The organism is Streptomyces sp. NPDC020681 (assembly GCF_044334895.1).
Classification (GTDB): Bacteria; Actinomycetota; Actinomycetes; order Streptomycetales; family Streptomycetaceae; genus Streptomyces.
This window is the reverse complement of record NZ_JBIRTX010000007.1, coordinates 1-113,687: the sequence shown is the minus strand read 5'-3', so window position 1 is coordinate 113,687 and position 113,687 is coordinate 1. Positions and strand designations below refer to the sequence as shown.

The following is a 113,687-nucleotide window of genomic DNA, read 5'->3' as shown; positions in this document are numbered from 1 at the left end:
GTTCTGCCGCCTGCTGCCGACGGGGGCCCTCGGCGTGTGCGGCCGGCGTGCAGGTGTCGTCGCGCTCGCCGGGCGGTGCGTCGCCCAGCTGTCGCTGCGCGAGCGGGCACTCGCGTCGTTCCTCGCCAATGTCCTCGACCATCCCGACCAGCTCGCGGCCCTTCGCGCCTGCCCCGGGCTCATCGGCCGCGCCTGGGCCGAGTCGCTGCGCCGCGATCCGCCTGTGCTGGTCGCGCTGCGCCGGACCGCCATAGAAGTCCGGGTGAGCGGCGGAACGATACCCGCGGGCGCGGCCGTCGCCTGTCTGATCGGAGCGGCCGGGCGGGATCCCGAGCGGTTCCGGGAACCCGACCGGTTCGATCCGATGCGCGACGATCCCGGTCAGCTCACCTTCGGGCCGCGTGAATGCCCCGCCGTACGGCTCGCCGCCCTGGAGGCGGAGTACGGGCTGCGCGCGCTGTTCGACGCGATGCCGCGGCTGCGCTGGGCGGACGGCTTCCGGCCCGTCGCGGCCGGTCTCGTCACCCGCGCCCCGCGGAGTCTTCTCGTCCGGCCGGGCGGCTGAGCAGCGCCACCGGACACTCGGCGAACAGCTCGGCCAGTGCCACGGTCTCACTGAACTCCCGTTCCGGGGCGAGCACATCGGCCCACCGGCCCACGGGCAGCACCAGCTCCGTGTCCGCCCAGCCGCCCGCCTCATCGAGCCGCAGCGAGAGCCGGGTGACGGCGGTGACCACCTCGCCCGTACGGCAGAAGGCGACGCAGTGCTCCTCCGCGGGCCCGATCGCGGCCAGCGGCACATACGTCCCCGCGTCGCCGAAGACCTCCGGCCGCTCCCGGCGCAGTCGCAGCGCCGCCTTGGTCAGCGCCGTCTTCTCATCGACCGGGCCCTGGTGGAACGGCCGGCGGTTGTCCGGATCGACCAGTGCCAGGAATTCACGCTCCGTGCCCTGGTAGAGGTCCGGCACGCCCGGCATCGTGAGCTGAAGCAGTGCCGCGCCGAGCACATTGGCCCGCGTGTACGGATCCAGCTCGCGTGCGAACAGCGCGACCGAGTACAGCGGCGGCCCGGCGGGGCCCGCGCTCACAAAGGCGGCGACGGCCCGTTCGTACGCCTCGTCCGGCTCGGTCCAGCTGGTGTGCAGCGCCGCCTCCCGCACGCTCTTCAGCAGCGCGGTCCGCAGTCTCTCGTCGTACGGGAATCCGAAGCCGACCGCGGTCTGCCACGCCACCCACGCCAGATGCGGATCCGGCGCATGCCCGCCCTCCAGCCGGCCCGCCTCCTCGGTGATCCGCGCGAGGAACTCCGCCCATCTGTCGGGGCATTCGGACAGCACGGCGATCCTGGCCCGGACGTCCGCGCTGCGTTTGGTGTCGTGCGTGGTCAGCACGGTGCCGGTGGCCGGCCAGTCGCGCGCGAGCCGTTCGCAGTACGCGTGGAATTTCCCGGGGCTCACCGCCGGACTGCCCGGGTCGCCGCCCACCTCGTTCGCCGAGATCAGCGGCGCGTAGCGGTAGAAGGCCGTGTCCTCCACGGACTTGGCGCGCAGCGCCGACGACGTCTGCGCGAAACGGGTGCGGAACGCGGCATGGTCCGGACCGTCGCCCAGCCGCCCGAGCGCCAGCGCGCGCACCACGTCGACCGCCTCGCCCTCCTCGGCGACCGTGAACGCCGCCTTCGCGCCCGCCGCCGCCTCCGCGGTGAGCACCTCCTCGCCGCCGATGCGGTACGGCCGGTAGACGGGCACCCGCACCAGCAGCTCGCGCACCGCCGCACGCAGCGCCCACGGCGCATGGTCGCGCAGCGCCGGATCGGCCCGGCAGACCCGCTCCGCCAGCCCGGTCAGCGCGGCGGTCTCGGCCGCCAGCTCATGCGTGACCACGCGGTACGCGGCGCGGCGCACCGTCGCCTCCCAGTAGCCGCCGCGGTCTCCGGCGGGCCCGGCGAACTCCCGGTAGTGGCCCACGAGTTCAGCGACGCCGCCCGGGTCGGTGAACAGGCCGTCGATCTGCCGCAGCGCGTCGTATCCGGTCGTGCCCGCCACGGGCCAGCCGGCCGGCAGCCGCTCGTCCCCGGTGAGGATCTTCTCGACGACCGTCCAGCACGCGCCGCCGGTCGCCGCGTCGAGCCGGACCAGATACGCCTCCGGGTCGGCGAGCCCGTCCGGATGGTCGATCCGCAGACCGTCCACCACTCCGTCCCGCACCAGCTCAAGGATCTTGGTGTGCGTGGCGTCGAAGACCTCGGGGTCTTCGACGCGTACACCGATCAGCTCCGAAATGGTGAAGAACCGCCGGTAGTTGAGCTCGGTGCGGGCGAGCCGCCACCAGCCGAGCCGGTACCACTGCGCCTCCAGCAGCTCCGGCAGCGGCAGCTTCGCCGTCGACTCGCGCAGCGGGAAGCGCTGCTCGCCGTAGTGCAGCACGTCGTCCTCGACCCGCATCGACGCCAGTTCGTCGCCGACCCGCCCGGCGAGCACCGGCAGCAGGACCTTGCCGCCACCCGCCTCCCAGTCGATGTCGAACCACCGGGCGTAGGGCGACAGCGGCCCCTCGCGCAGCACCTCCCACAGCGCACGGTTGTGCCGCGGCACGGCGGCCATATGGTTCGGCACGATGTCCACGACGAGCCCGAGGCCGTGCTCGCGCGCCGTACGGGCCAGGGCGCGCAGGCCCTCCTCGCCGCCCAGCTCCTCCCGTACGCGGGCCGGGTCGACCACGTCATAGCCGTGCGCCGACCCCGGCACCGCCTCCAGCACCGGCGACAGATGCAGATGCGAGACGCCGAGCCCGGCGAGATACGGCACCGCCGCGGCGGCGGCGGAGAACGGAAAATCCGGCTGGAGCTGCAGCCGGTAGGTCGCGGTGGGCCTCATGCGAACGTACGTACCCACCTTGAGGGCATCTGTGTCATCGGCCCCGGCTCCGGTACCGGCCGATCGGGTGACGCGCCCTACGCCGGTCGGCGCAGCACCGTCAGGCTCCGGCCCACCAGCGGGACCCGTTCGCCCGCCGCCACCTTGGGGCCGTGGCCCGGCGGGACGCCCTCCTTGCGGCCGGTGTCCACCACCACCTGCCACTGGCGGCCGTGGTTCACCGGAACCGCGAAGTCCAGCTCCTCCGCGCTCGCATTGAACATCAGCAGGAACGAGTCGTCCGAGATCCGCTCTCCCCGCGGGCCCGGTTCCGAGATCGCATGGCCGTTCAGGAACACCGACAGGGCCTTCGCGTGCGTCGCCTGCCAGTCCCGCTGGGTCATCTCCTCGCCCTCCGGGGTGAACCAGGCGATGTCGGAAAGCTCGTCGTGCGTGCCTTCCACCGGGCGACCGTGGAAGAAGCGCCGTCGCCGGAAGACCGGGTGGTCGCGCCGCAGCCACACCATCGCCCGGGTGAAGGACAGCAGCGTGCCGTCCGCGGCCGGGTCCGTGCCCGGCTCGGGCCAGCGCACCCAGGCGACCGCGTTGTCCTGGCAGTACGCGTTGTTGTTGCCGCCCTGCGTACGCGCGAACTCGTCGCCGTGGCTGAGCATCGGCACGCCCTGCGAGAGCATCAGCGTCGCGATGAAGTTCCGCATCTGGCGGTCGCGCAGCTCCTGCACCTCGGGGTCGTCCGTGTCGCCCTCGACGCCGCAGTTCCAGGACCGGTTGTGGCTCTCGCCGTCGCGATTGCCCTCGCCGTTGGCCTCGTTGTGCTTCTCGTTGTACGAGACCAGATCGTGCAGGGTGAAGCCGTCGTGGCAGGTGGTGAAGTTGATGGAGGCGAGCGGCCGCCGACCGTCGTCCTGGTAGAGGTCGGACGAGCCGGTCAGCCGGGAGGCGAACTCCGCGAGCGTGCGCGGCTCGCCGCGCCACAGGTCCCGGACCGTGTCGCGGTACTTGCCGTTCCACTCGGTCCACAGCGGCGGAAAGTTCCCCACCTGATAGCCGCCCTCGCCGACGTCCCACGGCTCGGCGATCAGCTTCACCTGGCTGACCACCGGGTCCTGCTGCACCAGGTCGAAGAACGACGACAGCCGGTCCACCTCGTGGAACTGCCGGGCGAGCGTGGCCGCGAGGTCGAAGCGGAAGCCGTCGACATGCATCTCGGTCACCCAGTACCGCAGCGAGTCCATGATCAGCTGAAGCACATGGGGGCTGCGCATCAGCAGTGAGTTCCCGGTGCCCGTGGTGTCCGTGTAGTAGCGCGGATCGTCGGACAGCCGGTAGTACGAGGCGTTGTCCAGGCCGCGGAAGGAGAGCGTCGGGCCCAGATGGTTGCCTTCGGCCGTGTGGTTGTAGACGACGTCGAGAATGACCTCGATGCCGGCCTGGTGCAGCGCCTTCACCGCCTGCTTGAACTCCAGCACCTGCTCGCCGCGGTCGCCCCAGGACGCGTACGCGTTGTGGGGGGCGAAGAAGCCGATCGTGTTGTAGCCCCAGTAGTTGTTCAGCTTGGCGTCCACCAGCCGGTGGTCGTTGACGAACTGGTGCACCGGCATCAATTCGAGCGTTGTGACGCCCAGTTCGGTCAGATGCGAGATCACCGCGGGATGCGCGAGCCCCGCGTACGTACCGCGCAGCTCCTGAGGCAGCTCCGGATGCAGCATCGTCAGGCCCTTCACATGGGCCTCGTAGATCACCGTCCGGTGGTAGTCGGTCCGCGGCGGCCGGTCGTCGCCCCAGTCGAAGTACGGATTGACCACCACCGACGTCATGGTGTGGGGCGCGGAGTCCATGTCATTGCGGGAGTCCGGCTTGCCGAAGTGGTAGCCGTACACCGACTCGCCCCAGTCGACGGTGCCGCTTATCGCACGGGCGTACGGGTCGAGCAGCAGCTTCGCCGAGTTGCACCGCTGGCCGCGCTCCGGCTCGTACGGACCGTGGACCCGGAATCCGTACCGCTGGCCCGGCATCACGCCCGGCAGGTACGCATGCCGCACAAAGGCGTCGGTCTCACGCAGCTCGACGGCCGTCTCCGATCCGTCGTCGTGCAGGAGGCACAACTCGATGCGCCGCGCGGCTTCGGAGTACACCGCGAAGTTGGTGCCGGCGCCGTCGTACGTGGCACCGAGGGGATACGCCTGTCCCGGCCAGACCTGCATAGATATGACTCTTCCACTTCTGATCCGGGTGCTGGGGGGCACTTGGCCCAGATCCTCCCCGAAAGTATGCGGTGAGATGCGCCGATGGCAGGTGGACGACGCGGTCAACATCGGGTTCCGTACGTCGCCCGAAGTCGCAACCACTATGAATCGGCTCACTCCGGCAGATCTCGCCAGCGGGAACATCCTGATCACGCACGGGAGTTGGGAAAAGTGCACTGCCCATCCGGCTGCACCTGGTCCCGCATGCGGAGTAGTCTCCGTTGATCATTGGGTGGGGGAAGGGAAGGCGGTGCGCGGGTGAGCTCGGGAGGGATGGAGCTACCCCCCGGTGACGCAGGTCACGAGGGGGACTCCGCCGAGATCCCGCCTGGCGCGGTCTCTCTCGCCAGACCGATGGAGATCGGGGCGGAACTGGACTGGGGCGCGGACGCCTGGAGCGAGGTGCGCACGCGCGCGCAGCGGGCCGGACGGGCCTATATCTGGCTGAACCTGGTGGAGCAGCGGCTGCGAGCCGTGGTCGCCGCAGTGCTGCGCCCGATCTACGAACCCGTGCACGGCGACGACTGGGTGGTGGCCGCGGCCGGGCCGGCCGGCCAGGAATGGGTGCAGCGGGCGGTCGCGGTGCGCGAGGTCTCCCGCCGCAAGGGATATCTGCTCGACCCCGCCGACGACAACGTTCTGTCCTTTCTCACGCTGCCGCAACTGCGCGAGCTGATGGTCCAGCACTGGCCGTGCTTCGAGCCGTACTTCGACGACCGGCGCGATGTCGAGTTGGCGCTGGACGAGCTGGAAGTCGCCCGCAATGTCGTCTCCCGCAACCGCGCGCTGAACGAGGCGGTGCTCGCGCAGGCGGAACGCGCATCCGCTCGGCTGCTCGAAATACTCGGCAGCGGCGCAGGCGTCCCGTCCGCCGACCGGCTGAAGGTCGACGCGGTCGAGGAGCTCGTCGGCGACCGCTACGCGGACGTCGTCTCCGTCCACCCGGACCGGGTGCGGCTGCAGCGCCAGCTCCCGGCCGAAGACCTCTTCGGCGGCGCGCGCCGCCTCGACGCCATCGGCATAGGCCTGAATCTGCTCGTCCAGAACTTCTCCGGCCGGCGGCTGGTCAGGCTCGCCGAATCCGGCTGCCGGATCCGGCTGCTCTTCCTCAACCCGGCGAGCAGCTCGGTCAAGCGCCGTGAGCGCGAACTGGGCATCAAAAAAGGGGAGTTGAGCCGGACGGTGGAGATGAACATTCTCCATATGCGCCGGGTCCGCTCCCGGCTGCGCGACCCCGGGGCCTTCGAGATCCATGTCTTCGACGAGACGCCCCGCTTCACCGCCTATCTCGTGGACGGCGACGGGCCGGACGGCCTCGCGGTCGTCCAGTCGTATCTCCGCCGGGCCCGCGGCATGGAGGCTCCGGTGCTGGTCCTGCGGGGCGGGACCAGGGCGGTCGTCCGTGCCGGACACGACAGCGAGAACGGTCTTTTCCAGACATACCGCGAGGAGTTCGAGTCCGTCTGGGCGGACTCGCGGCCCGTCTCCTGAGTTGTCAGTGCCGCGTGCGAGGGTGAATACCCACTGGGAGGAGGGCCTTGATGGCTTGGTACGGGGAACCGCTGGTCGGCTTCGATCTGGAGACGACGGGCACGGAGCCGCTGGAGGCGCGGATCGTGACGGCCGCGGTGGTGGAGGAGCGGGTGGGGGAGCCCGTCTCGCCGCAGCGCTGGCTCGCGAACCCCGGGATTCTCATCCCGGAACAGGCATCGGCGATCCACGGCATCAGCAGCGAACGGGCGACGGCGGAGGGCCGCCCGGCCCGGGAGGTCGCGGACGAGATCGCGTCGACGCTGAGCGGCTACTGGGAGCGCGGCGTGCCGGTCGTCGCGTACAACGCGGCATTCGATCTGACGCTGCTCACGGCCGAGTTGCGGCGCCATGGACTGCCGTCGCTGAGCGACCGGCTGGGCGGCGGGGAGATCGGCCCGGTGATCGACCCGTACACCATCGATCGCGCGGCGGACCGCTACCGCAAGGGCAAGCGCACGCTGGAGGCGGTCTGCCAGGAGTACGGCGTCGAGCTGACGTCGGCGCACGACGCCGCGTCGGACGCCCTGGCGGCGGTCCGGGTCGCCCGCGCCGTGGCGAAGCGGCACGCAGAGGTGGCCGGGCTGCCCGCAGCCGAGCTGCATGAGCGTCAGATCGTCTGGTACGCGGAGCGGGCGGCGGACTTCGAGCGCTTCCTCCGCGACAGGGGCGAGGCGGACGCCACGGTCGACACGGCCTGGCCGCTCAGGGACCTGGCCCCGACGCCGAACTGACCGAGTCGGCGCCAGGCTCGTCGGCGCGGGGACCCGTGCTCAGAACGGGTACCAGCGGACGTCCGGGATGTCGTCCCGGAGTGACCTCACGCGGCGGACGAACTCCTCACGAGCCTTCGGGTTCGTGGGTGCGTGCTGGGCCACCCATGCGCAGCTCGCCGTCTCCCGCGCACCCCGCAGCACCTCGCACCCCTCCCAGTCCCGCACATCCCAGCCGTACGCCGCGATGAAGGGCTGGTATCCCTCCCAGCCCAGCCCGTACCGGTCCCGCGACAACGCCATCACCACCAGGTCGTGTTCGCGGAGGTCGGAGGAGAAGGTCTCCAGGTCCATCAGGACCGGGCCTTCCGGCCCCACTTGGACGTTCCGCGGCAGCGCGTCACCGTGGATCGGCCCCGGCGGCAGATGCGGCACCAGCTCCGCCGACGCCTCGGCGAATCCGTCGCGGCGCGCCCGCAGAAAGGCCGCGTCGGCCGGATCGATCGCATCGCCCGCGAGCCGCAGCCACCGCTCCACACCGCCGAGCAGCTCGCGCCGCGGCAGCGCGAAGTCCGGTTCCGGCAGGGCGTGCACCAGACGCAGCAGATCCGCCAGATCCTCGGGCTCGGCAGGACGCACCGCATCCGGCAGCCGCTGCCAGAGCGTCACCGGATGACATTCCACCAGGCGCGCCTCGGGGGCGGCCGGCCGCACCGCCGGAACGCCCGCCTCCGCCAGCCAGGCCCCGATGGCCAGTTCGCGTTCGGCGCGTGCCAGCAGCTCTTTGTCCCTGCCCACCTTGACGACAGCGTCGCCTGCCGCGAGGACCGCGTTCTCGCCGAGTGCCAGCAGCTCCCCGTCCGCGGGAAGCCCCGCCGCCGTCAGCACCTCGCGCGCCCGTGTCTCGTCCATCGGCACCTTTCCGCCAATTCCGGAGCTCGTACGAATCCGGCAAAGTCTCGCATCCGTGCAGGTTGGCTTGACGAACCGACGGGCCGTCAGCACGATGACGGGGGCCGCCAGGGCGGCCATAAGTCGACAAGCCGCCCGAAGGAGTTGAATCCGTGACATTGGCGACCGCGGAGCCGCACTCCGGAAAGAAGCCCGGACGGAAGCGGCAGCCCCGACAGCAGCAGCGCACCGGGCGGCCCACGGATCACGGCGCCTGGTTTCTCGTACTCCCCGCACTCATCCCCATCCTGGTGCTCAGCGTCGGCCCGCTGCTCTACGGAATATCCCTGGCCTTCACCGACTCCCAGGCCGGCCGCACCGAGCCCACCGAGTGGATCGGCACGCTCAACTTCCAGGACCTGGCCCACGACACGCTGTTCTGGGACTCGTTCCGGATCGGCCTGCTCTGGGCCGTCGGCGTGACCGTGCCGCAGTTCCTGCTCGCCCTCGGCCTCGCACTGCTGCTCAACCAGAACCTGCGGCTGCGCTGGCTGGCCCGCGCCCTCGCGATCATCCCGTGGGCCATGCCCGAGGTGGTCGTCGGCATCATGTGGCGGCTGGTCTACAACCCCGACGCGGGCATCCTCAACGAGACCATCCGCGACCTCGGCCTCGGCGACGGACGCGACTGGCTGACCGGACTAGCCACCGCACTGCCGGCCGTGATCGTCGTCGGCATCTGGGCGGGCATGCCGCAGACCACGGTCGCGCTGCTGGCCGGACTGCAGAACACGCCCCACGAACTCCACGAGGCCGCCGCGCTCGACGGCGCGGGCGCCTGGCGCCGGTTCCGTACGGTCACCTGGCCGGCCCTCAAACCCGTCGCCCTCGCGATCACCGCGCTCAACTTCATCTGGAACTTCAACGCCTTCGCGCTGGTGTATGTGCTGACCAGCGGCGGGCCGGGCGGACGGACCCGGCTGCCGATGCTCTTCGCGTACGAAGAGGCCTTCCGCTACGGCCAGTTCGGCTACGCCGCCGCGATGGGCTGCGTCATGGTCGCGGTGATCTCGGTGATGCTCGCCCTCTATCTCGTGGGACGGCTCAAGGGAGGCGACGAACAGTGACCGCGCTCCGCACCAGCAGGACCGGCCGCGCCGGCCAGTACCTTGCGCTCCTCGCCTATCTCGTCTTTCTCGCCTTTCCCTTCCTCTGGCTGATCTCCACCGCCTTCAAGCCGCCGCGCGAACTCGGCTCGCTGCATCCGACCTGGATACCGAAGGACCCGACCTTCGCCAACTTCCGTCAGGCCTTCGACGAACAGCCGCTGCTCCAGGCCGCCGGCAACAGCCTGATCGCGGCCCTGTCCGCCGCCCTGATCGCCGTGGTGATCGCGACACCGATGGCGTATGTGATGGCCCGCAACCGCAGCAGGCTCTCCACCGCGGCCACCGGCTGGGTCGTCGTCAGCCAGGCGTTCCCGTTCGTGCTGGTGATCATTCCGCTGTTTCTGGTGCTGAAGAACCTGCATCTGATCAACACCCTGTTCGGACTGATCATGGTGTACGTCGTCTGGGCGCTGCCGTTCGCGCTGTGGATGCTGGTCGGCTACGTACGGGCCGTGCCGCCCGAACTGGAGGAGGCCGCGGCCGTCGACGGCGCCGGCCGGCTCCGCACGCTGGTCTCCGTCACCGCGCCGCTGCTCGCGCCCGGGATCGTCGCCACCGCGCTGTTCGCCTTCATCACCGCATGGAACGAGTTCTTCTTCGCGCTCGTCCTGCTCAAGACCCCGGAGAAGCAGACCTTGCCGGTCGTCCTGACGCACTTCCTGGGCGCGGAAGGCGTCGCCGACCTCGGGCCGCTCGCGGCGGCCGCGTTCCTGGCGACGATTCCCTCACTCGTCATCTTCGCCGTCATCCAGAAGCGGATCACTGGCGGGATGCTGGCCGGGGCGGTGAAGTCCTGATGCGTGTACGGATGCTGGCCGCGGCCGCCACTGTTCTTGCCGTCCTGCTGACCGGCTGTTCGGACGGCGACGACGGTGGTCCGGACGGCAGGATCAAGCTCCGCTTCCAGTCGCTTGCCTGGCAGCAGGAGTCCGTCGACGCCAACAAGGAACTCGTACGGGAGTGGAACGCGACCCATCCCGACATCCAGGTCCAGTACGTCCAGGGCAGTTGGGACAGCGTCCACGACCAGTTGCTGACCTCGTTCGAGGGCGGCGAGGCGCCGGACGTCATCCATGACGCCTCCGACGACCTCGCCGACTTCGCGTACGGCGGCTATCTCGCCGATCTGAGCGAGCTGCTGCCGGAGCGGCTGAAGTCGGACATCCCGCGGGCGAGCTGGCAGACGACCACCTTCGGCGACGGGATCTACGGCGTCCCCTTCCTCCAGGAGCCGCGGGTCCTGATCGCCAACAGGAAGATTCTCGACGCCTCCGGCGTCCGGGTCCCGACGGCGGAAAAGCCATGGAGCTGGGCGGAGTTCCGCGAGGTCACCAAGGCGCTGACGGCGAAGCTGGGCAAGGGGAAGTACGGCGTCGCCTGGCCGCTCAAGGAGCCGGTCTCCGTCACGCTCAACCTCGGCCTGTCGGCCGGCGGTCAGCTCTTCCACCGGGGCGAGGACGGGAAGGTCACCATCCGGTTCACCGACGGCGACGCGGTGCTGCCGGACACCGTCCACGACCAGGTCAACACCGACCGGAGCGCATCGCGCAGCACGCTCGGCATGGGCGGCTCCGACACGCTGCCGGGCTTCTTCGGTGGCAAGTACGCGATGGTCCCGCTGGGTTTCTCGTACCGGCAGCAGATCGTGCAGCAGGCGCCGAAGGGCTTCGAGTGGACGGTGCTGCCCGCTCCGGCCGGCGCGCAGGGCCCGGCCCAGGGCGTGAGCCCGCAGACGCTGTCGGTCGCCGAGGACAGCCCGTACAAGAAGGAGGCGGCGCAGTTCATCGACTTCATGCTGCAGCCGCGGAACATGGTGCGGCTGGCGAAGGGCGACTGGATGCTGCCGACCGGCACGGCCGCGCTGGCGGATCCGTCGCTGCACACGGCGAAGGACGGCTGGGCGACGGGCGCGGCACTTGCCAAGGACTTGCGGTCGGCGCCCGCGCAGTCGGTACGCGGCTATCCGGAGTGGAAGGACAAGGTCGCGACGCCGGCGCTGCAGGAGTACTACAGCGGTGCGATCGACGCGGCCGAGCTGGAGAAACGCCTGGTGAAGGACGGGAACCTGGTGCTGGCGCGGTACCAGCGCTGAGCGTGCGGGTGTTGTCGCTCAGCAGAAAGACGCGGCGATCTCAACGCGGTGGCTGTCGTTGTCGGAGAGGAACGATGCCAGCGCCCGCCCCTGGTCGGCGACGGTGGTGCGGTCGGTTCGGGAGAAGCGGCGCAGCGGGGTGACGATCACGGTCCCTGCCTCCACGTTCCAGGTTGCGGCCACCCGGCCGTCGACCAGGACAACGCGAGCGCCGGCGACCGACAGGCCGCGGTGGGCGTCGTCGATGATCCGGCCGCGGTCGTGGAAGCCGAGGATCGCGTTGTCGAACGCGGGCAGGAACCGTACCGGGGCGGGTGTGTCGGGGTCGGGGCGTGGTGCGTCGGGAAGATCCAGCAGTTCCCGGCCCCGCTCGTCGCGGAAGGCGACCAGCTCCTCGCGTATCGCGGCGACCGCGGCCGGCAGCCCGGCGAGGCCGCACCAGGCGCGCAGGTCGGCCGAGGCGGCGGGGCCGAACGCGGCCAGATAGCGCCGTACCAGCGCCTGGCCCACAGGATCGGAACCTTCCGGAGAGGGAGGATCGATCTCGCGCCCCAGCCACGAGGAGAGCAGCACGTTGCGCACTCCCGCCTTCGTGCGCCACAGCCCGCGCGGCGGCAGCTGGGCCACCGGGACGAGGGCGGCGATGAGCATCTCACCCAGTGCCCGTGGCGCCGGCGCCGGCCAGCGCTCGGCGAGCGCCCGCGCGAGCTCGGTCATCGAGCGGGGCTCGCCGTCGGCCATGACCGCCCGGCCCGCCGCCGCGAGCTCGTCGAGGTTCACCCCGTCGAGCTCGCGGCGGTAGACCCCGAGTACCCGTTGGCGCAGCATGGTGGTGTGGCGGGCGCGCCAGGCCAGGGCGTCGTCGGCGGTGACGAGGTGGACGGTGCGGCGCATGAGATGGGTCCGCACCACACGCCGCCCGGTCAGCAGGTCCGAGAGCGCCGCCGGGTCGAACGCGCGCACCCGCGACCAGAGTCCGACGAACGGCTCCTGCGGTTCCTGCGCCTGCAGTCCGCCGAGGTGCGCGACGGCGTCGAGGACCGGCAGTTCGGCGCGATCGAGCAGCAACTGCCGGGCGAGCGTCGCGCGGCCCAGCGCCCGGGTGTCGAGAACGGTCATCCTGGGCGGTCAGGAGGCGTTGTATTCGCTGACGACGTCCACGACCCAGGTGACGCCGAACCGGTCCTTCAGCATTCCGTAGAGGGGTGCCCACTGCGCGGGTCCCAGCGGCTGGAGGACCGTCGCGCCGTCGGAAAGCTTGTCCCAGTACGCGGTGACCTCCTCGGTCACTTCGCCTCGGAGCGAAACGAAGAACGCGTTCTCGCCCTGGTTCCACGGCAGGTGCGACGGTACGTCGTAAGCCATCACGCAAAGACCGCTGCCGGCGGCCACCTGGCCCCACATCACCTGGTCCGCCGCGGACGGGTCCTGGACGTTTCCGGCGTCCTTGTACGTGACCATGACCACGTCCCCGCCGAACACGGCCTGGTAGAACGTGAGTGCCGCGCGGGCGTCACCTCGGAAGTTCAGGTGGGTCACAGCGTTGACGGACATGATCGGCTCCCTGTTTCGATTCATCCGGTCCGGGCGACCCGCTTGTTCGGCCCGCCCGGTGACTACAGTCGTCGGGGAAGCGGTCAGGATGTGTCCGCTTCTCAGGGCAACATGGGAGTCATGCCGAAGACATCAGCGCGACTGCTGTCACTGCTCTCGCTGCTCCAGGCACGCCGGGACTGGCCGGGGGCGCTGCTGGCCGAGCGGCTCGGCATCAGCCAGCGCACCGTGCGCCGCGATGTCGACCGCCTGCGCGAACTCGGCTATCCCATCGTGGCCTTCAAGGGGCCGGACGGTGGGTACCGACTCGAAGCCGGCTCGGAACTGCCTCCGCTGCTGTTCGACGACGAGCAGGCCGTCGCCCTCGCCGTCGCACTCCAGATCGCCACCACCACCGGTGCCGGCATCGAGGAGGCCGCGGCGCGCGCGCTGACCACCGTCCGGCAGGTCATGCCCGCACGGCTGCGCCGCCGGATCGACACCCTCCAGGTCACCGCCGTCGAGCGGCCCGCGAGCCGACCTGATCCACAGGTCGACAGCAGCGTGCTCATGACGCTCAGCGCCGTCGTCCACGCCCGCGAAGTGCTGCGCTTCGACTACGCCCCCGCATCCCCGCCGGGAATCGGCGACGACGACCCCGCCGCAACTCCACCGCGCCGTGTGCAGCCCCACCGCCTCGTCACCTGGGGCGGGCGCTGGTACCTCGTCGCCTGGGACCTCGACCGCGAGGCCTGGCGCACCTTCCGTGCCGATCGAATCACCCCGCGCACACCGACAGGGCCCCGCTTCACCCCGCGCGAACTGCCCGGTGGTGACGTGGCCGCCTTCGTGGCCGGCAGGTTCCGGGGCTCCGACGGCTCCGGCGACTGGCCCTGCCGCGGCGAGGTGATCCTCGGCCTGCCCGCCGCCGCCGTGTCCCGCTACACCCGCGACGGAGCCGTCGAGGAACTCGGCCCGAACCGCTGCCGGCTTGTCCTGGGCTCGTGGTCATGGCCCGGACTGGCCGCCGCCATCGGCGGGTTCGACGCCGACATCGAGGTCGTCGGCCCGGCCGAGCTCAAGGACGCCTTCGCGCTTCTGGCCCGCCGCTACGCCAACGCGGCAACCGGCGCGGTGCCGCCCGCGTGAAACCGGTCTGCCGCAGGAACGCCGGACGGGCGCGGGACCGACAAGGGCCCGCGCCCGTCCGCGTACCGCTCAGCCTCAGACCCGTACCGGCGTCCCGCGGTCGTCGTCGTGTCCCCTGACCGGAGCCGGAGCCACCGGCTCGTCGTGCGTCAGGTCGGGCAGCCAGCGGAGCCACTTCGGGAAGTACCAGTTGCGGTCCCCGAGCAGTGCCATGACCGCCGGCAGCAGCACGCCGCGGATGATCGTCGCGTCGATCAGCACCGCCGCCGCGAGGCCGACGCCCATCTGCTTCATCGACTGCATCGACAGCGTGCCGAAGATGGCGAACACCGCCACCATGATGACCGCCGCGCTCGTCACCACGCCCGCCGTCGTGACCACGCCGTGCGTGATCGCCTCCCGCGTTCCGCGGCCCTGCATCTTCGCCTCCCGGATCCGCGACACCACGAACACGTGGTAGTCCATCGAGAGACCGAACAGGATCACGAACAGGAACAGCGGCAGCCAGGCGATGATCGCGCCGACGCCTTCCGCGCCCACCAGCGAAGCGCCCCAGCCGTACTGGAAGACCGCCGTCAGGATTCCGTACGCCGCCCCGACCGACAGCAGGTTGAGCACGATCGAGGTGATCGCGATCGTCAGCGACCTGAACGACAGCAGCATCAGGACGAAGGCGAACACCACCACGAAGGCGAAGACCGGCGCGACCGACTTGGTGAGCTGGTCGTTGAAGTCCTTCGAACCCGCGACCTGCCCGCTGATCGGCGCCTCGACGCCGTCGACCGTGCCGAGCGTGGCCGGCCTGACCTCCGTACGGAGAATGTCCAGGCTCTTCTCCGCCTTGTCCTGGTCGGAGCCGCCGACCAGCGGGACGTACACGAAGGCGAGATTCTCCGCGTCGTGCGTCACGACCTCGACCGGTCCCTTGGACGCGCCCGAACTCACCGCCTGCTGACGGAAGTCCGCGATGGCCTGCTTCACGGCGGCGGAGTTGATGTCGTCCGCCTTGACGACGACCTCCGCCGGGTCGGCACCGCCCGGGAACGCCTCGTTGACGCGTTCGTATGTCGCCACGATCGGCACCGAGTCGCCGAACTCCTGGTCCAGCGTGAGCTGCTGTGTCTTCATCCCGATCGCGGGCAGCGCGACGGCCACCAGCGCACCGGCCGCCACCAGCAGCGACACCAGCGGGCGCTTCAGCACACTGCCGAGCACCTTGTTCCAGATCCGGCTCTCGCCGTTCGTGCCGCGCTTGGCGCGGTTGAGGAAGGGGATGCGGCCCTTCTCCACCCGTTCGCCGAGCAGCGAAAGCAGCGCCGGGAGCACCGTCACGGAGCCGACCATCGCCACGGCCACCACGATGAGTGAGGCCAGGCCCATCGACTTGAACTCGCCGATGCCGGTGAAGAGCATGCCCGCCATCGCGACGCACACCGTCACACCGGAGACGATCACGGCCCGGCCGCTCGTCGCCGCGGCGATCTGCATGGCCGTGGCCGCGTCCCGGCCCGCCTGCCGCTCCTCGCGCTCGCGCCGCAGATAGAAGAGGCAGTAGTCGACGCCGACCGCCAGACCCACCAGCAGCATCACCGAGTTCGCCGTCTCGCTCATCGGCATCACATGGCTGACGACGCCCATCAGACCCATCGTCGCCATGATCGCGGTGAGGGCCAGCGCCACCGGCAGCAGCGCCGCCACCAGCGCGCCGAAGGCGATCAGCAGAATGCCGAGCGCGACCGGCACCGCAGAGAGCTCGGCCTGCTTGAAGTCGTCACCGAAGGCGTCGTCGAAGGTCTTGTTCATGCTGGCGCCGCCGATCTCCTCGATCCGCAGCTCCTGGTGCGCGTCCTGGACCTTGGCGACGGCGTTCAGCACCGGTTCGATCCGGTCGCCCGCGGTCTCGGGGTCGCCGCGCACGTCGAACTGGACGAGTGCGCTGCGCCCGTCCTTCGAAATGCTGTCGGGGTACGGAGAGGTCACCTCGGCCACCTGGCCGGTGGCGCCGACCGCCTTGATCACGGCGTCCACGGCCGACCGGAACTCCGGGTCCGTCGCCTTGACCGAGCCGTCCTTCGCCTGGACCAGCACCATCTCGCTGGCCGGCTCCTCGATGCCGGCGTCCTCCGTGATCCGCGAGGCCTGCGTGGTCTCGCCCTTCAGCTGATCGCTGTCCTTGAGCTCCACCTGGCCCGCGGCGGATCCGGCCACCATGGCGAGCAGGACGAACAACACCCAGATCCCGACTGCCGCCCAGCGGTGCCGGGCGCTCCAGCCGCCGGCCCGCGCGGCGATTCCGCGCGGTCGTATTCCTGCATTCCCCATGACAGCTCTGCCCCCTTGACCATGACGCCGGCGCGGCGCCGTCGTCCTGCTCTGACGCTAGGGGCACATTCAGGCCGTCTCCTCCTGCTCGGCGGTGACGCCGGGCACGGGTGATCTCCTCCCTACGGACCCCTCGCATCCCCGACAAGAAGGATGGAAGCCCCTTACACGTAAGGAAAATTGGGGCCGAAGTCCGACTTGGGAGACCCTGGCCGATTTCTTATTACAGAACCTTGTTGAGTGAGTCACAGGTGTATGAAGGTCTTGATCTGAGCCCGTCAATCGGTCAGGGTTTCGAGCCAGCCCACGGAGATTTTCCGTCCGTTGGCCATTCCCCCCACAAATGATGACGAGGAGCTCCCTCTTCATGGCAAATCACAAGCGCGCGAGCAAGATCAAGCTCACCGCGGCGATAGCCGCTGTCGCGGCCGCGGCCGGAGTGACCGTACTCGGCACTTCCTTCGCCGGTGCCGCCACGCCGCCCGCCCAGGGCACCATCTACGGCGCGAACGCCGAAGGCGCCGTCGCCGGCAGCTACATCGTGATGCTGGATCAGAAGGCCGACAAGCAGGACCTGGCGAAGGAGTACGGCGGCAAGCTGCAGCGCAACTACAGCTCCGCCATCAACGGCTTCTCCGCCAACGGCCTTACGGAGACCGAGGCCAAGCGCCTCGCCGCCGACCCGGCCGTCGCCAAGGTCGTCCAGAACAAGAAGTTCACCGCCAACGCGACCCAGGACAACCCGCCGTCATGGGGCCTGGACCGCATCGACCAGGCCGACACCGCCGGAGACAGCAAGTACACCTACCCGGACAGCGCGGGCGAGGGTGTCACCGCGTATGTCATCGACACCGGAGTCCGCATCTCCCACAAGGACTTCGAGGGCCGCGCCACGCACGGCTTCGACGCGGTCGACAACGACGACTCCGCCGACGACGGCAACGGCCACGGCACACACGTGGCGGGCACCATCGCCGGCGCCGCGCACGGTGTCGCCAAGAAGGCGAAGATCGTCGCCGTCCGGGTGCTCGACGACAACGGCTCCGGCACCACCGAGCAGGTCGTCGCCGGCATCGACTGGGTCACCAAGAACCACCAGGGCCCGTCCGTCGCCAACATGAGCCTCGGCGGCGGCGCCGACGAGGCGCTCGACGAGGCCGTCCGCAAGGCGATCGCCTCCGGCGTCACCTTCGGTGTGGCGGCCGGCAACGAGTCCTCCGACGCCAGTCAGGGCTCCCCGTCGCGCGTCAAGGAAGCCATCACCGTGGCCTCCTCGACCAAGGAGGACGAGCAGTCCTCGTTCTCCAACTTCGGCGAGATCGTGGACATCTACGCGCCGGGCTCCGACATCACGTCGGCCTGGAACGACAGCGACGAGGGCACGAAGACCATCTCCGGCACCTCCATGGCGACGCCGCATGTCGTCGGTGCCGCGGCGATCTACCTCGGCGCCCACCAGGACGCCACGCCGGAGCAGGTGGCCACGGCCCTGACCGAGGGCGCTACGCCCGACAAGATCAGCAACCCCAGCGAGGGCACGCCCAACAAGCTGCTGAAGGTCGTCGAGTGACGGTCTGAACATCGCTGAGCCGGCGGTCGCCGCGCCCTCCCCCACGGGGCGCGGCGGCCGCCTTGTCGCGCGATGCCGTCATATGCCAGGGCGCCGCTCTATGGTGTGGCGATGACCACGAGGTATGCGGCCCTTCTGCGCGGGATCAACGTGGGCGGGCACAAAAAGGTCCCGATGGCCCAACTCCGCGAAGTGCTGGGGGAATTGGGCCACGGCGACATCGCCACGTATCTGCAGAGCGGCAACGCCGTCTTCAGCAGCGACTCCGACGACGAGCAGGCGCTCGCCACCGCCCTGGAGCGGGCCATCGAGCGGCGCTTCGGCTTCGGCGTCGACTGTCTGGTGCGCGGTGGCCCGTATCTGAAGGCGGTTGCCGACGCGTGCCCCTTCCCGGCAGCGTCGCTGGAGGCCAAGCAGCTGCATGTCACCTATTTCTCGGAGCCGGTCGCGCCCGAACGGCTAGCGCCGATCGACGCGGCGGCCTTCCTGCCGGAGGAGTTCCGGCTGGGCGACCGGGCGTTGTATCTGTACGCACCGGACGGCCTCGGCCGCTCCAAACTCGCCGAGGCACTCGCGAAGCCGCGCCTGTTCAAGGGCATCACCGCCACCACGCGCAACTGGAACACGGTCGTCAAACTCGTGGAGCTGACCCGTGACTGACGCCAGGGACGCGGTCCAGGCGGCCATCGAGGCGGAGCTGCGCCTCCTCGACCCGGCCGTACGCACGTCGCCGGAGCGGCTGGCCGAGCTGTTCCATCCGGACTACCGGGAATTCGGCACCTCGGGCCGGCTCTGGGACCGGGACTCGATCATCGCCGCGCTCACGGCACGGGACGCGCCCGCACCGCGGCCGATCACCGCCTCGCGGATACGGGGCGTACAGCTCGCGCGCGACGTGGTGCATCTGACCTTCGACACCGACACGGGCGCGCACCGGGCCCACCGCAGCTCACTGTGGCGGCTGACCGCCGGCGGCTGGCTGCTCTACTTCCACCAGGGCACGCGGTTCAGTGACGCCGGGAGTGCCGGCTCCAGCTGAATCCGCCGGGCAGCCGCACCGAGGCGCTGCGCTGCCCGCCGCTGCCGCGGGTGACATGTGCGCGGCGCGAGCCGAACGTCCAGGACCAGCCGTGCGAGCTGACGTTGAGGTGGAGCACCTTGGGGATGATGGTGATCCGCTTGTGGTAATAGATCGACATGTCGGCCTCCTTCCCTCGATGGTGAGGGCACTGCGCCCCATGGCCGTCACCGCCGCGCCACGGTTGTGTCACCGCGACCCGCCGGCCGGGTGCCGGACTGTGCGAGGCTCGTACGTATGCGCTACATCATCATCGGGGCAGGAGCGGTCGGCGGCACCGTCGGCGGGCGGCTCGCGGAGGCGGGACACGACGTGGTGCTCGTGGCGCGCGGCGCGCACTACGAGGCCCTCCGCGACGGCGGTCTCCGCCTCAGCACGCCCGACGGCAGGCACACGCACCGGCTGCCCGTCGTCCAAGACCCGCAGGAACTGGGCGAGTTGCGCGAGGACGACGTCCTGCTGCTCGCCGTGAAGACCCAGGACAGCACGGCCGCGCTCGACGCCTGGGGTCATCTGCCCGTGGCGGGCGGCGGCACCGCGGCCGAGCGGCTGCCGCTGGTCTGCGCCCAGAACGGCGTGGCGAGCGAACGCATCGCGCTGCGCCGCTTCCGCCATGTGTACGGCATGTGCGTCTGGCTGCCCGCCACCCATGTCCAGCCGGGCTCGGTCTCCGCCGCGGGCGCCCCGCTCACCGGCATCCTGCACATCGGCCGCTATCCGGCAGGCACCGACCAGACGGCCCGCAGCATCGCCGGCGACCTGGAGAAGTCGCGCTTCGAGGCACCGGTCGTCGCGGATGTGATGCGCTGGAAGTACGCCAAGCTGCTGGGCAATCTCGCCAACTCCATCGAGGCAGTCACCGGCCTGCTCGCCGGCGAGGACGGACTCGCGCTCTACCGGCGGACGCGCGCCGAGGGCGAGGCGGTGCTGGCGGCGGCGGGCATCGAGGCGACGGGCGAGGAGGAGCAGAAGCGGTTCCGCGCGGAGAAGATCCGGTTCGAGCCGTTCGACGGTTCGGAACGCGGCGGGGGCTCGTCCTGGCAGTCGCTCAACCGCGGCACGGGCACGATCGAGGCCGACTATCTCAACGGCGAGATCGCGTTGCTCGGCCGCCTGCACGGCGTCCCGACACCGGTCAACGACACGCTGCAGCGCGTCGCGAACACATTCGCGCGGGAGCGCAGAGCGGCCGGATCGATGTCGGTGGCCGAGCTGACGGCGCTGGTCGACGCGGAGGAAATGGCCCACTGAATGACTGCGTGAGTGGCCCGTGATCTCGGGCCACTCACGCCTTAGATTCGATCCATGACCACCAAGGACGGCACGACCAGCACGGCCGGCAAGGCCAGCACGACCACGGTCGACTTTTACTTCGACCCCGCCTGCCCCTTCGCCTGGATCACCTCCCGCTGGATGCTCGAGGTCGAGCGGCAGCGCGACATCGAGCTGAGTTTCCGGCCGATGAGCCTGTATCTGCACAACGCCGGCAATGAACTGCCGGACTGGTACCGGGAATTGGTCGACAAGTCGATAGGTCCGGTACGGGTGGCGGTCGCCGCGGCCGAACAGCACGGCGACGCGATCCTGCGCGACCTCTACACCGCCTTCGGCACCCGTATCCACGAGCGCAGGATCGAGGACTTCGACGAGGTCATCGTCCAGTCGCTGGCCGAGCTGGGCCTCCCGGCGGACCTGGCGAAGGCCGCACACGACCCGGCGTACGACGAAGCCGTACGCCGCAGCCATGACGCGGGCAAGGACCCGGCGGCCGACGCGTATGTCGGCACACCCACGATCCACGTCGACGGCACCGTCTGGTTCGGCCCGGTGCTCAACTCGATCCCGCGCGGCGAGGAGGCGGCCCGGCTCTTCGACAGCTTCCGCGTGATCGCCGGCTACCCCGACTTCTTCGAACTCAAGCGAACCCGCACGGGCAGCCTGGACTTCGCCTGACGGCGGTGTCGCATTCCTTCAAGACCGGTCGAAGCGCCCGGACCTAGCGTCGGCGGCATGAACCTCATCCACGCGCACCTCAGGGTCTGCGCCGCCGAAGCCGCCCGCGTCGCCCGCGGCGTGCGGGCCGACCAGCTGACCCAGCAGTCCGTCTGCGACCAGTGGACGGTACGCGACCTGGTCAACCACCTCGTCCTGTACTCGGCCCACGGCCTGGAACACCGCGCCCTGCGCAAACAGCTCCCGGAGGAACTGACCAAACGCGACTTCACGGCAGACCCCGACTGGGCGGAGCGGTACGCGACTCAACTGGACCGCGCGCTGGCCGCCTGGTCCGCCCCATCGGCCTGGCAGGGCGAAGTGGACCTGGGCTTCACGACCATGCCCGCCACTGAGATCGCTTCCCTCATCGTGAAGGAACTCGCCCTCCACGGCTGGGACCTGGCGCGCTCCACCGGCCAGCAGGTCCAAGTCCCGGACAACACGGGCGAGTTCCTCCTCGCGGTCGTCGAGGAGCACGCCGAGGTATTCCGCCAGTACGAGGGCTTCGCCGACCCGGTCGGGTCGCCGCCGGACGCGACGGCCTTCGAACGCGCCCTGGCGACGAGCGGCCGCGCGCCACGGTGAAGCCGGAGGCCCTGGGCCCGTCGCTCAGCCCGCGAGAGCGATGCGGTGTTCCACCCGTGCCCCGTCGTACCGCTCGAGCAGCAGTCTGGCCAGCTCCTGCGACGGGCCCAGGACATCGGCCAGCACATCCGCGTCCGAGGACCCCGCCGCGATGCGGTCCGGAAGGCGGCCCGGTGCGATGACGTACGGGGCGACCGCGACTCGGTCGAAGCCTTCGGACCGGAGCGCACGGACCGCGTCCCCCGTACGAGGCAGAGATGCGGAGGCGAACGCAGCTCGCACGGCGCACCAACCGGTGTGCCGCAGCTCCCGCGCCAGTTCTGCGATCACTGCGATCGCCTCCGGGTCTGTGGAGCCCGCCGAGGCCAGGACCAGGCCCGTCGAGCGTCGGTCGGCGGGCGCGAGGCCCGCCTCGTACAGGCGGTTGTTGAGGGCCTCGACGAGCAGCGGGGACGGGCCCAGCACGTCCGCCTGGCGGATCCGGAGCGCCGGCGGCGCCGACCGGAGCACCGCCGGGATGTCGGACTTGGCGTGGAAGGCGCGGGTCAGCAGCAGCGGCAGCGCCACCACGTCCCGTACTCCCTCCCGTCGCCCGCCACCACCCCTCCAACGAGGCGCTTCGCGCCGCACCTCCTCTGCCAGCGCCTCCAGCATCCTCGGCACCGACGGCGCGTTGAAGTCCAGGAAGCCCGTCTCGACGCGCAGGCCCGGCCGCTGGGACCGGACCCGCCGCACCAGGGCGTGGACCGTCGCGGCGTGCCGCGGGTCGCGGCTGCCGTGGGCGATGACGAGAAGGACCGGGCTGCGCATCGTGAGGCTCAGTTCTTGACGAGGAGTCCGCGGCCACGCAGTACCGCACGCTCCAGTGGGCTGAAGATCAGCAGATCGATGGCGATGCCGACGATCAGGATCAGGATGATGGCGAGGAAGACTCCGGGCATGTCGGCGTTGTTGCGGCCGTTCTCCAGCAACTGGCCGAGACCGAGGCCGAGATCGGGCGAGGACGCGATGATCTCCGCGGCCATCAGCGAACGCCAGGAGAACGCCCAGCCCTGCTTCAGACCCGCGAGATAACCGGGCAGCGCGGCGGGCATGACGATGTGCCAGGTGCCGCGCAGTCCCGTCGCGCCAAGAGTGCGCCCGGCCCGCAAAAACAGTGGCGGCACCTGGTCGACGCCGGAGACCAGGCCGTTCGCGATCGAGGGGACCGCGCCCAGCAGGATCACCGCGTACATCATCGAGTCGTTGAGGCCGAGCCAGATCACCGCGGGCGGCACCCAGGCGACGGACGGCAGCGACTGGAGGCCGGAGAGGATCGGGCCGATCGCCGCGCGGACGAACTTCACCCGGGCGACCAGCAGGCCCAGCGGCGTGCCGATGGCGAGCGCCAGCAGGAAGCCCAGCAGTCCGCGGGACACGCTCGTCCACACGACCTCGAGCAGTGTGCCCTGCAGCCACAGGTCGGACACGCTGTCCCACACCGCGGACGGCGCGGGCAGCTTGTAGTCCTCGGTGACCTTCGCCCAGACCAGCACCTGCCAGACGACGAGCACCAGGGCCACGGCGGTCAGCGGCGGCAGCACCTTCTTCAGCAGCACCTCGCTCACCGGAGTGCGGCTGACCTGCACCGCGTCGAGTGCGTCGAGGCCCGCCTCAAGGCCCGCGAGATCGTCGGCCTTCGTGACCGGCTTCGCGTCGGCCTTCGTTTCAGTGCTGGCCATGACGGCGGATCTCCCCACGCAGTTCTTCGGTGATCTCGACGGACAGTTCAGCGACCGCGGCGTCCTCGATACGGCGCGGCTGCGGAATCCCGACCGTCCACTCGCGGGCGATACGGCCCGGCCGGGACGACAGCAGCACCACACGCTCGGCAAGCCGCACAGCCTCGCGGACGTTGTGCGTGACGAACAGGACCGACAGGTTCGTCTCGCGCCAGATCCGGGTCAGCTCGTCGTGCAGTACGTCCCGGGTGATCGCGTCCAGCGCCGCGAACGGCTCGTCCATCAGCAGCAGCCGGCTGTCCTGCGCCAGCGCCCGCGCCAGCGCGACGCGCTGCCGCATACCGCCGGACAGCTCGTGCACCCGCTTGCCGTACGAGCCTTGCAGCCGTACGAGCTCAAGGAGACGTTCGGCCTCCTCACGACGCCCGGACTTCGGCACGCCTCGCAGCCGCAGCGCCAGTTCGATGTTCTTGCCCGCGGTCAGCCACGGGAACAGCGCATGCTCCTGGAACATCAGGGCGGGCCGCCCGCCGGGGGTCTCGATGGATCCCGCGGTCGGACGGTCGAGCCCCGCCACCAGATTGAGCAGCGTCGACTTTCCGCACCCGGAGGCTCCCAGGAGGGTGACGAACTCGCCCGGAGCGACATCGAGGGTGATGTCGTCCAGGACGAGCTGCTGTCCGGAAGGCCCGGCGAAGGACTTCGAGACATGCGCGAGACGGGCGGCGTGCTCGACCGCCACCTGGTCATCGGCCTTGGCGAGTGCTGTGGCCATGGTCGTCACCTCCTGAGAGCGCGTACGGGCGGTTACTTGACGCCGAGAGAGGCGTCGGCGACTTCGGGCTTGCCCTGGGCCTTGAGGACCTTGTTCAGCGGCTTCAGGTCGTAAATGCCGGCCAGGTCGGGCTTGTCCAGCAGACCGGCCTTCACCGCGTGGTCGGCCTGCGCCTGCAGCGTCGTGGCCAGCGGGTCGTCGGTGAACTGGATCGACGGCCACGCCGGGTCGATCACCTCGGGCGGCAGTGCCTTGCCGGTGAGCTCCTTGAGCTTGGCGTTCGCGGACGCCTTCGCCTTGTCCGGGTTGGCGTTGATCCACGCGTTGGTCTTCACCGAACCGCGCAGCACCGCCTCGACGACGTCCGGGTGCTCGGTGAGGAACTTCTGCGACACGATGATGTTCGTGATCACGAACTTCTTCTCGGGCCACAGCGTCGACTCGTCGAGCAGCACCTTCGCACCTTCGCTGACCAGCTTGGACGCGGTCGGCTCCGGCACCCAGGCGCCGTCGATGGAACCGGACTTGTAGGCGTCGGGAGCGACCTTGTTCTCCGTGCGGACCACGGAGACGTCGCCCTTGCCGCTCTCGGCGTCGACCTTCCAGCCCTTCTCCGAGATCCAGTTGAGGAAGGCGACGTCCTGCGTGTTGCCGAGCTGCGGCGTGGCGATCTTCTTGCCCTTGAGGTCGTCCAGGGTCTTGATCTTCGCCGGGTTGACGACCAGCTTCACGCCGCCGGACGCGGAGCCGGAGATGATCCGCAGGCTCTGGCCCTTGGACTTGGCGTAGCCGTTGATGGCGGGGGAGGGGCCGATGAAGCCGATGTCGATGGAGCCCGCGTTCAGCGCCTCGATCTCGGAGGGACCGGCGTTGAAGGTCGCGGCCGACAGCTTGGTGCCGCCCAGCTCCTTCTGGATGATGCCCTCTTGGTGACCGACCAGCGCGGTGGCGTGGGTGAGGTTCGGGAAGTATCCGACCTTCACGGTGTCGAGACCGTCGATCTTCTCGCCCTTGGCGGCGGGAGCGACGTTGTCGCCCTTCTCCGCCTCGGAGCCGTAGCCGCAGGCGGTGAGCGCCAGTGCGAGCAGCGGAAGGACTGCGGCAGCGGCGATGCTGCGCCGCGGGGTGATACGAGTGGCAGGCACGGGAGGTGGTCCTCTCGGAGGCCCGGTTCTTACGTCACTTCGGACGCGGCCGGGAAGTCGGCAGGTCTTCGTCGGTGCAGGGTGCGGGGGGTGCGGGCGCGCAGGCAGTGCGCGTACGTCAGCACGCACATCGCGCCACCCCGCCCGTGCCCGCGCCGAGGGCGCCGCTGCCGACGCGGCCGCCCTCCTTCGCGAACGTGGCGTAGAAGTCGGTGGGGGTCATGATCAGAAGTCCCATCCGTCGTCGTCCGCCTCGGTCTTGACCGGCTCCGGCGAGGCGAAGGACTCGCCGACCATGCCCGCGGTGAGCGTGGTGCCGTCGGCGGGGTCGATCAGGATGAACGAGCCGGTGCGCCGGGAGTCGGCGTACGAGTCGACCGGCAGCGGCTCGGCGGTACGGATCTTGACGCGGCCGATGTCGTTGGCGACCAGCTGCCCGGGGTGCGGGTGCAGGGACAGGTCGTCCAGGGTCAGCCGGGACGGAATGTCCTTGACGATCGCCTTGACCGTGCGGGTGCCGTGCTTGAGCAGCACCCGGTGGCCGACGGTCAGCGGCGCGTCGGCGACGTGGCAGACGGTCGCCTCGATGTCCTGCGTCGTCGCGGGCGCGTCCTTGGTCGGCACGATCAGGTCACCGCGCGAGATGTCGATGTCGTCCTCCAGCAGGACGGTCACCGACTGCGTCGTCCAGGCCACATCCACCGCCTCGCCGAGCAGGTCGATCGCGGAGATCCTCGACGTACGGCCTGAGGGCAGCACCGTGACCGCCTCGCCGACGCGGAAGGCGCCGGCCGCGATCTGGCCCGCGTACCCGCGGTAGTCGGGGTGCTCGGCCGTCTGCGGACGGATCACGAACTGCACGGGCAGACGCGCGTGGCAGGTCGTGAGGTCGTGGCTGACCGGGACCGTCTCGAGGTGCTCCAGGAAGGTCGGCCCGCCGTACCAGTCCATGTTCGCGGATGCGTCCACGACGTTGTCCCCGGCGAGCGCCGAGATCGGGATCGCGGTGATCTCGGGGACGCCGAGCTCGGATGCGTACGCCGTGAACTCCTTGGCGATCGCGGCGAAGACGGACTCCTCGTACGCGACGAGGTCCATCTTGTTGACGGCCAGCACGACATGCGGGACGCGCAGCAGCGCGGCGATCGCGGCGTGCCGGCGGGTCTGCTCGACGACGCCGTTGCGCGCGTCGACGAGGACGACCGCGAGCTCGGCCGTGGACGCGCCGGTGACCATGTTGCGGGTGTACTGCACATGGCCCGGCGTGTCCGCGAGGATGAACCGCCTGCGCGCGGTCGCGAAGTAGCGGTACGCCACGTCGATGGTGATGCCCTGCTCCCGCTCGGCCCGCAGGCCGTCGGTGAGCAGCGCCAGGTCGGGCGTCTCCTGGCCGCGGCTCAGGGACGCGGCCTCGACGGCCTCCAGCTGGTCGGTCAGCACCGACTTGGAGTCGTGCAGCAGCCGTCCCACCAGCGTGGACTTGCCGTCGTCGACGGAGCCGGCGGTGGCGAAGCGCAGCAGGGTGGTGGCCGAGAGCTGCTGGGTCGTGGTCGTCATGGTTAGAAGTACCCCTCGCGCTTGCGGTCTTCCATCGCGGCCTCGGACATCTTGTCGTCGGCGCGGGTCGCGCCCCGCTCGGTGAGCCGGGACGCGGCGATCTCGGCGATCACCGCGTCGAGCGTGGTGGCGTCCGAGTCGACGGCTCCGGTGCAGGACATGTCGCCGACGGTGCGGTAGCGGATCAGCCGCGTCTCGACCGTCTCGGACGCCTTCGGGCCGCCCCACTCGCCCGCGGTCAGCCACATGCCGGAGCGCTGGAAGACCTCGCGCTCGTGGGCGAAGTAGATCTCGGGGAGCTCGATCTTCTCGCGCTCGATGTACTGCCAGACGTCCAGCTCGGTCCAGTTGGACAACGGGAAGACGCGGACATGCTCGCCGGGCGCGTGGCGGCCGTTGTAGAGCTGCCACAGCTCGGGCCGCTGCCGGCGCGGGTCCCACTGCGAGAACTCGTCCCGCAGCGAGAACACCCGCTCCTTGGCGCGTGCCTTTTCCTCGTCCCGGCGGCCGCCGCCGAACACCGCGTCGAAGCGCTCGGACTGGATCTTCTCGGTGAGCGGAACGGTCTGCAGGGGATTGCGGGTCCCGTCGGGCCGCTCGCGCAGCTTTCCGGCGTCGATGTAGTCCTGTACGGAGGCCACATGGAGCCGCAGCCCATGTGCGGCCACCACGCGGTCGCGGTACTCCAGGACCTCGGGGAAGTTGTGCCCGGTGTCCACATGCAGCAGCGAGAACGGGACCGCGGCCGGCGCGAACGCCTTCAGCGCCAGATGCAGCATGACGATCGAGTCCTTGCCGCCGGAGAACAGAATCACCGGCCGCTCGAACTCGCCCGCCACCTCGCGGAAGATGTGCACCGCCTCGGACTCCAGCGCGTCCAGATGCGACAGCGCGTACGGGCTGTCGCCCCCGGAATTGTCTGCAGCCTCGTGCACGGTCACTGCGGTCGTCATGCGAGACCCCTCTCGGTGAGCAGCGCATGCAGCGCGGCGGCTGACTCCTGCACGGTCTGGGTGTGCGACTCGATCCGCAGGTCCGGGGAGTGCGGCTCCTCGTACGGGTCGTCGACGCCGGTGAGACCGCTGATCTCGCCCGCCGCCTGCTTCGCGTACAGCCCCTTCACATCGCGTACGGAGCAGACCTCCACCGGAGTGGCGACATGCACCTCGATGTACGGCGTGCTCTCGGAGGCATGGCGCTTGCGCACGGCCTCGCGGCTGTCCGCGTACGGCGCGATCACCGGCACCAGCGCCTTGATGCCGTTGGACGCCAGCAGTTCGGCGACGAAACCGATCCGCTGCACGTTCGTGTGCCGGTCCTCGCGGCTGAAGCCGAGGCCCGCCGAGAGGAACTCGCGGATCTCGTCGCCGTCGAGCACCTCGGTCCGGTGGCCGTCGGCGCGCAGCCGCTCCGCCAGCTCGTGGGCGATCGTGGTCTTGCCCGCGCTCGGCAGACCGGTCAGCCAGATGGTGGCCCCAGTCACGTGCTTGTCTCCCAGATCCTCGGTCGTCATCCGTGCAGCCCGCATTCGGTCTTGCCCCGGCCGGCCCAGCGGCCGGCGCGCGCGTCCTCGCCCTCCAGCACCCGGCGGGTGCAGGGCGCGCAGCCCACGGAGGCGTAACCGTCCATCAGCAGCGGGTTGGTGAGCACGCCGTGCTCGGCGACGTACGCGTCCACGTCGTCCTGCGTCCAGCGGGCGATCGGCGAGACCTTGACCTTCTGCCGCTTCTCGTCCCAGCCGACGACCGGCGTGTTGGCGCGGGTCGGCGACTCGTCGCGGCGCAGGCCCGTGGCCCACGCGTCGTACGAAGTCAGACCCTCTTCAAGGGGCTTGACCTTGCGCAGCGCGCAGCACAGGTCGGGGTCGCGGTCGTGCAGCTTCGGGCCGTACTCGGCGTCCTGCTCGGCCACGGTCTGGCGCGGCGTGAGCGTGATGACGTTGACGTCCATCACGGCCTCGACCGCGTCCCGGGTCCCGATGGTCTCCGGGAAGTGGTAGCCGGTGTCGAGGAAGACGACGTCGACGCCGGGGAAGGCGCGAGAGGCGAGATGGGCGACGACCGCGTCCTCCATGGAGGAGGTGACGCAGAAGCGCGGCCCGAAGGTCTCGGCCGCCCACGTGAGGATGTCCAGGGCGGAGGCCTCTTCGAGGTCCCGCCCGGCCTGCTCGGCAAGCGACTTGAGATCGTCCTTGGTCTGAACCGCCGTCATATCCCGTTCCCTCCACCGTCGTTGCGCTGAAGTCCACGGGTCAGCAGCCCGAGGAACTTCAACTGGAAGGCTCGATTGCATGCCGCGCATTCCCATGCGCCGTGGCCCTGCTCGTTCGGACGCAGGTCCTCGTCGCCGCAGTACGGGCAGTAGAAGGGGGCGGCCCTCTCACTCATGACAGGGCCTCCTCGGACGCACGCGCCGCCCAGGTCGCGAACCGCTCGCCGTCCTCGCGCTCCGCCTGGAAGCGCTTGAGGACCCGCTCGACATAGTCGGGCAGCTCGGCGGAGGTGACCTTCAGGCCGCGGACCTTGCGGCCGAAGCCGGCCTCCAGGCCGAGCGCGCCGCCGAGGTGCACCTGGAAGCCCTCGACCTGGTTTCCCTGGTCGTCCAGGACCAGCTGGCCCTTGAGACCGATGTCCGCGACCTGGATACGGGCGCAGGCGTTCGGGCAGCCGTTGAGGTTGATCGTGATCGGCTGGTCGAACTCGGGGATGCGGCGCTCGAGTTCGTCGATCAGCGAGGCGCCACGGGCCTTGGTCTCGACAATGGCCAGCTTGCAGAACTCGATGCCGGTGCAGGCCATCGTGCCGCGCCGGAAGGGCGACGGGCTGACCCGCAGATCCAGCGACTCGAGAGCGGCCACCAGCGACTCGACCTGCGCCTCGTCGATGTCGAGGACGATCATCTTCTGCTCGACCGTGGTCCGCAGGCGGCCGGAGCCGTGCGCCTCCGCCACCTCGGCGATCTTGGTGAGCGTGGCGCCGTCGACCCGTCCGACGCGCGGCGCGAACCCGACGTAGAACCGGCCGTCCTGCTGCCGGTGCACGCCGACGTGGTCACGCCACTCCTGTACGGGCTGCTCGGGCGCGGGCCCGTCGACGAGCTTCCGCTGCAGGTACTCGTCCTCCAGCACCTGGCGGAACTTCTCCGCGCCCCAGTCCGCGACCAGGAACTTCAGCCGGGCGCGGGTGCGCAGCCGCCGGTAGCCGTAGTCGCGGAAGATCGAGATGACGCCCTCGTACACGTCCGGGACCTCGTCCAGCGGCACCCAGGCGCCGAGCCGCACGCCGATCTTCGGGTTGGTGGAGAGACCGCCGCCGACCCACAGGTCGAAGCCGGGACCGTGGTCGGGGTGGTTCACACCGACGAACGCGATGTCGTTGATCTCGTGCGCGACATCGAGCAGCGGCGATCCCGAGATCGCCGACTTGAACTTGCGCGGCAGGTTGGAGAAGTCCTTGTTGCCCACGATCCGGCGGTAGATCTCGTCGACGGCGGGCGTGCCGTCGATGATCTCGTCCTCGGCGATCCCGGCGACGGGCGAGCCGAGGACAACACGCGGGGTGTCGCCGCAGGCCTCGGTCGTCGACAGTCCGACGCCTTCGAGCCGCCGCCAGATCTCCGGCATGTCCTCGATCCGGATCCAGTGGTACTGGATGTTCTGCCGGTCGGTGATGTCGGCGGTGCCGCGCGCGAACTCCTGCGAGATCTCGCCGACGACCCGCAACTGCTCGGTGGTCAGCCGTCCGCCGTCGATGCGGACGCGCAGCATGAAGTACTTGTCGTCCAGCTCCTCCGGCTCGAGGATCGCGGTCTTGCCGCCGTCGATGCCGGGCTTGCGCTGGGTGTAGAGACCCCACCAGCGCATCCGTCCGCGCAGGTCGGCGCCGTCGATCGAGTCGAAGCCGCGGTGGGCGTAGATCGTCTCAATGCGTGTCCGCACATTGAGACCGTCGTCGTCCTTCTTGGTCTGCTCGTTAGCATTCAGCGGCGTCATGTGGCCAACGGCCCACTGCCCCTCGCCGCGGTGGCGTCCGGCCTTGCGGCGGGGCGTGGCGGAGGCGGGCTTTTCGGGGATGGCGGCCATGGCGGAAATCCTTCGAGACTGCAGGAGGGCGGCTCTGAGCTGCACACTCGCGCTGAGGCGCGACGGTGCGCAGGGCGGTGAAGAGAATGGGAAAGCTCGGCTGTGCTGGTCTTTCAGCAGACCGGACAGATGGCGCTGGACATGCGGCCGAGGTCGACGTGCCGCCGACTCACCAAGGCAATTCCAGCTCGAGACATGACGGAAGCGTGTCACGGGACTTTGGACTCGGTCCAGCGCTGTCCGTATGGCGGACAAGAGTGTCCCGTATCGTGGGACGGTGCGATGTGGGTCACACACCGCGCGATACGCGCCGCGGACGGGTCAGGTGTGGGCGCCCGGCCAGGGTCCCGGGGCCGCCGGCTCCGGTTCCTGTTCCACCTTGGTGTCGAAGAGCGTGAAGCCGCGACGCAGATAGTTGTCCATGGCGTGCGGGCCGTCCTTGGAGCAGGTGTGCAGCCAGACCCGCTTCGTCGGCGTCAGACCCGGCCAGCGCTCCGCCAGGTCCCAGGCCCTGGACACCGCGTACGAGAGCAGATGACCGCCGATCCGCCGCCCGCGGAACGCCGGGACAAGACCGAAGTACACGATCTCGACCGAGCCCTCGTCCTGCGCCTGAAGCTCCGCATAGCCGGCCGGCGTGCCCTTCTCGTACGCCACCCAGGTCTCGGTCCCGGGCCTGCCGAGCAGTTCCTCCCACTGCGCGTACGACATCGTGAGCCGGTCGTTCCAGTGGATGTCACCGCCGACGGCCGTATACAGAAAGCGGCTGAACTCGGGCGAGTGCACCTCGGCGCGCACGATCTTCACGTCGTCCGAGGGCGCGGCGGCGGGGCGCTGATCGGCCGGCGAGGTCTGCTCCAGGGACCAGGTGGTGACGGTGATGCTCATGTCGGCCAGAAAACCATGCCGTCGCGATCCGGCCAAAGCGGGGTCCCGGTCGGACCGGTCCACGTCCCGGTCAGGCGGGCCGGATCACCTCGACCTCGACCTCCTCGGCGAAGCGGTACGGACGGCTCGCCAGCACCTGCGCCAGATGCCGCCGCAGCCGCGACATCTCCGCCCGCACCGTCACCGTCCGCGTCGGATCCGCGAAGAGTGCCGCCGCCAGCTCCGCCGCACTGCGCCCGTCGCGGTACAGCGCCAGTACATACAGCAGCTCGGCATGGCGCGGGCTGAGCTCCTGCACCCAGCTGCCCGCCTCGCCCGAGACCGTCACCGACGGACGGCGCGGCCTGCTCAGATCCAGCACCACACGGGACGGCGGCCGGGCCCGGCCGCTCCCGCCGCCCTGGTCGTCCACCCGCACCAGCCAGCCGCCGGGCAGCGGTTCGATCGTGCACATGCCGAGCGAGCCCAGCCAGAGCCGGCCCGCGCCGAGCGACTTCGGCAGTTGCAGCCGGCCCGTGGGCGCCATGCCGGTGACCGCGGCGGGCCAGCCGTTGGCGTCCACGGCCAGCGCCCGGCCGGTCAGCCGGCCCACCAGCGGGGCCGCCACGCTGCGCAGCCGGTCCAGCTCCTCGAAGTGCCGGTTGCGCAGCTCCGCCTCGGCGAGCCGGGTCACCGACGTGACCAGCGAGAGCGTCGCCGGATGCATGGTCGACAGCGGTCCGCTGATGTCGACGACGCCGATCAGCCTGCCGTCGCGCGGATCGGTGACCGGGGCGCCCGCGCAGGTCCAGGTGTCGTAACTGGACATGAAGTGCTCGGCGGCATGCACCTGGAGCGGCCGTCCGGAGACCAGGGGAGTGCCGATGCCGTTCGTGCCGACGAGCCGCTCGCTCCAGTCGGCGCCGAGCACGAAGCCGTTCGCGTCGCCCTTGCGCAGCACGGTGGCCTTGCCCTCGCGCCACAGCACCCGGCCGTCGGTGTCCGCGACGACCATGATGTGCTGCGCCGCTTCCGCGATCGACACCAGACCGTCCCGGAGCACGGGCAGGACCTCGCGTAACGGCGTGCTGAGCCTGCGGCGTTCGATCTCCTCCAGGGGCAGCAGACCGGCCCTGCGGTCCCGGTCGGGATCCACACCGCCGCTCAGCATCCGCTGCCACGACTCGTTGATGTCCGCTCTCGGGGCGATCCGTGACCGGCGGCCGTTGAGCGCGGCGTCCCGCACTCCTTTCAGCAGCCGAGTGGCCTCCGCGGTGTCCATGGCGGCGAGCTTGGCCATGTCGAGGGGTGTGCTCTGCACTGGGGGCCTCCTGGGGCGACGCCAGCGTCCTATTGCGGGGGGCTGTTTCAATCGTGCCCCGCGCCTGTCGGCGCGCGTGGCGATACGGCGCACAAGGCTGCAACCTCTTGCAACCCTCGCGAACGGGCGTGCGCGTGTACGAAGGTGACGGCGCGGGGTGGTGCCGTGTCGGCGCAGCACCACCCCCACAACCACGCGGTCGTCAGGGGCGTGGGCCGTCAGACGACGGCCCGCGCTCTTTCGACGATCGCCGCCAGACCCAGCGTGTGCGGCAGCGTGCCGAAGGCCGTGCCCCAGTCACCGCCGAGCCGCGAGGCGCAGAACGCGTCCGCCACCTCCGGCGGAGCCGAACGCACCAGCAACGACCCCTGAAGCACCAGTGCCATCCGCTCCACCAGCCGGCGCGCACGGGCCTCGATGCCGTTCAGGTCGGCCAGTTCGGTCAGCAGATCCTTGATCGCCGCGTCCAGCCGGTGATCCGCGCCGCGTGCCGCGCCGACCTCCTGCAGGAAGGCGTTCAGCGCCTCCGGCTCACTCCCCCTACGCCCTGCGGCGTGGGGGGACCCCCAGAGCGCCCGCAGCACATCCAGCGCCTGTACGTTGCCCGAGCCCTCCCAGATCGAGTTGAGCGGCGACTCGCGCAGCAGCCGCGGCAGCCCCGACTCCTCGACATAGCCGTTGCCGCCGAGGCACTCCAGGGACTCGGCCACCGTCGGCGTACACCGCTTGGTCACCCAGTACTTGGCCGCGGGCACCGCGAGCCGCAGAAACGCGCGCTCGTTGTCCGTGCCGGAGTCGTACGCGGCGGCGAGCCGCATCGCCAGCGTCGTCGCCGCCTCCGACTCCAGCGCCAGATCGGCCAGTACGTTGCGCATCAGCGGCTTGTCGATCAGCAGCCCGCCGAACGCGCTGCGATGGGCGCTGTGGTGGATCGCCTGCGCCACGGACTGCCGCATCAGCGCGGCCGATCCGAGCGCACAGTCCAGCCGGGTCGCCGCAACCATCTCGATGATGGTGCGCACGCCGCGGCCCTCGTCACCGACCCGGCGCGCCCACGTCCCGTCGAACTCGACCTCGCTCGACGCGTTCGAGCGGTTGCCCAGCTTGTCCTTCAGCCGCTGGATCCGGAACACGTTCCGGGTCCCGTCGTCCAGCACCCGAGGCACCAGGAAGCAGGTCAAGCCGCCCGGGGCCTGGGCGAGTACCAGGAAACCGTCACACATCGGAGCCGAACAGAACCACTTGTGACCGGTGAGCAGATACTCGCCGTCGGCGGCCAGCGGCTCGGCCCGCGTCGTGTTGGCCCGGACGTCGCTGCCGCCCTGCTTCTCCGTCATGCCCATCCCGAACAGGACACCGGGCTTCTCCCGGGCCGGCCGCAGCCCCTGCTCGTACACCATCGAGGTCAGCCGTGGCTCCCACTCGGCCGCGAGGGCCGGATCGGTGCGCAGCGCGGGCACCGAGGCATGCGTCATGGACAGCGGACAGCCGTTGCCGGCCTCGGCCTGCGTCCAGACCATGAACCCGGCCGCACGCCGCACATGCCCGGCCGGCCGGCCCCAGGCGCTGGTCAGCCCGGCGGAGACGCCCTTCCCCAGCAGCCGGTGCCAGGCCGGATGGAAGTCGACCTCGTCAATCCGGTTGCCGTACCGGTCATGCGTACGCAGTTTCGGAGGGTTCTCATTGGCCTGTACCCCCCACTCCTGGACCTGGGCCGAGCCGGCCGTCCGGCCCAGGTCCGAGAGCTCCTGCTGCGCCGCGTCGAGCAGTTCGGGTGCGACATGCCGTTCCACGGCCTCGGTCAGGACCTGGTCGGAGCCGTAGACGTCGTACCCCACCAGGGGCGGAGCCTGGTTGGTCACTGTGTGGGTGGTAGCTGCCATGCCGATACGGTAAGGAGGTGCAGGCAGCAAATGAAACACCCGAGCGGCCGCGGGGCCGACTCCACCGGGCCCGAGTCCTCTACCGCAACGTCTCCAAGCGGAAGATGGCATGGCTGCTGCTGAAAGACACGGTCAACTCGTGCATCGAGTACCGCATCCTGGGCCTCGCGGCCGAGGCGGCGTTCTTCACGCTGCTGTCGCTGCCGCCGCTGATGATGGGCATGATCGGCCTGCTCGGCTACATCGACAACTGGACGAACACCACCACGGTCGCCTCGATCGAGGAGAACATCCTCAGCGCGGTCGGCACCGTGCTGTCCGACCGGGGCGTCAACGAGATCGCCAAGCCGCTGCTGGAGGACGTCACCCACGGTGGCCGGCCGGACATCATCTCCATCGGCTTCGCCATCGCGCTCTGGTCGGGATCGCGGGCGGTCAACGTCTTCATCGACACGATCACGGTGATGTACGGCCTCGACGGCCAGCGCGGCATCGTCGCCACCCGCCTGCTCGCGTTCCTGCTCTACCTCGTGGCCCTGCTGATCGGCGCGGTGGTCCTCCCGCTGGCAGTGGTCGGCCCCGACCGGGTGGTGGAGCTGATCCCGTGGGGCACGGAAGTGGTCAGCGTTCTGTACTGGCCGGTGGTCAGCCTGCTCTCCATCGCCTTCCTGACCACGCTCTACCACGTGTCCGTGCCCGTACGCTCCCCGTGGATCGAGGATGTCCCCGGGGCGCTGGTGGCGCTCGGAATGGGGGTCTTCGGCAGCTTCCTGCTGCGCATCTACCTCACGAGCACGGTCGAGGGCCCGACGATCTACGGCTCACTCGCCGCGCCCATCGCCGTCCTGCTGTGGATCGGCCTGACGGCCTTCGCGGTCCTCGTGGGCGCGGCGGTCAATGCGGCGATCGACCGCGTCTGGCCGGCGGCGGCGACGGCGGCGGCCCGTGCGGCCAACGAAAGGCTGCGGGCGGCGCAGGCGGCGGAGGTCCTCGCGCGGGCGAAGGCGGCGCATGTCTTCGACGACGAGGACGACGACTCGGACCCGGAGGAAGGCGGCGGGGACATGCCGTCGGAGTTCCCGGAACGCTGGTCGCGCTTCCTGCCGCCGGACGATGTGAAGTCCCGGCTGCACACGGGGCGGGACAGCCACAAGTCGCCTCCGCCGAACAACCACTCGAGCCCGACCGGCGACTGAGGCTGGGGTCGCGCCACACCGGCGGCTAGCCTCGGGAGCGTGTACGAGGAACGGCCGTCGCGGCTCGACGGCGCCGTCGTCTGGACGCGGACCATGGACCCCCGCGGCGGTCCCGTCCATCCCGTGCTGCCCGACGGCTGCATGGACCTCCTCTGGGCCGACGGCCGCCTCCTTGTGGCCGGCCCGGACACGCACGCCTACAGCCCCACGGGCTCGCCCGTGACGCGGTACGCGGGGATCCGGTTCGCGCCCGGTGCCGCGCCCGGGATGCTCGGAGTGCCCGCTCACGAGCTGCGGGACCGGCGGGTCGACCTTGCCGATCTGTGGGGCGGGGCCGAGACGCGGCGGATCGCGGAGCGGATCGCGGAGGCCGCCGATCCGGTGACCGGTCTTGAGGCAGTGGCGCTGCGGCGGGCGGCGGACGCCGGGGCGCCAGATCCGCTGATGGGCGAGGTCGTACGCCGTCTGGAGGCGGGCGGCACCGTCGCCGGGGCGGCGGACGCGGTCGGCCTCGGCGCCCGGCAGTTGCACCGCCGGTCGCTGGACGCCTTCGGGTACGGGCCCAAGACATTGGCCCGGGTGCTGCGGCTGCAGCGGGCGCTGGCGTTGGTGCTGGCCGGAGTGCCGTACGCGGAGGCCGCGCTCGCCGCGGGCTGTGCCGATCAGGCGCATCTCGCCCGGGAGATGCGCGACCTGGGCGGGATCACGCTGAGCGCCTACGAGGCGTCGGCGAACAACGAGACCCCGCAGCCGTCCGGGTCCAGGACGACCGCGTAGCGCTGGCCCCACACCGCGTCCCAGGGCTTGAGGTGGCCCTGATACCCGGCCGCCGTCAGCTCGGCGTACACCGAGTCCACCTCGGCCGGGCTGTCGCACAGGAACGCGAGGCCGAGGCGTTCGCCGCCCGTCGGTGGGGTCCAGGACGGGTCGAAGGAGCGGATGGTCTCCTCGGTGTCCCAGAGCACGCGCAGACCGCTGGGAAGCGTTGCCTCCGCGTGCGGGGCGGTGTCGGCCTCGGCGGGGATGTCCAGGCCGAGCCGGCGGTAGAAGGCGAGAGAGGCGGCCATGTCGGCGGCGACGAGGCCGATTGCGTCGAGTCGTGGAGTCATGTCGCCAACGTAGGCCGCTGTCCGGCCGGTGGTCTTGAAGGAATCGGACCTGCGCGGCCGGGTTCTCGTTCGCCGTACGGGTGATGCCACGGCCAGCCAGGTGTGGTTGTACGACTCCCGGGCCGCAAGATCACTGAGTGAGACGGGGGAACCCAGCGGAAGGACTCCACCGATGACCACACTTCCCACGACCGTACGTCGCAGACGTCCGATGCGTACCGCGGCCGCTGTGTGCGCGCTGGCCGTGCTCCCGGCGACGGCAGCCCTCGGCACCTCGAACGCCTCGGCCGCCGCGCCCAAGCCCGACGCCGTGGTGACCATGGGCGACAGCTTCATCTCCGGCGAGGGCGCACGGTGGCTGGGGAATGCGGAAGGGCTCAAGAACTTCGGCGGCATCCCGCAGGCCCTGCGCGACACGACGGACCGGGTGAAGACCGACGGCATCGCGCTGGACAAGATCTACGACGCCGACTGCCGCCGCTCCGACGTCGCCGCGATCGGCGGCGGCGCCAAGAAGTACAACATCGCCTGTTCCGGCGCGGCCACCGCGCAGCTGTCGCGTGCCACCAAGGGCCGTGTGTCACAGCTCCAGCAGCTCAGGACGCTGGCCAAGGAGAACAACATCAAGGCCGTCGTCCTGTCCGTCGGCGGCAGCGATCTGAAGCTGACGGACACGATGAAGGCGTGCGCCGAGGCATGGAAGAACAACCGGTACTGCTCCACGGACGTGGCCTTCACCAGCCCGGTGACCAAGCGGATGCGGACGGTGAGCGCCAAGGTTGAGCGGGCCGTCAACGAGATCACGGAGGTCTTCAGGGCCGCGGGCTCGACCCCGCGCGTCATCGTGCAGTCCTACCCCATGCCGCTCGCCTCGGGAGCCGCGGCCACCACCGCGGCGCACGACGAGAACGGCTGGGACCGCTGGAGCGCGTACGGCTGCCCCTTCTACAACCGGGACCTGAGCTGGATCGACAGGACCCTGGGCACGGGACTCAACACCGAGCTCAAGAAGGCCGCGGACAAGACCGGCGCCGACTTCGTGGACCTCAGCCGGCTGCTCGAAGGGCACCAGGTCTGCGGCAAGGCGCGCCAGACCGGTTTCGCCTCCGACGGCAGGAGCATCTACGGACCGTCCGCCGCGAAGGCCGAGTGGGCGCGCTACCTGCCGCGCACCAAGGCCGCGCTGCCCGCCGCCGAGGCACAAGAGCTGCTGCACCCCAACTACTACGGTCAGCAGGCCCTGGGCCGCTGTCTGACTCTCGTCATGAGCAAGCTGGCCATGACCGCGGCGGGCTCGGACGCGCAGTGCCGCGCCACGGCGGGACGGTCACCGAGGGCGGTCACCGTCTCGTACACGTCCTGACGCGGGACCACCGTTGGGCGCCCGGGTCCCTGCCAGGACCCGGGCGTCACCGTTTCGTAAGACCTGCCCGGCACCCGGCCCCTGCCAGGTCAGTGGAGACTGGCGGTATGCACAGCATTCTCGTCGTCGACGACGATCCGACTGTCGCCGAAGTCGTCACCGGCTACCTGGAACGCGCGGGCTTCAGCGTTGACCGCGCCGCCGACGGGCCGCAGGCTCTCAGGCTCGCCGCCGGCCGCCGGCCCGACCTGGTCGTCCTCGATCTGATGCTGCCCGGCATGGACGGCCTCGAGGTGTGCCGCAGGCTCCGGGCCGGCGTGGCCGATTCCGTACCGGTGATCATGCTGACCGCGCGCGGCGACGAGGACGACCGGATCCTGGGTCTCGAGGTGGGCGCGGACGACTATGTCACCAAGCCGTTCAGCCCGCGCGAGCTGGTGCTGCGGGTGGAGTCCGTGCTGCGCAGGGGCGGGACGGGGGAGCGCAGAACGGGTCCCGAGCTGACGGCCGGCGGGATCGTACTGGACCCGGCAGCGCGGCGGGCCGCCAAGGACGGCCGTGAACTGAACCTGACGCTGCGGGAGTTCGACCTCCTCGCGCATCTGATGCGGCACCCGGGCGAGGCGATCGGCCGGGAGCGGCTGATGCAGGACGTGTGGGGGTGGGAGTTCGGCGACTTGTCCACCGTCACGGTCCATGTGCGCAGGCTGCGCGGCAAGATCGAGGACGATCCGGCCGCGCCGCGGCTGATCCAGACGGTGTGGGGGGTGGGCTACCGCTTCGACGCGGCGGTGCCGACCCATGACTCCCCGCCGCGAGAAGAGGTCTGATCACCGTGCGGGACATGCTCCTCATCGCGCTCTTCGCCTTCCTCGGCGCCGCCGCGGTCGGCCTGGTCGGCGCACTTGTGCTGCGTTTCCTGCGGCACAGGTCCGTCGCCGTCTCCCTCACCGTCGTCGCCGCGGTCGCCGTGACCGCCATGCTCGCCGGGACGCTCGCCGTCGCCCAGGCGATGTTCCTGAACTCGCACGACCTCCAGGTGGTCACGCTCGTCATCGCGATGGCGGCGGTCGTCTCGCTGGCCACCGCGCTGCTGCTGGGCCGCTGGGTCGTGGCGCGCAGCCGCGAACTCGCCCAGGCGGCACGCTCGTTCGGCGACGGCGGCGCGTTCGCCGCGCCCGATCGCGAGCCGACCGCCGAACTTGCCGCGCTCAGCCGCGAACTCGCCGCCACCAGTGACCGCCTCGCCGCCTCCCGCGAGCGCGAACGCGCCCTGGAGACCTCCCGGCGCGAACTCGTCGCCTGGATCTCGCACGATCTGCGCACGCCGCTCGCCGGACTGCGCGCCATGTCCGAGGCGCTGGAGGACGGCGTCGTCCAGGACCCGGAGCGTTACTTCAGACAGATCCGCACCGAGGTCGACCGGCTCAACTCCATGGTCGGCGACCTCTTCGAGCTCTCCCGCATCCACGCGGGCACCCTGGCGCTCACACCGACCCGGATGTCCGTGTACGACCTGGTCGGCGAGGCGCTCGCCGGTGCGGACCCGCTCGCCCGTGAGCACGGCGTACGACTCGTCGGCGACCGCGTGGAGGCCCTCCCGGTCGAGGTCGACGGCAAGGAGATGACCCGCGTCCTGGCGAACCTCCTCGTGAACGCGATCCGCCGGACGCCGGAGGACGGCACGGTCGCCGTCGCCGCCGAACAGCGCGACGAGTGGGTGGTCCTGTCCGTCACCGACGGCTGCGGCGGCATTCCGGAGGACGACCTGCCACGCGTCTTCGACACCGGCTGGCGCGGCACCCAGGCCCGTACGCCACCGGCGGGCGCGGGTCTCGGCCTCGCGATCGTCCGCGGCATCGTGGAGGCGCACGCGGGCCGGGCGGATGTGCGCAATGTGACGGGCGGCTGCCGGTTCGAGGTCTCGTTGCCGGCGGCGGCGGTCCCCGGCGCCTGAGTACACGTCGCATCCGCCTTGAAAACCTGGGCAGTTGGCGCGCGTGGCCGTCCCGCCCCGCGGGCAGGCACAGGTCGACGTGTACCGGCGAGACGCAGGGGGTGCGGCGGCATGGCGCGGCAGACGGAGTGGGAATTCCTCGACGACCGCGGTCGGCGGGCCAGGGCGGACCACACACCGACGAGGCTGGTCGCCTACATACAGGCGGGGGCGACGCTCTTCGATCACGGCATACGGCCGGCGGGCCTGTTCGGGTCCAACCACGACGGCGACACCGCCGATCCGGCCAAGGCCGGCGCGCTGCCGCTCGCGGACATCGCCTACCTCGGATCGGGCGCGGCCCTCGACGCGGACACGCTGCTGCGGTCGGGCCCGGACCTCGTCGTGGCCGTCGCGTACGGCACCGATCAGGTCTACGGCCTCGATCCGGAGGCTGTGAAGTACGTGGAGGAACGGGTGCCGGTGGTCGTGCTCGACGTGGGGCAGGGCCGTTCGCTCGGCGACGTACGGGACAGATTCACGGCCCTCGCCAAGTCGCTCGGCGCGGCGGCGGGATCGGGTACGGCGGAGTACGAGCGTGCCGAGCGCCGGCTGCGCTCGGTGGCCGCGTCCGCGTCCGCGGCCGGTTTACGCGTGCTCGCGATGTCGCCCGCCGCGCCGGACAGCGTCCACCTCGCCAGGCCGCACGCCTGGCCGGACCTCAGAGCGCTGACCGAACACGGCATCAGCCTCGTGGAACCGGCTCCCGGCCCCGGCCTCAACTGGTCCACGGTCGACTGGACCGCGGCGACATCACTGCGGCCGGACATCGTGCTGACGGACGTACGGGTCAACGCCCTGCCGCCCGACGGGCTCGGCGGAATCGACGCGCGTGTGGTGCCGTGGAACCCGGAGATCGCGTGCAGCCACGCCGCTCATGCGCGCTTCTTCGAAGCGGTCGCGGACGCGGTGGAGGCGGGCAAAGCGGGCTGAAACCTGAGGGCTGCGCCGTGACGCGGCGCAGCCCTGGGTTCTCAGTTCACGGCTGCCGCCGCGCGGGACGGCGTCCGCACCGTGTCCGGCGCCAGCAGCCGCTCCGCCAGGTGACCGAAGGCCAGCCCGAAGACCGTCCACAGCGTCACCTGGATCGCGAGCGTCGCCAGCCTGAACTCCCACACCACCGTGGCCGGGAAGCCCTTCGGCACCTCGTTGAACGACGGCAGGAAGGCAAACGCCAGCCCCGCCGCCACCACAAAGGCGGCGCCCGCGGCGACCGTCGCGTTCCAGTTGCCGAGCCGCGGAGCGAGCCGCTTCCCGAGGATCACCGCGGCCACCGCCAGCAGCACGCTGAGCAGGACCATCAGGAAGTACAGCGCGGTTCGTTGGCCGATCGTGTCGGGGTCGCCGACGGCCGGCGGGTTCGGCGGGTACTTGAGGTACGGCACGACGTACACGACCAGCAGCGCGCCGAGTGCGACCAGCGCCGCCGTGGCGCGCGGGCCGAACCGGCCGATGCGGCCGAGTGCGACACAGAACGCGAGTGCCGCGATGCCGCCGATCGCGACGCCGAAGACCAGCACCCCGGTGGCGAGACCGCCCGTGGACTGCATGGTGCGGCTGACGAGTTCCTCGCCGCCGTGTTCATGCGCGTGGCTCTCCTCGAAGGCGATCGCGGCGTCCACCGGCGACTCGCCGATGAAGTACGCGACGGCCATTGCGAAGACGCCCGCGATCAGGCCCGCGAGCATGCCGCGGACGAGCAGGGCTCTGACGGATATGGAGTTCACCGATACGGAGTTCATGAGCGTTCGTTCCCCCAGGGAATCTCAGTGGCAGGGGAAGCCGAGCAGATGACGTCCGTCGTGGACCCACTCGTGCACGGTCTCACCGGAGATGAGCGAGGTGGCACCCTGCTCGGCGCCGACGAAGTAGAGCAGGACGAGCATCAGGATGCCGAAGAAGACCGCCCACGGGGCGATGGCCTTCAGCGAGATGGGGGTGATGGCCGGTGCGGCGGTGGCGGGCGCAGCAATCTGTGCCATGGCAGAACCTCCTGGGGGAACACGCGTCCCGATCGTGGTGCCTGAGACGAAGGTGCTGGGTCTGACTTCCCGCAGAGGTACGGGTTCACAGTGGCGCGACCGTGCCGGATTCTCACCGGACTTCCGTCACACCGTCGTCATGTCGACGCGACCGTACCGCGTGTCGGCGTGCACCGCTACGGCGCACGGGGGCATGACCAGGTGTCTGAACACCCGTGATGTGCTTGCTCCGTAGGGTCGGGAACGGTCAGGCACGGTCGGAAAAAGGGAGAGGGACGTACACGATGACGGTACGGGTGATGTTGATCTCACCTGCGACGACGGCCGCGCTGCGGGAGGCGCGCTTCGAGGGTGACGTACCGCTCGACGCGGCGGGGCTGCGGCGGGCCGGGGCGGCCGCGAGCGCCGTACCGCGGGCCGACACGGTGCTGAGCGGTCCGTCCGCGCGCTGCCGCGAGACGGCACAGGCGCTCGGCCTGCGGGCCGAACCCGCCGAGTCCGCGGACGCGCTCGGCGACTGGGACCTGGGCCGCTGGCGCGGCAGAACTCTGGACGAGGTCAGTGCGAGTGAGCCGGAGTCGGTGGCGGCCTGGCTCTCCGACCCTTCGGCGGCCCCGCACGGCGGGGAGTCCCTGCTGGCGCTCTGCGCGCGGGTCGGGGCATGGCTGGAGTCCTTGCCGGAGACCGCCGGCCGGGTGCTCGCGGTGGTGGAGCCCGCGGTGTGCCGGGCGGCGACGGTGCGGGCGCTGGGTCTGCCGCCGGAGACGTTCTGGCGGCTGGATGTGGCTCCGCTGACGATGACGGAGCTGACCGGCCGGTTGGGGCGGTGGAATCTGCGCTGCGGGCGGGAGCTGACCGGGGACCCGGCCTGACGTGCTCCGCGGGGAGACTTGCGCCACAGGCCGTACCCGTACCGCCGACGTCGTGAATGATGTCCCCGGCATGACACGGGCTCGATTTCACTCCGACCACGGCGCGCCGCGGGCTCCGGGGAGCGTGCGGGGGGCTCGGGCCGGTGTGTTCGCCGTGGCGAGCGCGGTACTCGCCGGACTCGGCCACCATCTCGCCTCGGGCGAGCCGGTCGCCTGGCGGCTGTTGCTGATTGCGGCGGGTGTTGCCTTCCTCGGCGTGCTGCCGTGGACGTCGCGGCCGCGTTCGCTCGCCGTCGTCGTGGCCGGGACGTGTGCGGCGCAGCTCGTTCTGCACGAAGTGCTGGCGCAGGCCGGTCCTGATCTGCACGCGACGCACGCGGGCGAGCACCAAGTGCCCGTGAGCTCCACCGTGATGCTCGGCGCGCACGCGCTCGCCGCACTGGCCGTGGCGGTGCTGCTGCACCAGGCGGACGATCAACTCGCTGTGCTCCCAGAGGTGTTGAGCTGTCTGCTGGTGCGCTGGCTCGGGCCTTGGCGGACGGACTCGCGGCAACGTCCCGCGCTCACCCGCGTCGCTGCCGGGGCTCGGCCGCGCGCGGAGGTGGCACCGTACGCCGTCCTCGCGCATGTCGTGGTACGCCGCGGGCCTCCTGTTCATGGGCTGTCGCCGTCCCGCCCATGACAGATCGCCCAGAGGAGCTGACCCACCATCATGAGAAGACTTTCCGCGCTCGCCGTGGCCACCGCCGCGCTGGCCACGGTGCTCGCCGTCGCCGGACCCGCCGCCGCCCACGCCCATGTCACCGCGTCCGACGCGCGGGCCCTGGCCAAGAACGTCACGCTGACGTTCTCCTCCGAGGCCGAGTCGGAGACCGCGGGCATCGCCAAGCTCCAGGTCGTCCTGCCCGAAGGCATCGCACCGGACGCGGTGAGCCTGAAGGAGGCCCCGGCGGGCTGGAAGTTCACCCCGACCCAGGACGGCTACACCGTCGCCGGCAAGGCGCTCGCAACCGGTAAGGACGTTGAGTACAGCGTCACGGTGAAGCAGCTGCCGGACGCCAAATCGCTGGTCTTCAAGACCATCGACACATACGGCGACGGCAAGGTCTCCCGCTGGATCGAGGTCCCCGACGGCGGCACGGAACCGGAGAACCCGGCACCGGTGCTCGCCCTGAAGCCCGCGGCCCCCGGGGCGACGCTCGAACCGACCGCGTCGCCCACGCCGACCCCGACTCCCACTCCTGCGACGCCGACCCCCGCACCGTCCCAGTCCTCGACGCCCCCGCAGGCCGCCGAGAAGGACGACGACGGCGGCAACGGCGCGCTGATCGGCATCATCGCCGCGGTGGTGGTGGTGGCCGCGGCGGCCGCAGGCGTGTTCTGGTTCAAGCGCCGCCAGGGCCCCACCGCCTCCTGACCCCGGGCCGGTGCGCGCCCCCGGGCCGCACCGGCCGCCTCACCCGTGGCCGGTTGCCAGCACGGGCTCGGCGCGCGGAAAGTCCGCGACGGCCATCACCACATCCACTTCGCAGCCGTCCCGACCGCACTCGCAGGCGAACGCGAGCACGGTCGTACGGGCGTCGCCGGGTGCCCACGGCCGGGCGGCGAAGGCCGCGTACTGCGAGACGACGGCCTGGTTGGCGTATCTCAGCAGCCGGCTCCGCCCGGCCGCGGCGGTGGCTTTCGGGCCCGCCTCCAGCACGGCCGCGAAATGCTTCTCGACCTCCGCGACGGTGTCCGCCACGCTCCGGCTGCCGTCCACGTCCAGCCGAGTCCCGCCGTACGCCTGGACCTGCGCCTCGATCTCCCGCACCAGATACCGGTAGAGCTCCAACGGCCCTTGCGCCAGCCCTCGTTCGGCAAGTCTGGCCTTCTGCACTTCGTGCGTCGGCATCAGCCACACCGCGTGCGCCCCGGCTCCGGTGACCTCCGGCGTGACCGGTGTGCCCTCGGCGATCGTCAGCGGCACCGGCGGAAGCGCTCGTAGATCGTCGGCGATCATGGGACCGCGCTCGCGGTGCAGGGACATCGCGAACATCTCCGCCGCCGGTCGCGACCAGCGCTCCGCCAGGTCCATCGCCTCCCAGCGCAGCGCCGCCGGATGGCCCGCGGCGATGGCCCGGTCGCGATGCGTCCAGGTGTGCGCGTCCGCGTTGTACCAGCGCAGACCGTGCCGACGGGCGAGCAGCCGTGCGACGGTCGTCTTGCCTGCTCCCGGTGGCCCGCCGACCCACAGCACCCCGGGCAGCGGGGCACGGCTCACAACTCGTCCGCCGTCAGCGGCTGTTCCGCCCAGATGACCTTGCCGTCCGGGGTGTACCGCGTGCCCCAGCGGTCCGCGAACTGCGCCACCAGGAACAGGCCCCGGCCGCCCTCGTCCAGGGTGGCCGCCTGGCGCAGGTGGGGTGAGGTGCTGCTGTGGTCCGAGACCTCGCAGATCAGGCTGCGGTCGAGGATCAGGCGGACCCGGATCCTGCCGGTGCCGTACCGGATCGCGTTCGTGACCAGTTCGCTGAGGATCAGCTCCGTCGTGAAGGCCTCCTCCGTCAGGCCCCACTCCGCCAGCTTGCCGGTCGCCGCCGCCCGGATTTCGCCGACCGCCGACGGGTCTGGCGGCACCTCCCAGTTGGCCACCTTCGTGGCGTCGAGGGTGCGTGTACGGCCGACCAGCAGCGCGATGTCGTCGCGCGGGTTCTCCGGAAGCAGGGCCCGCAGGACCGCCTCGCAGGTCTCCTCCGGCGGACGGTCGGTGTGGTTGGACAGCGTGCGGCGAAGCAGCGCGAGGCCCTCGTCTATGTCGCGGTCCCGGTCCTCGACGAGGCCGTCCGTGTACAGCACCAGGCCGCTGTTCTCCGGCAGTTGGAGTTCGAGCGTCTCGAACGGCAGGCCGCCGAGGCCCAGCGGCGGTCCGCCCGGCACGTCCGCGAAGTCCGCCGTGCCGTCCGGGTGGAGGACCACCGGCTGGAGGTGGCCGGCGCGGGCGATCGCGCAGTGGCCCGTCGACGGGTCGTAGATCGCGTAGAGGCAGGTCGCCCCGGTGACGCCGGCCTCCGAGCCCTCGCCGCCCGAGGTCTCGTCCTGGTCGATGCGGGCGACCAACTCGTCCAGATGCCACAGCAGTTCGTCCGGCGGCAGGTCGAGCGTCGAGAAATTGTGGACCGCGGTGCGCAGCCTGCCCATGGTCGCGGCGGCGTGCAGTCCGTGGCCGACCACGTCGCCGACCACGAGCGCCACCCGCGCGCCCGGCAGCGGAATGATGTCGAACCAGTCGCCGCCGACCCCGCCGAGACCGCCGAGGCCCGCCTGGGCCGGGCGGTAGCGGTAGGCGACGTCGAGCGCGTTCTGCTCCGGCAGTACGCGCGGCAGCAGACTGCGCTGCAGGGTCACCGCCATGGTGTGCTCGCGGGTGAACCGGCGTGCGTTGTCCACGCTGACCGCCGCCCGTGCGACCAGTTCCTCGGCGAGGGAACGGTCCTCCTCCTCGAACGGCTCCGGCTGCTCGGAGCGCCAGAACATCGCCACGCCCAAAATCGCCCCGCGCGCCTTCAGCGGCACCGCGATCATCGAATGAAAGCCGGTTTCCACCAGCTTCTTGGCCCGCTCCGGCGACTGCGCCTGCCATCCCTCGAACCGGGCGAGATGCGGCTCCAGGATCGCATCGCCCCGCGCGATGCCGCCGCCGACCGGGGTGTGCGACACAAACCGGATCAAGCTGCCCAGCGGATAGAGCGCTGTGTCGTCCCGCCGTCCGCTGAAGGCCATCCGCCGCATCTCCGCGCCCGCGCCCGTCGACGTCGGCTCCTCGCCGCGCAGCACCGCCTCCACCAGGTCCACGGTGGCGTAGTCCGCGAACCGGCCCGCCCCGAACTCCGCCAGCTCCTCGCAGGTGCGCACCACGTCCAGCGTCGTGCCGATCTCCGTGCCCGCGTCGTAGAGCAGCTTCAGCCGCCCCTGCGCCACATCGGCCCGGCCGGTGAGCGCCTGCAGCTCGGTGGTGTCGCGGATGGTCGCCACGCTGCCCGGCGGCCCGCCGTCCTTGTCCGTCGACCGCTGGTTCACCGCGAGCAGCCGGTCGCCGACCAGATACACCTCGTCGCTGGCGATCCGGCCGGAGGTCAGCAGCCGGGCCGTGAGCGGGTCGAGCCCGAGGTCGGTGACCGGACGGCCCTCCACCTCCGCCGGCAGATCGAGCAGCCGCCGCGCCTCGTCGTTGGCGAGCAGCAGCCGCCCGTCGCCGCCGACGATCAGCACGCCTTCCCGCACGGCGTGCAGGACCGCGTCGTGATGCTCGTACATCCGCGTCATCTCGGTCGGCCCGAGGCCGTGGGTCTGCCGTCGCAGCCGTCTGCTGACCAGTGCCGTGCCGCCGGTGGTGAGCAGCAGCACCACCGCGCCCGCACCGAGCAGCAGCGGAAACTGGTCCTCGACATAGCCGCTTACGTGCTCGATGGTGATCCCGGCGGACACGATCCCGATCACCGTTGTGCCGTCCGTGGCGAAGACCGGTACTTGCGCCTGGACCAGCGGCCCGATGGTGCCGGTGATCTTCTCGGTGACGACCTCGCCGTTCAGCGAGGGCTCCAGGTCGCCGACGAAGTGCTTGCCGATCCGGTCGGGGAGCGGGTGTGTGTAGCGGATGCCGTCGGTGTTCAGTACGACGATGAAGTCGACCCCGGAGCGCTTGCGGGCCTCCTCGGCGTGCGGCTGGAGCACGGCGGTGGGATCGGGGCTTTTCAGCGCCTCCTCGATGCCGGGCGAATTGGCGAAGGTCTCGGCGACGGCGACCGAACGGTTGCGGGCCTCGCGCTCACTGTCCGCACGGGACTGCAGGACGAGCGCGCCCATGCCGGCGGCGACGAGCAGCACAACAATCGCCACCTGCAGGAGAAAGACCTGACCAGCGACAGTTCGCATTCTCAGAACCGAGCGCGGGCCGCCGTAGCGTCCGGCCATGTCCTATTTCTACACCTCCCGCATACGGTGGGCTATCCGCGCACCGTAGAGCGCAGAAGGCGCACGCGCGACGCATTCGGAAGAATTTTCGTCGCGTGTGCGCCTTCTGCGGCGGCCCGGGCAGGGCCTCGGAACCCGGCTAAGGCCCAGGGCCCGTCGTCCGGCTCAGGCCCGGATCAGGCCCGGCTCAGCAGCTGTCCCAGTACCTCGCTCAGCGTGGTCTCCGGATCCGGCACCGCCTCCGCCGAGCGCCAGGCGACAAAGCCGTCGGGCCGCACGAGAACCGCGCCCGCAGGTGTCGTCCCGTGCGCCTCGGCCCAGTCGGCCCCCTCGGCGGGCGCCAGATCCGCGTCCGGCCCCGTGCCGATCGCGTACGCCTCCAGCGGTACGGACATCCGCGCCGCGACCGTCCTGGCCGCCGCCGGCCACGGTGTGCCGTCTCCGCTGAGCAGGACGAAGGACCGCTCGTACAGGTCCAGCGTGGACATCCGCCCGCCGGACCCGGTCACCCACAGGTGTGGTGACCGGGTGCCCGGGTCGCCCGCGAGCCGCATGCGCTCCGGTACGACGGGGCGCTCCGGATCGACGCCGAGGACCGCGCCCCGGAGGTAGCCGTAACCCATCGCCACCGACAGGACCCCGCCCTGGCGCGGTCCGCCGCCCTGTGTCGGTGCGGGTGCGTAGCCGGGGTGGCTGTGCTCCGCCGAGCGGGCCGACGCGCGTTCGCTGGTCGCCCGCGCGACGGGCAGCCGCTCCGGGCCGTATGTGTCGAGGAGTCCCGGGCCCGCCCAGCCGTTCAGCACCGCAGCCAGCTTCCAGGCGAGGTTGTGCGCGTCCTGGATGCCGGTGTTGGAGCCGAACGCGCCGGTGGGCGACATCTCGTGCGCCGAGTCGCCGGCCAGGAAGACCCGGCCCGACGAGTACCGCTCGGCGACCCGTTCCGCGGCGTGCCACGGCGCCTTGCCGGTGACCTCCACGTCCAGGTCAGGCGCTCCGACGGCCCGGCGGATGTGTTCGCTGCAGCGGTCGTCCGTGAAGTCCTCGAGAGTCTCACCGCGGTCGGGGTGCCAGGGCGCGTGGAAGACCCAGTGGTCCCCGTTGTCGACCGGCAGCAGCGCTCCGTCCCCGTCGGGGTCGGTGAGGTAGCAGACGATGAACCGGCGGTCCCCGACGATGTCGATGAGGCCCTTGGAGCGGAACGTGATGCTCACATTGTGGAACAGCTCGCCGTTGCCGGTCTGGCCGATGCCGAGCTGTTCCCTGACCGGGCTGCGCGGCCCGTCTGCGGCGACGAGATAGTCCGCGCGCACCGTGCTGTGCTCACCGGTCGTCCGGTCCTTGACGACCGCGCTGACTCCGGTGGCGTCCTGGTCGAAGCTGAGCAGTTCGGTGGAGAACCGCAGATCGCCGCAGCTCGCGCCGGACCGCGCGGCGAGCACCGGCTCGATGTCGTTCTGGCTGCACAGGCACCAGGCCGACGGGCTGATACGGGCGAGCCCGCCGCCCGGGTCGATCTCCTTGAACAGCCACTCCTGGTCGTCGCCGGTCAGGGAGCCGGCTTGCAGGATGCCGTGGTTGTCCTTGAGGACCGCTGCGGCCTCCCGGATGTCCGGCTCCACGCCGGCGACTCGGAAGACCTCCATCGAGCGCACATTGATGCCACGTCCGCGCGGATGCGTGGACGTGCCCGAATGCTTCTCGACGAGCAGGTGCCTGATGCCGTGTCGGCTCAGGAACATTGAAGTGGACAGGCCCACCAGGGACCCGCCGACGATGAGTACCGGGACGCGGTGGTCTGCGTTCTCTTCCATGGGTTCTGCATGCCCGGCCCGGCGGCTGTTCGCTCGCCCATTCACCCGCATGGTGCTCATCTCTCGCGCCACCCGTGGTACCGGCCCACGATCGAATCCGTGAGCGCCCCCCGGGATTCGGGAGGCGATCGTGTGCGCATCCGCAGGGCGGTCGACCCGGGCGGATTCACCGACCACTGACGACGGGCCACGTCATACGGCGGCGGTCGCGAAGGAGTGTGAACAGGTATGACAACTGTGTCGGAACGGATATCGCAGTCCGCCTTCGACGGCTCAAGGCTTCGGGTCGTACTGCTGCTGGATCTTCACGACGGAGCCCAGAAGCAGTTCCTCGAGGCTTATGAGCACATGCGCAATCAGGTCGCTTCGGTACCGGGCCACATCAGCGACCAGCTGTGCCAGTCGATCGAGAACCCCTCCCAGTGGCTGATCACCAGCGAATGGGACAGCGCACCGCCGTTCCTCGCCTGGGTGAACAGCGAGGAGCACGTCGAGACGGTCCAGCCGCTGCACAGCTGCGTACGCGACACACGTTCGCTGCGGTTCAGTGTCCTGCGGGAGACCGGACAGACCATGGGCCTCGCGCCCGAGCCGCTCAGGAGCCGGCTGCAGGCCGCGCCCCGGGTCGGCGACGGAGTGGTGCGCCACGCGCTCACCTTCACCGTCAAGCCCGGCAGCGAGAGGGACGTCGCGAAGATCCTCTCCGGATACACCTCGCCGGCCGCGCGGGTCGACGACGGCACCCGGCTGCGGCGCACCTCGCTCTTCATGCACGGCAACCGTGTCGTGCGGGCCATCGAAGTGCAGGGCGACCTGCTGGCGGCGCTGCGCCATGTGGCGCGGCAGCCCGAGGTCAGGGCCGTCGAAGAGGCCATCAACCCGTACCTGGAGCAGGACCGGGACCTCAACGACCCCAATTCCGCACGGCTGTTCTTCACCCGGGCCGCGCTGCCCGCCGTGCATCACGTGGCGGCCGACGGTCCCGCCCCCACCGACGTGAAACGCCACGCGCTCTTCTACCAGGCCAAGGACGGCTGCGGGATGGCGCTGGCGAAGCTGCTCGCCAAGCAGGACGAGGCGGCCGCCGACAGCTCCGAAAACCCGATCGCGAGCAGCACGGTCTTCCAGCGCGACGACATCGTTGTCCGACTGGTGGACGTCAGTGGGCCGCTCGACGCGCACCCCGCGCTCGCGCTCGGCATTCAGGGCGCGCGCAAGTCCGCGATGCTCGCCCGGCTGCTCGCCGACGGCGACGACCGCGGTCCGGGCAACGACAAGGAAATCAAGCGCCTCCTCGCGCGCTCCGACATGCAGCTCATCACCGACCGGTCCGCGCCGCCCGAGTCGTGACCCGTACGCCCGCGCGCCGGGCGCAGCGCGGCGACGCAGCCGGCCCGTGAGACAGCGGCGGCCCAGCAACTGGAGGAAGCAGCAATGACCACGCACAGCCCACGCATCGTGGACCTCAGCGAGACCCAGCCCAACACCAGGCGCGGAGGCGATCTGCGCGCCATGCTCACGCCGACCGCGGTGGGTGCCACCAGCGGCTTCATGGGGCTGGCCATCGTCAAGCCCGGTGAGCGCATCGGCGAGCACTACCACCCGTACTCAGAGGAGTTCGTGTACGTGGTGAGCGGGCTCCTGGAGGTGGACCTGGACGGCGTGACGCACTCGATGCGTCCCGACCAGGGCCTGATGATCCCGCTGAATGTGCGCCACCGGTTCCGCAATGTCGGCGATGTGGAGGCCCGTATGGTCTTCCATCTCGGTCCGCTCGCGCCACGCCCGGAACTCGGGCATGTCGACACCGAGCACACCGAGACCGCCGAGCAGGGCCGGCCGCCGGAACGGACTGGGGCCGTTTCGTGAACCGGCGGGTGGCGGTCACCGGGGTCGGCATCGTCGCCCCCGGTGGCGTCGGCGCCCCGGCGTTCTGGGACCTGCTCGCGAACGGCCGGACGGCGACGCGCGGGATCACTCTGTTCAACCCGGAGGGCTTCCGCTCACGCATAGCCGCCGAGGTCGACTTCGACCCCGCGGCCCACGGTCTCGACCCGGACCTGGTGGCCCGCTCGGACCGGTACATCCAGTTCGCGCTGGTGGCCGCGCGGGAAGCGGTACGGGACTCCGGCCTCGACCCCGAGAAGGAAGACCCCTGGCGCATCGGAGTGTCCCTGGGCACCGCGGTCGGCGGCACCACACGCCTGGAGCACGACTACGTCGCGGTCAGCAGCCACGGCAAACGGTGGGACGTGGATCACCGCCCGGCGGGCGAACACCTCCACCGCGCGTTCTCGCCGTCCACCCTCGCATCCGCGGTCGCCGAGGAGTTCGGCGCCCACGGACCGGTGCAGACCGTCTCGACGGGCTGCACCTCGGGGCTCGACGCGGTCGGATACGCCTTCCACTCCATCGAGGAGGGCCGGGTCGACGTGTGCATCGCCGGCGCGTCGGACTCGCCCATCTCCCCGATCACGGTGGCCTGTTTCGACGCGATCAAGGCGACATCGGCGAACAACGACGACCCGGCGCACGCGTCGCGGCCGTTCGACGCCAACCGCGACGGGTTCGTGATGGGCGAGGGCGGAGCCGTACTCGTCCTCGAAGAGCTGGAGCACGCACGGGCCCGCGGAGCCACCGTCTACTGCGAGATAGGCGGCTACTCCACCTTCGGCAACGCGTACCACATGACCGGTCTGACCCCCGAGGGTCTGGAGATGGCCAGGGCGATCGACACCGCCCTCGACCACGCCCGGATCGACAGCTCGGAGATCGACTACGTCAACGCGCACGGCTCCGGCACCAAACAGAACGACCGGCACGAGACGGCCGCGGTCAAGCGCTCACTGGGCGACCACGCCTACAAGACGCCCATGAGCTCCATCAAATCCATGGTGGGCCACTCGCTGGGCGCGATCGGCGCGATCGAACTCGTCGCCTGCGTACTGGCCATGGACCGTCAGGTGGTGCCACCGACGGCGAACTACGAGACCCCCGACCCCGAATGCGACCTGGACTACGTGCCGCGCACCGCCCGCCCCCGGAAGCTGCGCAATGTGCTCTCGGTCGGCAGCGGGTTCGGCGGATTCCAGTCGGCGGTCGTCATGACCTCACCCAGTGGGAGGGCGCGATGAGCTCTTCAGCCCGGCGCACGGTTGTCACAGGCATCGGCGTCGTCGCCCCCAACGGGGTCGGCGCCGACGTTTTCTGGAAGGCGACGCAGGAAGGCATCAGCGTCCTCGACCGGGTCACCCGCGAGGGGTGCGAGCAGTTGCCGCTCCGCGTCGCGGGCGAGGTGCGCGACCTCGACCCGGGCACGCTGGTCGAGGAGCGCTACCTCGTCCAGACCGACCGGTTCACGCACTTCGCGATGGCCGCGGCGGATCTCGCGCTCGCCGACGCCCGGCTCGGCCGCGCCGACTACGAAGGCACGCCCTTCTCGGTCGGCGTGGTCACCGCCGCGGGCTCCGGCGGCGGCGAGTTCGGCCAGCGCGAACTGCAACGGCTGTGGGGACAGGGCTCCCGCTATGTCGGCCCGTACCAGTCCATCGCCTGGTTCTATGCCGCGAGCACCGGCCAGATCTCCATCCGCGGCGGCTTCAAGGGGCCCTGCGGCGTGGTGTGCAGCGACGAGGCCGGCGGCCTCGACGCCTTCGCGCACGCCGGCCGGGTCATCGCCCGCGGGGCCGACGCCGTCGTCGTCGGCTCCGCCGAAGCGCCGCTCGCGCCCTACTCGGTCGTCTGCCAGCTGGGCTACGAGGACCTGAGCAGTTGCGACGACCCGGCCCGGGCGTACCGGCCCTTCACCTCCGAGGCCTGTGGCTTCGTGCCCGCCGAAGGCGGCGCGATGCTCGTGGTCGAGGACGAGAAGGCGGCTCTCGCCCGCGGTGCCAAGGCCCGGGCCTTCATCGCCGGGCATGCCGCCACCTTCACCGGTCCTTCCCGGTGGGAGGAGTCCCGGGAAGGACTGGCCAGATCGATCCGGGGCGCGCTGCGCGAGGCGGACTGCGCGCCGGAGGAGATCGATGTGGTCTTCGCCGACGCGCTCGGCGTGCCGGCGGCCGACCGTGCCGAGGCGCTGGCGATCGCCGACGCGCTCGGCGCACACGGCCGGAAGGTGCCGGTCACGGCCCCCAAGACCGGTGTCGGACGGGCGTACTGCGGAGGACCGGTGCTCGATGTGGCCGCCGCTGTCATGGCCATGGAGCACGGCCTCGTACCGCCCACGCCGAACGTGTTCGACGTCTGCCACGACCTCAATGTCGTGACCGGCCGGGCCCAGCGCACACCACTGGGCACGGCGCTCGTGCTGAGCCGCGGGCTGATGGGCTCGAACGCGGCTCTGGTGCTGCGCAACGCCGCCGAAACCACCTCGTGAGAAGGAGAAGTCCCCCCATGTCAGAGACACCCCTGACCGACCGACTGACCATCGAAGAACTTGCCGCCCTGATGAAGAAGGGCGCCGGCCTCACCGTCGACCCCGCCGACCTGGCGGGCCGCAGCGACGCCCGCTTCGACGAGTTCGGCCTCGACTCGCTCGGCCTGCTCGGCATAGTCGGCGAGCTGGAGAACCGGCACGGCCGACCACTCCCGCCCGACGCGGACCGCTGCAAGACCCCGCGCGAGTTCCTCGACCTCGTGAACAACACCCTGATGAGCGGAGCCTGAAGTGCCCGGACACACCGAGAACGAGATCACCGTCAACGCACCCCTGGACCTCGTCTGGGACATGACCAACGACCTGGAGAACTGGCCGCAGTTGTTCTCCGAGTACGCCTCGGTCGACGTCCTGGAGCGGCAGGGCGACACCACGACCTTCCGGCTGACCATGCATCCGGACGAGAACGGCAAGGTCTGGAGCTGGGTCTCGGAGCGCACGCCGGACCGCAACAGCCGCACCGTACGGGCCCGCCGCGTCGAGACCGGCCCCTTCCAGCACATGGACATCCACTGGGAGTACTCCGAAGTACCCGGCGGCACCCGGATGCGCTGGCGGCAGGACTTCGCGATGAAGCCGGACGCCCCGGTCGACGACGACTGGATGACCGACAACATCAACCGCAACTCCAAGATCCAGCTGGCGCTCATCCGGGACAAGATCGAGCAGCGCGACCGGCAGAGCCGCGGCGTCGCAGCCCGCGCCAACTGAGCCGGGAAGAAAGGGACTCCCGATGAACTCCCCGACCAAGTCCACGGCCCACTCCCCGCACCAGGCGCTGATCGTCGCCCGGATGGCGCCGGAATCGGCCGCCGACATCGCCGAGCTGTTCGCTGCATCGGACCGCGGCGAACTGCCACATCTCGTCGGTGTCAGGCGGCGCAGCCTCTTCCAGTTCGGCGACGTCTATCTGCATCTGATCGAGTCGGACCAGCCCTCGGGACCGGCGATCGCCAAGGTGACGGAGCACCCGGCGTTCAAGGACATCAGCGACCGGCTGACCGCCTTCGTCTCGCCGTACGACCCGGAGACCTGGCGCAGCCCGAAGGACGCGATGGCCCGTCAGTTCTACCGGTGGGAGCGCGACAGCACCGCGTGAGACGCACAAGCCGGACGCCCCGGGCCCGTTCTCAGAACGGGCCCGGGGCGTCTCTTGTTGTCGTGTCAGGCAGGTACGACGGACTCGAACGCGTGGAGGTACGCGTTCACCGGACGGATCTCGCCGACCTTCAGCCCCGCCTCGGTCATCCGCTGCACCAGACTCGACTGGGTGTGCTTCGCGCCGCCGACATTGAGCAGCAGCAGCAGATCCATGGCCGTGGTGAACTTCATCGACGGGGTGTCGTCGACCAGGTTCTCGATCACCACCACCCGGGTGCCAGGCCGGGCCGACTCGACGATGTTCCGCAGCGTGCTGCGGGTCGACGCGTCGTCCCACTCCAGGATGTTCTTCACGATGAAGAGATCGGCGTCGACCGGGACGGCCCGGCGGCAGTCGCCGGGAACGACCGTGACCCGGTCGGCCAGTGAGCCCCCGTCACGCAGCCGCGGGTCCGCCTTCGCCACCACATCGGGCAGGTCGAGCAGCGTGCCCCGGACCTTCGGGTGCTTCTCCAGCAGACTGGCCAGCACATGCCCCTGGCCGCCGCCGATGTCCGCGACCGAGGAGACCCCGGTCAGGTCGAGCAGTTCGGCGACCTCCATCGCCGACTGCTTGCTGGAGGTGGTCATGGCCCGGTTGAACACCTGGGCCGACTCCTGCGCGTCCTGGTGCAGATAGTCGAAGAAGCCCTTGCCGTACAGCTCCTGGAAGACGCTTCCGCCGGACTGCACAGCCTTGTCGAGCAGCGGCCAGGCGTCCCAGGTCCACGGTTCCGTGCACCACAGGGTGATGTAGCGGAGGCTTTGCGGATCTTCCTCGCGCAGCATCCGGGACATCTCGGTGTGGGCGAACTTGCCGTCCTCGTTCTCCACGAAGACGCCGTAGCAGGACAGCGCCCGCAACAGCCGGCGCAGCGGCTGCGCCTCGGTGTTCACCGCGGCCGCAAGGTCCTCCGCGGTGGCGGGCTTGTCGCCGAGCGCGTCGGCGACGCCGAGCCGGGCGGCCGCCCGGACCGACGCGGCGACGGCCGCGCCGAAGACGAGCTCACGCAGGCGCATGGCCGGCGGGGCCGCGTCCATGGTCTCGGCCCCCGCCCTGCCCGGGCCAGGGGATGTGGGTCTGGTGCTCAGGGTGGTCATTCGGCCTCGAATCTCCTGGTGCCTGTGCCGGCCACGGTCAGCACATCCCCGCGGGCTCGGAGGACGTGCACACATTGCCGATGAACTGGTTGCCCGTTCCGGTGCCACGGTTGGCGAGGTCCGCCGTCGAGTTGCCCCGCACGTCGTTGTCCCTGATGACGTTGTTGGTGTTGACGGCGCCCACGAAGCTCTGGAACAGCACGATGCCGCCGGAGAGCACGGAGGTGCCCACGTTGTCGCGGACGCGGTTGCCGCGGACGACGGTCGCCTCGGAGCCGGTGAGGATGATGCCGGAGCCCTGGATGACGGGCAGCCGGGTGTTGCCGGGACAGAACTTGTTGTTCTTGTAGATCCTGTTGCCGCGGATGGTCATCGCGCCGGCGGCCGGCTTCGACTCGTCGCCGACGACGAACACTCCGCCGCAGTTCGCGGTCATGGAGTTGCCGCGCACCATCAGGTTTCTGACCCGCCGCAGCGTGACGCCGATGCGGTTCTCCGACATCCGGTTGTTCACGACCTGCGCGCCCAGGGTGTCGACGGCGCCGCCTTCCCGGTCGACGGTGTTGGCGATGAAGATGCCGGCGTCGCCGTTGGCCCTGGCGGTGTTGTTGCGGAAGATCCCGCGGGTGGACCGCTCCTGCGCGAGGCCCCAGGTGCCGTTCTTCTCGGCGGTCACCCGGTTGACGCTGAGCCGGTCGGTCCAGGTGGCCCACAGGCCGTTCTTCTTGAAACCCGTCAGCTTCAGCGAGCGGATGCTGATTCGGTCGATGGTGTTGGTCGCTGTGCCCGTCACACAGATGCCGTTGCCTGCCGTCGCGCAGGCGTTCGCCGCCCGGGCCGCGGCAGGCGCGGGCATGAGCACGGTCCGCGCGCCGAACCCGCGCAGGGTCAGCCGGTCCTTGGTGACAAGGACGCTCTCACGGTAGGTGCCGGGGTAGATGACAATGCTGTCTCCCGGCTTTGCGGCGTCAACCGCTTTCTGGATCGATTCGCCCGGATGCACCGCGTGCCTGGTCGCGCCGGCGGACGGGGCGGCTGCGCCCAGTCCCGAGACCATGACGACTGCGATGCATGCGAGGCATGTGATCTGTCGTTTCGTCATGGAGCCGAAGCTATGGGCGATCTAGCGCGCTCGCCACACGGGGTGAGCGGATGGATACAACCCGTGCCCGACTGGCCGACAGAGGCTGGGCCGGACGGGTCGGGTGAACCGTTTGGCCAACGGCCGCGCCGGGCCCCGATGCAGCGGCATGAAGTGAGCCGTCGTCACGGACTGTCTGCGCGGCGGAAAAACGCTTGGCGCGGGCGGGGGCGGCCCGGCTAGGGTGTGGCCGTTCGCTGCGGTGGCCGGTGGCTGCCGCGTTCGGCCGAGCATGACCGGGAGGTGTGACCGATGGCTGTCATCTCGATGGGCGCTGCCCTCATCCAGAAGTCCATCCATGCCACTCCCGTGGTCTCCGGCTGACCTCTCCCTTTTTCCGCGCCCGTGTGCGCGTGCCGGGGCCACCCGCTGTGAAGGGTCCCCCCTTGTCTTCTCGTTCTTCTTCATCTTCTTCTCTTCAGGCTGCGTCTTCGTCGCACCCGCTCGACCCGTACGGCTGGGACGAGGACTGGGCGGCTCAATTCGCTCCGTACGCGCAGCAGGGCCTGCTGCCCGGCCGGGTCGTACGGGTCGACCGCGGCCAGTGCGATGTCGTCACGGCCGACGGGCTGATGCGCGCCGACACCGCGTTCGTCACGCCGCACGATCCGCTGCGGGTCGTCTGCACCGGTGACTGGGTGGCCGTCGACCGGGACGGCGTTCCGCGTTACGCACGGACGTATCTGCCGCGCCGTACCGCGTTCGTGCGCTCCACCTCGTCGAACCGGTCCGAGGGCCAGATCCTCGCCGCGAACGTCGATCACGCCATCATCGCGGTCTCGCTCGCGCTCGAGCTGGACCTCGGGCGGATCGAGCGCTTCCTGGCGCTGGCGTGGGAGAGCGGTGCCCAGCCGCTCGTCGTGCTCACCAAGGCGGATCTCGTGCCGGACGAGACCGGGCTGTCGTATCTCGTCCAGGACGTGGAGACGACGGCGCCCGGAGTGCAGGTGCTGCCGGTCAGCTCGCTCACCGGCGACGGTACGGATGTGCTCGCCGCGGTCGTCTCCGGCGGTACGAGCGTGCTGCTCGGCACGTCCGGCGCGGGCAAGTCGACGCTCGCGAACGCGCTGCTCGGCGAGGACGTGATGGAGGTCCGGGCCACCCGCGACATCGACGGCAAGGGCCGGCACACCACCACGACCCGCAACCTCCTCGTCATGCCCGGCGGAGGTGTGCTGATCGACACGCCGGGTCTGCGCGGAGTCGGTCTCTGGGACGCGGAGACCGGCGTGGGCCAGGTCTTCGCGGAGATCGAGGAACTCGGCGAACAGTGCCGGTTCCACGACTGCGCGCACGAGGTGGAGCCGGGCTGCGCGGTGCTCGCGGCGATCGAGGACGGCTCGCTTCAGGTGCGCCGGCTGGAGAGCTACCGCAAACTGCTGCGGGAGAACCGTCGCATCGTCGCCAAGACGGACGCGAGGCTGCGTTCGGAAATCCTCAAGGACTGGAAGCGCAAGGGCGCGGAGGGCCGGGCATCCATGCAGGCCAAACGCGGCCACGTGCGCTGACGGTGAGCCTGCGCCCCGCCGTCGCGGGGCGCAGGCGACGCCGCTACTCCAGGCCCCAGCTGTGGATCTTCCGCGGGTGGATCCTGATCAGCTCCTCGCTGAAGTGCGGGCCCAGGTCGTGAGGGCCGGTCAACAGTTCCGCCTCGCCGCGGATGTCGACGCCGCGGACCCGCCACGGCTTGAGGCTCACGATGTCGTCGACGACCAGCGCCACCTTCGGGTTCGCCTGGAGGTTGCGCCACTTCTTGGTCGTCGCCAGGGCGTACCCGCCGATCAGGATCGTCCCGTCGGCCTGCGGGAAGAAGCCGACCGGGTTCGCCTGCGGCTGGCCCTTCGGGTCGACGGTCGCCAGCCGTCCCAGGCGCTGGGTGGAGAGGTACGCCCGCTCGGCCTCGCTGAATTCGGTCATGAACGAAGCCTCACACGCGTACCTCTTCTCCCGCATCGGGTCGAGGACTGAGCCAGGACCTAGGACTTCAGGCGGGCATGCCCCATGCCGGAGCCTGCGCGCTGGGACGGACCGGGCGGATCCGCAGGTCGGGGCGGTCGCCTCGCGCGGTGATCAGTGCGGACTCGCCCTTCTTCAGCTTGATGCGGATCGTGCCGTCGCCCGCCGGATCCCACGACAGCCGTCGGCCCCGGGCGTCCCGGACCTCGATCGCGCCCTCGATCCCGTGCCGTACGACGCACGGCGCGCCCGCCTCGCTGGTCAGCCGGACCCAGCGGGTCTTCCCGGCCTCCCGCACCGCGCTCAGCAAGAACGCGCCCTGCGTACGGAAGTCGTGGACGACCAGTTCACCCCATGCCGCGGGCAGCGCGGGAAAGACCCGGATCACGCCGCCCCACGACTGGCAGACCATGTCGTGCAGCGACTGCGCCGCCGACAGCGGGGTCTCGATGACCGGGCCCGACTCCTTGTACATGGTGTTGGCCTGGATGAAGCGGGTCATCAGCTCGCCCAGGTACTTCAGCGCGTCCTCGCCCTTGCCCAGCAGTGCGGACATCGACGCCGCGCCCGTGAAGGTATAGCCCTGCAGCGCTCCTTCGAAGCTCACCCAGTGGCTCAGCGACTTCTCGATCAGGGCCCGCTCGTCCGCGGTCCGGCCGGTGATCTCGTACAGCGGGTAGACCGCGAGCAGATGCGAGTAGTGCCGGTGCGACTTCGCGAACGGGACGCCGGCGCCGATCATGTAGCCGTTGGCGTCCACCGGATACGCCACCAGCTTGGCGAGCACCTCCTGCCAGCGCGTCGTCAGGGGGTCGGAGATCCCCAGCTCTTCCGCGGAGTCGAGGAGCGTACGGCAGCCCCATCGCAGCAGCATCAGGTCGTAGTTGCAGTCCGGTGCGTCGACGCCGTACTCGGGCGAGAAGGTCGCGGGCAGGTGCAGTTTGCCGTCCGGGCCGGGCGTCAGGAAGTGCAGGTAGTAGTTGACGGCCTTGCGCAGCAACGGGAAGACGACGTCCCGCAGCAGCGACTTGTCCATCGTGTGGCGGTAGGACAGCCAGACGTTGTGCAGCGCCCAGGTCAGATTGCCGACCTCGGGGGTCGGCGGGTTCTGGCCGGGGATGCCGACGCCGTAGCCGTTGCTGGTGGGTGTGGCCACGCCGTTGCGCAGCCGCATGTCGGTGGTGCGCGGCACTCCTGCCGAGTCACCGCGGTACGCGGGCGCGACCTCGGCGGTCAGCTGTTCCCGGAACTCGCCCAACGCCCGTGTCACGGCGTCGAGTTCGAGGTGGTTGGAGCCGTGGATCAGCCAGTACTCCAGCTGGACGTTGAGATTCCACCAGGTGGCGGGCCACGGCGTGGACTCCAGCCAGGGTCCGCAGGTCGCCATGACGGGCGCGTCGCGCCGGGCCGCCGCGGCGGTCTTGTACAGCTGGATCCAGTAGAAGCGCTGCAGCCGAGCGTCGGGCAGCGACAGGAAGCTCTTCCGGTAGAAGCGGTCCCACCAGCGGCGGTGGGGGAGTGCGAGCGCGTCGTACGGGACCGAGGACGCGCTCCGTACCGTGCTCAGCGCACGGTCGCGGGCCGTTGTCTTCGGGAACGAGTGCGCCACGGAGACATACAGCGTGCGCCGCCCGGCCCGGGTGCTCTCGCGCCAGGCCGTGACATGCTGCCCGCCCGCGAGCAGCGGCTGCACGGCCGCGGTCGCATCGCCGTGCTGCTCGACGACGGCCGGCGGATTGCCCTGGTAGCCGTCGGGCAGCGGGCGGAACGCGGCGCGCGGACTGATCGCGTCGGCCGGGTGGAAGACCCAGCCGAAGTCCCGTTCGCCCTCGCTCGGAGTGATCTCGACGGCGAGTACGGACGTCGTGGTGTGCACAAAGGCGCGCAGGCGCAGGGTGCCCGCGGTGGTGGTCAGGGTCCCGGTGAGTTCGGCGTCGCGCAGCCGCAGCCGCCAGTCGAGACCGGTGATGGTGCCGACGGGCTCCAGCGTGAAGTGGCCGATCGGCAGCCGGGCGAGACCGAACAGCGAGCCGAACTCGGGGCGCTGGTCCTGCACTTCGGAGTGCTGGACGTTGAAACGGACCGCGTTCTTGCCGGGCTCGGCGTAGATCCCGGAGCCCAGATAGCCATTGCCGAGGTAGGGGCCCTCGTACCAGGTCGTCGGCATCTTCTGCCAGACGAGGTCGGCGTCGTCGAGGACGGTGCGCCAGCTGTCGGCGGGGGCGGTCGGCGCGGCCGGCACGGCGGTTTCGGCGGTGGCGGTGGCGGCCTGGGCCGGCACGGCGGCGGCGCCGCCCACCACCAGCGCACCGCCGATCGCCGTGCCGGTGGCCAGGACGGTTCTCCTGGAAGGGTCTGGTGCGGTGGCCATGTCGCCTCCTGGCGGCTCGTGAGCAGACATGTCAATTCATCCGAGCTATCCCACCGTGGAAGGTAGGAGAGGGGTGAGTGGCAGTCAATACGCCGGGAGAGATCCGATGTGTTTCCGTGGATCTGAATGCGGTTCAGTAACCAGGTCTGCGTCTTGGGCGGGGGCTCAGCCCCAGATCACCGCGCCCACCCACGCCCCCACCACCAGCAGGCAGGCGAACAGCTCCACCAGCACACTCGTCCCGATCGCCCGCATCACCGCGCGCGTCGACGCCATCGCCGGGCCGTGCCCGCCCAGACGCACGCGTTCCGTGCCGTAGATCCCGCCGATGAATCCGGGGATCGCGCCCACCACCGGCAGCAGGAAGAAGCCGATCAGTGCCCCGACCCCCGCCCACGCGGCCATCCGCCGCGTGACCCCCACGCCCCGCATCCGGCGCGGCGGCAGCTGCCACACCGCGACCTGGTCGATCAGCAGCACGGCCGTCGAGCCGACGAGCAGGAACCAGGCCAGTCCGGACTTGTCCTGCATCGACCACCACAGGACTCCGGCCCAGACCAGCCACCTGCCCGGCACGCCGGGCAGGAACACTCCGAGGAGGCCCAGCAGCATCACCAGGCCGGCCAACAGGAGCTGCCATGCGCCCATCTGTCAAGGGTGCGGGATCCTGATCATTCCCGCAGGTCGATCCTGATCATCACCGCAGGTCGCGAGCCACCCAGCCCCTCGCGTACGCATGCCACCCGAGCTGCAGCCGGGTGCTGACCCCGGTCATTTCCATCAGGCCCTTCACCCGGCGCTGCACCGTCCGCAGTCCCAGGTCCAGCTGCTTGGCCACGCTCGCGTCCGTCATCCCGGCGAGCAGCAGCGAGAGGATCTCCAGGTCCGTCGCGTCGGGACCCGTCGCGTCCTCGAAGACCTCGCCGCCCCGCCCGCCGAGCCGCAGCGGCAGCGCCTCCCGCCACACCGACTCGAACAGTCCCATCAGCGAATCCAGCAGCCCGCTGCCATGGACCACAAGCGCGGCGGGGTCTGCCCCGCGGCTCGTCAGCGGGACCATGGCCAGCGTGCGGTCGGCGACGACGAGCTTCGTCGGCACCTGGTCCACCACCCGTACCTGCTCGTCCCGGCCGAGGGCCGCGGTCAGCTCGGTGATCCCGGCGGGCGCGGAGAGCACCGAGCGCTCGATCACCACGCGGTACGACACTCCGCGCTGCGACGCCTTCTCCTCGGCCTCGTTGTCGCTGCCGGTCATGGCGATCGGATTGCCGGTGACCAGTGCGCAGACCTCCTCGACCGCGCCGAGCTGGAGCTGTACGAAGCGGTGCGTGACGGCCCGCGCTCCGGTCACCACCTCGACGAGATCGTGCACGGCCGGCTCGGCCGCCTCGGCGCGGTACTCCTCCGCGAGCAGCGCGGCCGCCAGCTCCGCCTGTTCCAGCTCGTGCCGTTGCTGGGTGAGCAGCGCGCCGAGCGCGACACCGGGCGGCGCGGCCACCCAGCGTCCGGTGCGGGCGGACGACTGGGCGGCGAGCCCCTGTTGCTCGAGCCGCTTCAGCGCCCGTTCGGTGTCCGGCTCGGGCAGCGCGAGCCGATGGGCGAGATCGGTCACCTCCGCGGCCCCGTACGCGACCAGCGCGCGGTAGGCCGACTCCTGTCTCTCGTCGAGACCAATCGCTCCCAGCACCAGAACCCTCCCCGGACGTGCACTTCTTCGGCCGTACTTCAGCCGCGGTGGCGGAAACAGGCCACGGCGTATTTCCGCCGCGCACATCATCCCTGTACCGCCCGTCCCTCTGCCAATGTGGCGCCACCGCAGCACCAACTGCCGATGACATCGGCCTTTTTGTGCATTTCGCCGGAATTTGATGGGAGAGCGATGCGCCCGATTACGCGTACGGCCCTGGGAGCGGCGACCGCCGCCGTCCTGGCCGTCACGGCGGTCGCGCCGTCCTCGGCCACCGGGCCGAAAGACGCCGCAGCAGGCAAGAGACCGCTCGTCGGCAGCACCGGCGCCGCGCAACAGGGGGAGCGGCCGGCCACGGTCACCCTTGTCACCGGTGACAGAGTGCTGGTGAGCCGCGACCGGTCCGGCGCACCCTCCGCCACCGTGCTGCCCGGCGCCGACGGTTCGACGCCACTCGTGCAGACCCGCCGCTCGGGACAGGACCTGTACGTGTATCCGGCGGGCGCCGCGGCCGCGCTCGCCTCGGGCAAGGTTGACGAGGAACTCTTCAATGTCACCGGCCTGGTCCGTCAGGGCTACGACGACGCACAGTCCGGCTCGCTGCCGCTGATCGCCGTCTACGGCAACGATGTCAGCCGCTCGCTGCCCGTCACCCCGCGCGGCGCTTCGCGCGGCCTCGTCCTCGAATCCGTCGACGGAGTCGCCCTCAAGGCCAACAAGAAGGAAGCCGCCGACTTCTGGGCCGATGTCACCGGATCGCGCTCGCGCTCCGCGTCCGGCCTCAAGAAGCTCTGGCTCGACCGCAAGGTGCAGGCCACCCTCGACCGCTCCACCGCTCAGGTGCACGCGCCCGAAGCCTGGGCCGCCGGCTACGACGGCAAGGGCACCAAGGTCGCCGTGCTCGACACCGGCGCGGACGCCGAACACCCCGACCTCAAGGGCCGGATCACCGCGTCCCAGAACTTCACCGACTCCGACACCGCCGGCGACTTCAACGGTCACGGCACCCACACCAGCTCCACCGTGGGAGGTTCCGGCGCGGCGAGCGGCGGCAAGAAGAAGGGCGTCGCACCCGGCGCCGAGCTCCTCAACGGCAAGGTCCTCAACGACGGTGGCTCCGGCGCCACTTCGTGGATCATCGCCGGCATGCAGTGGGCCGTCGACAACAAGGCCGATGTCGTCTCCATGAGCCTCGGCAGCAGCGAGCCGACCGACTGCACCGACCCGATGAGCGTCGCGGCCGCGGAACTCGCCCAGAACCAGGGCACGTTGTTCGTGGTCGCCGCCGGCAACTCCGGCCCGTCCCTCAACACCGTCTCCTCACCGGCCTGCGTCCCGAGCGTGCTCACCGTCGGCGCCGTCGACCGCGACGACTCCACCGCGCAGTTCTCCAGCCGCGGACCCACGCCCTTCACGCACACGCTCAAGCCGGAGATCGCGGCGCCCGGCGTCGCCATCTCCGCGGCAGCGGCGGGCGGTCGCGGACCGTACGCGTACCGGTCCATGTCCGGTACGTCGATGGCCACTCCGCACGTCGCGGGTGCCGCCGCCATCATCAAGCAGCGCCACCCGGACTGGACGGCCCAGCAGATCAAGGCCGCGCTCGTCTCCTCCGCGGCGCAGACCGCCGGTGACGTACGGGAGACCGGTGCAGGCCGCCTGGACGTCAAGGCCGCCCTCGCCGCCACGGTGACCGGCGCGCCCGCCGTCCAGGGCGGCACGTTCAACTGGCCGCAGGACAGCAGTGACCGGACCACCGTCCAGGTCCCGTACACCAACGCCGGCGACCAGCCCGTCCGGCTTTACCTCGCCGTCAAGTCCGTCACCGGCAACGACGGCTCCCGCATCCGCTCCACCGTCGCCCGCCTCGGCGAGCGCTCGGTCACCGTGCCCGCCGGAGCGACCGTCAAGGTGCCGCTGACGCTCGACCCCACCGCGCGGATCGAGCGCAGCCAGTACGGCGACATCACCGGCCGGGTCATCGCGACCGCGTCCGGAGTCACCGTCTCCACCCCGTTCTCGCTGTATGTCGAGCCCGAGACCGTCACCCTGCGGGTCAAGCTCGTCGACCGCGCCGGCCGGCCGGCCGCCGGAGCCTCCTCGCTCGACCTCATCGGCACCGACACGGCGAGCGGCGAACGCCGCTTCAACGACGGAGCCGCCGACCAGGTCTACCGGCTGCGCCCCGGCTCGTACTTCCTCTCCTCCTTCGTGCAGTCGCCCGACTTCACGGTCAGCTATCTCGGCCGCCCGCAGGTGGAGTTGAAGAAGGACACCACGCTCGTACTCGACGCCCGCGAGGCGCACCGGCTGAGTGTGAAGACGGACCGCACCAGCGAGACCCGCGCCGGCACGCTCGGCTTCGCGCGCAGCTGGGACGACACCTGGCTGCACTCCGGCTCCATCTCCGGCAACCGCCTGGTCTCCGGCTACTACGCCGACGTCCAGGGCGGCGCCGACGACGGCGAGTTCGAGTTCACCAGCTACTGGCGCGCCTACGCGCCGCTCATCGAGAAGCTCTCCGTGGTCGGCGGCGGCGAACTCCACCCGATCACCGCGAGCGTCGGCTCGGTCAACCTCGACGGCAGCGGCGAGGCCGAGGTCGTCGACGCGGGCAAGGGCACGCCGGAGGAGCTCAAGGCCGCCGGTGTCAGCGGGAAGTTCGCGCTGGTCGAGGTCCCGGACGACGAACCCTTCGTCATTGACCTGGCCCGTGACGCCAAGGCCGCGGGAGCCAAGGCCCTGATCGTGCACCACGCGGCCCCCGGCCGTTGGCTGCCGTCGGTCGGCTTCGGCGCCGCGCCGCACCCGGCGTTCTCCATCGAGGCCGCCGAGGCGAAGGCCCTGCTGGAGCGGCTCGCCGACGGTCCGGTCACGCTGCGCTGGAAGGCGACGGCGAAGAGCCCGTACGTCTACAACCTGGCCTTCCCGGAGGACGGTTCGGTCACCTCCGACCGCACCTACCGCGTACGGGACAGCAAACTCGGCCGCAACGAGTCCACGTATCACGCGATGGGCCTCGAGGCCGACTACATCGACAGCGTCGTCGCCTACACGACCAGCGGCGCCAGCGCCCTGATCTCGGGCTTCGACCGGGTCGGCGTCCCCGGCACCCGCACCGAGTACTACACCGCGGGCGACATCGGCTGGGACCACTATCTGTCCTCCAGCTTCCCGTGGGGCGAGTTCCTGATCGACCAGCCGCGTACCTACCAGGCGGGCAAGCAGCGCAAGGAGAGCTGGTACGGCGGAGTGCTCGCACCGGCCGCCCCGCGCGACGAGACCACCGGCGAGCTCGCGCTTGCAGCGGAACGGCAGGCCAACCTGATCGGTGTCGCGCCGGCGTTCTGGAGCGACAGCCAACACGCCGGAATCGCGGGCTCGTTCGGCGACATCGGCAGCATGCGGCTGAGCCGCGACGGCGAGCAGATCGGCGACAGTCCCTATCCGTTCGGGGTCTTCGAGGTCCCCGCGGACGAGGCGACCTACGAACTCTCCCTGTCGACGACGAAGGTCGGGCAGCCGGCGGCGGTGTGGAAGCGGTCGACGGAGACCATGACCACCTGGAAGTTCCGCTCCAAGCTGGATGAGAACGCCTACTCCCAGGGCATCCCGCTGCTCTTCCCGGGCTACGGCCTCCCGGAGGACGGGCTCAAGACCCTGCCGGCGGCGAACGGGCAGAGGATCGCCCTCGGCGCGACCGGGCACGCGGGCTACACGCCCGGCGCACTGACCGCCGCGAAGCTGTCGTACTCGTACGACGGCGGCGAGACGTGGACCGGGGCGACCATGTCGCAGCAGGGCGGCGCCTGGACCGCGACCGTCAACCACGCGGACGCGGCGGGCCTTCCGGTCACCCTGAAGGCCGAACTGACGGACGCCAACGGCAACTCCGTCACCCAGCTCGTGGCCAACGCATACGCCGTGCGCTGACCACGAAACGGTCCGCCGGGCGTTCTTCCCGTGGGGGGTTGAGGCGTCCGGCGGACCACCTGTTGTTTGGTTCTTTTTTCGGGATGCCCCGTTTTCGGGCACCCGGTGCGGTGGACAATAAGGGCATGAGTCAGCAGGGGGAGAGGCCCGCCACCGAGGACGAATGGTGGAACCGGTTGTACGACGATTCCGCCCCGGACGCGGGCCCGGCGGTGGCACCGGACACGCTCGACGACCGCTTCGACTCGGCGTCCGACACGGTCTCGACGGACCCGCCCCCACGGAGGGCCTGGTGGGAGACGGACCCCGCGGACACGCTGGACGACATCCCGCCCGGGGCCGAATTCGCCTCGCCGGCCGGGTCGGTCTCGCCGGACTGGCCCTTCGAGCCGGAGCGCCCGTCCGCGCCGCCGCCGACGCCGAACCGGTCCGGTGCGGACCTGCCTTCGGCACCGGAACCGTGGCTCGGGCCGGACTCGCCTTCCGCTCCGGACCGTTCCCGGCTCCCCGCGCCGCCGCGGCAGCGGGCGCCGTGGGAGCCGCCCGCGCCCGAGCAGGCGCCCGCGGTGCCGCCGCCTCCGGTGGAGCCCCCTGCCGCGGACCTGCCGCCCCGGCCGCAGGTCGGACACGTCGGCGGCGGGCCGCCCACCTATGACGCCGAGCCGACCGCTCTGCCGCCCGCCCAGCCGCAGGAGCTCGAGCAACTCGTCGCCGACACCGTGCTCGACGGGGCCCAGTACGGCACGTACACCCTGCGTGCCGCATCCATGCGCGGGGACTCCGCCCGATACCGCGGGGAGCCGAGGCGGGACGCGTTGCTCACCGCGCGCTTCGGGAGCGGGGACGCCGCGCTCGTCCTGGTCGCCGTCGCCAGTGGGGCGCGGGCCGCGGAAGGCGCGCATCTCGCCGCCGCCGACGCGTGCCGATGGATCGGCGGGGCCGTCGGCCGCAGTCACGCCCGGCTGTCCGAGGACATAAGGGCCGGCCGCCGCGGCGACCTGAAGTCCGGGCTGCACCGGCTCACCGACCGCAGCTTCGGCAAGCTGCGCGCGGGCGCCGCCGAACTCGGCGTGGAGCCCGAGGAGTACACCGCGGGGCTGCGCTGCCTGCTGCTGTCCGCCGACCCCGAGTGCCGTACCCGCGTCTTCTTCGGCGTCGGAGGCGGCGGTCTCTTCCGCCTCCGCGACGGCGCCTGGCAGGACATAGAGCCCGTCATCCCCGAGCCCGCGGCCGTCACCGGCGCGCCGGTCGTCGGGTTCGGCTCACCGCCCGCCGGACCCCTCTCCGAGACGCCCGAGGGTGACCGTCTCACCATGGACCTCGGCATCCCCACACCTCCGTCCCCGTACGTCGAGGCGCCGCCGCCCCCGCCCGCCGAACCGTTCCGTTTCCGCGCCTCCGTCGCCCGCCCCGGCGACACGCTGCTCCTGTGCAGCCCGGGCCTCGCGGAGCCGCTCCGCGGCGAGCCCGCGTTCGCCGACGAGCTGGCCGGACGCTGGGCCGCCGCCGAGCCGCCGGGACTCGCCGCGTTCCTCGCCGACACCCAGCTGAGGGTGAAGGGGTACGCCGATGACCGTACGGCGGTGGCCATCTGGGAGGCGTAACCGTGCCCGCCGTGGCTTGATGGCCCCATGGCCAAACCGAACGTGGCAGAACAATTTGTCGACATTCTTGTACGCGCCGGAGTCCAGCGTCTGTACGGAGTCGTCGGCGACAGCCTCAACCCCGTCGTCGACGCCATCCGCCGCAACGCCGCCATCGACTGGATCCAGGTCAGACACGAGGAGACCGCCGCCTTCGCGGCCGGCGCCGAGGCCCAGATCACCGGCCGCCTCGCGGCCTGTGCCGGCTCCTGCGGCCCCGGCAACCTCCATCTCATCAACGGCCTCTACGACGCCCACCGCTCCATGGCTCCCGTCCTCGCGCTCGCCTCGCACATCCCCTCCAGCGAGATCGGCCTCGGCTACTTCCAGGAGACCCATCCCGACCAGCTGTTCCGCGAGTGCAGCCACTACAGCGAGCTGATCTCCAACCCACAGCAGATGCCGCGGCTCGTGCAGACCGCGATCCAGCACGCCGTCGGCCGCAGCGGCGTCAGCGTGGTCTCGCTCCCCGGCGACATCGCCTCCCAGCCCGCCCCCGAGAAGTCGATCGAGCACGCCCTGGTCACCTCCCGACCCTCCGTGCGGCCCGGCGACGCGGAGATCGACAAGCTGGTGCGGATGATCGACGAGGCGGACCGGATCACCCTGTTCTGCGGCAGCGGCACGGCGGGCGCGCACGCCGACGTGATGCAGTTCGCCGAGCGCGTCAAGTCGCCGGTCGGGCATGCGCTGCGCGGCAAGGAGTGGATCCAGTACGAGAACCCGTACGACGTCGGGATGAGCGGGCTGCTCGGTTACGGCGCGGCGTACGAGGCCACCCACGAGTGCGATCTGCTGATCCTGCTCGGTACCGACTTCCCGTACAACGCCTTCCTGCCCGACGATGTCAAGATCGCCCAGGTCGATGTGCGGCCCGAACACCTCGGCCGCCGCTCCAAGCTGGACCTCGCCGTGTGGGGCGACGTACGCGAGACGCTGCGCTGTCTGACGCCGCGCGTGCGGGCCAAGACGGACCGCCGGTTCCTCGACAAGATGCTGAAGAAGCACGCCGACGCGCTGGAGGGCGTGATCAAGGCGTACACCCGCAAGGTGGACAAGCACGTTCCGATCCACCCCGAGTACGTCGGCTCCGTGCTCGACGAACTCGCCGACGAGGACGCCGTGTTCACCGTCGACACCGGCATGTGCAATGTGTGGGCGGCCCGCTATCTCTCGCCCAACGGCCGCCGCCGGATCATCGGCTCCTTCAGCCATGGCTCGATGGCCAACGCGTTGCCGCAGGCGATCGGCGGGCAGTTCGTGGACCGCGGGCGGCAGGTCGTCTCGATGTCCGGCGACGGCGGATTTTCCATGCTGATGGGCGACTTCCTCACGCTCGTCCAGTACGACCTGCCGGTGAAGGTCGTCCTGTTCAACAACTCATCGCTCGGCATGGTCGAGTTGGAGATGTTGGTGGCGGGGCTACCTTCGTACGGCACGACCAACCACAACCCCGACTTCGCCGCCGTCGCGCGCGCCTGCGGGGCGTACGGCGTGCGGGTGGAGAAGCCCAAGCAGCTCGCGGGTGCGCTCAAGGACGCCTTCCGTCACAAGGGTCCCGCGCTCGTGGACATCGTCACCGACCCGAACGCGCTCTCCATCCCGCCGAAGATCAGCGCCGAGATGGTGACCGGATTCGCCCTGTCCGCGAGCAAGATCGTGCTGGACGGCGGCGTGGGCCGGATGGTGCAGCTGGCCCGCTCCAATCTGCGCAATGTGCCCAGGCCGTGAATTGCCAGCACTTTGTTGACTATTCGACATGAGTGGTGCTCTCCGGGGCGGGCATGCATGTCCGTGAGCGTGTTCGACACCAGGGGTCGTCGTACCGGAGAAGGGGCTGTGCCGACGTGCGGGTGGGGAAGATGAGTGGGCGTCAAGGAGAAGCCGGAGCGGAAGGGGAGCAGGAGGGCCGGCTGCGCCGGCGGCTGGGCTGCGCCGATCTCACCGCGGTTCCCGAAGTGCGTCGCGTGCTGCGTGAGTTGCTGCACCAGTGCGGCAAACCGGAGTCGGATGTCGCGGAGTTACTGGCCAGCGAGCTGGTGACCAATGCGCTGATACACACCGACCACGGCGCGGTGGTCACGGCCACCGTCGCCCCGTCCACCGTCCGGGTGGAGGTGCGGGACTTCATGGCCGGCCTGCCGGAGGCGGCCGAGCCGTCGGGGCCGAGCGTTCCCGACGTGCTCGACACGCACGGCCGGGGCCTGGTGCTCGTCCAGAGCCTCGCCGACGCCTGGGGCGTACGGACGCAGGGCATCGGCAAGGTGGTCTGGTTCGAACTGCACGAGCCGGAGCTGCGCGAGCAGGTGTGAACCGGGCGGCGGGGCACCGGCTCAGCCGAACTGCTGCTCCAGGTCCCTGAGTTTGCGCTCCAGCGAGTCGAGACGCGGCAGCGCCTGCGTGTCGTCCTCGGCGGTGAGGTCGACCATCCGCGGCTCACTGCCCTGGGCGGGGGTGACGGCCTGGAGGGAGGGCGCCTGGCGGGAGGGCAAGGATCGCAGAGGCAGCTGTCCCTGCTCCGCTATGGCAGGCTCCACGACCGACCCGACGCCGCCGGTTCCGGCTCCGGAATCGAGCGCGGGCACCTGCCTGGCCCGTTCGGCGTGGCCGCGCCACCCGACCCGGTGCTGCCGGTTGAGCGCCCTGATCTGCGCGCGCTCCAGCTTCTCCCGGTCCCGCCTGCGCAGACGGTTCTGCTCCTTCTCCCGCCGGTCCTCGCGGACCTCGTCGACGGCCTCGTCCAGGGTCCGTACGCCTTCGAGGAGCATCAGCGACCAGGCACCGAACGTCTCCCGGGGCGCCCTCAGCCACCGTACGATCCGGATCTGCGGCAACGGACGCGGCACCAGGCCCTGCTCGCGCAGTGCGGCCTTGCGGGTCTGCTTCAGCGCCCGGTCGAAGAGCACGGCGGCGGACAGCGACATCCCGGCGAAGAAGTGCGGTGCGCCGTCGTGGCCAAGGCCCCGTGGCGCGTGCACCCAGTTGAACCAGGCCGCCGCGCCCGCGAACGTCCACACCAGCAGCCGCGAGCCGAGGGCCGCGTCACCGTGGCTGGCCTCGCGCACCGCGAGCACCGAGCAGAACATGGCCGCGCCGTCGAGGCCGAAGGGGACGAGATACTCCCAGCCCCCGGAGAGATTGAGATTCTGCTGGCCGAAGCCGACGAGTCCGTGGAAGGAGAGCGCGGCGGCCACGGCCGCGCAGCAGAACAGGAGTACGTAGGAGGCCGTTCCGTAGACCGCCTCCTTGCGCCTGCGGCGCTCCTCGCTGCGTTCCCAGGAGTCGTCGGACGCATCGGTGGCGCCGGGGCGCTTGCCGCGCGTGAGCACCGCCACCGCGACCAGGACTCCCACGAGCATCACGCCGCCGGGAAGCAGCCAGTTCAGCGATATGTCGGTCAGTCTCATGTGCGGTGTCCCTTGCATCTGCATCGCGGTAGGGCGTTTCGGCCGCCATAGTGGCCGAAGTCCCGGCGGTGACAGACCGTTTCGTGGCAAGAGAACGCCAACGGGCCGACATGGCATACGGATAGGTGCGATCTGGTCGAACCACCGTATGAACAAAGGGAGTTGCGTTCGATTTACACCACCCGCACGGGTGGCGTGAGATCAGGCTCCGGGCAGCAGTCTGGCCACGCGGTCGGCGTCGCAGGTGCGAGGACAGGTGACGCAGGTGTCCTCGGGGCGCAGTGTGTAGAACAGGCAGCAGCTCGCCCGGTCACGGGTCGGCAGTTGCTCGCCGTCAGGTCCGGTCAGCACGCGGAAGCCCGCGGTGCCGACGTACGGCTTGGTCGTGCCCGGAAACAGCTGCTCCAGCTCCGCCATGGCCCGCTGCTCCTCGCCGAGGAGATGTGCGATGTACCACAGTCCCTCGACGACCTCGTCGGTCGCCATGCCCCACAGCGCGCGCTTTCCGCGCCGCATCCGCGGGGCGAAGCCGTCCAGAACGGGCCCGAGGTGCTCGGCGACCGCGGCACGCACCTCCTCGCGCAGCGCCTCCTCGTCCGGTACGACACGGGCGCCGGGAAGCTGCGCCGCGGGATCGCCGGGCAGGCAGGCGAACTCCTTCACGCGCACCGTCATCCGCCCGAGCGCCCGCTGGAAGGCGGTGTCGTCGACCGGGACCCGCGGGACGCGGCGGTGCAGAAACCAGGGGACCGTGATCAGCAGGCAGGCGGGCCAGGCGTACCGGTGCAGGCCGAAGCTGGCGACCACGTCGGGGCGTGCCTGCTGGCCGTAGTCCTTGAGCACCTGTGCGTTGTCCCAGCCGAGGAAGGCGTCGAGGGCGGGACCGCCTTCCGCGAGCTCGCGGACGCCGACCCAGCCGCCGCCGGCCGGGATCTGCTCGCCGTCCGACAGCTCACGCACCCGCAGCCCGGGAAAGGCCTCGGCGAGGCGCGCGTACGCGTCTTCGACGGCCGAGGCCGGGGCGGAGAGCAGGGCGGGTACGGTCATGCCGGGGACCACCGAATCGCGATCGTTAGCAGGTTAGCCTTACCTTACCCGATGCGATCGATGTTTATCGTGCAGTCTGGGGGGACATCCTCCAGACCCTCCGAAACCGGTTCCGTCGCTTATGGTGCACGGGGGCCAGGGCATGCCAGCCGGGCCCGGGAGCCGGCCGGAGGAGGACCCGAGTGGAGCAGGCCCGAGCGCGCGACGCCGGGACGCCGCGCCCGCACGCGTCCACGCACATCCCCGGACAGTCGGCGCAGTCCGCTCAGTCCGCGCGCATCCCAGGACAAGCGGGTCCGGTCGACGTTCCGGCCGCCGAGTCCGCCCGCCCGCGCGTCCCGGAGCAGGCCCGCGGTGAACACACCCACAGCGAGCCGCTCGCACCGGGCGCCGCCTCCCGCTCCGTCCAGCGCCACTCCGTCCGCGGCCAGATCCTCGAAGCCCTGCGCAGCGCGCTCGTCGACGGCGAACTGCTCCCCGGCGAGGTCTACTCCGCGCCCGTGCTCGGCGACCGTTTCGGCGTGTCGGCGACTCCCGTGCGCGAGGCGATGCAGCAGCTGGCGACCGAGGGCGCGGTCGAGGTCGTGCCCAACCGCGGCTTCCGCGTCACGGTCCGCACCGCACGCGAACTCGCCGAACTGGCCGAGGTCCGCGCCCTGATCGAGGTCCCGGTCATGCTCCGGCTGGCCCGCACGGTGCCCGCGGCGCGCTGGGCCGAACTGCACCCGCTGGCCGAGGCGACGGCGAAGGCCGCCGCCACCGGCGACCGCGCCGAGTACGCGGAGACCGACCGTGCCTTCCACCGCGCGATGCTCTCCCTCGGAGGCAACGACCAGCTGGTGATGGTCGCGGACGACCTCCACCGCCGCTCCCAGTGGCCGCTGACGACCGCTCCGGTGTTCCGCCGCGCGGACCTGGTGGCGGACGCGGCGGAACACACGGCCCTGCTGGAGGCGCTGATCGCGCAGGATCTGCCGGTCGTGCAGTCGCTGGTGCGGGAGCACTTCACCGGCTCGGACAGCTGACACCGAGAGCTGACCTTTGGCCTGGGCTCCACTAATCTGTGGGGTCGGGCGGTCTCGCGCCGTGCCCAAGTCCGTACGCACGGGGGGTCATTGATGTCAGCCGAGCACTCCGAGTCGCCCATACCCGACGAGGCGTGGGAGAAGTTCCAGCTCGAGAGCGAGGGGCCCGCGCGGCTCTCCGCGCCGAAGGAGCCCTCCGCACGGGCGCGGATGGTGACCGAGCGGCTGCGGCAGGCGGACGAACAGGCCGCGCGGCGCGGCGGCCGGGTCGGACGCCGGTGGCGCAGGGAGCCCGTACGGGCCGAGCCCGAGGCCTGGCGGAGCTGGTCCGGTCAGCAGCGGGCGGGGAAACGGCGGAGCCGGATCCGGGGCCTTGTCTGGGTCGTCCTGGCGGTCGCGGTCGTGCTGGTCGTGCTGAACCCGGACCGCGCGCTGTCCTGGCTCTCCTGACCGACGGTCGGTTTTCTCACGCGCTGTCCCGCGCGCACGCGTCGGTCGCGCGGCAGGCTCCGGCTGCGCCGAGGGCCCGCCGCGTCCGGCGGGTCAAGGTCCGGGTTGTCCCTGACGCAACGTCAAGCCCTGGCAGCCGCGCTCGACGGGTCCTGGCGCGGCTCGGTCAGCGCCTGCGCGTCCGGTCGGCGCCCGACCGGATGTGGCAGCCCATCCACAGCCTGTCGTGATCCCGTCCTCGCGCGACCGCGGCCTACGCGGCAGGCTTCGGCTGCGCCGAGGGCCCCGTCCGCGACGAGGCCTGTCCCGGGACCGTCGTGGCCAGTTGGCCCGCCAGCCACACCGGTACGCCGCCCAGCAGCCGGAACAGCCGGCCGGCCTCCGCGCGCAGCCGCCCCGCCTCCGGCTCCGGCTCGCAGTCGGCGAGCGCGGCCAGCGCGGGCGCCGTACCGATCAGATAACCGAGCTCCTCGCGGATCCGCAGCGACTCGGAGAAGCCGTGCCGCGCCTCCGCCAACTCGCCGTCGCGCAGGGCGAGTCCGGCCTGGTGGAGCCAGGTGAAGGAGAGCAGCAGCGTGTCGCCCTGCGCCGCCGCGCCCTCGTGTGCGCGGCGGTACGCGGCAAGTGCTGCCTGGGGCGAGTCGGCGATGTGCTCGGCGACCAGGCCGCGCCGGAAGTCGAGCAACGGCCGTCCCGGAGAGGCCGGAGCGAGCAGCGCGGCCGCCCGGCCGAGCGCCGAGCGGGCCTCGTCCGCCCGGTCGCGTACGCCGAGTCGGGTCGCGGCATACGCCAGCCTGCCGCGTTCGCAGGCCGCTCCGCCGCGCTCCTCGTCGTTCCGGGCCACGGCCTCCGCCGTACGCAGCGCGTCCTCGGCGTCCGCCCAGCCCTCGGCGGTGAACAGGCAGCGCTCGACGAGGAGTCCGGCCCGCTCCAGCGCCGCGGCGGGATCGGCCGCGTGGGGTGCGATCAGGGCTGCCGCGTCGGTCCAACAGCCGCGTGACCGCAGCCGCCATACCGCGGTCTGGAGGGGATCGTCACCTGCAGTGGTTCCGGAACCAGACATGGCGGTATGCGCCACATTGCCCTCCCCGAGCACGCCATTGAGCTGTTGAGAGATCGAGCTGCTGATGGGTCGCATCTCAGCATGGATAGGCATGCCTGGCCAAGGGGTCAGGTGAATGAATTCACAATCCCTCGGCCCTGATCCGTATCCGGGTCGTCCTCCGGGTCGTCCCGCGGCTTGTCGATCAGCTCATCCGGAGCGCCAGGAAGAAGTCCAGCTTGTCCTCCAGGCGCGACAGGTCACGGCTCGTCAACTGCTCGATCCGGCCGACCCGGTAGCGCAGCGTGTTGACATGCAGATGCAGCCGCGCCGCGCATCGCGTCCAGGAGCCGTCGCAGTCCAGGAACGCTTCCAGCGTCGGGATCAGCTCCGCGCGGTGCCTGCGGTCGTAGTCCCGCAGCGGGTCGAGCAGCCGGGCGGTGAACGCCCTGCGGACGTCGTCCGGCACGAACGGCAGCAGCAGCACGTGCGACGCCAGCTCGTGGTGGCCCGCCGCGCACACGCGGCCGGGCCGGGCGGCCGCCACCCGGCGGGCGTGCCTGGCCTCCTCCAGCGCGCCACGCAGCCCCTCGGCGGAGCTCACGGCCGCGCTGACGCCCAGCGTGAGGCGTCCGTCGTCCGCCAGACCGGCCGACAGCGGGTCGCGTACGGTCTTCAGCAGCTCGTCCGCGTGCAGCCCCTCCTCCGTGGACTGCGCCTCGGGCGCGTCAGGGTCAGGCAGTGCGGGCAGCGGCATCAGCGCGATCGCCTCGTCACCCGTATGGGCCACGGCGATCCGGTCGGCGGACTCCGCACCGGCCGCCGCCGGGTCGACCAGGATCTCCTCGAGCAGCGCCTGAGCGACCGGTCCGGCCTCGATGTCGGTCCCGCCCTCCTGGCTCCAGTCCACGCGCGCCACCACGACCTGCCAGTGCGGCGCGGTCCCGAGCCCCGGCAGCAGCACCGGGGCGGCGACCCGCAGCCGCGCCGCGATCTCGGCGGGCGCGGCACCCGCCTGGACGAGCTCCAGGACCTCCTGGGCGAGCCGTCTGCGGACCGTACGGGCCGCCTCCCGCCGGTCCCGTTCGACGGCGATCAGCTGGGTCACGCCTTGCAGCAGGTCGAGCCGGGCGGCGGGCCAGTCGCCCGCGTCGGCCTCGACCGCGAGCAGCCAGTCCGACAGGACCGTCTCGCGCACATCGCGGGACGCGGGGGCGGCTCCACGGCCGGTGTTACGGATAGGGAAGAGTGAGTACGTCGCTCCGCCGGCCGTCGCGCGGTGCGGGCCGCGCCGTCCGGTGCGCGTGGCGGCCAGATGCTCGCCCGCCAGCGCGGCGCCCACCGCGGCGGTCAGGGGTTCGCCGGCGCCCGCGATCTGCCGCCCGGTCGGAGAGAGCACCCAGGCGCGAAGGTCCAGGTCGGAGCCGAGCAGATCGAGCACGACCTCCGGTCCGCCGCCCGCCGGGCCCGATGTCATCAGCCGTCTGTGTCTGTCGACGACTGCGGCAAGATCACCGGCTCGCTCACCGGAGACCTGGCGTACGACGTATTCTGTGATCGTCGCAAACGCAACGGACTCATTGACTGCAAACAACGGCAGTCGGTGGCGTGAACACGCCTCGACCAGATCGTCGGGGACATCACCGAGCTCGGCCTCGCCGGCCGCCAGACCGGCCACCCCGGCACCCGCCAGGATCCGGACGAACGGCTCGGAGTCCTCGGCCGTGTGCCGCCAGGCGAGACCGGTCAGCACCAGCTCGCCGCCGGACAGATAGCGGCTGGGGTCCCGCAGGTCGGTCGTCATCACGCCACGTACGCCGCGCTCCAGCTCGTCCTCGCCGCCGAGCAGGCGCAGCCCCAGCGCATCGGTCTCCAGAAGTCCGCGCAGCCGCATCTCGTCGCCGCCGATCTGTCTCGTTGTTGCCGGTGGCCTCTGGCCACGGTTTCCAGGGGAAAACGGTGAGGTTACCGAGCCTCGCCTTTCGTTCGAATCTACAAGACGAGACAGGCGACCAGCCAACTCCTTCATGGTTTCGGTGACTGCACCCCATGGAGTAAGCCCCGGTGTACTGATGCCATACCGCGTTAACAGCACATGAATAAGCAGTCGAGGGCCGACCGTCCGGGCCCGCTTGCGACGAACGACCCCGATGAAGAAGAAGAGAGCCACTCATGGACTTCCTTCGCCCCGCCAGCTGGGAGGAGGCGCTCGCCGCCAAGGCCGAGCACCCCACCGCTGTACCCATTGCGGGTGGCACCGATGTGATGGTCGAGATCAACTTCGACCACCGCCGGCCCGAGTATCTCCTGGACCTGAACCGCATCGGTGAGCTGAGCGAGTGGGAGGTCGGCCAGGACACCGTCCAACTGGGCGCCTCCGTTCCGTACAGCCAGATCATGGAGCACCTGCGGGCCGAGCTGCCGGGCCTGGCGCTCGCCTCGCACACCGTGGCCTCACCGCAGATCCGCAACCGTGGCGGCGTCGGCGGCAACCTCGGCACCGCGTCCCCGGCCGGCGACGCCCACCCGGCGCTGCTCGCCGCGGGCGCCGAGGTCGAGGTCGAGTCGGTACGCGGCAGCCGCCTCATCCCGATCGACGAGTTCTTCACCGGCGTGAAGCGCAACGCGCTCGCCGCCGACGAGCTCATCCGGGCCGTGCACATCGACAAGGCCGACGGGCCGCAGCAGTACTCGAAGGTCGGCACCCGCAACGCGATGGTGATCGCGGTCTGCGCCTTCGGCCTGGCCCTGCACCCCGAGACCCGCACGGTGCGCACCGGCATCGGCTCCGCCGCCCCGACCCCGGTCCGGGCGAAGGCCGCCGAGGAGTTCCTGAACGCCGCGCTCGAAGAGGGCGGATTCTGGGACAGCAAGAAGATCATCACCCCGTCGATCGCCAAGCAGTTCGCGGAGCTCGCATCCGGCGGCTGCAACCCGATCGACGACGTGCGCGGCACCGCGAGCTACCGCCGCCACGCGGTCGGCATCATGGCCCGCCGGACTCTCGGCTGGACCTGGGAAGCCTTCCGCGGCAATGAGAGGAGCGCACAGTGCGCGTGAACTTCACGGTCAACGGTCGTCCGCAGGAAGCCGACGACGTGTGGGAGGGCGAGAGCCTTCTCTACGTGCTGCGCGAGCGCATGGGCCTCCCGGGCTCCAAGAACGCGTGCGAGCAGGGCGAGTGCGGTTCCTGCACGGTCCGCCTCGACGGCGTGCCGGTCTGCTCCTGTCTCGTCGCCGCCGGCCAGGTCGAGGGCCGCGAGGTCGTGACGGTCGAGGGCCTCGCCGACTTCGCCAAGCAGCGCTCCGAGCACGGCAGTTGCGCCACGGGCGCCTGCGGCACCACTCTCCAGGACGCCCAGCAGTGGTCAGCCAAGGGGAGCGACTCGCATACCGGCGAGGGCGGCGAACTCGCCCCCATCCAGCAGGCGTTCATCGACGCCGGCGCGGTCCAGTGCGGCTTCTGCACCCCGGGCCTGCTCGTCGCCGCCGACGAACTGCTCGAGCGCAACTCCGAGCCGTCCGACGCGGACATCCGCGAGGCGCTCTCCGGCAACCTCTGCCGCTGCACCGGCTACGAGAAGATCCTCGACGCGGTCCGCCTTGCGGCCGCCCGTCAGGAAGAGGCGGTCTGACAGCCATGGCCACCACAGGAACCCCCACGAACCTCACCCAGGGTTCACAGACCAAGGGCGGCATCGGCGAGTCCACGCTGCGTCCCGACGGCACGCTCAAGGTCACCGGAGAGTTCGCGTACTCCTCCGACATGTGGCACGAGGACATGCTCTGGGGCCACACGCTGCGCTCCACCGTCGCGCATGCCGAGATCCGGTCGATCGACGTCTCCGAGGCGCTCGCGATGTCCGGCGTCTACGCGGTGATGACCTACGACGACCTGCCCACCGACGTGAAGAACTACGGCCTGGAGATCCAGGACACACCGGTTCTCGCCCACGGCAAGGTCCGCCACCACGGCGAGCCGGTGGCCATCGTCGCCGCCGACCACCCGGAGACCGCGCGCCGCGCCGCCGCAAAGATCAAGATCGACTACGCCGAGCTGCCGCTGATCACCGACGAGGCATCGGCGACAGCACCGGACGCGATCCTGGTCCACGAGGGCCGCGACGACCACCACATCGGCCATGTCCCGCACCCGAACATCGTGCACCGCCAGCCCATCGTCCGCGGCAACGCCGACGAGGCCGCCAAGCGCGCCGATGTCATCGTCAAGGGCGAGTACACCTTCGGCATGCAGGACCAGGCCTTCCTCGGCCCGGAGTCCGGCCTCGCGGTCCCGTCCGAGGACGGCGGCGTCGAGCTGTACGTCGCCACCCAGTGGCTGCACTCCGACCTCCGCCAGATCGCCCCGGTCCTCGGCCTGCCCGAGGAGAAGGTGCGGATGACGCTCTCCGGCGTCGGCGGCGCGTTCGGCGGCCGCGAGGACCTGTCGATGCAGATCCACGCCTGCCTGCTGGCCCTGCGCACCGGCAAGCCGGTCAAGATCGTCTACAACCGCTTCGAGTCCTTCTTCGGACACGTCCACCGGCACCCGGCGAAGCTCTACTACGAGCACGGCGCCACCAAGGACGGCAAGCTCACGCACATGAAGTGCAAGATCGTCCTGGACGGCGGCGCGTACGCCTCCGCGTCCCCGGCGGTCGTCGGCAACGCCGCTTCGCTGAGCGTCGGCCCGTACGTCGTCGACGACGTCGACATCGAAGCGCTCGCGCTCTACTCCAACAACCCGCCCTGCGGCGCGATGCGCGGCTTCGGCGCGGTCCAGGCATGCTTCGCGTACGAGGCGCAGATGGACAAGCTCGCGGCCAAACTGGGCCTGGACCCGGTGGAGTTCCGCCGGCTCAACGCCATGGAACAGGGCACGCTCCTGCCGACCGGACAGCCGGTCGACTCGCCCGCCCCGGTCGCCGAGCTGCTGCGCCGCGTCAAGGCCAGGCCGCTTCCGCCGGAGCGCCAGTGGGAGATCGCCGCCGGCGCCGCGGACGTCCGCGAACTGCCCGGCGGACTCTCCAACACCACACACGGCGAAGGCGTCGTACGCGGTGTGGGCTACGCGGTCGGCATCAAGAACGTCGGCTTCTCCGAGGGCTTCGACGACTACTCCACCGCCCGCGTGCGGATGGAGGTCGTGGGCGGTGAGCCGGTCGCGACCGTACACACCGCGATGGCCGAGGTCGGCCAGGGTGGCGTCACCGTCCACGCCCAGATCGCCCGTACGGAGCTCGGTGTCACGCAGGTGACCATCCACCCGGCCGACACCCAGGTCGGCTCCGCCGGCTCCACCTCCGCATCCCGCCAGACATACGTCACCGGCGGCGCGGTCAAGAACTCCTGCGAGGCCGTCCGCGAGAAGGTCCTGGAGATCGGCCGCCGCAAGTTCGGCTCATACCACCCCGCATGGGCCACCGCGGAGCTGCTGCTCGAAGGCGGAAAGGTCGTCACGGACGGGGGCGAGGTCCTTGCCGACCTGGTCGACGTCCTGGAGGACGAGGCGATCGACGTCGAGCTCGAGTGGCGGCACCGTCCGACCGAGGCGTTCGACCTGCGTACGGGTCAGGGCAACGGTCACGTCCAGTACTCGTTCGCCGCACACCGCGCGGTCGTCGAGGTGGACACCGAGCTCGGCCTGGTCAAGGTGATCGAGCTGGCCTGCGCGCAGGACGTCGGCAAGGCGCTCAACCCGCTCTCCGTCGTCGGCCAGATCCAGGGTGGCACCACCCAGGGCCTGGGCGTGGCGGTCATGGAGGAGATCATCGTCGACCCCAAGACCGCGAAGGTGCGCAACCCCTCCTTCACGGACTACCTGATCCCCACCATCCTCGACACGCCGACCATCCCCGTCGACGTGCTCGAACTGGCCGACGACCACGCCCCGTACGGGCTCCGTGGCGTAGGCGAGGCCCCGACCCTGTCGTCGACCCCGGCCGTCCTCGCGGCGATCCGGAACGCGACCGGGCTGGAGCTCAACAGGACGCCGGTACGCCCCGAGCACATCACCGGCACCTGACCCCATGAACCCTCCGGGCGGTACGGCGCAGGGAACGTCACACTTCCACGGCGTACCGCCCGGAGCACGGAGCACCGCACCGCTCGCGGCGCTCCAGCTCAACTGATTTGCCCCGATTGTTAGTTCGTCTCGGGCCGTCCCCCGGGTCGTGCAGCCAACGCAGTCATCCCAAATCCCGCAGCTTCAGTCTCCAAGCGGGTGCCCCTGTGAACCTTGGGAGTAGGCACCATGACCCAGCAGTCCCTGGAGCCAAAGACCACGGCGGAGGACGCCGGCGCGGGAACGCGCCAGCCCGCCGGAAGGTCCTGGCTCGACCGGTATTTCCACATAACCCAGCGAGGGTCGACCATCGGCCGGGAAGTCCGTGGCGGCATCACCACCTTCATGGCGATGGCGTACATCATCCTTCTCAACCCGGTGATCCTGTCGGTGCCTGATGCGACAGGCCACAAGCTCGACGGTGATCAGCTGACCACCGCGACGGTCTTCGCCGCGGCAGCCACCACCATCGTGATGGGCTTCATCGGCAATGTGCCGCTCGCCCTCGCGGCGGGACTCAGCGTCTCCGCCGTTATGGCATTCCAGGTCGCGCCCGAGATGACCTGGGAAAACGCGATGGGCATGTGCGTCATCTACGGTCTGGTGATCGTGCTGCTCGTCGTCACCGGTCTACGCGAACTGATCATGAACGCGATCCCACTGGCGCTCAAGCACGCCATCACCATGGGAATCGGCCTGTTCGTCTGCCTCATCGGCCTCGTCCAGGCGGGCTTCGTCACCTCGATGCCCGGCCCCGGCGGGCTCGCCGGAGCCAAGCCGATCCAGCTCGGCACGAGCGACATGCTCACCGGCTGGCCGGTCCTCTGCTTCGCCTTCACCGTCGTGCTGATCTTCCTGCTCCAGGTCCGCAAGGTCCCCGGCGCGATCCTCATCGGCATCGTCGGCGGCACGGTCTTCGCGGCGCTGGTCCACCAGTTCGCCGGGCTCGACAAGAAGGCCTGGGGCGGGCTGAACGCGCCCGAGATCACCGGCTCCATCGTGAGCACACCGGACTTCGGCCTCTTCGGCAGCGTGTCCTTCAACGGCATCGGCAGCGTCGGTGGCATCACCGTCGGCGTCATCGTCTTCACTCTGGTGCTGGCCGGCTTCTTCGACGCCATGGGCACCATCATCGGCATCGGCCAACAGGCCAACCTCGCCGACGACAAGGGCCGGATGCCGGGCCTCAACAAGGCACTGGCGATCGACGGCGCGGGCGGCGCGATGGGCGGCCTCGCCGGCGCGTCCGGCCAGACCGTGTTCGTCGAGTCCACGGCGGGCGTCGGCGACGGCGCGCGCACCGGTTTCGCGAGCGTGATCACGGGTCTTGCCTTCACGCTGTGCCTGTTCTTCACGCCGCTCGCCCAGATCATTCCCACTCAGGTGGCCGCGGCGGCGCTGGTCGTCATCGGCTCGATGATGCTGTCGAACGCCAAGCACATCGACTGGAACGACCAGGCGACCGCGATCCCGGTCTTCCTGACCACCGTGCTGATGCCGTTCACGTACTCGATCACCGCGGGCATCGCGGCGGGCGTCATCGCCCACGTCCTGATCAAGGCCGTGCAGGGCAGGGTGCGTGAGATCGGGTGGCTGATGTGGGTTCTGTCCGTGGTCTTCCTGGCCTACTTCGCGCTGCATCCGATCGAGGGCTGGCTGGGCGTCAACTAGCCCCTCCCTTACACACTCTTGAGGAGACCGACATGCTGGACATCGCCGATGAGCTGAACCGGTGGGTCGAGCAGGGCCGTGAGTTCGCCGTCGCCACCGTGGTGGCGGTCGGCGGCAGCGCGCCCCGGCAGCCGGGCGCGGCACTCGCCGTGGACAGCGAGGGCACGGCGATCGGGTCGGTCTCCGGAGGGTGTGTGGAAGGCGCGGTGTACGAGCTGTGCCGACAAGCGCTCGAGGACGGGACCACCGTCCTCGAGCGGTTCGGCTACAGCGACGAAGACGCGTTCGCGGTGGGCCTGACCTGCGGCGGAATCATCGACATCCTGGTGACGCCGGTACGGCCGGTACGTGGCGGCGTCCTCCCCGCGGCGCTCTCGGCCGCGGCGGCCGGGGAGTCGGCGGCACTCGCCCGTGTCGTGGACGGCCCTTCGGCGCTCATGGGCCGCGCTCTGCTGGTCCGGCCCGACAGCTCGTACGAGGGCTCGCTCGGCGGCCATCCCGAACTTGACCGCACGGCGGCGGCCGAGGCCTTTGCCCTGCTGGAGGCGGGCCGCACGGCCACAGTCCTGATCGGCGAGGACGGCTCGCGCTGCGGGCAGCCGCTGACCTTGCTGGTCGAATCGTCCGTCCCCGCCCCGCGGATGATCGTCTTCGGCGCGATCGACTTCGCCTCGGCGCTGGTCCGGGTGGGCAAGTTCCTCGGCCACCATGTGACCGTGTGCGACGCGCGCCCCGTCTTCGCGACGGCGGCCCGCTTTCCAGACGCGGACGAGATCGTCGTCGACTGGCCGCACCGCTATCTGGAGTCGACGGCCGCGGAGCTGGACGGTCGCACGGTCCTGTGCGTCCTCACCCACGACGCCAAGTTCGACGTCCCGTTGCTGGAACTGGCACTCAAACTCCCCGTCGCATACGTGGGCGCGATGGGCTCCCGCCGCACGCACGAAGACCGCAACCGGCGCCTGCGGGATGTGGGCGTGACGGAGCTGGAGCTCGCGCGGCTTCGCTCCCCGATCGGCCTGGACCTCGGCGCGCGTACGCCGGAGGAGACGGCGCTGTCGATCGCGGCGGAGATCGTCGCGAACCGCCGCGGCGGCAGCGGGGTCTCCCTGACGGGAGCGCACACCCCGATCCACCACGACGGCCTCCGGCGCACGGCGGGCACGATCGGCGAGGTCGCATAGCCCGGCACGAAAACCGGAACTCGTGGTGTCGTAGGGGCTGACTACTGGTCGTGTACTCGGGGCCGCTGGGGGATCGCCGTTGGCCTGGAGCTGGCCCGCCGGCTCATGTGCGAGCCGAACCTGGAGCCTGGCCGGTGGGCATGAGTGCGGGCTGGGAAGCCGAACAGACCATCAACAAAGCGGTTCAACCGTCTGGTGGACCTGCGGCGGGCGCGTTCCTCCTCAATCCGTGCCGTGCTGGGCGTCAAGAGCATGTGGGATGTCGGCCCGTCCGCAGCCTGGCCGTTGACGGTGGTCATCATCGACGAGGTCCACACCTACTTTGCCTGGTCGGTCGGTCCTTCGCGCAGAAGACCGCTGAAGCTGCGGTGGCTGCGCTGGGGGAGGACATCCGCAACTGGGACGACGCCAACCCGATCAACCTCCGGAGCCCGGACTATGTCGGCGACCCTGCCGAGGACGCGACTACCAGCGCGGGCCGGGCAACTTCCACGACCCGAGCAAGTTGTAGCGCCGCCGGGGTGAACCTTTGTCAGGGCCCAGTCGTAGTGCCGGACGGGCGAGCCCGCCCTGTCTTGCACCGAGAGAGGCGTCCGATGGCCGAGGCAGCCGCAGCAGTTCTGTCCCGCTTCAGCGAACAGGTGCTGGGTGTCCCCCTGCCCGTGGGGATCCGGCTCTGGGACGGCAGCACGGCCGGCCCGGAGGACGGGCCGACCTTCGTCCTGCGTGACCGCGACGCCTTGCGGCGACTTCTGTGGCGGCCTGGAGAGCTGGGGCTCGCCCGCGCCTGGGTGGCCGGAGACCTCGAAGTCGACGGTGACCTGTACGAGTTGCTGGCGCGGATCTCGACGCTGCTGTGGGAACGGGACGGGCCCGGCACCCGCACGGCGGCGCTCGGCAGAGCGCTGAGCGTGCTGACCACGTCCGACAGCGTACGTACGGTGAGCCGGACGCTCGCCCTCGCGGGGAGCGGGCTCCCGCCCGCACCACCCGCCGAAGAGGTGGTGCGCCGCCGCGGTCCTGCACACAGCCTGCGCCGTGACAAGGCGGCCATCAGTCACCACTACGACGTCGGCAACGACTTCTACCGCCTGGTGCTGGGCCCCTCCCTCGTCTACTCCTGTGCCTACTGGGAGGGAGAACCGTCCTTCGGCGACTCTGGCGGCACTCTGGAGCAGGCCCAGGAGGCCAAACTGGACCTGGTCTGCCGCAAGCTCGCCCTGCGCGAGGGGCAGCGGCTGCTGGATGTGGGCTGCGGGTGGGGATCGCTGGCCATGTACGCGGCCGAGCACTACGGCGTGCGGGTTGTAGGGGTCACCATCTCCGACGAGCAGGCGGCATTGGCTCGCGAGCGGGTCGCCGCGGCGGGACTTGAGCACCTGGTGGAGATCAGGGTGCAGGACTACCGGCAGATCGACGACTCCCCCTTCGACGCGATCTCCTCGATCGGTATGGCCGAGCATGTGGGCAGGAAGCGGTACCGCGCGTACGCGGACGTCCTGCACCAACTGCTCAAGCCCGGCGGGCGCTTGCTCAACCACCAGATAGCGCGGCGCCCTGTGCAGGACGAGAAGGAATACCGCATGGACCCCTTCATCGACCGGTATGTCTTCCCCGACGGGGAGCTGGCTCCTGTCGGCTCCACCGTGTCGCTGCTGGAGGAAGCGGGCTTCGAGGTACGCGACGTCGAGTCCCTGCGAGAGCACTATGCCCTCACGCTACGTGCGTGGGTGACCAATCTCGAAGCACGCTGGGACGAGGCGGTCAAGCTGACCTCGCCCGGGCGAGCGCGGGTGTGGCGCCTGTATATGGCGGCCTCCGCGGTCGGGTTCGAGAACAACACGATGGGCGTCAACCAGGTGCTGGCGGTCAGGACCGGCGGTGACGGCCGGTCCGGCATGCCGTTGCGCAGAGATTTCCTGGCGACCTCGGCCTCGCTGCTCGCCTGACGCGGTGTCGGCTCGGTGTGCGACTCGGGTGCGCCGGGTGTGCCTCAGCTCGCGTCGTACGGGTGGGCGTGTATTTCACGCATTCGGTAACGAGGCTGAGGCATTGAGGCTGAGGCTTCGCGTTGGTTTCATTCCGCCTACCTCATCGGGTAGTTGATCCGCGGACTCCAGTTCACGCAAGATAGGGCGGGTAGCAGTGAAAAACATGGGCGAGCTGAAACTCATCCGACCACGTTCCGAGCCGACCATCTCTCAGGCCATTGAGCAGGTGGCGCTCCACCACGGCAACCGCGTCGCCGTCGCCGCCGAGGCGACCGAAGTGACGTACTCCGAACTGATTCGCCTGTCCACCGCGTTCGCGAGCGGGCTGGTACGGGCGGGGCTGCGCGCCGGCGACCGAGTCGTCCTGCAGTTGCCAAACCGGTGGGAGTTCGTCCCGGTTCTGTTGGGCTGTATGAAGGCCGGCGTCGTCCCGGCTCTGGTGCTGCCGACGCATCGCCGACACGAGTTGACCCGGATCAGCGGGCACATAGGTGCCGGCGCGCTGATCGTCGACGGCGAAGCCACCGGGTTCGACCACGTGGAACTTGCCCACCAGGTCCAGCACGAGGCCCCGACGATCCAGCACGTCTTCGTCGTCGGCGGTGACGCGGACGACGACCACGACGTCCACACCCTTTTGGCCGGTGACCTCACGGACCTGCCCGAGGCAGCGGACCCGGGGCAGACGGCGATGTTCCTGATGTCCAGTGGCACCACGGGCAGCCCGAAGGTCGTCCCTCGTACGCATCGGGACTACCTCTACGACGTGCGGCACAGCGCCGAGCTTGCCGGTCTCGACTCGGACGCGGCCTACCTCGCAGCACTTCCGTTGGCGCACACCTTCCCCCTCGGCTGCCCGGGCCTGTTGGGTGCCCTGATCACGGGAGGCCGATGCGTGGTGGTTCCCTCGCCCCGGCCCGATCTGGTCTTCGAGGCGGTGCGGCGGCACCGCGTTACCGTGACCGCCGCCGTGCCGACAGTGGTCCGCCGCTGGCTGCAGGAGTACAACCCGGAGCAGTGGGACCTCTCCAGCCTGCGGGTGCTCCAGGTGGGCGGCGCGCGCCTCTCGGCGGCGCTGGCGGCGCTGGTCGGCCCTGTCTTCGGCTGCGAGGTTCAGCAGGTCTACGGAATGTCCGAGGGCATGCTGAACTTCACCCGGCTCGCGGACGATCCGGAGATCGTCCAGGCAACCCAGGGCCGGCCATTCACCCCGCGCGACCAAATCCGCATAGTCGACGGGAACGGCCAGGATGTGCCGACGGGTGAAACAGGCGAGCTCCTGGTCCGCGGCCCGGGAATCTTCGGCGGCTACTACCGTGCCCCCGCGGACAACGCGGCGGCGTTCTTGGACGGCTGGTTCCGCACGGGCGACCTCGTACGGCTTCATCCGAGCGGGAACCTGGTGGTCGAGGGGCGGATCAAGGACGTGATCAACCGAGGCGGCGAGAAGATCTCCGCCCTGGAGATCGAGGACCTCCTGCACGAGCTCCCGGAGGTCGACAAGGTCGCCGTCGTCGCCGTGGCTGACACCGAGATGGGTGAACGGGTGTGTGCCTGTGTGGTGCCGATCGTCGGGGCCGTCGTGACGGTGGAGGGGCTCAGCGCGGCACTGACCAGGCTCGGGGTCGCACGCTACAAGCACCCGGAAGTCCTCCGTCTGATCAGCGAAATTCCGCTCACCGGCACCGGAAAGATCGACAAGGTGGCGTTGCGGAACACCGCCGACAGAGACGCCGGCCCTCACCAGATCAGGCCGTCGACCGGTCTGGTAGAGCGGTGATGAATTATCTCGAACGCGAGCTCTGGCTAACCCCGCTGCTCGGCCCCATGCCGGCGGCGATGCGGCTGGTCCGGCACGCGGGTTTCGCGGACTACATGCTGTACGAGCGCGACGACCGCTGGACCTACGCGGGCGGTTCTGTGCTGATGATCGCCGTGGACCATCGAGGTCTCCACGCCCGGGGCATCGGCATGGACGCGCATGCCCCGGGCGACTCCGTGGCATCGTCGGGCGGGCCAGCCGACGTGGTCGCGGCCGCAAGGCTTCTGGAGGAAAGCTCAGTCCCGGACTGGCGGGCCTACGGTTGGCTCGCGTTCGAGGCGGGCGGGACGACACCCTCTGAGACCCCCCAGCTGTGCCTGACCGTCCCGCAGGTGGAGGTACGGCTCGACGAGGCCGGCCACGCACTGCTGCGCGCCACCGATGCCGCCACCTTGGACCGGCTCGCCTCGGTACTGCTCGAAGAGTCCACTGACACCACGGCTTCCGGACAGGTGGCTCTCGATCTCCAGGCCGGAGGCGCCGCCTACCAGGAACTCGTCAGCCGGGCCGTCTCCCAGGTCCAGGACACCGAACTGCGGAAGGTCATTGTGTCCCGGCGGATCGAGGTGGACAAAGAGATCGACTTGGCGGCCACCTACGAGGCCGGCAGGTCGGCCAACAGCCCGGCCCGGTCCTACCTGTTCGCCATGGGGGGTCTGCGAGCCGCTGGCTTCAGCCCGGAGACCGTCGTCGAGATCGATCGGCGCGTCATCACCACCCACGTCCTGGCGGGCACCCGCGCCACCGGCAGCGACCAGGACGCGACCGACGCCCTGCGCGACCAGTTGCTGGGAGATGCCAAGGAAGTCCACGAGCACGCCATCACCGTCGCCGACGCGTTGACGGACTTCGCTCAGGTCTGCGCGCCCGACTCGGCCGCGGCCACCCGGTTCATGAAGGTCGTACGGCGCGGGAGCGTTCAGCATCTGGCCTCCACGCTGCGGGGGGAGTTGGCCGAGCACGTCGACCCGTGGGCGGCGCTGTGCGCACTGTTCCCCCCCGCCGCCGCGACGGGTGTGCCGAGACGGGCCGCACTCGACACAATCCGGCGCTTGGAAGAGCGCGAACGTGGCCTATACGGCGGGGCTGTGATCGCCTGCGACGCCCACGGCGGCCTGGACGCCGCGCTCGCACTGCGGACGGTCTTCCAGCGCAACGGACGGACCTGGCTCCAGGCCGGGGCCGGAGTCACCTCAGGCTCCGACCCCAGGCGGGAGTTCGAAGAGACCTGCGAAAAGCTGCGCAGCGTCGCGCCGTTCCTCGTGCCCACCCACGATGCCGGCAGCAAGGCCGACTGAGGAGCGGAGATGCGCGAACCCCTGCCCCTCGGGCCGACCGCCCTCAAGCCCGACGAAATACGGGCCGTGTCCGAGTGCCTGCGCACCCTACGATCAGTGCGCAGGTTCCAATCTGACGATGTACCAGCTGAGTTGATCGACTTCGTACTGGACCATGCGGTCCAGGCTGGGTCGGGCAAGAACCGCCAGCCCTGGCGCTTCGTCGTGGTGCGCGAACCGGAGGTCCGCGGCGAGGTCGCGCGGTGGTACCGCGCGACCTTGACCCGTCACACAGCACATGCGGACCTGCTCGACGACTCGCAGTCCGAGGAGAGCGCAGCCCAGATCGAGGCTGCCCAGCGACTCGCGGACCACTTCACCGAGGCACCCGTGCTGATCGTGCCCTGCTTCCTCCCGATCCCGCGCAACCCGGCCGACTTCTTCGGCGGCGCGTCCATCTACCCCGCCATCCAAAACCTGTTGCTCAGCGCAAGGGCAGTGGGACTCGGCGCGACACTCACCACCGTTCACGCGGTCGACGGCATCACGTACCCTCCGGCCGGCGGGACAAGCAGCGTAGACCAGTTGCGACACATTCTGGGCATCCCCGACTCGGCCGTCCCGGCAGCGGTCATCCCCCTGGGCTATCCCGTCCGCCAGTCCACGTCGGCCGGGGATCGGCTCCCGGTACGGGACGTCACCTACGCCGACGCCTGGGGGCGCCCCTGGCGTCGCGATCGGAAGTGGTGGAGAGCTTTCCGCTCGGGAAAGGCGGCGTGAAGCCATGGGACGGCACGCCCGTCGGCCTGCCGCGTACAAGACGACAGAAGGACGCCCTGAGATGTCCCGCCCACGACCCCAGCAGACGTCAGGGACCGTGCTGACGCTCATTCAGGAGGACGCCGAACTGCCGCCGATCACCACACCGTTGCGCCGGTTCCTCAAGCACCGCCGGTTGATGCACCACAACCGGCTCGTCGCGCTCGTGATCGTCGTGAACCTCGCGTACGCCCTTCACAACCTCACACACGACGGCATCGCGACGGACACGCTCGCGCACGCGGCGCTGACCAACTTCGCGATAGCCATCCTGATCCGCCAGCAGTACGTCATCAACCTGTTGTTCCGCATCGCGTCCGGCGCCCCCACGCGTTGGCCACTGAAGGTACGTTGGACGCTCGGGAAGGTCTACCACTACGGCGGGCTGCACATCGGCGGCGCCATCGCGGGCACGGCCTGGTCCCTGGCGCTCACGGGCGTACTCGCGCACAATGCCGAGCGCGTCGGTACCGGGACGTTCACCGTGTCGTGCGCCCTGGTGGTGGTTCTGGTCTTCATGGTGGTCACGGCCCTGCCGCCGCTGCGTGCCAGGCTCCACGACCTCTTCGAAAGGACACACCGGTTCGGTGGCTGGACCGCGCTAGTGCTCGTATGGATCCAGACCGCCCTGAACGTCTCCGTGCCCAGCCTGTGCGTGCTCGGGGTGCTGACGGTGAGCATCGCTCTGCCCTGGCTGCGCCTGCGCAGAGTGCCGGTCACCGTGGAACGGCCTTCCTCGCACGTGGCCCTCGTCCATTTCGACTACGGCCTGACCCCCTGGGCCGGCTCGGCCACGACGATGAGCCGCAGCCCGCTCTTCGAATGGCACTCCTTCGCCAACCTTCCGCCCGTCGGCGGGTCCGGCTTCCGACTCGCCGTCTCGCGGGCCGGTGACTGGACCGGCTCCTTCATCGACGACGCTCCCTCGCACGTCTGGGTGAGGGGCGTCCCCACTGCAGGCGTCGCCAGGATCGAGAGCCTGTTCAAGGGCGTGGTCTACGTGGCGACGGGCAGCGGGATCGGGCCTTGCATGTACCACCTGCTCAACGCGGAGGTGCCCGCGCGGCTCGTCTGGGTGGCCCGAAGCCCTCGTGCCACGTTCGGAGACGCGTTCGTCGACGAGATCCTCCGCGCACATCCGGACGCGACTGTCTGGGACACCTCCTGGCAGGGCAAGCCCGACATCGTCAGGCTCGCGTACGCCGCTTACCGCTCCATCGATGCCGAGGCCGTCATCTGCATCTCCAACAAGACCTTCACATGGCAGGTGGTCGAGGGACTGGAACGCCGAGGCATCCCCGCCTATGGAGCCATCTGGGACTCGTGACCCACACCGGCGGATCAGCTTCCCCTTGTACTGACAGCCGAACGGGTCGCCCCACTTCTGGATGGGTTGCCAACTGTCAGCCGAGGACGGGGTGGCCAGGGCGACCGGAAGAATGATCGCGCTCACCCCGACGGCCGGTGCCGCCGCTTCGTGCTTGAGAGGTTGGTTCACGCTGTTCCATCCCGCTGTGACTTCACGAGTAGGGGTTAGGAGTGAACGGCTCTCCCACGGGGTTCCGGTTGTGTGCCAACGCCGAGTGATTCATGACCAGTTCAGGTGCCGAGTCATGGGTGGAAGGCTGGGGAGAACAGGACGGCGGCCTCCCCAGTGAGGTTCGGTCCTATTGGTTTGGCGCAGCGTGTGTGTGGTTCCGGTCGCGGCCGCCACGTCGATCCACTCAGACCGCCGCAAGAGATGGAGAAGGGGACCGCGTTGGACTTCGCGGTGGAGGGCTTGCGGATCTCCAGGCCGATCTCGGTGCTCAATGTCCCGGCCTTCGAGTACGTCGTGAGGCGCACCGTGATCGCCTGCCGGCTCGGGCTGGACCGCAACACTGTTCGCCGCTTCGCCAACTCGGCGGACGCAGACGAGCCCGCACCGGGCCAGCATCCCCGATCCCCACAAGCCCCAACGGGCGTCGAGGCGGCCGCAGAACCGAACTTCATAAAAGCCCACGGCTCCGAGAGGCTTAGGTAGGCGGACCTGGTTCTGTGCACGCCAGTTGCTCCGCAACTACCGCCGCGGGCACAGGACCGAGGTCTTCACAGGGCGCTGCGCGTTCCGGCGTGATGGGCGGGACCGGGCGATCCTGTGCGGGGTCGCGGCTGTCTCTCTGCCCTGGTTGGTGCACCACGCGACGCGTCCCGTTCCCAAGACGTAAGGGTTGTTGGCCCCTTGCGCCACGCACGTCGACCTCATCATTTCTTGGGTTGGCGCGTAAACAAGCGAAGGGGAAGGGTGCGCGGAATGCGTGATACGGCAAGGTTGTCCATTGTCGGTGGGGTGTTTGTCCTGATGGTGGGTGGGGCGGGGTTTGGTGTGTGGAGTGTGTTGGGCGGGGATTTGGGGGATGGTGGGCCGGCTGTTGTGCGGTCCGGGCCGCCGAGTGGGGCGGAAATACGGGAGACGGCCGAGGGGTTCCTGGCGGCGTGGGCGAAAGGGGATGCTTATGAGGCTGCGTCGCTCACGGACAACCCGACGGACGTGCATTCAGCGATCACCGAATATTCGCGCGAGGCCCATGTTTCGGATGTGAAGATCACTCCGGGGGACGCGGTCGGTGCCAGGGTGCCGTTCAAGGTCGCGGCGACGGTGTCGTACAGGGGCAAGTCCAGGCCGCTCGCGTATGAGTCCGAGTTGACTGTGGTGCGCGGGCAGACGACAGGGCTGCCGTTGGTGGACTGGAAGGCGTCGGTTCTGCATCCGGAGCTGGAGCGGGGCGATGTTCTGAAGGCGGGCACGGCCGATGGGCCGCGTCTGAGAGCGGTCGACCGCAACGGTGTCGAGCTGACCGAGGAGAAGTACCCGTCGCTCGGGCCGGTCCTTGATGAGTTGCGCAAGAAGTACATCGGCAGGCTGGGCGGGGAGCCTGGTATCGAGCTGTGGATCGAGCGGGCCGGTGACGGCGCGGCCGACGAGACCCTGCTGACCCTGGCCGAGGGCAAGCCTGCCGTGGTGCGCACCCGGCTCAGCGCCACCGCGCAGGCGGCAGCCGAGCGGGCTGTGGCCAAGGGCCCGAACTCTTCGGTGGTGGCTGTGCAGCCGAGCACTGGCGATGTCCTCGCGGTGGCCAATCATGATGCGTTCAACACGGCGTTCCTGGGGCGGCAGGCTCCCGGTTCGACGATGAAGATCATCTCGGCGGCGATGCTGATCGACAAGGGTCTGGCCACGGCGGACGGCGAGGCAACCTGCCCGGACACGGCGGTCTCGGAGAGTAAGACCTTCCGTAATCTGCCGGGTCTGGCCCCGAACGAGAACGGTACGCTCATCGATGGCTTCGCCCGCTCGTGCAATACGGCGTTTGTGAAGTTCGCTGACGAGGTGGCGGTCGGGGATCTCACGAACGAGGCGCGCCAGTACTTCGGCATCGGCGCTGACTGGAAGACCGGCATCGTCTCCTCCGACGGCCGGGTCCCGGCCTCTGGCGGCCCCTTCACGGCGGCCAACATGATCGGCCAGGGCGACGTGACGATGAACCCGCTCAACATGGCGTCGGTCGCCGCGACCGTCAAGGCAGGCGTCTTCCGTCAGCCGGTCATCGTCCCGCAGTCCCTGGACGACCGCCAACTGGCCACCGCCCAGCCCTTGTCGGCGTCCACGGCGTCCCAGCTGCGCCAGATGATGCAGCGCACCGCACTGAATGGCACCGGCGCCAAGGCCATGTCCGGCCTCGGCACCGACATCGGTGCCAAGACCGGCTCCGCCGAGGTCGACGGACAGACGATGCCCAACAGCTGGTTCACCGGTTACCGGGGCGACATGGCGGTCGCGGCAGTGGCTCAGGAGGGCGGCCACGGCGGCGACACCGCAGGCCCGATCGTGGCGCAGGTGCTCCGCGCCGGCAGTTGACCAAGCTGCTACGACATGCGCTTGCTTGAGCTTCCATCACCGGGGCAAGACGGCTCCCGTCCAGGCTGGCTGCCCTTCTTCGACCCGAAGGACACGGCCGCGGTCGAGCTGATCGAGGACCGCTCGCATGACATGCTCCGCACTGAGGTGCGCTGTACGCGCTTGCGGTTCGCGCCTCGGGCATGTCTTCGAGGGCGAGGGCTAGCCGCCCCCGACCGGCCAGCGGTACTGCATCAACAGATCTCGCTGCGGCGGACGTCGGACGAGAACTGACGCGTCCGACGCCTGCCGTGCGCTAAGCGAGACCCTGGGGCGCGGCCGCCCGTTCGCCGGGACGTCGCGCAGGTGTCCGGGCGTGCGCCCCTTACTGCTCGCCTGGAACGAGGGCGGGCCGCGAGCTCGGCGATTGCATGGGCAGGCGTCGCTGCCAAGGCTGGGCCAGAAGCAGTTCACGCAGTTGGAGGCGGAGTCGGCCAGGGGTTCGGCCGCGCACGCCGGCGACGACCAGCGGTGGACGCTGGCGCGGATCAAGACGGTGATCGGCCGGCGTTTTCCCTGAAGTCTCGGCTGGTCACCACCAGCATGATCTGCGGGAAGTCGGCGAAGACGGCCAGCGTGACCTGCACCTGGTCCCGGCTCTGCCCGTTCACTTCGGCTGCACGGTTGACCAGCAGTAGCCGCATTCTGGTCGGGAAGGTGGCTCACGGACGACTGACCCGTCGTCCACCCCCGGGGGTCCGGCTCAAAAGAGCTTGTCGTCCGGCAGGGGCGTTTGAGAGTGGTCGGTCAGGTGCTGCTTGGGCCTGCTCGAGCTGGCGTGAGGTAGCTCTGACCAACGCTCTCGACGAGAACGGGCTGAGCTTCGCCCCGCCTGATCGGCACCAGATGTCCCACCCGCTCCACTGAGGCCACTGAGGTTAGGTAACCGTCAGGTCGGGGTTGATTCGCGGGTAAGCCTGCGGTTTATGAGGTCGATCATCGCGAGGCGGATCATGGCTTCGGAGCGGTGCGGGTGGGTCTCGTAGTCACGGGCGAGGCGGCGGTGGTTCATGAGCCAGCCGAGGGTCCGCTCGACGACCAAGCGCCGCGGGATGACCCAGACGGCCAGGAGGAGACCGGGCGTGTCCAACCAGATCTTGAGGCTCTGCCCGTCGAGGACGCGCGCACTCGGTTCGGCGTCCCGGCCCTAGCCTCCACTGGCGAGTCGGCGGAGGAGCCCGTTGAGCTGGTCGAACATGCCGTCCTTCTGCCAGGCCGCGATCGAGCTTGTTCAAGACCCACCAGCCGGATCGGCTGCACGCGGTCGTTGGTCCGGGGATGATGAACGGTCGGCCCGGCTCTGCCCCGGCGTGGACGGTACCGCCCGCGATAGCTTGTTGCCGGTGTCTTCCAAAGGCCTGCTTCAGCGCCGGGTGGCGGGAATAGGATCCAGCGTATGCACCAGAACCAACCATTCCGTGCATCGATCGATGTGATGTCTGGCCGTCCTCCGTGGGTGGGGCGCAAGGCCGAACTCGGCGATCTTCAAGGACTTTTGGGTGCGGTACGCCGGGGCGGGGGTGGTTGCGCGCTGGTGGAGGGCCCGCCGGGGATAGGTAAGAGCTCCCTGGTGCGTGAGGCGGTGCGGACGGCTGGTGGGGATGATGTGCTGCTCCTGCGGGGGAGTGCGGATGAGTTCTGTGTGAGTCTGCCGTTTCAGTTGGTGACGGAGGCGTTGCGGCCGGTGCGGGGAGCGGAGTCGGCTCCGGAGCCCGGGTCGTTGTGGGGTGCGGGTGCGCGGGATCCGTTGGCGGCGGGGGTGCAGCAGGCGTTGGCTCAGGTGGAGCGGGCGTGTGCGGTGCGGCCGGTGGTGTTGGTGGCGAGTGATCTTCAGTGGGCGGATGAGGCGAGTCTGGCGGTGTTCGGTTCGCTGATGCGCTTGACGGTGCAGTTGCCGTTGTTGCTGGTGGGGGAGTTGACGACGGGCTCGACGCGGGAGGAAGTGCGTCAGCTGCGACGAGCAGTCAGGGCGCACGGGGTACGGGCGATCATGCTGGGTCCTCTGAACGCGGATGAGGCTGCTGTCCTGGCCGAGAAGTTGCTGACCGTACCGCTTTCGCCCAGTTTGCGTGATTTGGTCTTGACGTCTGGTGGGAACCCGTTGTACGTACGGGAGTTGACGGGGGCGATGGTGCGTGAGAAGCGCCTTGAGGTACGAGGCGGGCAGGCGCACCTGGTGACTGGTCCGGAGTCGGGCCGACGGTTGCCGAAGTCACTGGGAGCGGCGATCGCGGATCGGGTCGGGTGCTTGTCGAAGGATGCGTTGGAGGTTCTGCGGACAGCAAGCATGCTGGGCACCACCTTCGACTCCGGTGAGCTCGCGGCCGTGGTCGGCTGGCCGGTCGATCGGGTCGTCGAGGCGCTCAACGAGGCGTCGGAGACGGGGGTGCTGACCGATACCGGCGCTGCTGCCGAGTTCCAAGCGCCTTTGCTGCGGCAGGCGTTGTACGAGTCGATGCCGATCACGGTGCGAGGGCTCAAGCACCGGCAGGCGGCGCAGGTGCTCAGTGCGGGGGGCTGGCCGGCTGAGCGGGTCGCGGCGCACCTCTCCCTGGCCGGTGGCACACCGGACACGTGGACCGTCAACTGGCTCGGCTCCTGGGGGACCGCGTTGCTCTCGCGGGTTCCGGAGCTGGTCCGCGACCTCCTGCAGCGCGCGACAGACTCCATGGCCCGGGATGACGAGCGGCGTGAACCGCTGGAAGCTGTCTTGGCGATGGCCGCGTTCCTGCGCGGCAGGCAACCGGAGTGCGAGGAGCTGGCAGCCCGGGTGTTGGCGCGCACTGAGGATCCCGATCGCGCGGGGGAGATGACCTGGCTCCTCGCCTACACCTTGTTGAGCCAGGCGAGAGGGGCGGAGGGGATTGAGGCCGTGGTCTCGGCGCCGGCGCGCTGGGAGCTGTCCCCGGTGTGGCGGGCCAGGCTGTGCGCGCTGCACGCCCTGCTACTGGTGATGGGGTCCGCCCCGCAGGACGAGTCTGCATTTCCGGTGCTGAACCGGGCGTTGGAACTGGGCCGGGCACAGGGCGACGCACAGAGCATCGCGTACGCCTCGCAGGCCAAGTTCTTGTACTGCGTGCAGCGGGACCGGTACGAGGAAAGCCGGGCCTGCCTTGAAGAAGGCATCGCTGTGGCGGCCGATGCCCCGCAGCTGACCGACGTCTATCTCATCATGCTGACAAACAACATGGTGGCCTGGGAGGAGATCGATCTGATCGACCGTGCCTGGGAAAGCGCACGCGCGGTGCGCAAGCGTGCGATCGAGGCCGGAACTGCTCGACTCCAGGCTGTGCTCGTCAGTGCCGCGCGTCTGGCCTACATGGTCGGTGCCTGGGACGAAGCGCTTGCCGATCTCGAAACGGCGCGGGAAATGCCCATGATGCACCGCCTCACCGTCCTCGTGCGCAGCATTGAGGTGCTGATCAGAATGCACCGTGGCGAGATGGACGCCGCAAGGGACTTCGCGGAAGAGGTGGGTGATCCGGATCGCCTGAACCCCACGGTGAGGATTACCGGCGAGGACATCTGGCGCATCCGGCTGGCGGTGGCCGAAGCGGCGGGGCGTCAGGAAGAAGTACGCGCGATTCTGCGCCGGATCTGCGACGACGACGTCTTGACCGGAATCAATGATGCTTACGTCCTCTTGGCCCCCGCGGTGCGTAGCGCCCAGTACCTGGGCGATCGGGAGCTGGCCGCCGATGTGCTGGCCGCGGCGCGCCGGGAGGCGGAGCGGGACGTTCGCCCGAAGGTGCGGGCGGCCGCGCTCTGGTGCCAGGGGATGGTCGAAGCCGCTCCCCAGCCGTTGCGTGAGGCACTGGCCTACTACCGGGAAGTGGGGCGGGTTGAGGCGTTCGGGTGCGCCGAGGACCTCTCCGTCGTACTGGCGCAGGCGGGAGACACTGAAGCTGCGAAGGCCGCGATGCGGGTGGCGGTGGAGGGGTATCTCGCGCTGGGTGCGACAGGTGACCTTGACCGGGCCGATGCCCGGTGGCGTGAACTGGGTCTGCGGCGCGGCGCCCAGGGCAGTCGCAAGCGCGCGGCGACGGGCTGGGGGGCGTTGACGCCCACCGAGCAGCGGATCGCGGAGCTGGTTGCCGAGGGGCTCTCCAATCCGGACATCGGCGAGCGTCTGTACTCGTCGCGGCGGACCATCCAGACACACGTCACGCACATCCTCGCCAAGCTGGGCCTGCGTTCGCGGGGCGAGGTCGCTCGCGCCATTGCCTACCGGCCCGGATCATGGGGAGCGCTACCCATCCGATATGTCTGATGCGGAGCGGGCGGCGGTCCGGGATCTGCCGCCGGACTGCTGCTTGCGGGCCTCGGCCCAGGCCGTGTGCTCCTCGGCCGGGGCGTCCTTGGCGGGCCAATTCGGCGGGGCTTGGACCTGGTCGGGCAACCGTTTGGCCAGGCCCCGGTATCCGGCATCGACCTTGGCCTTGACCTGCGGGTACTGCTCGAAGAGGGCTTCGATGCCCTCGGTTTGACCGCTGTCTGGTCGTGCATCCAGCCGGGCCGGACAGCGCCCGTCCACTGGGTGCGGCCTCTCCCGTCGGTGACGACCGTGGCCTTCTTGGTGTTCTGTCGCATGTTGCCTGGGATGAACGCCCGGCGCCCGGCCCGGCCCGCCTTCGGGCACTGCACCCGTACCGCAGCGCCGTCCAGCCGCAGCTCACCACCCCTCGCGACGGCGTAGGCGAAGACGTCGGCCGGCGTGTGCAGCCGCAGCCCGGCCCACCGCCCTCGGCGCGCAGCCGCTCATGGCCTCGGCGTTATGAGTCCTGCTGCGCCAACTACGGCGAAGCCAACTCGGCGATGAGAGAGCCAAGCCGACGCCGGGAGATGCCTGTGCAGAGGCAGCCTCCGCGCTGTTCGCCGGCGCCATGGGCGCTTACAAGAACCCCACAGCCACCGCACGGTCGACTTCGACGGCCCGATCGGGGCAGCCGAGACTATCCAGTTTGCAGATCTATTGCAGCGTCAGGTCGAGCGGGCCAAGCGCCGCAAAAACGAGGCCAGCCCGTAGACGGCCGCAGCCTGTGTCAGGACTAATGGTTCGGTTCGGGCGCACCAAGAAGTGGACCCGCATAGTCGTCTGACCGCAAGGCCCCCCGTCCCTCGGCTTGTGATTTACCTCGGTAAGTCTGCGACTGCTGCATTGTGGTTTCGTGGGCTGCGAGTTCGTCTAGGGTTCCTACGAATGCGGGGCCGCAGCCGGCCGGTAGGCGTTCGATCACCATGGCGATGGCGTCCTGCGCCGTGGCCGCAGGTCCCACGGTCTCAGTACGGAAAGGCCCGGATACCCAGGATGCGCCTTCGGCGGCGGGCTGGATGTAGGGGATGTCCCAAGTTCATCGATGGCCGGTGCAGCGGCTGAAGTGCAGTTCGCCCGCCCTCTCAGTCCAGCCGCGTCGCCATCACCAGTCGGCACCGCGGGCTGCCGTCCTTCAGCAGCCCCAGTTCCTCCAGCGGCCGCAGCTCCACCAGGAACCCCGCCTCGCCCAGTTCCGCCATCACCTCGGAGAGCCGGAACGTGCGGTAGTACATGACAAAGGTGGGCCGCCACAGCAGGTTCCGTACGCGCATCGCCGCGTCGAACGCCCACAGGGCCCAGTACAGCCGCGTTCCGACCCGGGCCGGAGCCGGGAGCGGGAAGACGAAGCGACCGCCGGGGCGCAGTGAGCGGTGGATCTCGGCGAAGAGCGTCGGGCGTTCGCTCGGCAGGAAGTGGCCGAAGGCGCCGAAGCTCACTGCGAGGTCGAAGGTCGCGGTGAAGGGGAGTCCGAGCGCGTCGGCCTGCACCCAGGTGACCGACGGGTACGCGGTCTTCGCCTCCGCCAGCATTCCCGCGCTGGCGTCGACCCCGGTGACCTCGTCGCACAGCTCGCGCAGCACCCGCGCCCCCGCCCCCGTGCCGCAGCAGACGTCGAGCCCGGAGCGGAACGGGCCCAGCGGGCGCAGGGCCCGCAGGACCGGGTCCAGCAGGCGGTCGGGCGTACGGAACGGGGTTTCGTCGAATTTCGGAGCCAGCAGGTCGTAGCCGTGCTCGATCGAAGAGAGCGCCTGGACGGCGAGCTCGCGGAATGTGGGGCCCGACGGTGTGAACATCACGCTTCACCTGTTTCTTGCGCGGGTGCCCCGGCGTTCACGCTGGGGGGAATTGCATCCGAGTGTCGTGAGGCGGAGCGTCGCCGCATCCGGTTCCGGGGGCGGAGCACCCGTGGTGCTGTCGCTGCCGCCGAGGTGATGCGAACGCGTGTGCCTGTGCTCGCTGGTTGGGGTGGTGGCTGCGGGATCGGGGCATGCATGTGCGGCCATCGTACGTATGGTCCTTCGGAGGGTTCGGGATGCCTTGGCATCCTGCCGGGGCGGTGAGGGGGGCGAGATGGCGCAGGGGAGGGCCGCCGAGGCCGGGCATGCCCGGTACACCTACCGGCTGCGCGTGTCGTCCGCCGCCCGCATCTTCCTGGTGGCGGAGTGGGACCGATGCCGGTGGGTGTGGAACGAATGTGTCGTCAAGTCCAAAGCCGTACACCTGCACAACGAGGTCACCGGCCAGCAGGTCGCGTGCGGCCCGGCGCAACTCGACAGGATGCTGACCGAAGCCCGTGCCCGTACGGCGTGGCTGCGCGAGGGCTCGTCGGTTCCCCAGCAGCAGATCATCCGCGGCTTCGGCCGCTCCCGCACCAAGGCGCACAAGGACATCAAAGAGCGCCTGCCCGTGGCACGCCGGGCCGGGATGCCGAAGCGGAAGACCAAGCGTGAGGCGCTGCTGACGCTCAACTACACCCGGCGCGGATTCCGGTTGAAGGACGGCCGTCTGCACCTGGCGAGTGGCATCGTCGTGGCGGTGGTGTGGTCGCGGGAGCTGCCCGCCGCCCCTTCCTCGGTGCGCGTGTACCGGGACAGCCTCGGGCATTGGTACTGCTCGTTCGTCGTCCCCGCCCAGGTTCAGCCCCTGCCGGAGACCGGTCGCGCACTCGGCGTCGACTGGGGCGTGAAGGAGACCGCCACCACCACATCCGACGCGCACGACCTGCCGCACGCCGAGCACGGCAAGAAGGCACAGACGAAGCTGACCCGGTACGACCGAATGATGGCCCGCCGCAAGCCGAAGAAGGGTCAGCCGGGATCGAAGGGCTACCACGAGGCGAAGAAACTGCGGGCGAAGGCGCACAAGAAGGTCGCGAGGCAGCGTGCGGACACCGGCCGCAAGTGGGCCAAGAAGGTTGTCCGCGACCACGATGGCATTGCTGTCGAGGACTTCCGTCCGAAGTTCCTCGCCAAGACCACGATGGCCCGCAAGGCTGCTGACGCCGCCATCGGCGCCACCAAGGCCGCTCTGATCGAGATGGGCCGCAAGCACGGGCGGGACATCCGCCTCGTCCACCCCGCCCACACCACGATGGACTGCGCGCACTGCGATGCGAGAGCCAAGCACGCATTGCCGCTGGGTGAGCGCACCTACACCTGCAGCACGTGTGGAACCGTGTCCCCACGGGACAAGAACTCCGCACGTGTGATGCTCGTCCGGGCAGGTCTCAACCCGGCTGGCGATGAGGGCGGAAGACCTCCTGGAGCGCTGCTCCAGGAGGCGGCCTGAGCCAGGAATCCCCTCCCCTCAGGGACGGGAGGATTCAAAGTAGTGGTTGAACATCACCCCACCACCATCCGTATTTCGGAAGGGTCCCTGTGCATCCGTACGGGCCACTGGCAGGCAGGGGAGGCCGATCCAATGGCGGGCAGCAACGTCACCGCACTCTTCCGCGCGTCCAGCGCGCACAGCCCTTCGTACTTCACGCTCAACCGGGCCGGCGGTGGCCAGGCAGGAGAGATCACCGACTTCTGCATCCCGTGCAATCCCTACTTCCCGACCCCTGAGATGTTCGACGAGCTCGGCAGCCGGCTGCGCGAGATCCTCACCTACTATCCGAGCGGCGCCGACACCATCACCGCCGAGCTGTGCCAGGTGCTCGGCCTCAATCCGCAGACCGTCGCCATGGGCAACGGCTCCACCGAACTGATCACCTGGATCGACCACCTGCTGGTGCGCGAGTCGCTCGCCGTGCCCGTGCCGACGTTCGGACGGTGGACCGACCAGCCGATGGAGACCGGCAAGCGCGTCGACATGCTGCTGCTGCCGGAGGCGCACGGGTTCGGTCTCGACCCGGCGTCGTTCGTGCAGTTCATCCGCAGCCGGGGCTCACGCGCGGCGGTGATCTGCAACCCCAACAACCCCGACGGCGGCTTTCTGCCGAAGCAGCGCGTCATCGCGCTCCTCGACGAACTGCGGGATCTTGACCTGGTCGTCGTCGACGAGTCCTTCCTGGAGTTCTCGGACGCCGAGCCCGAGCCGAGCGTCGCCAACGAGGCCGTACTGCGCACCAATGTGATCGTGCTGCGCAGCCTCGGCAAGAACTTCGGGCTGCACGGCGTGCGCTTCGGCTATCTCGTGTCGAATCCGACGCTCGCCGGGAAGGTGCGGGCCGCGCTGCCGAAGTGGAATCTCAACTCCTTTGCCGAGACTGTGGTGTTCATGTTGAAGGAGCACCGGCACGAGTACGCCGAGAGCCTCCAGCAGGCCCGCCGGGACCGGCAGGAGATGACCTGGCGCCTCTCGCAGCTGCCCGGCATGACCGTCTATCCCTCGCAGGGCAACTTCCTCTACGTACGCCTCCCGGAAGGTGTGGACGGCTCGGTGCTGCGGGACCGGCTGCTGGCGGAGCACGGGGTGCTGGTGCGGGAGTGCAGCAACAAGGTCGGCAGTTCGAGCCGGTTCCTGCGGCTGGTGGTACGACCTCAGGAGGATGTGCTGCGGCTGATGGAGGCGATGGAGCAGGTGCTGTACGGCAGACACATCCAGGCGCCGGCCCCGCCGCCGCAGCCGATGGCGCCGATGCTCTCGCAGGTCCCGGCCCAGCAACTGCCGCCGGAGCAGCCGCAGAGGCAGCCGATGCCGCAACTTCAGCAGCAGGCCGCGCCGATGCTGGCGCTGGCACAGGAGCCGGTCGCCGCGCGCGGACTTGCTCCGGCCCCGGCTCCGGCCCGCGCCCGCGTGCAGGCCGCGCTGCCGCAGCCGATGGCACCGGGATACAGCTCGGGGACGGCGGCGGTGGACCGGCTCATCTCGGGGGCGTGACCGTCCAGAGGCTGACGTGCGGGCGCCGGGTCTGCTCCCGGTGAGGTAGCGGCGGCCCGGCGGCGCCCGGCACCAACTGTATTGCTACGGACCGCGGTTCAGCCCGCTGTAAAGCTGGCCTGGCGGTTCCGGACGGCCCGGGTAGGGCTGCGATCTACGCCCGTTCGCTGCGGTAGCCCGTCGACTGCCGAGACTCTTGACGCGAACATGCCGCCGACTCTACGTTCCTATCGCCGAAGCTGTTCAGTTATTCATCCATCGTTCAGCATTCTGAACATGGATGAACATGACGGTCGAAGGAGTCGAAGATGATCGGCAAGCGCCCCTTACTCGCGGGAGCCGTGGCAACCTGCGGACTGATCCTGGTGGCACCGAACGCCGCCGCGGAGGTCGAGCCGGGAGGCTGGACGTCGCACTCGCCCTCGTTCAACGTCCAGGAACGAGGCTGCGGTCAGGTCGACGACCTCACCTTCCGGCTCACGTGCTCGACCGCGAGCGGCGACCAGCGCGCCGAGCGCCGGTACGTGACGTACAACGGCGGAACGCAGCAGTTCGAGGGCTACTTCAAGATCACGTCCATGGGCGGAACGCGGATCAGCCTCAAGCAGACGTTCCGCGACGGCTCGTCCGCGGGCCCGTACTTCATGCTGGCGGTCGAGCGCGGCGGCCGGCTGTACGCCGTGCACGGCGGGACGACGGTGGCGAGCGGCGCGACGGTCGGCACACAGGTCCGGGTCAACACCGTGCACCAGGTGGGCACATCGCACCGCACGTACATCAACGGCTCGCGGAAGCACACATACGACAGCCCGGGCGGCAGCTACTACGACAAGTTCGGCGCGTACCGGACGAGCAGCGGGAACGGGCCGGTGACGGTGCAGTGGAGCGGCATCAAGTTCTGGCGCAAGTAGGGCCGGGATGAGGGCACTTGCACGGGCGGCTGTCTGCGTGGCTCTGTCGACTGCCGCCCTGTCCGCCTGCACGGCCGCGCCGCAGGAGAAGCTCGCAGCGCCGCCTCCGCGCAGGGTGACGCTGGCCGCGAACCTCGACTCGCCGACCGACATCACCCTGCGCTGGAGCGGCCGCGACCCGGGGGCGGCGGGCCATGTCGTCGAGTTCGCCACGGAACGCCAGGGTCCGTACACGATCCTCCAGTTCGCCCAGCCGGCCCAGGCGAGCTACACGCATCCCGACCTGATGCCGACGACCCCGTTCTTCTACCGCCTGCGTCCGTATTACGGGCCGGCGTCGACGGCCGTGGAACTCGCCCTCCCGCCGGGCGAGTTCACGGAGAAGGACCAGCAGGGCGACCACGAATGGGCCGTCCCGAAGAAGCGCCCCGGCACCGCACGTCCCGCGGGCCCGGCCCCGACGGCGCTCAAGGCAACGGTCAAGCACGCGAACGGCGTCCAGCTCACCTGGCAGGACCACGCACTCGACGAGGAGGGCTACCTCATCGAGGTCCGGGCGTCGGGGGCGCGCGACTTCCGGGTTGCGGCGGTGGTGGACCCCGACGTCGAGTCGGCCGGGCTGATCACCCTGCCGGAGGAGAAGCGGGCGACGGTACGGGTCCGGGCGTACCGCTACGGCAGCCCGTCGAACATCGTCCACCGCATGACGGGTCCGGAGAACCCTGGTCCCTAGGTATTTATGACCTGCCGGCTTCCCGCGGGACGCCGGCCGCCGCGGCGCTTCGGGGGTCGGCCGGACGCGGGACGTAGACCGGCGAGTCCGACTGGTAGAAGAGGTCGATGTCAGCCTCCTCCCCGCCGACGATCATGGTGTCCCAGGCTCCGCTCTCCTGAAGGACGCGGAGGGTGGCGGGCGCGATCGTGGCAAGGTGGGCGCGCAGTTCTTCGTCCGTGGGCATTCCGGGCAGCCGGGACCCGAGACGCTCGCGGATCGCGACCATGCGGTCCAGCAGTTCGTCGAGGTCGGGCCGCCGCGAGGCCGGGCCGTTCCCATGCCCCGATTCCGCGCTGCGGGCGATGATGTCCTTGATGGCGCGAGTGGCGCCCTGTTCGTCGGTGGTCACCATGGCGTTCCAGGCCCGGCTCTTGTGCCGGTACTGCAGCATGGACATGGCTGCTTCATGCCGGATGAAGTCGGCGTCGCGCAGCGGTCTTCCCTGCCACGCGCGACTGAGGGTGCGGGCGAGGGAAGTAGCGGAGGCGAGGCCGCTGTTGAGGCCTCGGCCGGGCCAGAAGTGGATGGCATTTGCCGCGTCGCCCAGAAGGAGGCCGTATGTGCCCGGGCTCGTCGCGGTCGGGCGGCTGAGCTGAGCCGTGAACCTCGGACGCTGCACCATGTCCAGCCGGAACGACGTGATCGCGGACAGATCGTCCTCCGCCACGCCAAACAGGTTCAGGCCCTGCCGGATCTCCTTCCACAGGGGCGAGCTGCGCAGCAGGGCGGGCAGGAAGAGCGTCCCGTGCGTGGGGCAGCGGAACTCGTTGTCCTCTTCACGGCTCATCAGGCAGGGACGTGCGGCAATGCACTCCTCGAAGACCTGGCGAACCGGATCGATGCCGATCACGCTCTTGGCCTCCTCGCGTGTGAGGCGCATGTTCAGGAAGCCCTCGCCCCTCAGCGAGTTGAGCAGGAACCGGTTCTGCGACACGGTCAGCAGCACACTCATCGGGTCCGACAGCTTCGACTTGACCCGAAGCCCCAGCACGAGATCCTGGAGGTGCTCTCCGTCGAGGGAGTAGATCGACGCGTCGGCCACGCCGAAACGGTCGGCGAAGTGCTCGCGGGTGCGGGAGCGCCCGCCCTCGCAGATCACCAGAATGTGTTCCTGGGAGAGGCGGTTCTCCTGCTCCTCCAGGTCGAAGCGCTTCGGTACGAGCCGAATCGCCGCCCTCTTGTTCGCCAGCTCCAGGAGCCGGTCCTCGATGTAGGCGATCCGGATGTTGCGGGGAGGGCGGCCCTCGACCGAGTCCGGTCCGACGGGCCACATCTCCGAGTAGGCGCCCTCGTCGAACAGTGCCGACTGGACCTCCCCGGACAGCGCGAGGTACTGCCGGCTCTGGACGGTCACGACCTGCTGGCGGCGGACGTTGCCCTGGCCCTCACTCTTCCAGACGACGGAGGAGTCCTTCCTGACCCAGCGTCCGTCGTAGAGGGTGATCGCCACCCGCCCGTGCAGCATCTCCTCCAGCGACAGCGCGAAGGCAAGACCCACCGGGCCACCGCCGGTGATCGTGACCCGCAGTACGCCGGGGTCCGCGACGGCGCCGACCTGCGGGGCGTCGAGCTGGGAGAGGTCCATGACCGTCTCCATGGCGTCCTGCGCTTCGTAGAGGAAGGATTCCTCACCGATCCGGATGAGGTCGTTCGGGCGCAGCACATGACGTGTGACGCGCTGGTCGTTGACGAACGTGCCGTTCCTGCTGTCGCGGTCGTAGAGGACGAAGCCGGCGTCCTCCACGACGATCTCAGCATGCAGACGGGAGGCGTTGGCGCTCACGATCACCACGCCGCTGTCGCTCTTGCGCCCGAAGGTGAGGGGGGCGCTGCCCAGAACCACGCTCTGACCCGTGAAGGGACCCGTGCGCCCTACGATGACCGATGGCACTCCACACTCCTTGCGAACGATGCCCATATCCGGTAACTGGCCCGTCCCGCTGGGCCAGTTCGACCCGGGTATCGACGCGCACGACACCAATACGTGTTCGTGGGCGGTTTGGTTCAAACTTTCGCGACCATTCGTCCCGGGCCGCGAAGATCCTAGAGGGTCTTGTCACGGCCGCGATGGCCGCCCTCGGGCGCGTGCCGCAGGAGTCCACGGGATAGGCTCCCCCGCGCCGCGTCGAACCGAAAGCCCCAGTCCGTACGTGGTGTTCGCAACGGCTTTCGAAGGTTCTGCCGGTGGATGGTGAGAGCGAGCCGCCCTCCTCGCGGCAAGCCCGGTCGGCGGCCGGGTGTGCGATCCGAAGAGCGACGTCCGCGCAACAACGCCACCGAGCGGCTTCACCAGGAGAGGGAGAATCGCCCCGATGCACAACGAGGATTCCACGCCGGAGAAGCCGGACAGTGGACGGCTGATCGCAGGCCGCTATCGCCTGCTGTCCCGTCTCGGCGAGGGCGGCATGGGAACCGTGTGGCGAGCTCGCGACGAGACCCTGCGCCGGGAGGTCGCTGTCAAAGAGGTGCGCGCCCCGGTCGGTCTGCGCGCCGCCGACATTGGGCGGATGTACAGCCGACTGGAGCGGGAGGCGTGGGCGGCGGCACGGATAGCCGACCGCAACGTGGTGACGGTCCATGACGTGGCGATGGACGACGAGCGCCCCTGGATCGTGATGGAACTGATCCGTGGCCGGTCACTGGCCGATCTGCTGCGCTCCGAGGGGCCGATCACCCCGCAGCGCGCCGCGCGCATCGGCGCCGACGTGCTGGCAGCGCTGCGTGCCGCCCACGCCGTCGGGGTCGAACACCGGGATGTGAAGCCGGCCAATGTGATGCTCGCCGACGACGGACGGGTGGTGCTCAGCGACTTCGGCATCGCGATGGTCGAAGGCACATCGGCCCTGACCATGACCGGCGAGCTCGTCGGCTCCCCCGAGTACCTGCCGCCGGAGCGGGCGCTGGGCCGCGCCTCGGGCCCCGAGTCGGACCTGTGGTCCCTCGGCGTGCTGCTGTACGCGGCCGTCGAGGGCATTTCCCCGTTCCGGCAGGACTCGGCGCTGAGTACCCTGCGCGCCGTCGTCGACGAGGAACCTCCTTCCCCGCGCCGAGCCGGGCCTCTCACTCCCGTCATCGAAGGACTCCTGCGCAAGGAGCCCGCCGAACGGACCTCCGCCGAGCAAGTCGCCGTGGACTTGCGGAAGATCGGCGATTCGGTCACGTCGCCGCTCGACGACAACACCACGCCGGCGACCGCTCCGGGCGTCGAGGTACAGCCTTTGCCCTTCGACACGGCCTCGACGACAACCATCGCAACCCCGGACGCCTTGAGCGCCCCCGAACCCGAGACGATCGACGTCGCGCCGCTCGAACCGACCACGACGGCAGGGCCCATCACACCGCCTGCGGCGTCCATGGACGTCGCGCCGCTCGAACCGACTACGACGGCAGCGCCGATCACACCGCCCGCGGCGCCCGTCGACGTCGCGCCCCCCGAGCCCCCTACGACGGCAGGGCCCATCACACCGCCCGCCGCGTCCCCCGAGCCCAACCCCACCCACTTCACGACGCCCGTGCCCGTCGCTCCGCCCGCGGCTCCACCTGTCGCAGGCACCGACCACGCCACAACCCCCGCCACCATCACACCTCCCGTGCCCTCCGGCCCTCGGCGCAAGCGGCGCGCGGCCGTGGTGGGGGCAAGCGCGGCCGTGGCCGCGCTGCTCGTGGCCGGGTTGGGTTACGCGCTGGTCAACCGCCACGAGGGCACCGACACGAACGCCAACCGGACTCCCGCCTGGCCGACCGCGTCGTCGTCGCAGGCGGCCGGGAACCCGCCGGCCGCGCCGGCTGTACGGGTTTCGGTGACGGGCTCGAGTACAACGTATGCGGGCGCCTGCCCGCCGCCGGGCAGTCAGGCGCCCACGTTCACGGCGACATTCACCGTGGCGGAGCCGACTCAGATCTCCTACCGCTGGGTGTCGAAGGACGGTTCAGTGGTCGATCCGCACTGGCGCATCCTGTCGATCGGGGAGGCGGGAGGTACGGGCCAGGACACGGTGCGCCTGACGACGTACTCGAAGGCCGGGACACTGAGCACTGAGATCGGTGTGGAGATCCGCCGGCCCTTCGTAGCGACGTCCAACGCGGTTTCCTTCTCGGTGACCTGCGGCGGTTGATCGGATCGCCGAGCCCGTCGCGACCACCGGACAACTGGAGGGGACCTCGGCTCACCGAGCTTCCTACTGGTGGACGGGCTGCCGCATCTCGGCGCGGATGTCGAGCGTGAGCTGCGCCATGGCGGCCAGGTCGAAGTCCTCGGGCTTTCGCAGGCCAGGGCGCGTTAGTTCGACGGATTTTCTCGTACTCGCCGTTCGCCAGCGTCTTGGGCTCCGTGAGCCGGTACTCGGAGCTGGGAAAGCCTTCGTCGCCGGTCCTGGCCACCGCGTACGCGAGTCCGCCCAGCAGCACGACGACTGCGGCGGCGATCGCGAGCAGCGGCCTGGTCAGGCTCCGGCGTGCCGGTGGAACCGGCTCGTCGGAACCGGGCAGCAGTTGTGACTGGGGCACGGTCATGACCGTCGAGGGTACAGATCCGCTGCCGGAGCCGGGCATTGCCCAGTCCCCGGCATCAGGCCTGTGCAGTGGGGCGGATGACTAGTTCATTGACGTCGACATCGCGCGGCTGGCTGACGGCGTAGACGATCGCGTCGGCGATGGCCGAGGCCGGGATCGCGATGTCGATCAGGCCCTGGAGCGCATCACGTACGCCCGTGTCGCTGATGCCGTCGAAGAGTTCGCTGCGGGTCAGGCCCGGGCTGACCACCGTCACCCTCAGGTCGCGGCTCTCCCGTCGCAGGCCCTCCGAGATGGCGCGGACCGCGAACTTGGTCGCGGCGTAGACCGCCGCGGTGGGGTCGACTCGGTGGCCGGAGACCTAGGCGATATTCACGATGTGGCCTGTGCCCTGGGCGCGCATGACGGCAGTGCCGCGGCGATGCCGTGCAGGACTCCACGGATGTTGACGTCGATCATGCGGTTCCAGTCGTCGACCTTCAGGGCTTCCAGCATCGACACCGGCATGACGCCCGCGTTGTTGACCAGGACGTCGATGCGTCCATGCTCCTCGTGCGCGGCAGCGACGAACGAACGCATGCTGTCCAGGCTCGTCACATCCAGCTCGTGGTGGGCGGCGGTGATCCCGTCGTTCCTGATGTCCTTGGCGATCGCGGCGATGAGGTCGGTACGGCGGGCGCCGAGGACCACCCGGTGGCCGGAGGCGGCCAGGCGCCGGGCCGTGGCCTCGCCGATGCCGTTGCTTGCGCCGGTGACCAAGACGACCTTGCTGCCGGTCATGTGGGACCTCTTCCGGGTGGAAACGGGTGATGGCTTTGAGCTTCGGCCCCTTTCGGCCGCTGAGGCAGGGCGAGGCTTCCTGGGTGCCGCACTCCTAGGACCGGGACGTACGCTCGTGGAATGAGCGGCTACGAACTGGGCGAGTTCCTGCGGGCACGTCGCTCCTTGCTGACACCCGCCGACGTGGGACTCGCGAGCTACGGATCCCGTCGGGTCGCCGGACTGCGGCGCGAAGAGGTCGCTGTGCTCGCCGGGGTCAGCGCCGACTACCTCGCCCGGCTGGAGCAGGGGCGGGAGCGAAGCCCCTCAGGCCAGGTCGTCGACGCCCTCGCGCGTGCCCTGCGTCTGGACGTGGACGCCCACTGGCATGCGTACCGGCTCGCCGGACTGGTGCCGAAACCCGAGCCCGTATCGGAAGGCCGGCTGGACGAGGTGGATCCGGGGCTGCGGCAGCTGATGGACGCCTTCCCTACGGCCGCCGCGTACGTCATCAACCGCCGCCTCGAGGTCCTGGCCTCGAACGCGACGGCCGACGCCCTGCTCGCGCCGCTGGCGGAGCGCCGCAGCATGGTCCGCTCGCTCTTTCTCGATCCCGCCGCCCGAAAGCTCTACGCCGACTGGCACACGGTCGCGCGCTGCGCGGTCGACGCGCTGCGGCTGGCAGTGGGACACGACCAGAGTGACCCCGAGCTCGCCGCGATCGTCCGGGAACTGCGCGAGGACAGCGAGGAATTCGCGGCGATGTGGCGGGACCACCGCGTCGGCGGCCTCGGCCGCAGGTCCAAGACCTTCCAGCACCCGGACGTGGGCCGGATCCAGCTCACGTACCAGTCGTTCGACGTCCAGGGCGCGCCCGGACAGCATCTCCTCGTCGGCACAGCCGCGCCGGGGAGCCGGGACGCCCACGCCCTCGCGCTTCTCGTCGGATCCGGTGTCCCCGGCTAGTGATCGGCACGCGAGCAGGTACGCCGTCCCCTCGCTGATCCTGTTCCCCGACACCTCGATCCCGGTCACCGACGCCCGCCAGACCGAGCAGTTCTTCGCCTCCTCCTGGGGCCAGTACGAGGGAGTCGACGCGCAAGACAAGGACATCGTCGTCATGGCCGAGGTACCGGGCAGCCTGTGGATCGATGGCACCTGGTCGTTCGGCGGCAAGGCGCGGGAGCGCTTCTGCTACCAGCTCGTCGCACAAGCCGATGGGACCGACGACTACCGGATCGCGGTGCTCACTCCCATGGGATGAGCGCCGCGGTTAGTGACGGAACGGTGCGTTCGCCGCACCCGCCTGTGCACAGCGGCGAACGCCGCCCACCGGCCCCCACCCCTAGCCTCGCCGCATGAACTGGCTCATCCGCGACTACCGCGAGAGCGATCTCGCCGCCGTGGTCCATCTGATCGACACCACCGCCGAGCTCGGCCAGGAATCCGTGTTCTCGCTCGCCGAGTGCATCGGCGCGCTCACCTCCCGGCAGCCCGCAGTCGTCGCCGTCCACCAGGGCGTCCCGATCGGCGCGGCGCTCGCGACCGTCGCGGGCGAGCGTGCCTGGGTGATGCGGATCGCCATCTCGTCCGCATGGCGCGGCCGCGGTCTCGCGAGCGCGCTCCTCGTGGAGCTGGAGCGGCGGCTGATCGCCGCGCGCGTCGGGCGGATCGCGTACGTGCTGCCCGAGGAGGAACTGCTCGGCGAAGGGCTCCTGAACGCGGGCTACACCCGTCGGCCCGCCGTCGCGTACTTCGAGAAGGTCGAGCCGCTGCACGGCCCCGCCGCCAACCTCCTCGAAGACCTCGGCGGCCGGTTCCTGCCCAGCGACCTGTGGGCCAAGGTCGCGGGCATGGAGGCCGAGAAGGACCTCATCGAACGCCGCGTCGTCCTCCCGCTCGCGGAGCCGGAACGGGCCGCCCGGCACGGCGTGCGGCCGCCGCGCGCCGTCGCGCTGTTCGGACCGGGCGTTATCGCCGGTTCGATTGCATCTTGAGCATGTTGTCGCTGGTCATGACGTCTATTCGATTGAAGTGACGTGGTCAGCAGGGGCCGATGACTTG

General features: G+C 70.1%; 97 protein-coding genes and 5 pseudogenes (1 of these 102 running past the window's edge). 59 read left to right on the top strand and 43 right to left on the bottom strand.

The window, feature by feature from the left end:
• A protein-coding gene (locus ACH4YL_RS18825) for a cytochrome P450 (protein ID WP_398508478.1) crosses the window boundary here: on the top strand, positions 1-565 show its 3' portion. It extends 455 nt beyond the left edge of the window; only the last 565 of its 1,020 coding nucleotides appear in the window; its start codon lies beyond the left edge, outside the window; its stop codon occupies positions 563-565.
• On the opposite strand, the gene treY is transcribed toward ACH4YL_RS18825, so the two are convergent.
• Both treY and glgX read right to left on the bottom strand, forming a co-directional pair.
• Complete coding sequence (treY, locus tag ACH4YL_RS18820; RefSeq protein ID WP_398508477.1) at positions 522-2,876, bottom strand: malto-oligosyltrehalose synthase; 2,355 nt, start codon at positions 2,874-2,876, stop codon at positions 522-524. The genes ACH4YL_RS18825 and treY overlap by 44 nt on opposite strands.
• A 77-nt stretch (positions 2,877-2,953) precedes the next feature.
• Positions 2,954-5,080 (bottom strand): glycogen debranching protein GlgX, encoded by a 2,127-nt coding sequence (glgX, locus tag ACH4YL_RS18815; RefSeq protein WP_398508476.1) that lies wholly within the window; start codon positions 5,078-5,080, stop codon positions 2,954-2,956.
• 300 nt (positions 5,081-5,380) lie between these two features.
• Here glgX and ACH4YL_RS18810 point away from each other — a divergent pair, with 300 nt between their 5' ends.
• Together ACH4YL_RS18810 and ACH4YL_RS18805 are read left to right on the top strand one after the other, a co-directional pair.
• Positions 5,381-6,613 (top strand): SAV2148 family HEPN domain-containing protein, encoded by a 1,233-nt coding sequence (locus tag ACH4YL_RS18810; RefSeq protein WP_398508475.1) that lies wholly within the window; start codon positions 5,381-5,383, stop codon positions 6,611-6,613.
• A gap of 50 nt (positions 6,614-6,663) precedes the next feature.
• Entirely contained in the window at positions 6,664-7,386 is a 723-nt protein-coding gene (locus ACH4YL_RS18805; RefSeq protein WP_398508474.1) for a 3'-5' exonuclease, read from the top strand.
• 39 nt (positions 7,387-7,425) lie between these two features.
• On the opposite strand, the gene ACH4YL_RS18800 is transcribed toward ACH4YL_RS18805, so the two are convergent.
• The gene (locus ACH4YL_RS18800) at positions 7,426-8,277 is read right to left on the bottom strand and encodes a phosphotransferase enzyme family protein (RefSeq protein ID WP_398508473.1); all 852 of its coding nucleotides are present in this window, start codon (positions 8,275-8,277) and stop codon (positions 7,426-7,428) included.
• A 152-nt stretch (positions 8,278-8,429) separates the two neighbouring features.
• Here ACH4YL_RS18800 and ACH4YL_RS18795 point away from each other — a divergent pair, with 152 nt between their 5' ends.
• From ACH4YL_RS18795 to ACH4YL_RS18785, 3 genes are read left to right on the top strand one after another with little or no spacing between them, the layout of a single operon-like run.
• Positions 8,430-9,383, top strand: a complete 954-nt coding sequence (locus tag ACH4YL_RS18795; protein WP_398508472.1) for a carbohydrate ABC transporter permease — start codon at positions 8,430-8,432, stop codon at positions 9,381-9,383.
• Positions 9,380-10,222 (top strand): carbohydrate ABC transporter permease, encoded by an 843-nt coding sequence (locus ACH4YL_RS18790; protein ID WP_398508471.1) that lies wholly within the window; start codon positions 9,380-9,382, stop codon positions 10,220-10,222. The genes ACH4YL_RS18795 and ACH4YL_RS18790 overlap by 4 nt, the downstream gene beginning before the upstream one ends.
• A complete protein-coding gene (locus ACH4YL_RS18785; RefSeq protein WP_398508470.1) occupies positions 10,222-11,517 on the top strand; it encodes an ABC transporter substrate-binding protein in 1,296 nt (431 codons plus the stop codon). Before ACH4YL_RS18790 ends, ACH4YL_RS18785 begins: the two co-directional genes overlap by 1 nt.
• A gap of 18 nt (positions 11,518-11,535) precedes the next feature.
• Here ACH4YL_RS18785 and ACH4YL_RS18780 read toward each other — a convergent pair whose 3' ends face one another.
• A complete protein-coding gene (locus tag ACH4YL_RS18780; protein ID WP_398508469.1) occupies positions 11,536-12,636 on the bottom strand; it encodes a winged helix DNA-binding domain-containing protein in 1,101 nt (366 codons plus the stop codon).
• A gap of 9 nt (positions 12,637-12,645) precedes the next feature.
• A complete protein-coding gene (locus ACH4YL_RS18775; protein WP_398508468.1) occupies positions 12,646-13,071 on the bottom strand; it encodes a VOC family protein in 426 nt (141 codons plus the stop codon).
• A 120-nt stretch (positions 13,072-13,191) separates the two neighbouring features.
• Between ACH4YL_RS18775 and ACH4YL_RS18770 the strand changes: the two genes are divergently transcribed.
• Positions 13,192-14,199, top strand: coding sequence for a helix-turn-helix transcriptional regulator (locus tag ACH4YL_RS18770; protein WP_398508467.1), 1,008 nt, complete (start codon positions 13,192-13,194; stop codon positions 14,197-14,199).
• Positions 14,200-14,274: 75 nt separating this feature from the next.
• Here the strand turns inward: ACH4YL_RS18770 and ACH4YL_RS18765 are convergent, their stop codons facing one another.
• Positions 14,275-16,521: an MMPL family transporter gene (locus tag ACH4YL_RS18765; RefSeq protein WP_398508466.1), complete on the bottom strand. Its 2,247-nt coding sequence runs from the start codon at positions 16,519-16,521 to the stop codon at positions 14,275-14,277.
• A 367-nt stretch (positions 16,522-16,888) separates the two neighbouring features.
• Here ACH4YL_RS18765 and ACH4YL_RS18760 point away from each other — a divergent pair, with 367 nt between their 5' ends.
• From ACH4YL_RS18760 to ACH4YL_RS18750, 3 genes are all read left to right on the top strand, one after another.
• The gene (locus tag ACH4YL_RS18760) at positions 16,889-18,091 is read left to right on the top strand and encodes a S8 family peptidase (protein ID WP_398508465.1); all 1,203 of its coding nucleotides are present in this window, start codon (positions 16,889-16,891) and stop codon (positions 18,089-18,091) included.
• Between the two features lie 111 nt (positions 18,092-18,202).
• Positions 18,203-18,751: a DUF1697 domain-containing protein gene (locus ACH4YL_RS18755; protein ID WP_398508464.1), complete on the top strand. Its 549-nt coding sequence runs from the start codon at positions 18,203-18,205 to the stop codon at positions 18,749-18,751.
• Positions 18,744-19,130: a DUF4440 domain-containing protein gene (locus ACH4YL_RS18750; protein WP_398508463.1), complete on the top strand. Its 387-nt coding sequence runs from the start codon at positions 18,744-18,746 to the stop codon at positions 19,128-19,130. The genes ACH4YL_RS18755 and ACH4YL_RS18750 overlap by 8 nt, the downstream gene beginning before the upstream one ends.
• Here the strand turns inward: ACH4YL_RS18750 and ACH4YL_RS18745 are convergent.
• The gene (locus ACH4YL_RS18745; protein WP_398508462.1) at positions 19,099-19,290 is read right to left on the bottom strand and encodes a DUF4236 domain-containing protein; all 192 of its coding nucleotides are present in this window, start codon (positions 19,288-19,290) and stop codon (positions 19,099-19,101) included. The two genes, ACH4YL_RS18750 and ACH4YL_RS18745, sit on opposite strands and share 32 nt — an antisense overlap.
• Positions 19,291-19,406: 116 nt before the next feature.
• On the opposite strand from ACH4YL_RS18745, the gene ACH4YL_RS18740 reads away from it, so the two are divergent.
• The 3 genes from ACH4YL_RS18740 to ACH4YL_RS18730 are packed head-to-tail and all read left to right on the top strand — an operon-like array spanning position 19,407 to position 21,749.
• Entirely contained in the window at positions 19,407-20,420 is a 1,014-nt protein-coding gene (locus ACH4YL_RS18740; RefSeq protein ID WP_398508461.1) for a ketopantoate reductase family protein, read from the top strand.
• 54 nt (positions 20,421-20,474) lie between these two features.
• Positions 20,475-21,122, top strand: coding sequence for a DsbA family protein (locus ACH4YL_RS18735; protein ID WP_398508460.1), 648 nt, complete (start codon positions 20,475-20,477; stop codon positions 21,120-21,122).
• 57 nt (positions 21,123-21,179) lie between these two features.
• On the top strand, positions 21,180-21,749 hold the full coding sequence (locus ACH4YL_RS18730) for a TIGR03086 family metal-binding protein (protein WP_398508459.1): 570 nt from the start codon (positions 21,180-21,182) through the stop codon (positions 21,747-21,749).
• 24 nt (positions 21,750-21,773) lie between these two features.
• On the opposite strand, the gene ACH4YL_RS18725 is transcribed toward ACH4YL_RS18730, so the two are convergent.
• The 14 genes from ACH4YL_RS18725 to ACH4YL_RS18660 all read right to left on the bottom strand — a co-directional run bounded on the left by ACH4YL_RS18725 (position 21,774) and on the right by ACH4YL_RS18660 (position 35,099).
• Positions 21,774-22,559 (bottom strand): sirohydrochlorin chelatase, encoded by a 786-nt coding sequence (locus ACH4YL_RS18725; RefSeq protein ID WP_398508458.1) that lies wholly within the window; start codon positions 22,557-22,559, stop codon positions 21,774-21,776.
• A gap of 8 nt (positions 22,560-22,567) precedes the next feature.
• Positions 22,568-23,470, bottom strand: a complete 903-nt coding sequence (locus tag ACH4YL_RS18720; RefSeq protein ID WP_398508457.1) for an ABC transporter permease — start codon at positions 23,468-23,470, stop codon at positions 22,568-22,570.
• Positions 23,457-24,245, bottom strand: a complete 789-nt coding sequence (locus ACH4YL_RS18715; RefSeq protein WP_398508456.1) for an ABC transporter ATP-binding protein — start codon at positions 24,243-24,245, stop codon at positions 23,457-23,459. Before ACH4YL_RS18715 ends, ACH4YL_RS18720 begins: the two co-directional genes overlap by 14 nt.
• A 32-nt stretch (positions 24,246-24,277) precedes the next feature.
• Positions 24,278-25,390, bottom strand: a complete 1,113-nt coding sequence (locus tag ACH4YL_RS18710) for an aliphatic sulfonate ABC transporter substrate-binding protein (RefSeq protein WP_398508455.1) — start codon at positions 25,388-25,390, stop codon at positions 24,278-24,280.
• 225 nt (positions 25,391-25,615) lie between these two features.
• Positions 25,616-26,947, bottom strand: coding sequence for a sulfate adenylyltransferase subunit 1 (locus ACH4YL_RS18705; RefSeq protein WP_398508454.1), 1,332 nt, complete (start codon positions 26,945-26,947; stop codon positions 25,616-25,618).
• A gap of 2 nt (positions 26,948-26,949) precedes the next feature.
• Positions 26,950-27,900, bottom strand: a complete 951-nt coding sequence (gene cysD / locus ACH4YL_RS18700) for a sulfate adenylyltransferase subunit CysD (protein ID WP_398508453.1) — start codon at positions 27,898-27,900, stop codon at positions 26,950-26,952.
• Positions 27,897-28,475 (bottom strand): adenylyl-sulfate kinase, encoded by a 579-nt coding sequence (gene cysC / locus ACH4YL_RS18695; RefSeq protein ID WP_398508452.1) that lies wholly within the window; start codon positions 28,473-28,475, stop codon positions 27,897-27,899. Before cysC ends, cysD begins: the two co-directional genes overlap by 4 nt.
• Positions 28,457-29,158: a phosphoadenylyl-sulfate reductase gene (locus ACH4YL_RS18690; RefSeq protein WP_398508451.1), complete on the bottom strand. Its 702-nt coding sequence runs from the start codon at positions 29,156-29,158 to the stop codon at positions 28,457-28,459. The genes cysC and ACH4YL_RS18690 overlap by 19 nt, the downstream gene beginning before the upstream one ends.
• Positions 29,155-29,334 carry a hypothetical protein gene (locus ACH4YL_RS18685; protein WP_398508450.1) on the bottom strand — a complete coding sequence of 60 codons (180 nt, stop codon included), beginning with the start codon at positions 29,332-29,334 and terminating at the stop codon, positions 29,155-29,157. The genes ACH4YL_RS18690 and ACH4YL_RS18685 overlap by 4 nt, the downstream gene beginning before the upstream one ends.
• Positions 29,331-31,028 (bottom strand): nitrite/sulfite reductase, encoded by a 1,698-nt coding sequence (locus ACH4YL_RS18680; protein ID WP_398508449.1) that lies wholly within the window; start codon positions 31,026-31,028, stop codon positions 29,331-29,333. Before ACH4YL_RS18680 ends, ACH4YL_RS18685 begins: the two co-directional genes overlap by 4 nt.
• Positions 31,029-31,141: 113 nt before the next feature.
• Positions 31,142-31,225, bottom strand: a complete 84-nt coding sequence (locus ACH4YL_RS18675; protein ID WP_351448512.1) for a putative leader peptide — start codon at positions 31,223-31,225, stop codon at positions 31,142-31,144.
• 124 nt (positions 31,226-31,349) lie between these two features.
• Positions 31,350-31,916: a GNAT family N-acetyltransferase gene (locus tag ACH4YL_RS18670; protein ID WP_398508448.1), complete on the bottom strand. Its 567-nt coding sequence runs from the start codon at positions 31,914-31,916 to the stop codon at positions 31,350-31,352.
• A 70-nt stretch (positions 31,917-31,986) separates the two neighbouring features.
• A complete protein-coding gene (locus tag ACH4YL_RS18665) occupies positions 31,987-33,216 on the bottom strand; it encodes a GAF domain-containing protein (RefSeq protein ID WP_398508447.1) in 1,230 nt (409 codons plus the stop codon).
• A gap of 218 nt (positions 33,217-33,434) precedes the next feature.
• Positions 33,435-35,099: an acyl-CoA dehydrogenase family protein gene (locus tag ACH4YL_RS18660; protein ID WP_398508446.1), complete on the bottom strand. Its 1,665-nt coding sequence runs from the start codon at positions 35,097-35,099 to the stop codon at positions 33,435-33,437.
• Positions 35,100-35,116: 17 nt separating this feature from the next.
• On the opposite strand from ACH4YL_RS18660, the gene ACH4YL_RS18655 reads away from it, so the two are divergent.
• Together ACH4YL_RS18655 and ACH4YL_RS18650 are read left to right on the top strand one after the other, a co-directional pair.
• The gene (locus ACH4YL_RS18655; RefSeq protein ID WP_398508445.1) at positions 35,117-36,295 is read left to right on the top strand and encodes a YihY/virulence factor BrkB family protein; all 1,179 of its coding nucleotides are present in this window, start codon (positions 35,117-35,119) and stop codon (positions 36,293-36,295) included.
• 39 nt (positions 36,296-36,334) lie between these two features.
• Entirely contained in the window at positions 36,335-37,072 is a 738-nt protein-coding gene (locus tag ACH4YL_RS18650; protein WP_398508444.1) for a DUF6597 domain-containing transcriptional factor, read from the top strand.
• On the opposite strand, the gene ACH4YL_RS18645 is transcribed toward ACH4YL_RS18650, so the two are convergent.
• Positions 37,012-37,404, bottom strand: coding sequence for a VOC family protein (locus ACH4YL_RS18645; protein WP_398508443.1), 393 nt, complete (start codon positions 37,402-37,404; stop codon positions 37,012-37,014). The two genes, ACH4YL_RS18650 and ACH4YL_RS18645, sit on opposite strands and share 61 nt — an antisense overlap.
• A 172-nt stretch (positions 37,405-37,576) precedes the next feature.
• Between ACH4YL_RS18645 and ACH4YL_RS18640 the strand changes: the two genes are divergently transcribed.
• The 4 genes from ACH4YL_RS18640 to ACH4YL_RS18625 all read left to right on the top strand — a co-directional run bounded on the left by ACH4YL_RS18640 (position 37,577) and on the right by ACH4YL_RS18625 (position 41,696).
• A complete protein-coding gene (locus tag ACH4YL_RS18640; protein WP_398508442.1) occupies positions 37,577-38,767 on the top strand; it encodes a hypothetical protein in 1,191 nt (396 codons plus the stop codon).
• 116 nt (positions 38,768-38,883) lie between these two features.
• A complete protein-coding gene (locus ACH4YL_RS18635) occupies positions 38,884-39,597 on the top strand; it encodes a response regulator transcription factor (protein WP_398508749.1) in 714 nt (237 codons plus the stop codon).
• A 5-nt stretch (positions 39,598-39,602) separates the two neighbouring features.
• Positions 39,603-40,724, top strand: coding sequence for a sensor histidine kinase (locus ACH4YL_RS18630; protein WP_398508441.1), 1,122 nt, complete (start codon positions 39,603-39,605; stop codon positions 40,722-40,724).
• Positions 40,725-40,835: 111 nt separating this feature from the next.
• A complete protein-coding gene (locus ACH4YL_RS18625; RefSeq protein ID WP_398508440.1) occupies positions 40,836-41,696 on the top strand; it encodes an ABC transporter substrate-binding protein in 861 nt (286 codons plus the stop codon).
• A 41-nt stretch (positions 41,697-41,737) separates the two neighbouring features.
• Here the strand turns inward: ACH4YL_RS18625 and ACH4YL_RS18620 are convergent, their stop codons facing one another.
• Entirely contained in the window at positions 41,738-42,490 is a 753-nt protein-coding gene (locus ACH4YL_RS18620) for a CbtA family protein (protein WP_398508748.1), read from the bottom strand.
• Positions 42,491-42,529: 39 nt separating this feature from the next.
• Entirely contained in the window at positions 42,530-42,745 is a 216-nt protein-coding gene (locus tag ACH4YL_RS18615) for a CbtB-domain containing protein (RefSeq protein WP_398508439.1), read from the bottom strand.
• A gap of 284 nt (positions 42,746-43,029) precedes the next feature.
• On the opposite strand from ACH4YL_RS18615, the gene ACH4YL_RS18610 reads away from it, so the two are divergent.
• The 3 genes from ACH4YL_RS18610 (at position 43,030) to ACH4YL_RS18600 (ending at position 45,034) form a co-directional block, all read left to right on the top strand.
• The gene (locus ACH4YL_RS18610; protein WP_398508438.1) at positions 43,030-43,617 is read left to right on the top strand and encodes a histidine phosphatase family protein; all 588 of its coding nucleotides are present in this window, start codon (positions 43,030-43,032) and stop codon (positions 43,615-43,617) included.
• Between the two features lie 154 nt (positions 43,618-43,771).
• The gene (locus ACH4YL_RS18605; RefSeq protein ID WP_398508437.1) at positions 43,772-44,299 is read left to right on the top strand and encodes a hypothetical protein; all 528 of its coding nucleotides are present in this window, start codon (positions 43,772-43,774) and stop codon (positions 44,297-44,299) included.
• 30 nt (positions 44,300-44,329) lie between these two features.
• Positions 44,330-45,034, top strand: coding sequence for a DUF1775 domain-containing protein (locus ACH4YL_RS18600; RefSeq protein ID WP_398508436.1), 705 nt, complete (start codon positions 44,330-44,332; stop codon positions 45,032-45,034).
• A 39-nt stretch (positions 45,035-45,073) separates the two neighbouring features.
• Here ACH4YL_RS18600 and ACH4YL_RS18595 read toward each other — a convergent pair whose 3' ends face one another.
• The 3 genes from ACH4YL_RS18595 to ACH4YL_RS18585 form a co-directional block, all read right to left on the bottom strand.
• A complete protein-coding gene (locus tag ACH4YL_RS18595; RefSeq protein ID WP_398508435.1) occupies positions 45,074-45,880 on the bottom strand; it encodes a hypothetical protein in 807 nt (268 codons plus the stop codon).
• Positions 45,877-48,570, bottom strand: coding sequence for a SpoIIE family protein phosphatase (locus tag ACH4YL_RS18590; protein WP_398508433.1), 2,694 nt, complete (start codon positions 48,568-48,570; stop codon positions 45,877-45,879). The genes ACH4YL_RS18595 and ACH4YL_RS18590 overlap by 4 nt, the downstream gene beginning before the upstream one ends.
• 176 nt (positions 48,571-48,746) lie before the next feature.
• Positions 48,747-50,381 carry an FAD-dependent oxidoreductase gene (locus ACH4YL_RS18585; RefSeq protein WP_398508432.1) on the bottom strand — a complete coding sequence of 545 codons (1,635 nt, stop codon included), beginning with the start codon at positions 50,379-50,381 and terminating at the stop codon, positions 48,747-48,749.
• 228 nt (positions 50,382-50,609) lie between these two features.
• Here ACH4YL_RS18585 and ACH4YL_RS18580 point away from each other — a divergent pair, with 228 nt between their 5' ends.
• From ACH4YL_RS18580 to ACH4YL_RS18550, 7 genes are all read left to right on the top strand, one after another.
• Complete coding sequence (locus tag ACH4YL_RS18580; RefSeq protein WP_398508431.1) at positions 50,610-51,731, top strand: SchA/CurD-like domain-containing protein; 1,122 nt, start codon at positions 50,610-50,612, stop codon at positions 51,729-51,731.
• A gap of 84 nt (positions 51,732-51,815) precedes the next feature.
• Positions 51,816-52,250 carry a cupin domain-containing protein gene (locus ACH4YL_RS18575; protein WP_398508430.1) on the top strand — a complete coding sequence of 145 codons (435 nt, stop codon included), beginning with the start codon at positions 51,816-51,818 and terminating at the stop codon, positions 52,248-52,250.
• The gene (locus ACH4YL_RS18570) at positions 52,247-53,515 is read left to right on the top strand and encodes a beta-ketoacyl-[acyl-carrier-protein] synthase family protein (RefSeq protein ID WP_398508429.1); all 1,269 of its coding nucleotides are present in this window, start codon (positions 52,247-52,249) and stop codon (positions 53,513-53,515) included. The genes ACH4YL_RS18575 and ACH4YL_RS18570 overlap by 4 nt, the downstream gene beginning before the upstream one ends.
• Complete coding sequence (locus ACH4YL_RS18565; RefSeq protein WP_398508428.1) at positions 53,512-54,759, top strand: ketosynthase chain-length factor; 1,248 nt, start codon at positions 53,512-53,514, stop codon at positions 54,757-54,759. Before ACH4YL_RS18570 ends, ACH4YL_RS18565 begins: the two co-directional genes overlap by 4 nt.
• A gap of 32 nt (positions 54,760-54,791) precedes the next feature.
• Positions 54,792-55,049, top strand: a complete 258-nt coding sequence (locus ACH4YL_RS18560; protein WP_398508747.1) for an acyl carrier protein — start codon at positions 54,792-54,794, stop codon at positions 55,047-55,049.
• A gap of 1 nt (position 55,050) precedes the next feature.
• Complete coding sequence (locus ACH4YL_RS18555) at positions 55,051-55,530, top strand: SRPBCC family protein (protein ID WP_398508427.1); 480 nt, start codon at positions 55,051-55,053, stop codon at positions 55,528-55,530.
• A 22-nt stretch (positions 55,531-55,552) separates the two neighbouring features.
• The gene (locus ACH4YL_RS18550; RefSeq protein ID WP_398508426.1) at positions 55,553-55,918 is read left to right on the top strand and encodes a TcmI family type II polyketide cyclase; all 366 of its coding nucleotides are present in this window, start codon (positions 55,553-55,555) and stop codon (positions 55,916-55,918) included.
• Between the two features lie 65 nt (positions 55,919-55,983).
• Here the strand turns inward: ACH4YL_RS18550 and ACH4YL_RS18545 are convergent, their stop codons facing one another.
• On the bottom strand, positions 55,984-57,060 hold the full coding sequence (locus ACH4YL_RS18545; RefSeq protein ID WP_398508425.1) for a methyltransferase: 1,077 nt from the start codon (positions 57,058-57,060) through the stop codon (positions 55,984-55,986).
• 37 nt (positions 57,061-57,097) lie between these two features.
• Positions 57,098-58,162, bottom strand: coding sequence for a nitrous oxide reductase family maturation protein NosD (locus ACH4YL_RS18540; protein WP_398508424.1), 1,065 nt, complete (start codon positions 58,160-58,162; stop codon positions 57,098-57,100).
• A gap of 425 nt (positions 58,163-58,587) precedes the next feature.
• Here ACH4YL_RS18540 and rsgA point away from each other — a divergent pair, with 425 nt between their 5' ends.
• Complete coding sequence (gene rsgA, locus ACH4YL_RS18535) at positions 58,588-59,709, top strand: ribosome small subunit-dependent GTPase A (protein WP_398508423.1); 1,122 nt, start codon at positions 58,588-58,590, stop codon at positions 59,707-59,709.
• Between the two features lie 43 nt (positions 59,710-59,752).
• Here rsgA and ACH4YL_RS18530 read toward each other — a convergent pair whose 3' ends face one another.
• From ACH4YL_RS18530 to ACH4YL_RS18515, 4 genes are all read right to left on the bottom strand, one after another.
• Complete coding sequence (locus ACH4YL_RS18530) at positions 59,753-60,118, bottom strand: PPOX class F420-dependent oxidoreductase (protein ID WP_398508422.1); 366 nt, start codon at positions 60,116-60,118, stop codon at positions 59,753-59,755.
• 67 nt (positions 60,119-60,185) lie between these two features.
• Positions 60,186-62,528, bottom strand: a complete 2,343-nt coding sequence (locus tag ACH4YL_RS18525; RefSeq protein ID WP_398508421.1) for a glycosyl hydrolase family 95 catalytic domain-containing protein — start codon at positions 62,526-62,528, stop codon at positions 60,186-60,188.
• A gap of 165 nt (positions 62,529-62,693) precedes the next feature.
• Entirely contained in the window at positions 62,694-63,176 is a 483-nt protein-coding gene (locus ACH4YL_RS18520) for a DUF456 domain-containing protein (protein ID WP_398508420.1), read from the bottom strand.
• A gap of 49 nt (positions 63,177-63,225) precedes the next feature.
• Entirely contained in the window at positions 63,226-64,215 is a 990-nt protein-coding gene (locus ACH4YL_RS18515) for a helix-turn-helix domain-containing protein (RefSeq protein ID WP_398508419.1), read from the bottom strand.
• A 192-nt stretch (positions 64,216-64,407) separates the two neighbouring features.
• Here ACH4YL_RS18515 and ACH4YL_RS18510 point away from each other — a divergent pair, with 192 nt between their 5' ends.
• From ACH4YL_RS18510 to ACH4YL_RS18495, 4 genes are all read left to right on the top strand, one after another.
• A complete protein-coding gene (locus tag ACH4YL_RS18510; RefSeq protein WP_398508418.1) occupies positions 64,408-68,148 on the top strand; it encodes a S8 family peptidase in 3,741 nt (1,246 codons plus the stop codon).
• A 125-nt stretch (positions 68,149-68,273) separates the two neighbouring features.
• Complete coding sequence (locus ACH4YL_RS18505; protein ID WP_398508417.1) at positions 68,274-69,752, top strand: protein phosphatase 2C domain-containing protein; 1,479 nt, start codon at positions 68,274-68,276, stop codon at positions 69,750-69,752.
• A gap of 27 nt (positions 69,753-69,779) precedes the next feature.
• Positions 69,780-71,522 (top strand): pyruvate dehydrogenase, encoded by a 1,743-nt coding sequence (locus tag ACH4YL_RS18500; protein WP_398508416.1) that lies wholly within the window; start codon positions 69,780-69,782, stop codon positions 71,520-71,522.
• A 131-nt stretch (positions 71,523-71,653) separates the two neighbouring features.
• The gene (locus ACH4YL_RS18495; protein ID WP_398508415.1) at positions 71,654-72,103 is read left to right on the top strand and encodes an ATP-binding protein; all 450 of its coding nucleotides are present in this window, start codon (positions 71,654-71,656) and stop codon (positions 72,101-72,103) included.
• 21 nt (positions 72,104-72,124) lie between these two features.
• Here the strand turns inward: ACH4YL_RS18495 and ACH4YL_RS18490 are convergent, their stop codons facing one another.
• Positions 72,125-73,198: a DUF2637 domain-containing protein gene (locus ACH4YL_RS18490; protein WP_398508414.1), complete on the bottom strand. Its 1,074-nt coding sequence runs from the start codon at positions 73,196-73,198 to the stop codon at positions 72,125-72,127.
• Between the two features lie 201 nt (positions 73,199-73,399).
• Complete coding sequence (locus tag ACH4YL_RS18485) at positions 73,400-74,245, bottom strand: (2Fe-2S)-binding protein (protein WP_398508413.1); 846 nt, start codon at positions 74,243-74,245, stop codon at positions 73,400-73,402.
• 182 nt (positions 74,246-74,427) lie between these two features.
• Here ACH4YL_RS18485 and ACH4YL_RS18480 point away from each other — a divergent pair, with 182 nt between their 5' ends.
• Positions 74,428-75,270, top strand: coding sequence for a GntR family transcriptional regulator (locus tag ACH4YL_RS18480; protein WP_398508412.1), 843 nt, complete (start codon positions 74,428-74,430; stop codon positions 75,268-75,270).
• Positions 75,271-75,363: 93 nt separating this feature from the next.
• On the top strand, positions 75,364-75,720 hold the full coding sequence (locus ACH4YL_RS18475; RefSeq protein ID WP_398508411.1) for a hypothetical protein: 357 nt from the start codon (positions 75,364-75,366) through the stop codon (positions 75,718-75,720).
• 253 nt (positions 75,721-75,973) lie between these two features.
• Here the strand turns inward: ACH4YL_RS18475 and ACH4YL_RS18470 are convergent, their stop codons facing one another.
• Together ACH4YL_RS18470 and ACH4YL_RS18465 are read right to left on the bottom strand one after the other, a co-directional pair.
• Positions 75,974-76,783: a hypothetical protein gene (locus ACH4YL_RS18470; protein WP_398508746.1), complete on the bottom strand. Its 810-nt coding sequence runs from the start codon at positions 76,781-76,783 to the stop codon at positions 75,974-75,976.
• A gap of 184 nt (positions 76,784-76,967) precedes the next feature.
• Positions 76,968-78,656: a PucR family transcriptional regulator gene (locus tag ACH4YL_RS18465; protein ID WP_398508410.1), complete on the bottom strand. Its 1,689-nt coding sequence runs from the start codon at positions 78,654-78,656 to the stop codon at positions 76,968-76,970.
• Positions 78,657-78,934: 278 nt separating this feature from the next.
• Between ACH4YL_RS18465 and ACH4YL_RS18460 the strand changes: the two genes are divergently transcribed.
• From ACH4YL_RS18460 to ACH4YL_RS18395, 14 genes and pseudogenes are all read left to right on the top strand, one after another.
• The gene (locus ACH4YL_RS18460; protein WP_398508409.1) at positions 78,935-79,822 is read left to right on the top strand and encodes an FAD binding domain-containing protein; all 888 of its coding nucleotides are present in this window, start codon (positions 78,935-78,937) and stop codon (positions 79,820-79,822) included.
• Entirely contained in the window at positions 79,813-80,397 is a 585-nt protein-coding gene (locus ACH4YL_RS18455) for a (2Fe-2S)-binding protein (protein WP_398508408.1), read from the top strand. The genes ACH4YL_RS18460 and ACH4YL_RS18455 overlap by 10 nt, the downstream gene beginning before the upstream one ends.
• 5 nt (positions 80,398-80,402) lie before the next feature.
• On the top strand, positions 80,403-82,787 hold the full coding sequence (locus ACH4YL_RS18450; protein WP_398508407.1) for a xanthine dehydrogenase family protein molybdopterin-binding subunit: 2,385 nt from the start codon (positions 80,403-80,405) through the stop codon (positions 82,785-82,787).
• 228 nt (positions 82,788-83,015) lie between these two features.
• On the top strand, positions 83,016-84,497 hold the full coding sequence (locus tag ACH4YL_RS18445) for an NCS2 family permease (protein WP_398508406.1): 1,482 nt from the start codon (positions 83,016-83,018) through the stop codon (positions 84,495-84,497).
• 32 nt (positions 84,498-84,529) lie between these two features.
• Positions 84,530-85,681 carry an XdhC family protein gene (locus ACH4YL_RS18440; RefSeq protein ID WP_398508405.1) on the top strand — a complete coding sequence of 384 codons (1,152 nt, stop codon included), beginning with the start codon at positions 84,530-84,532 and terminating at the stop codon, positions 85,679-85,681.
• A gap of 183 nt (positions 85,682-85,864) precedes the next feature.
• Positions 85,865-86,127 (top strand): annotated as a pseudogene (locus tag ACH4YL_RS18435) (cell division protein FtsK); the annotation flags it as partial.
• Positions 86,128-86,277: 150 nt separating this feature from the next.
• The gene (locus ACH4YL_RS18430; protein WP_398508745.1) at positions 86,278-87,630 is read left to right on the top strand and encodes a class I SAM-dependent methyltransferase; all 1,353 of its coding nucleotides are present in this window, start codon (positions 86,278-86,280) and stop codon (positions 87,628-87,630) included.
• Between the two features lie 205 nt (positions 87,631-87,835).
• The gene (locus tag ACH4YL_RS18425; protein WP_398508404.1) at positions 87,836-89,452 is read left to right on the top strand and encodes a (2,3-dihydroxybenzoyl)adenylate synthase; all 1,617 of its coding nucleotides are present in this window, start codon (positions 87,836-87,838) and stop codon (positions 89,450-89,452) included.
• The gene (locus tag ACH4YL_RS18420) at positions 89,452-90,792 is read left to right on the top strand and encodes a salicylate synthase (RefSeq protein WP_398508403.1); all 1,341 of its coding nucleotides are present in this window, start codon (positions 89,452-89,454) and stop codon (positions 90,790-90,792) included. The genes ACH4YL_RS18425 and ACH4YL_RS18420 overlap by 1 nt, the downstream gene beginning before the upstream one ends.
• 9 nt (positions 90,793-90,801) lie before the next feature.
• The gene (locus ACH4YL_RS18415) at positions 90,802-91,551 is read left to right on the top strand and encodes a nitroreductase family protein (RefSeq protein WP_398508402.1); all 750 of its coding nucleotides are present in this window, start codon (positions 90,802-90,804) and stop codon (positions 91,549-91,551) included.
• Positions 91,552-91,612: 61 nt separating this feature from the next.
• Entirely contained in the window at positions 91,613-92,917 is a 1,305-nt protein-coding gene (locus ACH4YL_RS18410) for a hypothetical protein (RefSeq protein WP_398508401.1), read from the top strand.
• 966 nt (positions 92,918-93,883) lie between these two features.
• Positions 93,884-95,488, top strand: coding sequence for a penicillin-binding transpeptidase domain-containing protein (locus ACH4YL_RS18405; RefSeq protein ID WP_398508400.1), 1,605 nt, complete (start codon positions 93,884-93,886; stop codon positions 95,486-95,488).
• 54 nt (positions 95,489-95,542) lie between these two features.
• Positions 95,543-95,761, top strand: a pseudogene (locus ACH4YL_RS18400) (peptide-methionine (R)-S-oxide reductase); the annotation flags it as partial.
• Positions 95,762-95,843: 82 nt separating this feature from the next.
• Positions 95,844-96,047 carry a hypothetical protein gene (locus ACH4YL_RS18395; protein WP_398508399.1) on the top strand — a complete coding sequence of 68 codons (204 nt, stop codon included), beginning with the start codon at positions 95,844-95,846 and terminating at the stop codon, positions 96,045-96,047.
• 369 nt (positions 96,048-96,416) lie between these two features.
• Here ACH4YL_RS18395 and ACH4YL_RS18390 read toward each other — a convergent pair.
• A pseudogene (locus tag ACH4YL_RS18390) lies at positions 96,417-96,584 on the bottom strand (IS5/IS1182 family transposase); the annotation flags it as partial.
• Positions 96,585-96,923: 339 nt separating this feature from the next.
• Between ACH4YL_RS18390 and ACH4YL_RS18385 the strand changes: the two are divergent.
• Positions 96,924-99,797 (top strand): ATP-binding protein, encoded by a 2,874-nt coding sequence (locus ACH4YL_RS18385; protein WP_398508398.1) that lies wholly within the window; start codon positions 96,924-96,926, stop codon positions 99,795-99,797.
• Here the strand turns inward: ACH4YL_RS18385 and ACH4YL_RS18380 are convergent.
• From ACH4YL_RS18380 to ACH4YL_RS18370, 3 genes are all read right to left on the bottom strand, one after another.
• Positions 99,777-100,061: a hypothetical protein gene (locus ACH4YL_RS18380; RefSeq protein WP_398508397.1), complete on the bottom strand. Its 285-nt coding sequence runs from the start codon at positions 100,059-100,061 to the stop codon at positions 99,777-99,779. The two genes, ACH4YL_RS18385 and ACH4YL_RS18380, sit on opposite strands and share 21 nt — an antisense overlap.
• A gap of 514 nt (positions 100,062-100,575) precedes the next feature.
• On the bottom strand, positions 100,576-100,869 hold the full coding sequence (locus tag ACH4YL_RS18375) for a DUF6193 family natural product biosynthesis protein (protein ID WP_398508744.1): 294 nt from the start codon (positions 100,867-100,869) through the stop codon (positions 100,576-100,578).
• Between the two features lie 55 nt (positions 100,870-100,924).
• Entirely contained in the window at positions 100,925-101,635 is a 711-nt protein-coding gene (locus ACH4YL_RS18370) for a class I SAM-dependent DNA methyltransferase (RefSeq protein ID WP_398508396.1), read from the bottom strand.
• 277 nt (positions 101,636-101,912) lie between these two features.
• On the opposite strand from ACH4YL_RS18370, the gene ACH4YL_RS18365 reads away from it, so the two are divergent.
• The 4 genes from ACH4YL_RS18365 (at position 101,913) to ACH4YL_RS18350 (ending at position 106,310) form a co-directional block, all read left to right on the top strand.
• Positions 101,913-103,130 (top strand): RNA-guided endonuclease InsQ/TnpB family protein, encoded by a 1,218-nt coding sequence (locus tag ACH4YL_RS18365; protein WP_398508395.1) that lies wholly within the window; start codon positions 101,913-101,915, stop codon positions 103,128-103,130.
• Positions 103,131-103,262: 132 nt separating this feature from the next.
• A complete protein-coding gene (locus ACH4YL_RS18360; RefSeq protein ID WP_398508394.1) occupies positions 103,263-104,666 on the top strand; it encodes a pyridoxal phosphate-dependent aminotransferase in 1,404 nt (467 codons plus the stop codon).
• A gap of 308 nt (positions 104,667-104,974) precedes the next feature.
• Entirely contained in the window at positions 104,975-105,577 is a 603-nt protein-coding gene (locus tag ACH4YL_RS18355; RefSeq protein ID WP_398508393.1) for a hypothetical protein, read from the top strand.
• A 37-nt stretch (positions 105,578-105,614) separates the two neighbouring features.
• Complete coding sequence (locus ACH4YL_RS18350) at positions 105,615-106,310, top strand: fibronectin type III domain-containing protein (protein WP_398508392.1); 696 nt, start codon at positions 105,615-105,617, stop codon at positions 106,308-106,310.
• Between the two features lie 4 nt (positions 106,311-106,314).
• On the opposite strand, the gene ACH4YL_RS18345 is transcribed toward ACH4YL_RS18350, so the two are convergent.
• Positions 106,315-108,243 (bottom strand): FHA domain-containing protein, encoded by a 1,929-nt coding sequence (locus tag ACH4YL_RS18345; protein ID WP_398508391.1) that lies wholly within the window; start codon positions 108,241-108,243, stop codon positions 106,315-106,317.
• Positions 108,244-108,664: 421 nt separating this feature from the next.
• Between ACH4YL_RS18345 and ACH4YL_RS18340 the strand changes: the two genes are divergently transcribed.
• On the top strand, positions 108,665-110,467 hold the full coding sequence (locus tag ACH4YL_RS18340) for a protein kinase (RefSeq protein WP_398508390.1): 1,803 nt from the start codon (positions 108,665-108,667) through the stop codon (positions 110,465-110,467).
• A 452-nt stretch (positions 110,468-110,919) separates the two neighbouring features.
• On the opposite strand, the pseudogene ACH4YL_RS18335 reads toward ACH4YL_RS18340, so the two are convergent.
• Positions 110,920-111,644, bottom strand: a pseudogene (locus tag ACH4YL_RS18335) (SDR family oxidoreductase).
• A gap of 120 nt (positions 111,645-111,764) precedes the next feature.
• Here ACH4YL_RS18335 and ACH4YL_RS18330 point away from each other — a divergent pair.
• The 3 genes and pseudogenes from ACH4YL_RS18330 to ACH4YL_RS18320 all read left to right on the top strand — a co-directional run.
• Positions 111,765-112,589, top strand: coding sequence for a helix-turn-helix domain-containing protein (locus tag ACH4YL_RS18330; protein ID WP_398508389.1), 825 nt, complete (start codon positions 111,765-111,767; stop codon positions 112,587-112,589).
• Complete coding sequence (locus tag ACH4YL_RS18325) at positions 112,576-112,887, top strand: hypothetical protein (RefSeq protein WP_398508388.1); 312 nt, start codon at positions 112,576-112,578, stop codon at positions 112,885-112,887. The genes ACH4YL_RS18330 and ACH4YL_RS18325 overlap by 14 nt, the downstream gene beginning before the upstream one ends.
• A 94-nt stretch (positions 112,888-112,981) precedes the next feature.
• Positions 112,982-113,590, top strand: a pseudogene (locus ACH4YL_RS18320) (GNAT family N-acetyltransferase); the annotation flags it as partial.
• Between the last annotated feature and the right edge of the window lie 97 nt (positions 113,591-113,687).

Excerpts from the sequence above, each read along its gene's own strand:
- treY (WP_398508477.1), bottom strand. The coding sequence starts at position 2,876 with ATGAGGCCCACCGCGACCTACCGGCTGCAGCTCCAGCCGGATTTTCCG.
- glgX (WP_398508476.1), bottom strand. The coding sequence starts at position 5,080 with ATGCAGGTCTGGCCGGGACAGGCGTATCCCCTCGGTGCCACGTACGAC.
- ACH4YL_RS18805 (WP_398508474.1), top strand. The coding sequence starts at position 6,664 with ATGGCTTGGTACGGGGAACCGCTGGTCGGCTTCGATCTGGAGACGACG.
- ACH4YL_RS18800 (WP_398508473.1), bottom strand. The coding sequence starts at position 8,277 with ATGGACGAGACACGGGCGCGCGAGGTGCTGACGGCGGCGGGGCTTCCC.
- ACH4YL_RS18785 (WP_398508470.1), top strand. The coding sequence starts at position 10,222 with ATGCGTGTACGGATGCTGGCCGCGGCCGCCACTGTTCTTGCCGTCCTG.
- ACH4YL_RS18780 (WP_398508469.1), bottom strand. The coding sequence starts at position 12,636 with ATGACCGTTCTCGACACCCGGGCGCTGGGCCGCGCGACGCTCGCCCGG.
- ACH4YL_RS18775 (WP_398508468.1), bottom strand. The coding sequence starts at position 13,071 with ATGTCCGTCAACGCTGTGACCCACCTGAACTTCCGAGGTGACGCCCGC.
- ACH4YL_RS18770 (WP_398508467.1), top strand. The coding sequence starts at position 13,192 with ATGCCGAAGACATCAGCGCGACTGCTGTCACTGCTCTCGCTGCTCCAG.
- ACH4YL_RS18765 (WP_398508466.1), bottom strand. The coding sequence starts at position 16,521 with ATGGGGAATGCAGGAATACGACCGCGCGGAATCGCCGCGCGGGCCGGC.
- ACH4YL_RS18760 (WP_398508465.1), top strand. The coding sequence starts at position 16,889 with ATGGCAAATCACAAGCGCGCGAGCAAGATCAAGCTCACCGCGGCGATA.
- ACH4YL_RS18755 (WP_398508464.1), top strand. The coding sequence starts at position 18,203 with ATGACCACGAGGTATGCGGCCCTTCTGCGCGGGATCAACGTGGGCGGG.
- ACH4YL_RS18745 (WP_398508462.1), bottom strand. The coding sequence starts at position 19,290 with ATGTCGATCTATTACCACAAGCGGATCACCATCATCCCCAAGGTGCTC.
- ACH4YL_RS18740 (WP_398508461.1), top strand. The coding sequence starts at position 19,407 with ATGCGCTACATCATCATCGGGGCAGGAGCGGTCGGCGGCACCGTCGGC.
- ACH4YL_RS18735 (WP_398508460.1), top strand. The coding sequence starts at position 20,475 with ATGACCACCAAGGACGGCACGACCAGCACGGCCGGCAAGGCCAGCACG.
- ACH4YL_RS18730 (WP_398508459.1), top strand. The coding sequence starts at position 21,180 with ATGAACCTCATCCACGCGCACCTCAGGGTCTGCGCCGCCGAAGCCGCC.
- ACH4YL_RS18725 (WP_398508458.1), bottom strand. The coding sequence starts at position 22,559 with ATGCGCAGCCCGGTCCTTCTCGTCATCGCCCACGGCAGCCGCGACCCG.
- ACH4YL_RS18720 (WP_398508457.1), bottom strand. The coding sequence starts at position 23,470 with ATGGCCAGCACTGAAACGAAGGCCGACGCGAAGCCGGTCACGAAGGCC.
- ACH4YL_RS18715 (WP_398508456.1), bottom strand. The coding sequence starts at position 24,245 with ATGGCCACAGCACTCGCCAAGGCCGATGACCAGGTGGCGGTCGAGCAC.
- ACH4YL_RS18705 (WP_398508454.1), bottom strand. The coding sequence starts at position 26,947 with ATGACGACCACGACCCAGCAGCTCTCGGCCACCACCCTGCTGCGCTTC.
- cysD (WP_398508453.1), bottom strand. The coding sequence starts at position 27,900 with ATGACGACCGCAGTGACCGTGCACGAGGCTGCAGACAATTCCGGGGGC.
- cysC (WP_398508452.1), bottom strand. The coding sequence starts at position 28,475 with ATGCGGGCTGCACGGATGACGACCGAGGATCTGGGAGACAAGCACGTG.
- ACH4YL_RS18690 (WP_398508451.1), bottom strand. The coding sequence starts at position 29,158 with ATGACGGCGGTTCAGACCAAGGACGATCTCAAGTCGCTTGCCGAGCAG.
- ACH4YL_RS18685 (WP_398508450.1), bottom strand. The coding sequence starts at position 29,334 with ATGAGTGAGAGGGCCGCCCCCTTCTACTGCCCGTACTGCGGCGACGAG.
- ACH4YL_RS18680 (WP_398508449.1), bottom strand. The coding sequence starts at position 31,028 with ATGGCCGCCATCCCCGAAAAGCCCGCCTCCGCCACGCCCCGCCGCAAG.
- ACH4YL_RS18675 (WP_351448512.1), bottom strand. The coding sequence starts at position 31,225 with ATGTCTCGAGCTGGAATTGCCTTGGTGAGTCGGCGGCACGTCGACCTC.
- ACH4YL_RS18670 (WP_398508448.1), bottom strand. The coding sequence starts at position 31,916 with ATGAGCATCACCGTCACCACCTGGTCCCTGGAGCAGACCTCGCCGGCC.
- ACH4YL_RS18660 (WP_398508446.1), bottom strand. The coding sequence starts at position 35,099 with ATGGCAGCTACCACCCACACAGTGACCAACCAGGCTCCGCCCCTGGTG.
- ACH4YL_RS18645 (WP_398508443.1), bottom strand. The coding sequence starts at position 37,404 with ATGACTCCACGACTCGACGCAATCGGCCTCGTCGCCGCCGACATGGCC.
- ACH4YL_RS18640 (WP_398508442.1), top strand. The coding sequence starts at position 37,577 with ATGACCACACTTCCCACGACCGTACGTCGCAGACGTCCGATGCGTACC.
- ACH4YL_RS18625 (WP_398508440.1), top strand. The coding sequence starts at position 40,836 with ATGGCGCGGCAGACGGAGTGGGAATTCCTCGACGACCGCGGTCGGCGG.
- ACH4YL_RS18615 (WP_398508439.1), bottom strand. The coding sequence starts at position 42,745 with ATGGCACAGATTGCTGCGCCCGCCACCGCCGCACCGGCCATCACCCCC.
- ACH4YL_RS18610 (WP_398508438.1), top strand. The coding sequence starts at position 43,030 with ATGACGGTACGGGTGATGTTGATCTCACCTGCGACGACGGCCGCGCTG.
- ACH4YL_RS18600 (WP_398508436.1), top strand. The coding sequence starts at position 44,330 with ATGAGAAGACTTTCCGCGCTCGCCGTGGCCACCGCCGCGCTGGCCACG.
- ACH4YL_RS18590 (WP_398508433.1), bottom strand. The coding sequence starts at position 48,570 with ATGGCCGGACGCTACGGCGGCCCGCGCTCGGTTCTGAGAATGCGAACT.
- ACH4YL_RS18585 (WP_398508432.1), bottom strand. The coding sequence starts at position 50,381 with ATGGAAGAGAACGCAGACCACCGCGTCCCGGTACTCATCGTCGGCGGG.
- ACH4YL_RS18580 (WP_398508431.1), top strand. The coding sequence starts at position 50,610 with ATGACAACTGTGTCGGAACGGATATCGCAGTCCGCCTTCGACGGCTCA.
- ACH4YL_RS18575 (WP_398508430.1), top strand. The coding sequence starts at position 51,816 with ATGACCACGCACAGCCCACGCATCGTGGACCTCAGCGAGACCCAGCCC.
- ACH4YL_RS18565 (WP_398508428.1), top strand. The coding sequence starts at position 53,512 with ATGAGCTCTTCAGCCCGGCGCACGGTTGTCACAGGCATCGGCGTCGTC.
- ACH4YL_RS18550 (WP_398508426.1), top strand. The coding sequence starts at position 55,553 with ATGAACTCCCCGACCAAGTCCACGGCCCACTCCCCGCACCAGGCGCTG.
- ACH4YL_RS18545 (WP_398508425.1), bottom strand. The coding sequence starts at position 57,060 with ATGACCACCCTGAGCACCAGACCCACATCCCCTGGCCCGGGCAGGGCG.
- ACH4YL_RS18540 (WP_398508424.1), bottom strand. The coding sequence starts at position 58,162 with ATGACGAAACGACAGATCACATGCCTCGCATGCATCGCAGTCGTCATG.
- ACH4YL_RS18530 (WP_398508422.1), bottom strand. The coding sequence starts at position 60,118 with ATGACCGAATTCAGCGAGGCCGAGCGGGCGTACCTCTCCACCCAGCGC.
- ACH4YL_RS18525 (WP_398508421.1), bottom strand. The coding sequence starts at position 62,528 with ATGGCCACCGCACCAGACCCTTCCAGGAGAACCGTCCTGGCCACCGGC.
- ACH4YL_RS18520 (WP_398508420.1), bottom strand. The coding sequence starts at position 63,176 with ATGGGCGCATGGCAGCTCCTGTTGGCCGGCCTGGTGATGCTGCTGGGC.
- ACH4YL_RS18510 (WP_398508418.1), top strand. The coding sequence starts at position 64,408 with ATGCGCCCGATTACGCGTACGGCCCTGGGAGCGGCGACCGCCGCCGTC.
- ACH4YL_RS18505 (WP_398508417.1), top strand. The coding sequence starts at position 68,274 with ATGAGTCAGCAGGGGGAGAGGCCCGCCACCGAGGACGAATGGTGGAAC.
- ACH4YL_RS18500 (WP_398508416.1), top strand. The coding sequence starts at position 69,780 with ATGGCCAAACCGAACGTGGCAGAACAATTTGTCGACATTCTTGTACGC.
- ACH4YL_RS18495 (WP_398508415.1), top strand. The coding sequence starts at position 71,654 with ATGAGTGGGCGTCAAGGAGAAGCCGGAGCGGAAGGGGAGCAGGAGGGC.
- ACH4YL_RS18490 (WP_398508414.1), bottom strand. The coding sequence starts at position 73,198 with ATGAGACTGACCGACATATCGCTGAACTGGCTGCTTCCCGGCGGCGTG.
- ACH4YL_RS18485 (WP_398508413.1), bottom strand. The coding sequence starts at position 74,245 with ATGACCGTACCCGCCCTGCTCTCCGCCCCGGCCTCGGCCGTCGAAGAC.
- ACH4YL_RS18475 (WP_398508411.1), top strand. The coding sequence starts at position 75,364 with ATGTCAGCCGAGCACTCCGAGTCGCCCATACCCGACGAGGCGTGGGAG.
- ACH4YL_RS18470 (WP_398508746.1), bottom strand. The coding sequence starts at position 76,783 with ATGTCTGGTTCCGGAACCACTGCAGGTGACGATCCCCTCCAGACCGCG.
- ACH4YL_RS18465 (WP_398508410.1), bottom strand. The coding sequence starts at position 78,656 with ATGCGGCTGCGCGGACTTCTGGAGACCGATGCGCTGGGGCTGCGCCTG.
- ACH4YL_RS18460 (WP_398508409.1), top strand. The coding sequence starts at position 78,935 with ATGGACTTCCTTCGCCCCGCCAGCTGGGAGGAGGCGCTCGCCGCCAAG.
- ACH4YL_RS18450 (WP_398508407.1), top strand. The coding sequence starts at position 80,403 with ATGGCCACCACAGGAACCCCCACGAACCTCACCCAGGGTTCACAGACC.
- ACH4YL_RS18445 (WP_398508406.1), top strand. The coding sequence starts at position 83,016 with ATGACCCAGCAGTCCCTGGAGCCAAAGACCACGGCGGAGGACGCCGGC.
- ACH4YL_RS18440 (WP_398508405.1), top strand. The coding sequence starts at position 84,530 with ATGCTGGACATCGCCGATGAGCTGAACCGGTGGGTCGAGCAGGGCCGT.
- ACH4YL_RS18430 (WP_398508745.1), top strand. The coding sequence starts at position 86,278 with ATGGCCGAGGCAGCCGCAGCAGTTCTGTCCCGCTTCAGCGAACAGGTG.
- ACH4YL_RS18425 (WP_398508404.1), top strand. The coding sequence starts at position 87,836 with ATGGGCGAGCTGAAACTCATCCGACCACGTTCCGAGCCGACCATCTCT.
- ACH4YL_RS18420 (WP_398508403.1), top strand. The coding sequence starts at position 89,452 with ATGAATTATCTCGAACGCGAGCTCTGGCTAACCCCGCTGCTCGGCCCC.
- ACH4YL_RS18415 (WP_398508402.1), top strand. The coding sequence starts at position 90,802 with ATGCGCGAACCCCTGCCCCTCGGGCCGACCGCCCTCAAGCCCGACGAA.
- ACH4YL_RS18410 (WP_398508401.1), top strand. The coding sequence starts at position 91,613 with ATGTCCCGCCCACGACCCCAGCAGACGTCAGGGACCGTGCTGACGCTC.
- ACH4YL_RS18405 (WP_398508400.1), top strand. The coding sequence starts at position 93,884 with ATGCGTGATACGGCAAGGTTGTCCATTGTCGGTGGGGTGTTTGTCCTG.
- ACH4YL_RS18385 (WP_398508398.1), top strand. The coding sequence starts at position 96,924 with ATGCACCAGAACCAACCATTCCGTGCATCGATCGATGTGATGTCTGGC.
- ACH4YL_RS18370 (WP_398508396.1), bottom strand. The coding sequence starts at position 101,635 with ATGTTCACACCGTCGGGCCCCACATTCCGCGAGCTCGCCGTCCAGGCG.
- ACH4YL_RS18365 (WP_398508395.1), top strand. The coding sequence starts at position 101,913 with ATGGCGCAGGGGAGGGCCGCCGAGGCCGGGCATGCCCGGTACACCTAC.
- ACH4YL_RS18360 (WP_398508394.1), top strand. The coding sequence starts at position 103,263 with ATGGCGGGCAGCAACGTCACCGCACTCTTCCGCGCGTCCAGCGCGCAC.
- ACH4YL_RS18355 (WP_398508393.1), top strand. The coding sequence starts at position 104,975 with ATGATCGGCAAGCGCCCCTTACTCGCGGGAGCCGTGGCAACCTGCGGA.
- ACH4YL_RS18340 (WP_398508390.1), top strand. The coding sequence starts at position 108,665 with ATGCACAACGAGGATTCCACGCCGGAGAAGCCGGACAGTGGACGGCTG.
- ACH4YL_RS18330 (WP_398508389.1), top strand. The coding sequence starts at position 111,765 with ATGAGCGGCTACGAACTGGGCGAGTTCCTGCGGGCACGTCGCTCCTTG.